General features: G+C 70.4%; 98 protein-coding genes and 2 pseudogenes (1 of these 100 only partly in view). 64 read left to right on the top strand and 36 right to left on the bottom strand.

Annotated elements, in window-relative coordinates; genetic code table 11:
• Positions 1–203: 203 nt before the first annotated feature.
• The 3 genes from ACFY1L_RS14245 to ACFY1L_RS14255 all read left to right on the top strand — a co-directional run bounded on the left by ACFY1L_RS14245 (position 204) and on the right by ACFY1L_RS14255 (position 2,157).
• On the top strand, positions 204–1,202 hold the full coding sequence (locus ACFY1L_RS14245) for a helix-turn-helix domain-containing protein (RefSeq protein WP_388823028.1): 999 nt from the start codon (positions 204–206) through the stop codon (positions 1,200–1,202).
• A gap of 36 nt (positions 1,203–1,238) precedes the next feature.
• The gene (locus tag ACFY1L_RS14250) at positions 1,239–1,721 is read left to right on the top strand and encodes a DUF456 domain-containing protein (protein WP_388823030.1); all 483 of its coding nucleotides are present in this window, start codon (positions 1,239–1,241) and stop codon (positions 1,719–1,721) included.
• A gap of 67 nt (positions 1,722–1,788) precedes the next feature.
• A complete protein-coding gene (locus tag ACFY1L_RS14255; RefSeq protein ID WP_388823032.1) occupies positions 1,789–2,157 on the top strand; it encodes a PPOX class F420-dependent oxidoreductase in 369 nt (122 codons plus the stop codon).
• On the opposite strand, the gene ACFY1L_RS14260 is transcribed toward ACFY1L_RS14255, so the two are convergent.
• The 9 genes from ACFY1L_RS14260 to ACFY1L_RS14300 all read right to left on the bottom strand — a co-directional run bounded on the left by ACFY1L_RS14260 (position 2,154) and on the right by ACFY1L_RS14300 (position 11,539).
• Positions 2,154–2,636, bottom strand: a complete 483-nt coding sequence (locus ACFY1L_RS14260; protein ID WP_388823034.1) for a methylated-DNA--[protein]-cysteine S-methyltransferase — start codon at positions 2,634–2,636, stop codon at positions 2,154–2,156. The two genes, ACFY1L_RS14255 and ACFY1L_RS14260, sit on opposite strands and share 4 nt — an antisense overlap.
• A 6-nt stretch (positions 2,637–2,642) precedes the next feature.
• Positions 2,643–4,040: a DNA-3-methyladenine glycosylase 2 family protein gene (locus ACFY1L_RS14265; protein WP_388824011.1), complete on the bottom strand. Its 1,398-nt coding sequence runs from the start codon at positions 4,038–4,040 to the stop codon at positions 2,643–2,645.
• An 86-nt stretch (positions 4,041–4,126) separates the two neighbouring features.
• A complete protein-coding gene (gene rsgA / locus ACFY1L_RS14270; protein ID WP_388823036.1) occupies positions 4,127–5,227 on the bottom strand; it encodes a ribosome small subunit-dependent GTPase A in 1,101 nt (366 codons plus the stop codon).
• Positions 5,228–5,413: 186 nt separating this feature from the next.
• Positions 5,414–6,895: a cellulose binding domain-containing protein gene (locus tag ACFY1L_RS14275; RefSeq protein WP_388823038.1), complete on the bottom strand. Its 1,482-nt coding sequence runs from the start codon at positions 6,893–6,895 to the stop codon at positions 5,414–5,416.
• A 166-nt stretch (positions 6,896–7,061) separates the two neighbouring features.
• Positions 7,062–7,787, bottom strand: a complete 726-nt coding sequence (locus ACFY1L_RS14280; protein WP_388823040.1) for a hypothetical protein — start codon at positions 7,785–7,787, stop codon at positions 7,062–7,064.
• Positions 7,784–8,338: an RNA polymerase sigma factor gene (locus ACFY1L_RS14285; protein ID WP_388823042.1), complete on the bottom strand. Its 555-nt coding sequence runs from the start codon at positions 8,336–8,338 to the stop codon at positions 7,784–7,786. Before ACFY1L_RS14285 ends, ACFY1L_RS14280 begins: the two co-directional genes overlap by 4 nt.
• A 63-nt stretch (positions 8,339–8,401) precedes the next feature.
• Positions 8,402–9,721, bottom strand: coding sequence for a radical SAM protein (locus tag ACFY1L_RS14290; RefSeq protein WP_388823044.1), 1,320 nt, complete (start codon positions 9,719–9,721; stop codon positions 8,402–8,404).
• Between the two features lie 58 nt (positions 9,722–9,779).
• The gene (locus tag ACFY1L_RS14295; RefSeq protein WP_388823046.1) at positions 9,780–10,442 is read right to left on the bottom strand and encodes a pyridoxamine 5'-phosphate oxidase family protein; all 663 of its coding nucleotides are present in this window, start codon (positions 10,440–10,442) and stop codon (positions 9,780–9,782) included.
• 89 nt (positions 10,443–10,531) lie between these two features.
• Positions 10,532–11,539, bottom strand: coding sequence for a hydroxyacid dehydrogenase (locus ACFY1L_RS14300; protein ID WP_388823048.1), 1,008 nt, complete (start codon positions 11,537–11,539; stop codon positions 10,532–10,534).
• 104 nt (positions 11,540–11,643) lie between these two features.
• On the opposite strand from ACFY1L_RS14300, the gene ACFY1L_RS14305 reads away from it, so the two are divergent.
• The 12 genes from ACFY1L_RS14305 (at position 11,644) to ACFY1L_RS14360 (ending at position 27,374) form a co-directional block, all read left to right on the top strand.
• Positions 11,644–12,897, top strand: coding sequence for an FAD-binding protein (locus ACFY1L_RS14305; protein ID WP_388823050.1), 1,254 nt, complete (start codon positions 11,644–11,646; stop codon positions 12,895–12,897).
• A gap of 140 nt (positions 12,898–13,037) precedes the next feature.
• Entirely contained in the window at positions 13,038–14,282 is a 1,245-nt protein-coding gene (locus tag ACFY1L_RS14310) for an ROK family transcriptional regulator (protein WP_388823052.1), read from the top strand.
• A 33-nt stretch (positions 14,283–14,315) separates the two neighbouring features.
• Positions 14,316–16,175 (top strand): glycoside hydrolase, encoded by a 1,860-nt coding sequence (locus ACFY1L_RS14315; RefSeq protein ID WP_388823054.1) that lies wholly within the window; start codon positions 14,316–14,318, stop codon positions 16,173–16,175.
• Between the two features lie 228 nt (positions 16,176–16,403).
• Positions 16,404–17,669, top strand: coding sequence for an ABC transporter substrate-binding protein (locus ACFY1L_RS14320; RefSeq protein WP_388823056.1), 1,266 nt, complete (start codon positions 16,404–16,406; stop codon positions 17,667–17,669).
• 20 nt (positions 17,670–17,689) lie between these two features.
• Positions 17,690–18,661 (top strand): carbohydrate ABC transporter permease, encoded by a 972-nt coding sequence (locus ACFY1L_RS14325; RefSeq protein ID WP_388823058.1) that lies wholly within the window; start codon positions 17,690–17,692, stop codon positions 18,659–18,661.
• Complete coding sequence (locus ACFY1L_RS14330; protein WP_388823060.1) at positions 18,658–19,524, top strand: carbohydrate ABC transporter permease; 867 nt, start codon at positions 18,658–18,660, stop codon at positions 19,522–19,524. The genes ACFY1L_RS14325 and ACFY1L_RS14330 overlap by 4 nt, the downstream gene beginning before the upstream one ends.
• A gap of 41 nt (positions 19,525–19,565) precedes the next feature.
• Entirely contained in the window at positions 19,566–22,433 is a 2,868-nt protein-coding gene (locus ACFY1L_RS14335; RefSeq protein WP_388823063.1) for a glycoside hydrolase family 2 TIM barrel-domain containing protein, read from the top strand.
• Between the two features lie 89 nt (positions 22,434–22,522).
• Positions 22,523–23,599: an MFS transporter gene (locus ACFY1L_RS14340; protein ID WP_388824013.1), complete on the top strand. Its 1,077-nt coding sequence runs from the start codon at positions 22,523–22,525 to the stop codon at positions 23,597–23,599.
• On the top strand, positions 23,596–24,603 hold the full coding sequence (locus ACFY1L_RS14345; RefSeq protein WP_388823065.1) for an ATP-binding cassette domain-containing protein: 1,008 nt from the start codon (positions 23,596–23,598) through the stop codon (positions 24,601–24,603). The genes ACFY1L_RS14340 and ACFY1L_RS14345 overlap by 4 nt, the downstream gene beginning before the upstream one ends.
• Before the next feature lies 1 nt (position 24,604).
• Positions 24,605–25,408, top strand: coding sequence for an ABC transporter permease (locus ACFY1L_RS14350; protein WP_388823067.1), 804 nt, complete (start codon positions 24,605–24,607; stop codon positions 25,406–25,408).
• A complete protein-coding gene (locus ACFY1L_RS14355) occupies positions 25,408–26,214 on the top strand; it encodes an ABC transporter permease (RefSeq protein WP_388823069.1) in 807 nt (268 codons plus the stop codon). The genes ACFY1L_RS14350 and ACFY1L_RS14355 overlap by 1 nt, the downstream gene beginning before the upstream one ends.
• Positions 26,211–27,374, top strand: coding sequence for an MFS transporter (locus ACFY1L_RS14360; protein ID WP_388823071.1), 1,164 nt, complete (start codon positions 26,211–26,213; stop codon positions 27,372–27,374). Before ACFY1L_RS14355 ends, ACFY1L_RS14360 begins: the two co-directional genes overlap by 4 nt.
• Positions 27,375–27,518: 144 nt before the next feature.
• Here ACFY1L_RS14360 and ACFY1L_RS14365 read toward each other — a convergent pair whose 3' ends face one another.
• Entirely contained in the window at positions 27,519–28,793 is a 1,275-nt protein-coding gene (locus ACFY1L_RS14365) for an MFS transporter (RefSeq protein ID WP_388823073.1), read from the bottom strand.
• 115 nt (positions 28,794–28,908) lie between these two features.
• On the opposite strand from ACFY1L_RS14365, the gene ACFY1L_RS14370 reads away from it, so the two are divergent.
• Positions 28,909–29,991 (top strand): endo-1,4-beta-xylanase, encoded by a 1,083-nt coding sequence (locus ACFY1L_RS14370; RefSeq protein ID WP_388823075.1) that lies wholly within the window; start codon positions 28,909–28,911, stop codon positions 29,989–29,991.
• Here ACFY1L_RS14370 and ACFY1L_RS14375 read toward each other — a convergent pair.
• Together ACFY1L_RS14375 and ACFY1L_RS14380 are read right to left on the bottom strand one after the other, a co-directional pair.
• Positions 29,975–31,249 (bottom strand): MFS transporter, encoded by a 1,275-nt coding sequence (locus tag ACFY1L_RS14375; protein ID WP_388823077.1) that lies wholly within the window; start codon positions 31,247–31,249, stop codon positions 29,975–29,977. The two genes, ACFY1L_RS14370 and ACFY1L_RS14375, sit on opposite strands and share 17 nt — an antisense overlap.
• Entirely contained in the window at positions 31,246–31,854 is a 609-nt protein-coding gene (locus tag ACFY1L_RS14380; protein ID WP_388823079.1) for an ArsR/SmtB family transcription factor, read from the bottom strand. The genes ACFY1L_RS14375 and ACFY1L_RS14380 overlap by 4 nt, the downstream gene beginning before the upstream one ends.
• Before the next feature lie 97 nt (positions 31,855–31,951).
• Here ACFY1L_RS14380 and ACFY1L_RS14385 point away from each other — a divergent pair, with 97 nt between their 5' ends.
• The 4 genes from ACFY1L_RS14385 (at position 31,952) to ACFY1L_RS14400 (ending at position 35,503) form a co-directional block, all read left to right on the top strand.
• The gene (locus tag ACFY1L_RS14385) at positions 31,952–32,401 is read left to right on the top strand and encodes a hypothetical protein (protein ID WP_388823081.1); all 450 of its coding nucleotides are present in this window, start codon (positions 31,952–31,954) and stop codon (positions 32,399–32,401) included.
• Between the two features lie 73 nt (positions 32,402–32,474).
• On the top strand, positions 32,475–33,281 hold the full coding sequence (locus ACFY1L_RS14390) for an alpha/beta fold hydrolase (protein WP_388823083.1): 807 nt from the start codon (positions 32,475–32,477) through the stop codon (positions 33,279–33,281).
• A gap of 53 nt (positions 33,282–33,334) precedes the next feature.
• The gene (locus ACFY1L_RS14395; RefSeq protein WP_388823085.1) at positions 33,335–34,726 is read left to right on the top strand and encodes a hypothetical protein; all 1,392 of its coding nucleotides are present in this window, start codon (positions 33,335–33,337) and stop codon (positions 34,724–34,726) included.
• 51 nt (positions 34,727–34,777) lie between these two features.
• Positions 34,778–35,503, top strand: a complete 726-nt coding sequence (locus tag ACFY1L_RS14400; RefSeq protein ID WP_388823087.1) for a hypothetical protein — start codon at positions 34,778–34,780, stop codon at positions 35,501–35,503.
• A gap of 4 nt (positions 35,504–35,507) precedes the next feature.
• Here the strand turns inward: ACFY1L_RS14400 and ACFY1L_RS14405 are convergent, their stop codons facing one another.
• The 3 genes from ACFY1L_RS14405 to ACFY1L_RS14415 all read right to left on the bottom strand — a co-directional run bounded on the left by ACFY1L_RS14405 (position 35,508) and on the right by ACFY1L_RS14415 (position 37,241).
• Complete coding sequence (locus ACFY1L_RS14405; protein WP_388823089.1) at positions 35,508–35,933, bottom strand: NUDIX hydrolase; 426 nt, start codon at positions 35,931–35,933, stop codon at positions 35,508–35,510.
• A gap of 73 nt (positions 35,934–36,006) precedes the next feature.
• Complete coding sequence (locus ACFY1L_RS14410; RefSeq protein ID WP_388823091.1) at positions 36,007–36,786, bottom strand: isocitrate lyase/phosphoenolpyruvate mutase family protein; 780 nt, start codon at positions 36,784–36,786, stop codon at positions 36,007–36,009.
• Positions 36,783–37,241, bottom strand: coding sequence for a hypothetical protein (locus ACFY1L_RS14415; RefSeq protein ID WP_388823093.1), 459 nt, complete (start codon positions 37,239–37,241; stop codon positions 36,783–36,785). The genes ACFY1L_RS14410 and ACFY1L_RS14415 overlap by 4 nt, the downstream gene beginning before the upstream one ends.
• Before the next feature lie 563 nt (positions 37,242–37,804).
• Between ACFY1L_RS14415 and ACFY1L_RS14420 the strand changes: the two genes are divergently transcribed.
• Together ACFY1L_RS14420 and ACFY1L_RS14425 are read left to right on the top strand one after the other, a co-directional pair.
• Positions 37,805–38,812 carry an esterase/lipase family protein gene (locus tag ACFY1L_RS14420; RefSeq protein WP_388823095.1) on the top strand — a complete coding sequence of 336 codons (1,008 nt, stop codon included), beginning with the start codon at positions 37,805–37,807 and terminating at the stop codon, positions 38,810–38,812.
• Between the two features lie 79 nt (positions 38,813–38,891).
• Positions 38,892–40,280 (top strand): hypothetical protein, encoded by a 1,389-nt coding sequence (locus tag ACFY1L_RS14425; protein ID WP_388823097.1) that lies wholly within the window; start codon positions 38,892–38,894, stop codon positions 40,278–40,280.
• 313 nt (positions 40,281–40,593) lie between these two features.
• On the opposite strand, the gene ACFY1L_RS14430 is transcribed toward ACFY1L_RS14425, so the two are convergent.
• Positions 40,594–42,309, bottom strand: coding sequence for a DUF2264 domain-containing protein (locus tag ACFY1L_RS14430; protein WP_388823099.1), 1,716 nt, complete (start codon positions 42,307–42,309; stop codon positions 40,594–40,596).
• An 81-nt stretch (positions 42,310–42,390) separates the two neighbouring features.
• The gene (locus ACFY1L_RS14435; protein ID WP_388823101.1) at positions 42,391–43,434 is read right to left on the bottom strand and encodes a rhamnogalacturonan acetylesterase; all 1,044 of its coding nucleotides are present in this window, start codon (positions 43,432–43,434) and stop codon (positions 42,391–42,393) included.
• Between the two features lie 200 nt (positions 43,435–43,634).
• Here ACFY1L_RS14435 and ACFY1L_RS14440 point away from each other — a divergent pair, with 200 nt between their 5' ends.
• Positions 43,635–45,314 (top strand): rhamnogalacturonan lyase B N-terminal domain-containing protein, encoded by a 1,680-nt coding sequence (locus tag ACFY1L_RS14440; protein ID WP_388823103.1) that lies wholly within the window; start codon positions 43,635–43,637, stop codon positions 45,312–45,314.
• Positions 45,315–45,316: 2 nt separating this feature from the next.
• Here ACFY1L_RS14440 and ACFY1L_RS14445 read toward each other — a convergent pair whose 3' ends face one another.
• Positions 45,317–46,729 carry an RICIN domain-containing protein gene (locus tag ACFY1L_RS14445; RefSeq protein ID WP_388823105.1) on the bottom strand — a complete coding sequence of 471 codons (1,413 nt, stop codon included), beginning with the start codon at positions 46,727–46,729 and terminating at the stop codon, positions 45,317–45,319.
• A gap of 1 nt (position 46,730) precedes the next feature.
• The gene (locus ACFY1L_RS14450; RefSeq protein WP_388823107.1) at positions 46,731–47,810 is read right to left on the bottom strand and encodes a family 43 glycosylhydrolase; all 1,080 of its coding nucleotides are present in this window, start codon (positions 47,808–47,810) and stop codon (positions 46,731–46,733) included.
• 202 nt (positions 47,811–48,012) lie between these two features.
• On the opposite strand from ACFY1L_RS14450, the gene ACFY1L_RS14455 reads away from it, so the two are divergent.
• Positions 48,013–50,127: an autotransporter gene (locus ACFY1L_RS14455; RefSeq protein ID WP_388823109.1), complete on the top strand. Its 2,115-nt coding sequence runs from the start codon at positions 48,013–48,015 to the stop codon at positions 50,125–50,127.
• A gap of 70 nt (positions 50,128–50,197) precedes the next feature.
• On the opposite strand, the gene ACFY1L_RS14460 is transcribed toward ACFY1L_RS14455, so the two are convergent.
• The 3 genes from ACFY1L_RS14460 to ACFY1L_RS14470 are packed head-to-tail and all read right to left on the bottom strand — an operon-like array spanning position 50,198 to position 53,566.
• Complete coding sequence (locus ACFY1L_RS14460) at positions 50,198–51,319, bottom strand: aminoglycoside phosphotransferase (RefSeq protein WP_388823111.1); 1,122 nt, start codon at positions 51,317–51,319, stop codon at positions 50,198–50,200.
• Positions 51,312–52,154 (bottom strand): PhzF family phenazine biosynthesis protein, encoded by an 843-nt coding sequence (locus tag ACFY1L_RS14465; protein WP_388823113.1) that lies wholly within the window; start codon positions 52,152–52,154, stop codon positions 51,312–51,314. Before ACFY1L_RS14465 ends, ACFY1L_RS14460 begins: the two co-directional genes overlap by 8 nt.
• Positions 52,155–52,180: 26 nt before the next feature.
• On the bottom strand, positions 52,181–53,566 hold the full coding sequence (locus ACFY1L_RS14470) for an amino acid permease (protein WP_388823115.1): 1,386 nt from the start codon (positions 53,564–53,566) through the stop codon (positions 52,181–52,183).
• A 126-nt stretch (positions 53,567–53,692) separates the two neighbouring features.
• On the opposite strand from ACFY1L_RS14470, the gene mmuM reads away from it, so the two are divergent.
• The 3 genes from mmuM to ACFY1L_RS14485 all read left to right on the top strand — a co-directional run bounded on the left by mmuM (position 53,693) and on the right by ACFY1L_RS14485 (position 57,625).
• Entirely contained in the window at positions 53,693–54,616 is a 924-nt protein-coding gene (gene mmuM, locus ACFY1L_RS14475) for a homocysteine S-methyltransferase (RefSeq protein WP_388823117.1), read from the top strand.
• Between the two features lie 106 nt (positions 54,617–54,722).
• The gene (locus ACFY1L_RS14480; RefSeq protein WP_388823119.1) at positions 54,723–55,784 is read left to right on the top strand and encodes a LacI family DNA-binding transcriptional regulator; all 1,062 of its coding nucleotides are present in this window, start codon (positions 54,723–54,725) and stop codon (positions 55,782–55,784) included.
• A complete protein-coding gene (locus ACFY1L_RS14485; protein WP_388823121.1) occupies positions 55,781–57,625 on the top strand; it encodes a glycoside hydrolase family 127 protein in 1,845 nt (614 codons plus the stop codon). The genes ACFY1L_RS14480 and ACFY1L_RS14485 overlap by 4 nt, the downstream gene beginning before the upstream one ends.
• Here ACFY1L_RS14485 and ACFY1L_RS14490 read toward each other — a convergent pair.
• The 7 genes from ACFY1L_RS14490 to ACFY1L_RS14520 all read right to left on the bottom strand — a co-directional run bounded on the left by ACFY1L_RS14490 (position 57,507) and on the right by ACFY1L_RS14520 (position 68,623).
• Entirely contained in the window at positions 57,507–59,093 is a 1,587-nt protein-coding gene (locus tag ACFY1L_RS14490; RefSeq protein ID WP_388823123.1) for a carboxylesterase/lipase family protein, read from the bottom strand. The two genes, ACFY1L_RS14485 and ACFY1L_RS14490, sit on opposite strands and share 119 nt — an antisense overlap.
• Before the next feature lie 127 nt (positions 59,094–59,220).
• Positions 59,221–60,498, bottom strand: coding sequence for an alginate lyase family protein (locus ACFY1L_RS14495; protein ID WP_388823125.1), 1,278 nt, complete (start codon positions 60,496–60,498; stop codon positions 59,221–59,223).
• A gap of 28 nt (positions 60,499–60,526) precedes the next feature.
• Positions 60,527–63,859, bottom strand: a complete 3,333-nt coding sequence (locus tag ACFY1L_RS14500) for a putative Ig domain-containing protein (RefSeq protein ID WP_388823127.1) — start codon at positions 63,857–63,859, stop codon at positions 60,527–60,529.
• A complete protein-coding gene (locus ACFY1L_RS14505; RefSeq protein ID WP_388823129.1) occupies positions 63,856–65,385 on the bottom strand; it encodes a glycosyl hydrolase family 28 protein in 1,530 nt (509 codons plus the stop codon). The genes ACFY1L_RS14500 and ACFY1L_RS14505 overlap by 4 nt, the downstream gene beginning before the upstream one ends.
• Positions 65,386–65,418: 33 nt before the next feature.
• Positions 65,419–66,282 (bottom strand): carbohydrate ABC transporter permease, encoded by an 864-nt coding sequence (locus ACFY1L_RS14510; RefSeq protein ID WP_388823131.1) that lies wholly within the window; start codon positions 66,280–66,282, stop codon positions 65,419–65,421.
• The gene (locus ACFY1L_RS14515; protein ID WP_388823133.1) at positions 66,279–67,277 is read right to left on the bottom strand and encodes a carbohydrate ABC transporter permease; all 999 of its coding nucleotides are present in this window, start codon (positions 67,275–67,277) and stop codon (positions 66,279–66,281) included. The genes ACFY1L_RS14510 and ACFY1L_RS14515 overlap by 4 nt, the downstream gene beginning before the upstream one ends.
• A complete protein-coding gene (locus ACFY1L_RS14520) occupies positions 67,274–68,623 on the bottom strand; it encodes an extracellular solute-binding protein (protein WP_388823135.1) in 1,350 nt (449 codons plus the stop codon). Before ACFY1L_RS14520 ends, ACFY1L_RS14515 begins: the two co-directional genes overlap by 4 nt.
• 439 nt (positions 68,624–69,062) lie before the next feature.
• Here ACFY1L_RS14520 and ACFY1L_RS14525 point away from each other — a divergent pair, with 439 nt between their 5' ends.
• The 11 genes and pseudogenes from ACFY1L_RS14525 to ACFY1L_RS14575 all read left to right on the top strand — a co-directional run bounded on the left by ACFY1L_RS14525 (position 69,063) and on the right by ACFY1L_RS14575 (position 79,958).
• A complete protein-coding gene (locus ACFY1L_RS14525; protein ID WP_388823137.1) occupies positions 69,063–70,076 on the top strand; it encodes a hydroxyacid dehydrogenase in 1,014 nt (337 codons plus the stop codon).
• Between the two features lie 216 nt (positions 70,077–70,292).
• Positions 70,293–71,378 (top strand): LacI family DNA-binding transcriptional regulator, encoded by a 1,086-nt coding sequence (locus tag ACFY1L_RS14530; protein WP_388823139.1) that lies wholly within the window; start codon positions 70,293–70,295, stop codon positions 71,376–71,378.
• Positions 71,379–71,647: 269 nt separating this feature from the next.
• The gene (locus tag ACFY1L_RS14535; RefSeq protein WP_388823141.1) at positions 71,648–72,982 is read left to right on the top strand and encodes an ABC transporter substrate-binding protein; all 1,335 of its coding nucleotides are present in this window, start codon (positions 71,648–71,650) and stop codon (positions 72,980–72,982) included.
• Between the two features lie 19 nt (positions 72,983–73,001).
• A complete protein-coding gene (locus ACFY1L_RS14540; protein ID WP_388823143.1) occupies positions 73,002–73,886 on the top strand; it encodes a carbohydrate ABC transporter permease in 885 nt (294 codons plus the stop codon).
• Positions 73,886–74,791, top strand: coding sequence for a carbohydrate ABC transporter permease (locus tag ACFY1L_RS14545; RefSeq protein ID WP_388823145.1), 906 nt, complete (start codon positions 73,886–73,888; stop codon positions 74,789–74,791). The genes ACFY1L_RS14540 and ACFY1L_RS14545 overlap by 1 nt, the downstream gene beginning before the upstream one ends.
• A 22-nt stretch (positions 74,792–74,813) precedes the next feature.
• On the top strand, positions 74,814–76,403 hold the full coding sequence (locus ACFY1L_RS14550) for a family 43 glycosylhydrolase (protein WP_388823147.1): 1,590 nt from the start codon (positions 74,814–74,816) through the stop codon (positions 76,401–76,403).
• 197 nt (positions 76,404–76,600) lie between these two features.
• Positions 76,601–77,644 (top strand): LacI family DNA-binding transcriptional regulator, encoded by a 1,044-nt coding sequence (locus tag ACFY1L_RS14555; protein WP_388823149.1) that lies wholly within the window; start codon positions 76,601–76,603, stop codon positions 77,642–77,644.
• Between the two features lie 147 nt (positions 77,645–77,791).
• Positions 77,792–78,769 carry an ArsR/SmtB family transcription factor gene (locus ACFY1L_RS14560; protein ID WP_388823151.1) on the top strand — a complete coding sequence of 326 codons (978 nt, stop codon included), beginning with the start codon at positions 77,792–77,794 and terminating at the stop codon, positions 78,767–78,769.
• Positions 78,744–79,106 (top strand): annotated as a pseudogene (locus ACFY1L_RS14565) (DUF5954 family protein); the annotation flags it as partial. The gene ACFY1L_RS14560 and the pseudogene ACFY1L_RS14565, both read left to right, overlap by 26 nt.
• A pseudogene (locus ACFY1L_RS14570) lies at positions 79,061–79,156 on the top strand (hypothetical protein); the annotation flags it as partial. The pseudogenes ACFY1L_RS14565 and ACFY1L_RS14570, both read left to right, overlap by 46 nt.
• Before the next feature lie 169 nt (positions 79,157–79,325).
• Positions 79,326–79,958: a VOC family protein gene (locus ACFY1L_RS14575; protein ID WP_388823153.1), complete on the top strand. Its 633-nt coding sequence runs from the start codon at positions 79,326–79,328 to the stop codon at positions 79,956–79,958.
• A gap of 13 nt (positions 79,959–79,971) precedes the next feature.
• Here ACFY1L_RS14575 and ACFY1L_RS14580 read toward each other — a convergent pair whose 3' ends face one another.
• Positions 79,972–80,553, bottom strand: a complete 582-nt coding sequence (locus ACFY1L_RS14580; RefSeq protein WP_388823155.1) for an O-methyltransferase — start codon at positions 80,551–80,553, stop codon at positions 79,972–79,974.
• Positions 80,554–80,685: 132 nt separating this feature from the next.
• Here ACFY1L_RS14580 and ACFY1L_RS14585 point away from each other — a divergent pair, with 132 nt between their 5' ends.
• Positions 80,686–81,087 (top strand): VOC family protein, encoded by a 402-nt coding sequence (locus ACFY1L_RS14585; RefSeq protein ID WP_388823157.1) that lies wholly within the window; start codon positions 80,686–80,688, stop codon positions 81,085–81,087.
• Here ACFY1L_RS14585 and ACFY1L_RS14590 read toward each other — a convergent pair.
• A complete protein-coding gene (locus ACFY1L_RS14590; RefSeq protein ID WP_388823159.1) occupies positions 81,070–81,756 on the bottom strand; it encodes a DUF6597 domain-containing transcriptional factor in 687 nt (228 codons plus the stop codon). The two genes, ACFY1L_RS14585 and ACFY1L_RS14590, sit on opposite strands and share 18 nt — an antisense overlap.
• A gap of 10 nt (positions 81,757–81,766) precedes the next feature.
• A complete protein-coding gene (locus ACFY1L_RS14595) occupies positions 81,767–82,654 on the bottom strand; it encodes an AraC family transcriptional regulator (protein WP_388823160.1) in 888 nt (295 codons plus the stop codon).
• 167 nt (positions 82,655–82,821) lie between these two features.
• Between ACFY1L_RS14595 and ACFY1L_RS14600 the strand changes: the two genes are divergently transcribed.
• On the top strand, positions 82,822–83,664 hold the full coding sequence (locus ACFY1L_RS14600; RefSeq protein WP_388823162.1) for an NAD(P)H-binding protein: 843 nt from the start codon (positions 82,822–82,824) through the stop codon (positions 83,662–83,664).
• Between the two features lie 16 nt (positions 83,665–83,680).
• Here the strand turns inward: ACFY1L_RS14600 and ACFY1L_RS14605 are convergent, their stop codons facing one another.
• Positions 83,681–84,853, bottom strand: coding sequence for a YihY/virulence factor BrkB family protein (locus ACFY1L_RS14605; protein ID WP_388823164.1), 1,173 nt, complete (start codon positions 84,851–84,853; stop codon positions 83,681–83,683).
• Positions 84,854–85,785: 932 nt separating this feature from the next.
• On the opposite strand from ACFY1L_RS14605, the gene ACFY1L_RS14610 reads away from it, so the two are divergent.
• The 20 genes from ACFY1L_RS14610 (at position 85,786) to ACFY1L_RS14705 (ending at position 108,352) form a co-directional block, all read left to right on the top strand.
• On the top strand, positions 85,786–88,218 hold the full coding sequence (locus ACFY1L_RS14610; protein ID WP_388823166.1) for a Pls/PosA family non-ribosomal peptide synthetase: 2,433 nt from the start codon (positions 85,786–85,788) through the stop codon (positions 88,216–88,218).
• A 23-nt stretch (positions 88,219–88,241) separates the two neighbouring features.
• A complete protein-coding gene (locus tag ACFY1L_RS14615; RefSeq protein WP_388823168.1) occupies positions 88,242–90,323 on the top strand; it encodes an amino acid adenylation domain-containing protein in 2,082 nt (693 codons plus the stop codon).
• A 27-nt stretch (positions 90,324–90,350) separates the two neighbouring features.
• Positions 90,351–91,355 carry a TauD/TfdA family dioxygenase gene (locus tag ACFY1L_RS14620; protein ID WP_388823170.1) on the top strand — a complete coding sequence of 335 codons (1,005 nt, stop codon included), beginning with the start codon at positions 90,351–90,353 and terminating at the stop codon, positions 91,353–91,355.
• Entirely contained in the window at positions 91,352–92,407 is a 1,056-nt protein-coding gene (gene sbnB / locus ACFY1L_RS14625) for a 2,3-diaminopropionate biosynthesis protein SbnB (protein ID WP_388823172.1), read from the top strand. The genes ACFY1L_RS14620 and sbnB overlap by 4 nt, the downstream gene beginning before the upstream one ends.
• A 26-nt stretch (positions 92,408–92,433) precedes the next feature.
• The gene (sbnA, locus tag ACFY1L_RS14630; RefSeq protein WP_388823173.1) at positions 92,434–93,405 is read left to right on the top strand and encodes a 2,3-diaminopropionate biosynthesis protein SbnA; all 972 of its coding nucleotides are present in this window, start codon (positions 92,434–92,436) and stop codon (positions 93,403–93,405) included.
• A gap of 94 nt (positions 93,406–93,499) precedes the next feature.
• Positions 93,500–95,131 carry an acyl-CoA dehydrogenase family protein gene (locus ACFY1L_RS14635; RefSeq protein WP_388823175.1) on the top strand — a complete coding sequence of 544 codons (1,632 nt, stop codon included), beginning with the start codon at positions 93,500–93,502 and terminating at the stop codon, positions 95,129–95,131.
• A gap of 324 nt (positions 95,132–95,455) precedes the next feature.
• On the top strand, positions 95,456–96,745 hold the full coding sequence (locus ACFY1L_RS14640; protein WP_388823177.1) for a GAF domain-containing protein: 1,290 nt from the start codon (positions 95,456–95,458) through the stop codon (positions 96,743–96,745).
• Between the two features lie 195 nt (positions 96,746–96,940).
• Positions 96,941–98,206 carry a hypothetical protein gene (locus ACFY1L_RS14645; RefSeq protein WP_388823179.1) on the top strand — a complete coding sequence of 422 codons (1,266 nt, stop codon included), beginning with the start codon at positions 96,941–96,943 and terminating at the stop codon, positions 98,204–98,206.
• Between the two features lie 44 nt (positions 98,207–98,250).
• Positions 98,251–98,823 (top strand): GNAT family N-acetyltransferase, encoded by a 573-nt coding sequence (locus tag ACFY1L_RS14650; protein ID WP_388823181.1) that lies wholly within the window; start codon positions 98,251–98,253, stop codon positions 98,821–98,823.
• Between the two features lie 127 nt (positions 98,824–98,950).
• Positions 98,951–99,034: a putative leader peptide gene (locus ACFY1L_RS14655; RefSeq protein WP_313904670.1), complete on the top strand. Its 84-nt coding sequence runs from the start codon at positions 98,951–98,953 to the stop codon at positions 99,032–99,034.
• 128 nt (positions 99,035–99,162) lie between these two features.
• Entirely contained in the window at positions 99,163–100,860 is a 1,698-nt protein-coding gene (locus ACFY1L_RS14660) for a nitrite/sulfite reductase (protein WP_388823183.1), read from the top strand.
• The gene (locus ACFY1L_RS14665; RefSeq protein ID WP_361278546.1) at positions 100,857–101,036 is read left to right on the top strand and encodes a hypothetical protein; all 180 of its coding nucleotides are present in this window, start codon (positions 100,857–100,859) and stop codon (positions 101,034–101,036) included. Before ACFY1L_RS14660 ends, ACFY1L_RS14665 begins: the two co-directional genes overlap by 4 nt.
• Entirely contained in the window at positions 101,033–101,743 is a 711-nt protein-coding gene (locus ACFY1L_RS14670) for a phosphoadenylyl-sulfate reductase (RefSeq protein WP_388823185.1), read from the top strand. The genes ACFY1L_RS14665 and ACFY1L_RS14670 overlap by 4 nt, the downstream gene beginning before the upstream one ends.
• On the top strand, positions 101,740–102,303 hold the full coding sequence (gene cysC / locus ACFY1L_RS14675) for an adenylyl-sulfate kinase (protein WP_361278542.1): 564 nt from the start codon (positions 101,740–101,742) through the stop codon (positions 102,301–102,303). The genes ACFY1L_RS14670 and cysC overlap by 4 nt, the downstream gene beginning before the upstream one ends.
• Positions 102,300–103,238: a sulfate adenylyltransferase subunit CysD gene (cysD, locus tag ACFY1L_RS14680; RefSeq protein WP_388823187.1), complete on the top strand. Its 939-nt coding sequence runs from the start codon at positions 102,300–102,302 to the stop codon at positions 103,236–103,238. The genes cysC and cysD overlap by 4 nt, the downstream gene beginning before the upstream one ends.
• Positions 103,239–103,240: 2 nt before the next feature.
• A complete protein-coding gene (locus ACFY1L_RS14685; protein WP_388823189.1) occupies positions 103,241–104,575 on the top strand; it encodes a sulfate adenylyltransferase subunit 1 in 1,335 nt (444 codons plus the stop codon).
• 231 nt (positions 104,576–104,806) lie between these two features.
• Entirely contained in the window at positions 104,807–105,919 is a 1,113-nt protein-coding gene (locus ACFY1L_RS14690; RefSeq protein WP_388823191.1) for an aliphatic sulfonate ABC transporter substrate-binding protein, read from the top strand.
• Between the two features lie 35 nt (positions 105,920–105,954).
• Positions 105,955–106,740 (top strand): ABC transporter ATP-binding protein, encoded by a 786-nt coding sequence (locus tag ACFY1L_RS14695; protein WP_388823193.1) that lies wholly within the window; start codon positions 105,955–105,957, stop codon positions 106,738–106,740.
• Positions 106,727–107,605 carry an ABC transporter permease gene (locus ACFY1L_RS14700; protein ID WP_388823195.1) on the top strand — a complete coding sequence of 293 codons (879 nt, stop codon included), beginning with the start codon at positions 106,727–106,729 and terminating at the stop codon, positions 107,603–107,605. Before ACFY1L_RS14695 ends, ACFY1L_RS14700 begins: the two co-directional genes overlap by 14 nt.
• 6 nt (positions 107,606–107,611) lie before the next feature.
• Positions 107,612–108,352, top strand: coding sequence for a sirohydrochlorin chelatase (locus tag ACFY1L_RS14705; RefSeq protein WP_388823197.1), 741 nt, complete (start codon positions 107,612–107,614; stop codon positions 108,350–108,352).
• Positions 108,353–108,500: 148 nt separating this feature from the next.
• On the opposite strand, the gene ACFY1L_RS14710 is transcribed toward ACFY1L_RS14705, so the two are convergent.
• The gene (locus ACFY1L_RS14710) at positions 108,501–109,037 is read right to left on the bottom strand and encodes a TetR/AcrR family transcriptional regulator (RefSeq protein WP_388823199.1); all 537 of its coding nucleotides are present in this window, start codon (positions 109,035–109,037) and stop codon (positions 108,501–108,503) included.
• Positions 109,038–109,112: 75 nt separating this feature from the next.
• Here ACFY1L_RS14710 and ACFY1L_RS14715 point away from each other — a divergent pair, with 75 nt between their 5' ends.
• The 3 genes from ACFY1L_RS14715 to ACFY1L_RS14725 are packed head-to-tail and all read left to right on the top strand — an operon-like array spanning position 109,113 to position 111,923.
• On the top strand, positions 109,113–110,162 hold the full coding sequence (locus tag ACFY1L_RS14715) for an aldo/keto reductase (protein ID WP_388823201.1): 1,050 nt from the start codon (positions 109,113–109,115) through the stop codon (positions 110,160–110,162).
• Positions 110,159–110,878, top strand: coding sequence for a DUF998 domain-containing protein (locus ACFY1L_RS14720; protein WP_388823203.1), 720 nt, complete (start codon positions 110,159–110,161; stop codon positions 110,876–110,878). The genes ACFY1L_RS14715 and ACFY1L_RS14720 overlap by 4 nt, the downstream gene beginning before the upstream one ends.
• 10 nt (positions 110,879–110,888) lie before the next feature.
• Complete coding sequence (locus ACFY1L_RS14725) at positions 110,889–111,923, top strand: NAD-dependent epimerase/dehydratase family protein (RefSeq protein ID WP_388823205.1); 1,035 nt, start codon at positions 110,889–110,891, stop codon at positions 111,921–111,923.
• 204 nt (positions 111,924–112,127) lie between these two features.
• Here ACFY1L_RS14725 and ACFY1L_RS14730 read toward each other — a convergent pair whose 3' ends face one another.
• Positions 112,128–113,117, bottom strand: a complete 990-nt coding sequence (locus tag ACFY1L_RS14730; RefSeq protein ID WP_388823207.1) for a helix-turn-helix domain-containing protein — start codon at positions 113,115–113,117, stop codon at positions 112,128–112,130.
• Between the two features lie 56 nt (positions 113,118–113,173).
• Between ACFY1L_RS14730 and ACFY1L_RS14735 the strand changes: the two genes are divergently transcribed.
• On the top strand, positions 113,174–114,484 hold the full coding sequence (locus tag ACFY1L_RS14735; protein WP_388823209.1) for an MFS transporter: 1,311 nt from the start codon (positions 113,174–113,176) through the stop codon (positions 114,482–114,484).
• Between the two features lie 4 nt (positions 114,485–114,488).
• Here the strand turns inward: ACFY1L_RS14735 and ACFY1L_RS14740 are convergent, their stop codons facing one another.
• On the bottom strand, positions 114,489–115,343 hold the 3' portion of the coding sequence (locus ACFY1L_RS14740; protein ID WP_388823211.1) for a right-handed parallel beta-helix repeat-containing protein. 1,752 nt of this gene lie beyond the right edge of the window; 855 of the gene's 2,607 nt are visible here — the last part of the coding sequence; its start codon lies beyond the right edge, outside the window; the stop codon is at positions 114,489–114,491.

Raw genomic sequence — 115,343 nt, forward strand, 5'->3', positions numbered from 1 at the left:
TGCTTGCCTGGAGATCAGCTGTGAGTCGGATCCGCGTTCTCTCCCAGGCAGGCGGTGGTCGACACCGCGGTGGCGCCACCTTGGCAGAGTGACGGGTGGTGCGGCGATGATGTGCCGAGGCGGGTTTCCGCCGTGGCTGTTTTCCGCCAGGGCGGACATCGCGGGTTTTCGGGGAGCGGGTCTTCGGGGAGGGGCGACACCTGATGCTGGGAGTGCTGGGGCTGGACGAGACGCACGAGTCGGCGTACCGGGCACTGGTGACCCTGGGCGCCGCCGACGTGCCGGATCTGGCCCGGCGGCTGACGCTCGGCGAGTACGACACGGAGCGTGCGCTGCGCCGCCTGGAGCGGCACGGGCTCGCCGCACAGTCGTCGGCGCGTCCGGGCCGCTGGGTGGCCGCCCCGCCGGGCGTGGCCCTGGGCGCGCTGCTCACCCAGCAGCGGCACGAGCTGGAGAAGGCGGAGCTGGCGGCCGCGCTGCTCGCGGAGGAGTACCGGGCGGCGGCGGCCGAGCCCGCCGTACATGACCTGGTCGAGGTGGTGATCGGAGCGGCGGCGGTCGCCCAGCGCTTCCTGCAGCTGCAGCTCGGGGCGAGCGAGGAGGTGTGCGCGCTGGTCACGGGCGATCCGGTGGTCGTCTCCGGCCCGGACAACGAGGCGGAGGAGCAGGCGGCCGGGCGCGGGGTCCGCTACCGGGTGGTGGTGGAGCGGTCGGTCCTGGACCTGCCGCACGGGATCGGCGAGCTGTCCGCCGCGCTCGGCCGCGACGAGCGGGTGCGGGTGGTGGACCGGGTGCCGACGAAGCTGGTGGTCGCCGACCGGTCGCTCGCCCTGGTGCCGCTGACCTCGCACACCGCGGAGCCCGCCGCGCTGGTCGTGCACGCGAGCGGTCTGCTGGAGCTGCTGTCCGGGCTGTTCGAGTCCGTGTGGCGGGACGCGCTGCCGCTCCGGCTCGGCGCGTCCGGCGTGACCGAGCAGGCCCCTGACGGCCCCGACGGCACGGACCTGGAGATCCTCTCCCTCCTCCTCGCCGGGCTGACGGACGCGAGCGTCGCCAAACAGCTGGACCTGGGCCTGCGGACCGTGCAGCGCCGGGTGAAGCGGCTGATGGAGCTGACCGGCGTGACGACCCGGCTGCAGCTGGGGTGGCATGCGCACGAGCGGGGCTGGGTGGCCCGGGACGTACCGTCCGAGCAGGGCTGACCTGCGTCTTCTCCTGCTCTCGGGCACTCTGGACAGATGGGAGTGTGGGACCTCCTGCTGGTCGGTCTGGTCCTCCTGCTCGGCCTGTGCGGAGTGCTGGTGCCCGGGGTGCCGGGGTCGTGGCTCGTGTGGGCCGCGGTGTCGTGGTGGGCGCTGAAGGATCCGCAGCCGGTCTCCTGGTGGGTGCTGGTGGGTGCCACGGTCGCGCTGCTGTGTTCCCAGGTGGTGCGCTGGGTGCTGCCGCCGAGACGGCTGCGCGCGAGCGGCGCCACTCCGCGGATGGGCGTGTACGCGGGGGCGGGCGCGTTCCTGGGTTTCGTCCTGGTGCCCGTGCTCGGCGCGATCCCCGGCTTCATGGGCGGCATCTACCTGTACGAACGCCGCCGCCTGGGCCGGCATCGCGAGGCGATGGCGGCGCTGCGGCACGTGATGCGCTCGGGCGGCTCCAGTGTGCTCGCGGAGCTGTTCACCTGTCTGCTGATCGCGGGGGCGTGGGTGGGCGCCGTGCTCTGGGGCTGACGTAGGGCCAGGGGCCTAGGCCGAGGATCGGATGTGCGGGCGGGGCGGACGTGTTTGGCTGGCTGCCATGACCGAATTCAGCGAGGCCGAGCGCGCGTATCTGAAGTCGCAGCGGCTGGGGCGGCTGGCCACCGTCGACCCGCACGGGCAGCCGCAGGCCAACCCGGTCGGCTTCTTCCCGCAGGACGACGGCACGATCCTGGTCGGGGGCATGGCGATGGGCCGCACCAAGAAGTGGCGCAACCTCCGGCAGAACCCCAAGGTCGCCCTGGTCGTCGACGACATCGTCAGCACACGCCCGTGGCGGGTGCGCGGCATCGACATCCGCGGCGAGGCCGAACTCCTCACCGGCCCGCACGAGTTGGGCCCGCACTTCAGCGAGGAGGTGATCCGCATCCATCCCCGGCGGATCCACAGCTGGGGGCTGGAGGCCTAGAGGCTCCCCTCCAACGTGAGCAGCTGCACCTTCCGCTCCAGGCCGCCCGCGTACCCCGTCAGCGAGCCGTCCGCGCCGATCACCCGGTGGCAGGGGCGGACGATGAGCAGCGGGTTGGCGCCGATCGCGCCGCCGACGGCCCGTACCGCGGGCCGTGACGCCCCGATCCGCGCGGCGATCTCGCCGTACGTCGTCGTGGCCCCGTACGGCACGGAGTCGAGGGCGCCCCACACGCGCTCCCGGAACTCACTGCCCGTGGTGCTGAACTCCAGCCGGAACTCCTTGAGTTCACCGGCGAAGTAGGCGGCGATCTGCTCCTCGGCGGCACGGAAGACGGCGGGTTCGTGCCGCCAACTCTCCTGCACCGTACGGCCGTTCTTCTGCCCGGGCACGGAGACGGAGGTCAGCGCGCCGGTCGCGTCGGCGGTGAGGAGGAGAAGCCCGACGGGGCTGTCGACACTCGTCCAGAGGGTGGTCATCACAGTTCAGTCCAACTCTCCTGCTGCGCGCAGGTGTTGCAGGGCGTACGACCGCCAGGGTCGCCAGCTGTCGGGAACGTCGATGCCGGGCGGCGCGACGTCGGGGTCGCCGAGGGCACGGGTGCGAATGACGGCGACCGTACCGGCGTCCATGCCGGGCAGGGCCAGCAGCGCCGCCTCGGCCTCGTCGCGGTCGGCCCCGGGATCGAGTCGTACGGCGCCGTCGGCGAGGGCGGCGGTCAGTGCGCCCAGGGTGCCGCGGGGCTCGGCCTCCGCGAGGACGGCGGGTTCGGGGAACAGGTGGGTGAGGCTGTCGCAGGGCGCGTCGAGCGCCTTGCCGTACCGCCGGACGAGCCGCTCGGCCTCGTTCCGGCCGACCAGTGCCCGCACCGCCAGTTCCTCGGGGTCGGCGGCACCGGGCGAGCGCAGCCCCGGCCGGGCGGCGACCAGCGGGGCGAGCCGCTCGTCGGCGCCGAGGCGCTCGTCGACGGCGTACGGGTCGGCGTCGAGGTCGAACAGCCGCCGCAGCCGCCCCACGGCGGTGGTCAGGTCACGGGGGTCGGTGAGGTGCAGCCGGGCGTCCAGCCAGCCGCCGGGATGCGAACCGGACGCGGACCTGACCGCACCGGTCCGCTCGTCGACGGCGACGATGCCCGTGCCGTGCGGCAGCCGGAGCGTACGGCGGTACGTGCGCCGTCCGCGCACGCCGCTGACCTCCTCGACGCCGGCCACGGCCTCGTCCGCCAGCAGGTCGAAGGCGGCAGCGCTCTGATACGGCCCGCGGTGGGCGAGGCGCAGCGGTATCCCGGCCGTCGGGGCGGCCGCCCGCCGGCCCGCCCGGCCGCCCTTCGGTGCGGCGGCCCGCAGGTCGCTCGGCGTCGCCGCGTAGATCTCCCGGACCGTGTCGTTGAACTGCCGGACGCTGGCGAAGCCGGACGCGAACGCGATCTCCGTGATCGGCAGTTCGGTCGTCTGCATCAGGACCCGCGCGGTGTGCGCCCGCTGCGCCCGGGCGAGCGCGACGGGCCCGGCGCCGAGCTCGGCGGTGAGCTGCCGCTGCACCTGCCGGGCGCTGTAGCCGAGCCGGTCCGCGAGGCCGGCCACACCCTCGCGGTCGACGACCCCGTCGCCGATCAGGCGCATGGCCCGCCCCACGACATCGGCACGCACGTTCCAGTCGGCCGACCCCGGCACGGCGTCCGGCCGGCACCGCCGGCAGGCCCGGAAGCCCGAGCCCTGCGCGGCGGCGGCCGTCGCGAAGAACCGCACGTTGCGGCGCTTCGGCGTGACCGCGGGGCAGCTGGGGCGGCAGTAGATGCCGGTCGTCTCGACGGCGAAGAAGAACTCACCGTCGAAACGGGCGTCCCGGCTGCGTACGGCTTCGTACCTGGTGTCCTCGTCCATCACGTGTTCCAGTTTCCGCCGTCGGCGAGGGTGCTGCTGGCGGAAATCGGACACGACATTGCAACCTGCGGAGCTGCGGGCGGTCCTTACCGCCAACGGCCCCGCTTGGCCTCCATCGCCGCCTTCCCTTCCGCTCCCCTCCTCTTCCAGTCCCGCCGAAGCTCCGCACGGGCCCTCGCGTCGGTCTTGGCCACGATCCACTGGTTCTCTCGGATCAGCTTCCGGTAGCTGTCCAACCGCCGCTCGGCCAGCTCGCCGGAGGCGATCGCGCCCAGTACCGCACACCCCGGCTCCGCCTCGTGCGCGCAGTCGTGGAAGCGGCAGCGTTGCGCGAGGTCCTCGATCTCGGAGAAGACCTGTCCGACGCCGGTCTCGGCGTCCCACAACCCCACACCCCGCAGCCCGGGTGTGTCGATGAGGACGCCGCCGCCCGGCAGGGCGAGCAGGTTGCGCGTGGTGGTCGTATGGCGGCCCTTGCCGTCGACGTCGCGTGCGGCCCGGACCTCCATCACCTCGTCGCCGATGAGCGCGTTCGCGAGGGTCGACTTGCCCGCGCCGGACTGGCCGAGCAGCACGGACGTACCGCCCGAGACGAGGGCGACCAGGACGTCGAGCCCGTCCCCGCCGAGCGCGCTGACCGGCAGCACGGTCACGCCCGGCGCCGAGAGTTCGACGTCCTGGACGAGGTGCGCACGCGTCACCGCGTCCGGCACCAGGTCGGCCTTGGTGAGCACGACCAGCGGTTGCGCGCCCGACTCCCAGGCCAGAGCCAGGAACCGTTCGATGCGGCCGAGGTCGAGTTCGACGGCGAGCGACACGGCGACGATCGCGTGGTCGACGTTGGCGGCGAGGATCTGCCCCTCGGACCGCTTGGAGGAGGTGGAGCGCACGAAGGCGGTACGGCGCGGCAGATACGCGCGTACGTAGCGGGGGTTCCCGCCGGGTTCGAGGGCGACCCAGTCGCCGGTGCACACGACCCGCATCGGGTCGTGCGGGGTGACGAACGCGGTGTCGGCCCGGACGACCCCGTCGGCGGTGGCGACGTCGCACTGGCCGCGGTCGACGCGGATCACCCGCCCGGGCAGGAGTCCTTCGGTGTCGTACGGGGCGAACTCGTCCGCCCATGCCTCGTCCCAGCCGTAGGGAGCGAGTGCGGAGAAGGCCATGAAAATGGAGCTGGAAGTCAAGGGAGACCCTTCACAAGGGCGGCCCCGGCAAGAGGTGAGGCGAGGTCAGCCGGCGGCCACGGAGGTGGACTTGATGAACTGGATGCGGGCAGCGCTCGTCGCAAAGACAGCCATCGGTCAACACCTCCTCTTTCCTCGATCCGTGGTGGAACCGCCGCAACAGTAGCCCGTCGCGGCGGTGGCACGTCAACCGGTTTTCTTGCAGGCCTGCCCGTTCAGCGTGAAGTCGTACGGCGGGGCGTTCCTGCCCGACCAGGAGGCGAGGAAGCCGAAGCTCAGGGTGGAGTGGGCGGCGACGGACTTGTTGTAGTCGGCGGCGGTGGCGGTGACGCGGGAGCCGCTCTGGGCGAAGCTCGCGTCCCACATCTGGCCGACCTTCTGGCCGTCCCCGAAGGACCAGCCGACGCGCCAGGTGTCGAGGGCGTCGTCCGTGGTGACGGAGACGGTGGCCTGGAAGCCGTCGGGCCACTGGTTGATCAGGTCGTACTCGACCGTGCAGGCGGCCGGTTCGCTCTTGTCGGGAACGGGCTCGCCGCCCGCCGTGGACGAGGAGGTGCCCTGCGGTTCCGGGTCGGGGTTCTTGCCGTGGCCGGCCTTGGATGCGGTGGCGGTGGCGGACGGTGTCGGGGACGCCTTCGGTGACGAGGTGGCGGAGGGCAGCGACGGGCGGGGCGCGGCCACCGGTGAGCTGTCGCTCGGGGTCTCGCGGGCCGCTGCATCGTTGTCGCCGTCACCGAACGGCATCATCGACACGGCCAGTGCCAGCAACGACACCAGGACGGCGGCGACGAGGAGCCCGTTGCGCACGACGCGCGCACGGTTCGCGGCGGGTCTCGCCTCGCCGCCCTCGCGGTCGGCCCGTTCGGGGCGCCCGGCGCCGAGGCGCACCTCGGCGGCGCGGCGGCGGCGCTCCAGGTAGGCGAGCCCGCCCCAGCCGGTGACGCCGCCGGCGAGGGCGGCGGGCAGACCGCCGCCGTGCGGGCGCAGACAGGCGGCGGCCTCCGCGCAGTCCACGCAGGTGGCGAGGTGCCGCGAGAGGTCCGGGGGGATGTCGGCGGCGGGCGAGCGGGTGATCGCGTCGAGGAGCCGGGCGTAGCTGCGGCACTGCGCGGCCATCGGTGTGTCGAGGTGGGCGCGGTGGCAGCGGTCGCGGAACAGGCCGCGCACCTGGTCGAGTTCGTCTTCGACGAGGGCCGGGTCGAGGCCCAGCCGGCGGGCCACCACGGGCAGCGGCAGCGCCTCCACCTCGGCCAGCCACAGCAGCGCGGCGTCCGGTTCCTGCAGGTCGCGCAGGCCGCGCAGGGCGAGCGGGCGCTGCAGCGGCGGCCCGGTGTAGCGGGCGGCCTTGTCCGAGTGGAGCCACAGCCGCAGGTCGGGGTCGAGGTCGTGGCCCTGTCCGCCGGCCTCCCAGGCCACCGCCGTGGTGCGTACGGCGGTCAACAGCAGCGGGATCACGGGGAGTCGGGCCGAGCGGCGGCCGGAGTTCCTGGCGGTGTCGGACCCGGTGGTGCGGACCTCGCGCATACCGAGCGCGAACGCCTCGGTGGCCAGTTGGGTGGCCGCGGCGGAGCCGGCGGTGCACAGGTCCGCGTAGGAAAGGACCGCGTCCCAGCACTCGGAGAACAGCGCGGCCTCGGCGGAGTTCTTCGGGGTCGGCAGGTCGGGCATGAGTCTCCTGCATCCACATGCGAGGTCAACTCGCCTTATTGGCAACGGAGTTGTGGGGAACCTCGCGGCAGGGCCCGAGCCTTTCACGGATTTCACACAACTGACAAGCGCTCTATTCAAATCCTGTTACCGGCGGTCGCACAACGGCGACCGCCGGTGGCACCGCCTACCGGTCGGAGTGCACGACCGCCACGACCCGTCCGTGCGCATCCAGGGCTTCGGTCCGGTACGCCTCCATCCACTCCTCGTTGCTACGAGAGTTATACGGAAGGAACGTCGAGAAGTATCGATCCCGGCCGAGATCGATCGGCCCCTCGGTCCGGCCGCCCTTCCACACGACCCGGACGGCGACGGCTCCCTTCGGTGCACGGCCGTAGACCGCGACCCAGTCGGCCAGGGCGTTCGTGTCCACGCTGCACCAGAGCGCGGGCGTCTCGGCGTTCCCGCCGCCGCGGCTGCACTCCGACCAGCCGCCCTCGACGGGCTTGCCGTCCTTGCCGAGGACGCGCACGTACGTGCAGGTCCCGCCGGACGGGTTGGGCGCCGACCAGTACTGCATACGCAGGCCGTCCGGTGTGGTCCCGGAGAACAGCAGCTCGGCCCGGTCGGTGTCGGGCGCCATCCCCTCCGAACCGGGGCCGTGGCCCGCCCGGTCGAGCCCCCAGTGCACGTCGTCCGGGATGATCCCGGTGGCCTGGGCGACCAGTCCCCCACCGCCGAGTGCGGCGACGGCTCCGACGCCGACGACCCAGCGGCGACGGTAGGACCGCGGGCGCGGCTCGGCGAGGATCCGGGCCAGCACCACCGGGTCGGGCGGGGGCTCGGCGGTCACCGGGTTCGCCGGGCCCAGCAGTTGACGTACCCGATCCTCGTTCTCGGTCGAGGCCCTCATGCCAACTCCCCCTTCAGCGCGGCCTTCGGTTCCTCCCGGCGCGCCAACTCCCGTTCCAGGCGCTGTCGTGCGCGATGCAGCCGGACGGCGAAGGTGCGTGCCGAACAGCCGACGACGGTTGCGGCGGCGGCCGTGTCGAGGACGTCCCACGCGATGAGCCGCAGCGTCTCCTGATCGCGTTCCGACAGCGCGGCGAGGGCCTGGCGCAGATGCAGTGCCTCGACCACTCCCCCGGCGTGGTCGGGCTCGGCCGGCGCCACGGGTGCCGTACTCCCGAGGCGTGCGGCGAGCCGACCGCCGCGGCGCTGTCCGCGTAGCTGGTTGGCGAGGACGTTGCGGGCCACGGCGTACAGCCACGGCAGCGCCTCGTCGGATGCGCGAGGCACTTTGTCGATACGTCGCCAGGCCACCAGGAACGTCTCGGCGGCGACGTCCTGCGCACTCTCCGCGTCCTCCACGCGGCGCCGGGCGAAGTTCAGCACCCGTCCGTAGTGCGCCGCGTAGAGCGCGCGAAGCCTCTGCTCCTCGTCAGGTGTTCCGTCCTCCGGCACACCTGCCCCCTTCCGTCCGCCGGCTGCGATGACATCCCTCTATGTCCGGCGGCAGGGCGGGAGTTACACCGCGCTGGGCTCCTGTGCCGGAAGGCTGTCCATGAAGGAGCTGACGGAGAAGACCGCGCGGCCGGGTCCGGGCGGGCCGTAGCCGGGGGGCGAGGACAGACCGAAGTCGTCCATCGTCTGGCGGTAGGCCTGCAGCAGGCGGATGTGGTACTCCAGCGGCGCGCCCTGCGGGTTGGCCTTGCCGAGCGGGGTGGTCGGCTCGGGGCACCAGGTGGTGAAGCGGGGCGTGATGCCGTGCGACATGAAGAACCGCAGGCCTTCGGTGGTCGATTCGATGGCCTCGTCGACGGTGGTGAAGCCGAAGGGCTCGGCCATCTCCACGCCGGCAACGAAGTTGGGGATCACGTTGCGCGCGCCGAAGACCTCCGCGGAGTCGAGGATGCGCTTGTGCCACTCGTCGCGGCCGACGTAGCGCTCCTTGCCGGGGCAGTACAGCTCGAACAGACGGCGGTCCCACACCTCGTAGTTGGGGTGGTAGATCTGCACGCCGTAGTCCTTGAACCGCTGCACGTCGTCGCGCGGCAGCGCCTGCGCGACGACCTTGCCGATCCAGCGGTCGGGGAAGTGCTCCTCGATGGCCTTGGCGTACATGCCGTAGAAGTCGGCCTCGTCACGGCCCTGGAGCTTGGAGGTGATGGCGCCGCCGGTGAGGGTGTAGGCGGTGGAGGCCTTCGCCGTGTCGTAACGGTCGATGATCTCCAGGGCTTCCAGGACCTCGTCGACGTCCTTGACTCCCGTGTACGGGCGCCCGGCCGCCTTGTGCTGGCGCCAGTTGTGGTTGATGTCGCAGTACTGGCACTCCTCCTTGGCGCCGAAGTACTGGCAGACGCGGAAGACGGTCAGATAGATCAGGTAGCCCCACTGGATGGTGGGGGCGACCTCCATGACGGACTTCCCGTTGGAGAGGGTGTGCCGGTAGTACTCGGGCATGGGCGGCACACCGACGTCGGCGATGCGCTTGCCGTCGAGATAGAGGCCGAGCATCCCTTCGTCGTCGGCCGCGACCCGGTACGGCGAGGAGGGGTTCACCCGCACCGACACGACGGTCCGCCGCAGGTCGTACGGCCCGCCGGTGAGGATGATCTCCTCCGGGGGCCGCCGCAGCGCGGCCTCGCCGAGCTCCGGCAGGGTGCCGTGGTCGAAGGAGAAGATGAAGTACGACTTCGGCTTGACCTCGCCGGACTCGTTGTCGCTGAGGGCGGACGGGTCGAAGGCCACGCCACCTCGCAGCAGGTCCTCTTTGAAGACGGCTTCCCGTGGTACCTGCGGGAACCGCTCCATCAGATCCTCGACCAGTGCGGTACGGCTGCCCATCCCGACTCTCCTCCCGGCTCAGGCGTTCGACTCCCCACCGTATGCCTCCGGTCGGGCGTCAGCCCTGCCGGGTCCCCTCACGGCGCGCAATGTGTCCTGGTATGGGGATCTCCGGCGGCAGCAGCGGGTCGGGCACGGGCGCGCCCCAGGCCGAGGTCAGGGGCAGGGTTCCGGCCCACAGGCCCAGCTCCGCGTCGGGTCCGTCGCCGTCGTCGGGGGCGCCGGTGCGGATCTTGACCGAGGCCTCCTCGAGGGAGAGGGCGAGGAGGGTGGTGGCGGCGAGTTCCCTGCGGTTCGGGCCGCGGGCGTACGACCACTGGCCCGGCGTCGCGTGCTCGGTGAGCCGGCGCAGGCCCTCCAGCTTCTCCTCCGGGTCGGTGACCTTGCGGGCCTCGCCGTGGATCATCGCACTGCGGTAGTTCACGCCGTGCTCGAAGACGGAGCGGGCGAGGACCAGGCCGTCGACGTGTGTGACGGTGACACAGACCGGCGTGCCACCCGCGAGGCTGCGGCTGGCCACCGAGCCGTGGAGGTACAGCTGCCGCTCGTCCCGCCCGTACACCGTCGGCACGACCAGCGGCCGCCCGTCGACCACCACGCCCAGATGACAGACGAACCCCGCGTCGAGGATGGCGTTGAGATCCGCGCGGTCGAGGCTGCCCTGTTCGCGCAGACGGCGGTGCCGGGTGCGGTCGGTCACGGGAAGCGGTTCGAGCGTCATACCGATGGACGCTACTGATATCGCAGCTGTCGCGCCAGAGCTTTACGAGTAGCTCTGTGAGCCACGCCTATACCTACGAAATCCGCAGTTCAGGCTTCCCGCTCCAGCGCCCCCGGATCCACCGGATGGGCAAGATCCCCGCCCGCCCGCAGACGTGCGGCCTCCTCGGCGACCGTCATACCGAGGCGCGACAGCTCGTTGCCCTGGGAGCCCGCGAGGTGCGGGGTGACGAAGGCGTTCGGGAGGTCGTAGAGGGGGGAGTCCCCGGGGAGGGGCTCGGGGTCGGTGACGTCGAGGACGGCGTTCAGCCGGCCGGCGCGGAGCTCGTCGACCAGGGCGTCGTGGTCGACCAGGCCGCCGCGCGCGGTGTTGATCAGGGTCGACCCGTCGGGCATCAGGGCGAGTCCCCGGCGGCCGATCAGGTGGTGGGTCCGAGGGGTCTCGGGCGCGTGGACCGTGACGATGTCCGAGGTGCGCAGCAGGTCGTCCAACGGCAGGAGCGATACGCCGAGTTCGGCCGCCCGGAGCTCGGCGACGTACGGGTCGGTGAGGCTCACGCGCAGGTCGAAGGGGGCCAGCAGTTCGATGACGCGGCGGCCGATGCGGGAGGCGCCGATCACGCCGACGCGACGGCCGTGGTTGCCGATGCCGGGGACGACGCCCCAGCCGGGGTGGGCACGTTCGGTGCGCAGGCGTTCCCGGGCGCCGAGGAGGCCCTTCCCGGCGAGCAGGATCATCGCGAGGGTGTACTCGGCCACCGGGATCGCGTTGGCCACGGCCGCCGAGGAGACCGCGATGCCGCGCCGCCAGACCTCCGGCGCGGCGAAGCCCTTGACCGAGCCGGCCGAGTGCAGGACCGCGCGCAGCTTGGGGGCCGCGTCGAGGACCGCCGCGTCCAGGCGGGGGCAGCCCCAGCCGGTGACCAGGATCTCGGTGCGGGCGAGCGCCTCCCGGACACGCGGGTCGGTGAAGTCCTCGGCGACCAGGTCCGGATCGATGTCCACGGACTCGCGCAGTCGCGCAAGGACCTCCGGGGGAAAGACCAGCGGCAGGTTCTCGGCGGTCATGGCGAACAGCGCCTGGGGACGCTCGGGCAACGAAGTGACCTTCCCGCTGGGCCGCATCGAAACCGCTCTCCACGGTGGGCGGCGGCAAATGAGAGGGTCAACGTACATGCACTTCCACGGGAGGGACGGCAGGGATGACGGAGACGGTCACCAACTGGGCGGGCAACATCACCTACACGGCCAAGGAGCTGCAGCGTCCGCACTCGCTCGACGCACTGCGGGCCCTGGTCGCCGGGAGCGCCAAGGTGCGCGTCCTGGGCAGCGGCCACTCCTTCAACGAGATCGCCGAGCCGGGCCCCGAGGGCGTCCTGCTCTCGATCGCCGGGCTGCCGCCGGTGATCGACGTGGACACCGCGGCCAGTACGGTACGGGTCTCGGGCGGCGCCCGGTACGCGGAACTGGCCCGCGCGGTGGACGCCCAGGGGCTGGCGCTGCCCAACATGGCGTCCCTGCCGCACATCTCCGTGGCCGGTTCCGTGGCGACCGGCACGCACGGCTCGGGGGTCGGCAACGGCTCGCTCGCCTCGCCCGTGCGGGAGGTGGAGCTGGTCACGGCGGACGGATCGACGGTAACGATCGCGCGGGGCGACGAGCGCTTCGACGGTGCCGTGACCTCGCTGGGCGCCCTGGGTGTCGTGGTCGCCCTGACCCTCGACCTGGAACCGTCCTTCGACGTCGAACAGCATCTGTTCACCGAACTGCCCCTCGCCGGGCTGGACTTGGAGACGTACGAGACGATCGCGTCGGCGGCGTACAGCGTGAGTCTGTTCACCGACTGGCGGGAGCCCGGCTTCCGGCAGGTGTGGCTGAAGCGGCGCAGTGACCAGCCGCTGCCGGACTTCCCGTGGGCGGCGCCCGCGACCGAGAAGCTGCACCCGGTGCCGGGCATGCCGGCCGTGAACTGCACGGAGCAGTTCGGGGTGCCGGGGCCGTGGCACGAGCGGCTGCCGCACTTCCGGGCCGAGTTCACCCCGAGCAGCGGGGCCGAGCTGCAGTCGGAGTATCTGCTGCCGAGGCGGTACGCCATCGACGCGCTGCACGCGCTCGACGGGATCCGTACGACGGTCGCACCCGTGCTGCAGACCTGCGAGGTGCGCACGGTCGCCGCCGACACGCAGTGGCTGAGTCCGGCGTACGGGCGGGACACCGTGGCGCTGCACTTCACCTGGATCGAGGACACGGCGGCGGTGCTGCCGGTGGTGCGGCGGGTGGAGGAGGCGCTGGACGCCTTCGAGGCACGGCCGCACTGGGGCAAGGTGTTCACCGTGCCGCCGGCGGTCCTGCACGGCCGGTACCCGCGGCTGCACGACTTCGGGGCGCTGGCCGGGGTGCTGGACCCCGGTGGCAAGTTCGCCAACCCGTTCGTGCAGGCTGTGCTGGGCGGCTGAGTTCGGACGGGCCTTCACAGGACTTTTTAAAGCCCCTTTCCTAACCCCTTGTCGAAAGTCCCCCGCAGCCCATAATCTTGCGCCGCGCCGGTGCCGACGTGCCCCGGCCTGCCTGAGCCGAAGGGACGGGGGGCAACCCTGTGAAGCGCACATCACGTGACATCCGCATGGCGAACCGCTACGAGGTGCTGCGCCAGATCATCGCCCACTCGCCGACCTCCCGGCAGGAACTGGCGGCCGCCACCGGGCTGAGCCTGGCCACGGTCGCCACGCTCGTCGGCGAGCTGCTCGAGCTGCGGATGATCACGGAGGTCGGCTTCGAGGACTCGGCGGGCGGCCGCCCCCGGGGTCTCGTGGCCGTCAACGCGTCGGGGGGCGCGTTGATCGGCGTCGACATCGCGGAGACGTACGTCCATGTCGAGCTGTTCGACCTCGCGCTGAACGTGCTGGCCCGCGCCGACGAGGACATGCGCCCCGGCGAGAGCCTGCCGGAGCAGGTGGTCAGCCATGTGGCCGCCGCCGTCGGCTCCGTGGTCGCGCAGGCCGGCATCGAGGGCGCGCGGGTGCTGGGCGTCGGGGTGAGCGTGCCGGGCCAGGTGGACCGGGACACCGGCATCTCGGAGTACGCGCCCAACTGGGACTGGCACGACGTGCCGCTGCTCGACCTGCTCTCCGAGGTCATCGCCTACCCCCTCTACCTGGACAATCCGCTGCGCGCCGGCGCCGTTGCCGAGATGTGGTTCGGGGCTGCGCGCGGGCGCGGGGACGCGGTGGTGGTCAACCTCGGGACCGGCGTCGGCGCCGGGCTCGCCCTCCACGGCGGGCTGTACCGGGGGGTGAGCAACAGTGCCGGCGAGTGGGGGCACACCACGCTCGTCCTGGACGGCCGGTTGTGCCGCTGCGGCAACCACGGCTGCGTGGAGGCCTATGTCGGCGCCCCCGGCATCATGCTGAATCTGCGGGAGCTCAGTCCGCAGAGCCCGCTGCTGCACCCCGACGACCAGACCGCCACCATCGACGCGCTGGCCCGCGGCGTGGACGCGAACGACCCCGTGGCCCTCAAGGTCGTACGGGAGACGGCCCGTTACATCGGCGCGGGCATCGCCAACCTGGTCAACGTCCTCAACCCCGAAGTGGTCGTGCTCAGCAGCTGGGTCGCCCGCAGGCTCGGCGAACCGCTGCTGCACGAAGTGCGCGAGGCCGTCGGACGGCATGCGCTGCCGCGGCCGATGGCCGCCACCGAGATCGTCCTCTCCCCCATCCCCACCGACCCGGCGTGCCTGGGCGCGGCGACCTTCGCGCTGGAGGGCGCGCTGCAGTCGGTGGGGCAGAGGGCCGCAAAACGCACCACCCCTGCAAGGAGCCGTACCGCACCACGTTCATGACGACGGAGCACCACCTTCACGACGACGGAAGGGATGCACGTGACTCACCCCCAACGCAGACACTCCCATCGCAGTAGATCGGTCCTTCTGACGGCCGCAGCCGCACTCGCCGTCGCGGGACCCCTGATATCCGCCCCGCCCTCCTCGGCCGCCACCCCCACTGCGGCCGAGGTCTCCCCCCATGCCGCCCAGACCATCGACGACATCGGCGCCTCGGGCGCGTGGTGGGTCAACGACCTGCAGCACTTCAAGCCCGAGGTACAGGCCCGGGTCGCCCAACTGCTGTTCTCCAAGCAGGGGTTGGCCATGAGCTCGTACCGCTACAACATCGGCGGTGGCGGCGTCGCGGTCACCACCCCGGCCCGCGCCGCCGAGGACTTCCTGAACTCCGACGGCTCCTACGACTGGAGCAAGGACAAGGGCGGCCGGACGTTCCTCGAGTACGCCGCGAAGTACGGCGTGAAGGACCTCATCGGCTTCGTCAACAGCGCGCCGGCCCAGTGGACGACCAACGGGCAGTCCTGCGGCGGCCAGTTGAAGCCGGAGAACGAGTCGGACTACGCCAAGTACGTGGCCGACGTGACCGACCACTTCGCCGAGCAGGGCGTCAAGCTCGACTACATCAGCCCCTTCAACGAGCCGGACAACGACTTCGGTTCGTGCGGCCAGGAGGGCATGAAGGTCACGGTCGACCAACGCGACGACATCGTGCGGGCGTTGGGCGCGGAGCAGCAGGCCCGGCACCAGAAGACGTCGATCATCGCGGACGAGTCCAGCCAGACGACCCAGTTCGCCTCCGAACTGCCGCAGTGGATCTCGCAGCCCGGCACGCAGCAGTACGTGTCCGCGCTCGCCCACCACACCTACAACAACCCGGGCGACGGCCAACTCGCCAACGTCTACGAGACGTCGAGGACCGTCGGCCAGAAGTCCTGGGCCACCGAGATCTGCTGCTTCGGCAAGGGCTCGACCGGCTGGAACCAGGAGTACGACCCGAGCATCGACAACGCCCTGCTGATGTCGCGGATCATCTACAAGGACTTCGCGAGCGCCCACGACTCGGCGTTCCAGTGGTGGGTGGCCTTGGCCAGCGGCTACGGCACCTCCCCCACCGAGAAGAACGACGTGGGCTGGAACGACGGCCTGATCTACTACGACCCCGACTACGCGACGAACGGCAACCAGAAGCTGTACTTCACCAAGCGGTACTACGCGCTCGGCCAGTACAGCAAGTTCGTCCGGCCGGGCTCGGTCGCGCACAACGTGACCGGGGCACCGGACGGGGTCGAGGTGTCGACGTACGACAAGGACGGCAAGTGGGTGGTCGTGGTCAACAACCACAACGCCACCGACACACCCCTGAGTCTGCACTTCAACAGCAGGACGCCGGTACGGGCCTCAAAGGCCGTCCGCACCTCGGCCACCGAGGACTGGGCGAACGTCGCCAAGCCGTCGGTGAGCGGCGGCACGGCCACCTCGACGCTCGCCGCCCGCTCCGTCACGACGTACGTCTTCGACCAGAAGGGCCACGGCAGTTCTGCCGTCACGGGCGCCTGGCAGGGCAAACAGTCCGGCAAGTGCCTGACCGCGAGCACCTCCGGGGCCGCCATCAGCACCTGCACCGGCGGGACCGAGCAGTCGTGGTCGTACGACGCGAAGGGCGCGCTGAAGGGCGTGAACGGCTATCTGACGGCCGGGAGTTCGGGCCTGACGACCACCTCCGACTTCACCCGTGACACAAGCCAACGCTGGCTGCTCAACGCCAACGGGCAGATCCTCAGCGAGGCGTCCGGCAAGTGCCTGGACGTCAGCGGACAGGCGACCGCCGACGGCAGCAAAGTGATCCTCAACAGCTGCAACGGCGGGTCCAACGAGGCCTGGAACAAGGCCTGACCCACTGAACCGAGGGCCGCCGGCCACACCCTGACCCGGCGGCCCTCAACCCCCCTGCACCACCCCCACGTTCGGGATTCCGAACCGGATTTAACGCTTCGAACAGACTTCGTCCAACCCCTTGCCGAAGCCTTAGCCGAAGGTTAACGTCCCGCACCGCAACGCATTTTGAGCCACGTCGCGCTGAAGCCGTGGAGCCGCAGCCGTAATCGAGACAAGGACGTCAGCATGTCGGCAATGAGCAACAGCAACTTCTCCCGCAGGTCACTCTTCCGGGCCGCTGCGGGCATGGCCGCCGCAGGCACCCTGGCCGCGTGCGGCGGCAACAACGGCCGTGGAGGCAGCGGAGGTTCGGGCAAGCAGCTCGTCCAGTACTTCCACGCCTACGGCGAGGCGGGGACGGAGCAGGCCATCAAGCGGTACGCAGCCGCGTACAAGAAGGCCAACGTGACCACCAACTGGATCACGGGCAACAACTTCGAGGCCAAGCTCTTCTCGTCACTGCTCACCAAGCAGGCCCCGGACGTCTTCGAGTTCCACCCGCAGCTGCAGCTGGTCAAGAGCGGTCAGGTGGCGGACCTGAGCGACCTCATCGACCCGGTCAAGGACGACTTCAACCCGGCCGACATCAAGTCGCACACGGTCGACGGCAAGATCTACGGCATCCGGATGATCGACGACCCGCAGTTCTTCTACTACCGGAAGTCGATGCTGGAGAAGGCCAAGGTCGACGTCCCGACCACGCTGGACGAGCTACTGGAGGCCGCTGCCAAGCTCACCACCGACAAGGTCAAGGGCGTCTTCCTCGGCAACGACTTCACCGCGATCCAGAACAACCTGATCTTCTCGGCAGGCGCCGAGACCCTCGACGCGAACAACAAGATCGGCTACCACACGGACGGCGTCGTCGAGGGCCTGAAGAAGCTCCGGACCCTGTTCACCAGCGGTCACGTGCTGCTGGACGCCCCGACCGACTTCTGGGACCCGTCCTCGCTCGACCAGGGCCTGTGCGCCATCCAGTGGGGCGGCATGTGGTCCATGCCCGCCATGCAGAAGGCGCTCGGCGACGACCTCGGCATCTTCCCGTTCCCGAAGATCGGCAGCGCCGGCAAGCTGTCGGTCTACAACGGCGGCTGGTCGATCTACGTCAACGCCAAGGGCAAGAACGTCGACGCGGCCAAGGAATACGTCAAGTGGCTGTGGATCGACCAGAAGAAGTACCAGGAGGACTGGGCGCTGTCCTACGGCTTCCACATCCCGCCGCGCACCTCGATAGCCCAGTCCGCCACCAAGCTCAAGTCGGGCCTGCCCGCCGAGGCCGTCAAGCTCTTCACCGACTACGGCCACTTCGACAACATCGGCTTCGACCAGGTGATGATCACCGCGTTCAACGACGTGATCGCGTCCTCCGTCCGCAAGAACGGCAACCCGGAGGCCGCGCTGGACGCGTGCGACAAGAAGGTCAATGTCGAGCTCAAGAAGCTGTTCGGATAGGCCGCCGGGAAGACCACGACATGTCGACCACCACCAAGCTCGGGGTCGCCCAGTCCCCCGCCCCGGCCAAGGCCTCCAAGGCCCGGCCGCGGCGGGGCCTGCGGGGCAACCCGACCTTCAACTTCTGGCTCTTCACCGGGCCCTTCCTCATCGGCCTGGTGATCTTCGTCTTCGTGCCGATCGGCTGGAGCATCTGGCTCAGCTTCTTCGACGCGCGGTACACCGTCACGCCGAGCAACTTCATCGGCTTCGACAACTACAAGCAGATCCTGACCAACAGCAACTTCCCCGAATCGCTGTGGACGTTCAGCGTGTTCGCCGCGTTCATCGTGCCGACCACCTGGGCCCTGTCGCTGGGTCTGGCGCTGCTGGTGAACCAGCTACGGTTCATGCGGGCGTTCTTCCGGTCGGTGTTCTTCCTGCCGACCGCCGTGTCCTACGTCGCCGCCGCGCTGATCTGGAAGATGTCCATCTTCAGCGGCGTCCGCTTCGGTCTGATGAACACCGTCCTCGGCTGGTTCGGCGTCGACAACATCGCCTATCTGGCCGACCCCACCCCGCCCTGGTACTGGCTGGTCATCGTGAGCCTGCGCCTGTGGATCCAGTCCGGGTTCTACATGATCCTGTTCCTGGCGGCGCTGCAGAACATCCCGGCCGAGCTGTACGAGGCCGCCGCGATCGACGGCGCCAAGAAGGGCTGGCAGACCTTCCGGTACATCACGCTGCCTCAGCTGCGGGCCACCTCGACCGCGGTGATCCTGCTGCTGCTCATCGCCGCGTACCAGGCGTTCGACGAGTTCTTCAACATCATCGGAACCAAGGCGACCTGGGCACAGACACCGCTCATGGAGCTCTACAAGGCAGCCCTCGGCACCAACCAGGACTACGGAGCCGGCAGCGCGGGCGCGGTCATCCTGTCGCTGCTCATCTGCCTCGTCACCCTGGTCCAGGGCAAGTTCATGGGCTTCGGAAGGGGGGATGAGTCCAAGTGACCACCACCGCACCTCAGCTCGGCAAGCAGCGCAAGAAGGCCCGGGGCGTCCTCGGCAACACGGGACTGTACGTCTCCGTCGGCGTCGCCGCCCTGCTCTTCCTGGTCCCGTTCTACCTGATCTTCCGCAATGCCCTCTCCACGGACCCGGAGATCACGGGCGAGAACTGGAAGCTGTTCCCGTCCTTCCAGTGGAGCAACATCTCCGAACTGTTCGACGACCCCACGGTCGAGTTCGGCCGCTCCATGGTGAACTCGCTGGTCGTCGCCGTGTCGACGACTCTCGGCACCCTCCTGGTCTGCTCCCTGGCCGGCTACGGCCTCGCCCGCATCCCGTACAAGCACGCCAACAAGGTCTTCTACGCGGTGCTGGCGACCCTGATGGTCCCCACGGCCGTCACCTTCGTGCCCAGCTTCGTGCTGGTGTCGTCCCTCGGCTGGGTGGACACCTACCGCGGTCTGATCATCCCGGGCCTGTTCAGTGGTTTCACCTGCTTCCTTTTCCGGCAGTACTTCCTGGGATTCCCGAAGGAGCTGGAGGAGGCGGCGCGTGTTGACGGGCTCGGCTATTGGGGCGCGTACTGGCGGATCGTGGTACCCAACTCGCTGAACTTCTTCGCGGCGATCGCCACGATCACCTTCATCAGCGCCTGGAACTCCTTCCTGTGGCCGCTGGTCATCGGTCAGGATCCGAGCTCCTGGACCGTGCAGATCGCGCTCTCGTCCTTCATGACCAACCAGACCGTCAACTTCCACCTGATCTTCATGGCCACCGCCGTATCGATCCTGCCCCTGATCTTCGTGTTCCTGTTCCTCCAGCGCTGGCTGGTGCAGGGAATCGCGCAGACTGGCATCAAGGGCTGACGCCCTTCCCCATAGGCCTGCCACTCACGACCTGGAGACCGATGTCTTTCCGCACGACCACGGCCTTTGACTACGTCGAGGACGTCTCACCCGGCAGCGGGGCCCTCCCGCCCCGCGCCTGGTACGCGTCCTCCGACGCGAAGTCCCTTTCACTGAACGGCAGTTGGCGCCTTCGCGTGTCGCCGACCGTCGACGCCGAGGACGACTCGTTCGCCGAGCCCGGATTCGACGCCGGGGACTGGGCCGAGGTCGCGGTCCCGGGCCACTGGGTGCTCCAGGGCGACGGCGCGTTCGGCCTGCCGATCTACACCAACCACCTCTACCCCTTCCCGGTCGACCCGCCGCACGTCCCGACGGAGAACCCGACCGGCGACCACCTGCGCGTCTTCGACCTGCCCGCGGACTGGCCCTCCGACGGCGGTGCGGTCATCCGCTTCGACGGCGTCGAGTCCTGCGCCCGCGTCTGGCTGAACGGCACGGACATCGGCGAGTTCAAGGGCTCGCGGCTGCCGCACGAGTTCGCGGTCGGGCATCTGCTGAAGCCGAGCGGCAACGTGCTCGCCGTCCGGGTGCACCAGTGGTCGGCGGGCTCGTACCTGGAGGACCAGGACCAGTGGTGGCTGCCCGGCATCTTCCGTGACGTGACGCTGCTGCACCGACCGGCGGGCAGCGCCCTCGACTTCTTCGTGCACGCCTCCTACGACCACGTCACGGGCGCGGGCACCCTGCGCGTCGACTCCGACGTCGACGGGCGGGTGTCCGTGCCCGCCCTGGACATCGATGTCGCGACGGGCGAGTCGGTGACGGTGCAGGTCGAGCCGTGGTCGGCCGAGGTGCCGAAGCTGTACGACGGCGAGCTGGTGACCGAGGGCGAGCGCGTTCCCCTGCGCATCGGCTTCCGTACCGTGGAGCTGGCCGACGGCCTCATCAAGGTCAACGGCAAGGCGGTGCTCTTCAAGGGCGTCAACCGCCACGAGTGGCACCCGGAGAAGGGCCGCGCGCTCGACCTGGAGACCATGCGCGAGGACGTGCTGCTGATGAAGCGGCACAACCTCAACGCCGTGCGCACCTCGCACTACCCGCCGCACCCGGCCTTCCTCGACCTGTGCGACGAGTACGGCCTGTGGGTCGTCGACGAGTGCGACCTGGAGACCCACGGCTTCACCGAGCAGGCCTGGCGCGACAACCCGGTCGACGACGACCGCTGGACCCCGGCCCTCCTCGACCGCGCCGCCCGCATGGTCGAGCGCGACAAGAACCACCCGTCGGTGGTGATCTGGTCGCTGGGCAACGAGGCCGGCACCGGCCGTGGCCTGACCGCCATGGCCGAGTGGATCCACGGCCGGGACGCCTCGCGCCTCGTGCACTACGAGGGCGACTGGAACTGCCGCGACACCGACATGTACTCGCGGATGTACGCCTCCCACGCCGAGGTCGAGCAGATCGGCGAGGAGCTGGACGGCGGCACGCACAAGCGCCGCGAACTCCCCTTCATCCTCTGCGAGTACGGCCACGCCATGGGCAACGGCCCCGGCGGCATCGCCGACTACCAGGAGCTGTTCGAGAAGTACGACCGCCTCCAGGGCGGCTTCATCTGGGAGTGGATCGACCACGGGATCACCCACCCCGAGCTGGGCTTCGCCTACGGCGGCGACTTCGGCGAGGAGCTGCACGACGGGAACTTCGTCTGCGACGGCCTGATCTTCCCGGACCGGACTCCGTCCCCGGGGCTCCTGGAGTTCAAGAAGGTCATCGAGCCGGTCTCCCTCGACGGCGCCGACGGCACCGTGCGCGTGACGAACAAGCAGGACTTCGCCGGCCTCTCCGCATTCGCCTTCGAGTGGTCGTACCAAGTGGACGGCGAGAGTGTCGAGTCGGGCTCCCTGACCGTGCCCGCGCTCGCCCCCGGCGAGTCGGCGGACGTCAAACTGCCCGAGCCGCCTGCCGACCACGGTGGCGGTGAGACACAGTGGACGGTACGGGCGCTGCTGGCGGCCGACACCGCATGGGGGCCGGCGGGCCATGAGGTGGCGTGGGGCCAGGTCCCCGTCTCCGCACGGCCGTTGCCGGTGGTCACCCCGACCGACGGTCCGGTGGCCGGCGACCGTGTGATCACGCTCGGCCCCGCCTCCTTCGACGCCCGCACGGGTGCGCTGAAGACCATCGGCGGTGTCGAGGTGAGCGGCGGTCTGCGCCTGGACGTGTGGCGGGCGACCACCGACAACGACGAGGGCGCCGAGTGGGAGACCGGCATCCGGTACGCGGAGCTGTGGCGGAAGTACGGCCTGCACCGCATGCGGCACCGCCTGGACTCCGTCGAGCTGGGTGACGACGCGCTGACCGTGCGGACCCGAGTGGCGCCCGCCGCCTGGGAGTTCGGGCTCGCCGCGGTGTACCGCTGGACCTCCGACGGCAACCGCCTCAAGCTCACCGTGTCCGTGGGACCGCAGGGCGAGTGGCCGGTTCCGCTGCCGCGGCTCGGCGTACGCTTCGGGCTCGCGCAGACCGACGGTGTGAAGTGGTACGGCGGCGGTCCCGGCGAGGGCTACCCGGACACCAAGTCGGCGTCCAGGACCGGTCGTTGGGAGTCCACGGTCGACGGGCTGCAGACGCCGTACCTCCGCCCGCAGGAGAACGGCGCGCGTGCCGACGTCCGCTGGGCGGAGCTCGGCGGGCTGCGCATCGAGGGCGACCCGGAGTTCTTCCTCAGCGCCCGCCGCTGGACGACCGAGCAACTGGACGCGGCCGCCCACCTCACCGACCTCACGCCGGGCGAGACGGTGTGGGTGAACCTCGACCACGGCCTGCACGGCATCGGCACGGGCTCCTGCGGCCCGGGCGTACTGCCGCAGTACCGCCTGCGGGCCGAGCCGGCGGAGTTCTCCTTCGTGTTCTCGGAGATCAGTTGACGGACACGGACACGCGGTCCACTGCGGCCGGCCGGCTCTTCAGTCGGCCGGCCGCGGTCGCGTCCTGCGCCGGCTTCGTCCTCATCGGCATGCTCCAGGCGCTCTACGGCCCCGCGGTACCGGGCCTGCGCGAGGAGTTCGGCCTCTCCCCCTCGGGCGCCGGCCTCGGCCTGAGCCTTCACTTCACGGGTGGCGTGGCGGGCGTCCTCGCCTTCAACACCATCCACTCCCGGATCAGCAACAAGGCGCTCCTCGCGGCGAGTTACGGCCTGATGGCACTCGGCGGCGCGGGCTTCGCACTCGCCCCGAACTGGCCCCTTGCACTGGCTGCCGCGTTCCTGGGGGGCCTCGGTTTCGGCGGCATCGACTACGGCCTCAACCAGCTCTTCGCCGTCGGCTTCGGCGACCGCTCCACGGCCATGCTCAACGTCCTCAACGCCCACTTCGGCATCGGGGCGGTGCTCGGTCCGGCGGTGGTGGCGTGGCTGGGCCCGGACGAGTACGCGTACGCCTTCGGGACGTGTGCCGTGCTTGCTGCGGTTCTGGTCCTGCTGGGCTCAAGTGGCGTACGGACAAGACCTGTTGAACCGTCTGACGAAAAGACGGCCGGCTCACTGGGCCTCCCCCGCATCCTCGTCGGCTTCCTGGCCCTCTACATCCTGAACGTAGGCGTGGAAGCGGGTGTGGGCGGCTGGGAGCCCACCCATCTGGAGACCGTCGGCTACAGCGCGACCGTGGCCGCCTCGGCGACCTCCGTGTACTGGCTGATGATGACCGCCGGCCGCTTCCTCGTCGTACCGATCACCCTGAAGTACTCGCCCGAACGCATCCTCACGATCTGCGCGGCAGGCATGACCGCATGCCTGCTGCTGGCACGTGTAAAAGGAGTGGCGCCGGTGGCCTACGCCGGTGTTGGCTTGTTCATCGCGCCGGTCTTCCCGACCGGTCTGCCCTGGCTGAACAGGGCGCTTCCCCAGGCGAGGCGCGCAGGTGCCTGGGTCATCGCCGCGTCGATGATCGGCGGAGTGGCGGCTCCCCCGCTGCTGGGGGCAGGCATCGAGGCCTCGGGCATCCATGCCGTCCCCTGGCTGCTGACCGCGCTCTCCGCCGCCTCGCTCGCGGCGACCGTATGGCTGATCCAGCTCACCCGGAGGTACGTCGAGTGATCGGCAGCATCGAGGTCCGCTCCCTCTCCCGCTCCTTCCACACCACCGTCCGCCGCCCCGGCTTCGCCGGCGCGCTCAGATCCCTGGTCAACCCGGAGCGAGTCGTCAAGCACGCCGTCTCCGACATCAGCTTCGACGTGGCCCCCGGCGAACTCCTCGCCCTGCTGGGCCCGAACGGCGCCGGCAAGTCCACCACCATCAAGATACTCACCGGCATCCTCACACCCACGTCCGGCGACGCCCGGGTCGCGGGCGTGGTGCCGTACGAGGACCGGGAGCGCAATGCCCGCAACATCGGCGCGGTGTTCGGGCAGCGCACCCAGCTGTGGTGGGACCTGCCGGTGAAGGAGTCCTTCTCGATCCTGCGGGACATCTACGAGGTGCCGAAGGCCGAACACGCCGCCCGTCTGAAGGAGTTCGACGGCATCCTCGAACTGTCCGCCTTCTGGGACACCCGCGTCCGCCACCTCTCCCTGGGCCAGCGCGTGCGCTGCGACCTGGCCGCCGCGCTGCTCCACGATCCGCCGGTCGTCTTCCTCGACGAGCCGACCATCGGCATGGACGTGGTGGTCAAGGAGCAGGTGCGGGAGTTCCTGCGGCATCAGGTCGAACAGCGCGGCCGTACGGTCCTGTTGACCACCCACGACATGACCGAGGTCGAGCGGCTCGCCGAGCGGGTCGTCCTCATCAACCACGGGCGGCTGGTGCTCGACGGCACGCTCGACGAGATCCGCCGCAAGTACGGCTCGACCTGGCAGGTGCGGGCCACCCTCGCCGACGCGCACACCGACGTCGAACCGCCGCCGGGCATCGCACTGCTGCGACAGGAGGGCCCGCAGGTCGTGTTCGGGCCCGACGGCCCCGACGCGCCCACGGTCCACCAGGCGCTCAAGGCGGTCATAGAGCGGTACGAGGTGACGGGCATCGCCATCGACGAGGCCGATCTGGAGGACGTGATGCGGGCCGCGTACGTCCACGCGGGGCCGGCCGCGGAAGGGGCCTGAGATGGCGGTCCTGCACGCGTGGCGCGCCGCCCGCGTCACCCCGCTCGGCGAGCTGCACGCACCGCCCCGGATGACCGCCGTCCTGGTCCGGCTGGTCGTCCAGATCGTCCTGGTCGCCTCCCTGTGGAGCGGCCTGTACGCGCATTCCGGCCCCACCGCCGGGCTCAGCCGCGAGCAGGCGATCTCGTACGCCGTGCTGGCCGTACTGGCCTCCCGGCTGCGGGAGTTGGACCAGTACGCGGGCCGGGACACCGTCATCCAGCACATGCACTTCGGCACCATCGTCTACTGGTACCTGCGCCCGCTGCCGCCCGCCCGCTACCACGCCCTGCGGGCCCTGGGCGAGCAGATCTACGGGGCCGCGTGGGCGCTCGCCGGATACGTGGTGTGTCTCGCGGCGGGCGTGGTTCAGCCGCCCGAGTCGGTGGCGGTGGCCGGGGTGTTCGTGGTCAGTCTGCTGCTCGGGCAGCTGGTCCTGTACCACGTCATGCTCCTGCTGGATCAGATGTGTTTCTGGACCGTGCGCAACACCGCGGCGATGCTGATCCTGATCTTCGCGCAGAACCTGATGTCCGGGGTGTACGCCCCGCTGTGGTTCTTCCCCGGGTGGTTCCGCACGCTGAGCAACTTCCTGCCGTTCCAAGCGACGCTCAACGTGCCGCTGTCGCTGTACGTGGGCCGCATCCGACTGTCCGACGCGGGCGAGCAGCTGGCGATCCAGGCCGGCTGGGTCGTGCTGCTGCACCTGTTCACCCGGTTTCTGTGGCGGCGGGCCGCCCGCCGTGTCATCTCCCAAGGAGGCTGATGCCCTTGAATGCCGTCCGGACCGCGTGGCGCATCACGCGTCTCAACTTCCGCTCCCAACTGGAGTACCGCACCGAGTTTCTGCTGATGGTCGCGATCGGCGCCATCTGGCAGGTGTCGGTGATCGTGTTCGCGACCGTGCTGCTGTCCCGGTTCGCCGGGATGGGCGGCTGGGACAGCTCCGACGTGCTGCTCATCCCGGCGATGCGGATGCTGGCCCATGGCCTGTTCGTGCTGTTCCTCGGACGCATGCACGGCATCGGCCGGTTCATCCAGGAAGGGCAGATCGACATCTACCTGCTCCGGCCCATGCCGGTGCACCGCCAGGTACAGCTGCAGTACTTCCCGACCAACGCGATCGGCGACCTGACGGTGGCCGTCGGCCTGATGGTGGGTGCCCTGTCCCGCAGCCAACTCGACTGGACGGCCGGGCGGGTCACGTATCTGGTCGCCTGCCTGATCGGCGGCATGCTGCTGGAGGCCGCCCTGTTCACCGCGGTGGCCTGCGCATCCCTCCGCTTCCCGGCCGCCGGCTACTGGGGCCGCTGGCTGGAGGAGCTGCTCGGCACCTTCGGCAGCTACCCGCTGAACGTGCTGCCCCGGGCGGTGGGCGGCTTCCTGACCTTCGGCCTCCCGCTCGCGTTCGTCGCCTACTTCCCGGCCGCCGTGCTCACCGGACACGGCCACGACACCGGCGTCCCGTACTGGCTGGCGGCCTCCTCCCCGCTGCTCGGAGCACTCGCGTACCTCGGTGCGAGGCTGCTCTGGAGCTGGAGCCTGAGGCACTACACGGGGGTGAACGGATGACCGGTACCGTGACGGCATCCGCCGACTTACGCACCCGCCTCGCGGTACGCCTCGTGTTCGTCATCCTCGGTGGCACACAAGGCGGTTGGATGGCCCGGATCCCCGCGATCCGGGACCAGGTCGGCGTGGACACGGCCCGCTGGGGACTGCTGAGCAGCTCCTCGGCGGCTGGTGACCTCGTCGCGATCGTCCTCATCACGCTCCTCATCGGCCGCGTGAGCAGCCGCCTGCTCGCCCTCGCGGCCGCGACCGTCGTACTCCTCAACGCGCCTGTCCTGGCCGGGGCTTCGTCCGTCCCGGCCCTCGTACTGGGCCTGACGATGTGGGGCGTCGGCGCGACCTTCCTGGCCACACCGGTCAACGCGCTCGCGGTCGCGGCCGAACGCGCCCACGGCCGCCCTCTCATGTCCGGTTTCCACGCCTGCTACAGCGTCGGCGTACTGGCGGGCGGCGCCCTGGGTACGCTCGCGGCGGCGACGGACGTCTCACCGGGCATCCAGATGGCGATCAGCAGCGGTGTCCTCGGGGCACTGCTGCTCGGGCTGGGCGCGCGGCTGCCGGAGGAGGAGGCGGTCCACAGGGACCACCGCCGGCCGCTACGTCAGCGCTTCACTCCCCAACTGGTCCTGCTTGCCGGCATCGCGTTCCTGGGCTCCTTCGTCGAGGGGGCGGCGTCCCAGTGGAGTTCGGTGTACACGGCCGACTTCCTCGACGAGGGAGCGGCGCTCGGCGCGGCGACGTACACCTGCTTCTCGGTGGCGATCCTCGTGGGGCGGCTGCTGGGCGACCGGTTCGTGGCCCGGCTGGGACGGCGGGTGTTCCTGCGCGCGTCGCTGCTGACGGTGGCGCTGGGAGTGACCGCGGCCGTCGCGCAACCAACCCTCTGGTCGGCCTTTGCCGGCTTCACGGTCGTCGGCCTGGGCATCGCCTGCGTACTCCCGTCGGCGATCGCCCTGGCCGGCCGCCAGCCGGGCGTCCCACCCGGCGAGGGCGTCTCGGTCATCACCATCGGCCAGTGGCCCGGCTTCCTCCTGGCGGGCCCGGCAGTGGGCCTCCTCGCGGGGGCGACGAGCCTGCGGGTGGCACTGGGGGCGCTGGTGGTGGCGGGGGTCGGCGCGGCGGCGTTGGTCAGGTGGGTGCAGGTGCCCGACGGCGGCTGATCAGGAGGGCGGAGTCGGTGTGCTGCTGGGCAGGCTGCTCGAACTCGGCCTGCCCGTTGGCCAGTTGGAGCGGGTCGAGATCGCGGTGACGGCCGAGCCGGCCATGGACGCGGTGCGGGGCGGTTGTGCGTGCCGGTGAGGACGTCAGGGGCGGCGGCCTGAGCCTCGTATCGGAGTGAAGAGGGCCGCCACCGCGATCAGTACGCAGCAGCCGCCCGCCACCAGGCCGACCGGCGCCGTGCCCCGGTGCTCCGCCGCCCAGGTGAGGACCGCCGCGCCGGCGGGAGCCGCGGAGTAGTGGAGGGTCCAGAAGGCCGAGGTGACGCGGCCGAGCAGGGGTTCCGGCGTCACCTCCTGACGCAGGGACATGGAGCAGGTGCCCGCGATGCCGACGCAGGCCAGGAAGGCCGCGCTCAGGGCAGCCACCACGGGCACGTCCCGTGCCCAGCCGAGCCCCGCGAAGGCGACGCCGCACATCGCGACCGCGCCCGGCCAGGTCCAGCCGAAGCCGAGCCGGCGGCGGATGCGCGCCACGAGCAGCGCTCCGGTGATCGTGCCGAGCGCACCCAGCCCCATGACCGTGCCGACCGTGCGGTCGTCGTGGCCGAGGTCGTGCTTGAGGTGGTAGATGACCAGGTCGTTCAGGCCGAAGGTGAGGAAGCTGAAGACGAAGAGGAGAGCGGTGAGGGAGCGCAGGACGGGGTGGCCGTAGAGGAAGGACACCCCGGTGCGCAGGTCCCACCAGAGGCCGGTGCGCCGCGACGTGCCGCCGCCGTCGTCGTCCGCGGGACGGGCACGGAAGCGCACGAGGAGCAGACAGGCCGCCGAGACCCCGAAGCTGGCCGCGTCCACACCGACGGCGGCTGCCGGGCCCGCCCAGCCGGCGACCAGTCCCGCGCACAGCGGACCCAGCACCCCGGCCGCGGCGGCCGTGGCGTTCAACCGCCCGTTGGCCTCCGTCAGTTGCTCGGTGCCGACCAGGCTGCGCACGACGGTCACATAGCCGACGGCGAAGAACGTGCCGACGGCCTCGCACAGCGGCAGCACCAGGTACAGCAGCCAGATCTGCGGGCCGAACAGCCACACCAGCGGGATCGACCCGTACAGCACCATGCGTACGAGGTCGCAGGTGATCAGCAGCCGGCGGCGGTCGACCCGGTCCACCAGCACCCCGGCGAACACCCCCGCCGCCACCGCCGCGGTACCGCCCACCGCCGTCAGCAGGCCCATGCGCGCGACCGAGCCCGTGGCCTGAAGGACCAGCAGGGGCAGTGCGATCAGAGCGAAGGAGTCACCGAGGACGGAGAGGGTCTGGGCGGCCCAGAAGACACCGAAGTCCCGCTGTCGCCAAAGGGGTTGGCCGGTGGTGCGAGTGGTGTCGTGAGCGCGCCCGCTGTCCTTCTGCGCTTCGTACGACACCTGCACCTCCCCCGAATCCCCGGCAACCTTACGGCTCCCGGTGGCAACTGGCGACTGAGATATCCACGCACCCCGCACCCCGCACCCCACATCTTTCCCGCCCCGAGGAGCAGCCGTGCCGGACACCCCCCGGACCCACCGCCGCCGTCGCGTCTTCCGCCCCCTCCCGCTCGCCGCCGCCGGCGCGCTGGTCGCCGCCGCGGCCGTGGCCCTCCCGCAACTCACCCCGCACGCCTCGGCCGCGACCACCCTGCGCGGCTACGCCGACGGCCGCGCCGTGAAGATCGGCGCGGCTGTCGGCGACACCCCGCTGACCTCGGACTCGTCGTACACCACCGTCCTGGACCGGGAGTTCAACTCGGTGACGGCGGAGAACGCGATGAAGTGGGACGCGGTGGAGCCGACCCGCGGCAGCTTCAACTGGGCCGCCGCGGACCGTCTGGTGGCGCACGCCCGGGCGCACAACCAGGGCGTACGGGGCCACACCCTGGTCTGGTACTCGCAGTTGCCGTCCTGGCTGAAGAACGGCAACTTCTCGGCGTCCGAGCTGAACTCGGTCCTCAAGAGCCACATCGGCACCGAGGTGGGCCGCTACAAGGGCAAGGTGTACGCCTGGGACGTGGTCAACGAGGCGTTCAACGAGGACGGTTCGATGCGCAGTTCGCTGTGGCAGACCAAGCTCGGCACCGGCTACATCGCGAACGCGCTGAAGTGGGCCCACGCGGCAGACCCCTCCGCCAAGCTCTACATCAACGACTACAACATCGAGGCGGACAACGCGAAGAGCGACGCCCTGTACGCCCTCGCGAAGCAACTCCTCGCCGACGGCGTCCCGTTGAACGGCATCGGCTTCCAGTCCCACTTCGTCGTGGGAGGAGTCCCCTCCTCGATGAAGGCGAACCTCAAGCGCTTCTCCGACCTGGGCCTCGAGGTCTCGGTCACCGAACTCGACATCCGCATCCCGCTGCCGGCCTCCTCCGCCGAACTCGCCCAGCAGTCCACCGACTACAAGACGGCGAGCGAGAACTGCCTGGGCGTGCCGCGCTGCGCCGGGGTCACGGTGTGGGGCATCACCGACAAGTACTCATGGGTGCCGGGGACGTTCAGCGGGTACGGGGCGGCGCTGCCGTACAACGAGAGTTACGCGGCGAAGCCCGCCTGTACGGGGCTGTCCAACGGGGTCAATCCGAAGGCGTGACAGGGACCGGTGATGATGCCTGGGCATCCGCCAGAGTGCGGGTGCCCGGTATCGGCGACGGAAGCAGCCACAGCAGGGACAGCGCCCCGCCGACGGCCACCACGACGAACGTCGGCCGCAGCCCCACGAGGTCGGCGAGCACGCCGCCGCACAGCGCGCCCAGCGGCCGTACGCCGTAGTTGACCGTGCTGTATGCGCCGGTCACGCGGCTGCGCAGAGAGGCCGGGACGACGGCCATCTGCAGCGAGTTGAGGTTGACGTCGAAGAGCATGACGCCGAAGGAGGCGAGGAACCAGGCGGCGCCCAGCACGCCGGCCCGCGCCCAGAGGGGACCCGCGGCCACCGCGAGGAGAGCGAAGGGCGCCGGGAAGAGTACAGCGCCCACCGCGACGCTACGGCCCATGCCGATCCGACGGGAGATCGCGGGCGCGGCCAGCGCACCGAGCAGGCCCCCTGATGCCCCGGCGCCCAGAGCCAGTCCGATCGCGCCCGCGGACAGGCCGAGTTCCCGTTCGGCGAACAGCACGAGGAGGCCGGTGCCCGACAGGAAGGTGAAGAAGTTGACCGTCGTGGCGCAGCCGAGGCCGGCCCGCAGCACGGGCTGACGTACGACGAAGGCCAGGCCGTCGCCCGCGCGCCGCAGCAGGGAGAACCGGCCGGAGTCGTCGGCGGGCGGCGGTTCGTCGACGCGGACCGGACCGAGCAGCAGCGCCGACGCCAGGAAGGACAGCGCGTCGGCGACCACGGCGACGGGCGCGGTCAGCAGCTGGACCAACCCGCCGCCGAGAGCGGGCCCGGCGACGAAGGAGACCGAACGGCTCGCGCTGAGGCTGCTGTTGGCGTCGACGTACGAGGACGGCGGCACGAGATGGGCGAAGAAGGACTGGCACGCCGTACCGAACACCACCCCTGCAAGGCCGGTCACCAGCACCACCACGTACAGCTGACCCATCGTGATCACGTCGAGCAGCGCGGCGACCGGCAGGGTGAGCAGCACGCCCGTGCGCACCAGGTCGGCGGCGATCATGAGCCGGCGCTTGCTCGGGCGGTGGTCGACCCAGGCGCCGAGGAGCAGTGCGAGCAGGTTCGGGGTCCAGGTGAGCGCGCTGAGCAGGGCGACCTGTCCGGCGGAGGCGTGCAGTGTGCCGACCGCGATGAGCGGCAGGGCGAGTTCGGAGACACGGTCGCCGGCCTGAGAGAGGGTCTGGCCGGTCCAGAACCGGAGGAAGCGGCGGTCGCGCAGCAGTAACCCGCTCACTCCGGGGCGCCCGGGTCGTCGTCGGCCGCTTCCGGCAATGTGTGCAGCAGCATGCGCACGCCCCGACTCCCGGACGGCTGTTCGGGCGCGTCGCGGTTGACGTACGGCTCGAGGAGTTCCTCCCAGGCAGCGCGGAGGCCGGCCAGTTCCTCCGCGGTCACCACGATCCGCGTGTTGGCCGCCCACGCGCGCCGGATCCACTCCGGCTCCAACCGGGGCTCGGTCTCGGTCAGCCAGCGCAGCGGCAGCTCCGCGGCCCGCGCGAACATCTCCCCCGCCAGCACGCGCGCCGCCGACCGCCCGTCCTCGTCCTCCGGCACCTCGAACCGGAAGCCGCGGGCCACCGCCTCCCAGCGCCGCTCCCGCCGGTCGGCCGAGCCTTCGGCGTCCCTCACCAGCCCGAACCCCGAAAGATGGCGCAGATGCCAGCTGGTGACGGATGGCGTGGCACCGACGTGCGGCGAGAGCTGTGTGGCGGTGGCGGGCCCGTAGCGCTGCAGCCGCTCCAGAACGGCGAGACGCACAGGGTGCGCGAGGGCGCGCATGGCCTTGGGGTCGGTGATCTCCAGGTCGCCCCAGCGGTTGCCGGAATCATCGGGATGCATGATGTGAGAGTGTCCTCTCACAAAGTATGAGAGTCAACTCTCACGTCTGGAAACAAATGCCCCGCCCGGCAAGGGCAGTTGATGGAGGATGACGGTCATGCGCTCACCCTTCGACTTCCCCGCCCCACGCCGGGTCCGGCCCGGCGAGCACCCCGCCTGGGACGAGGCCCTGGCCCTGCTCAACCGGGACGTGGCCACGGCCCTGCCGGAACAGAAGCCGCTGCGGCTGGTGGCCCAGCGGTCGGAGGAAGGGGGGCCGGAGCACGTGTACGTGGCCTTGGACAATGGCGAGTGGTGGGGCCAGCCGGTCGAGCCCGCGTCCGCCGGCACCCCGCTCAACGCCCTCGCCGCCGTGGCCGAGGCCGTGCAGGACACCGTCACCGAGTGCCTGTGGCGGGCCTGGCCGATCTGCACCGAACACGACCTCGGCATGCACCTGGCCGAGGCGGACGGCCGCCCGGTGTGGCGCTGCGCAGGCAGCCGCGACGGCCGGGACCCGCAGCATGTACGGGCGGCGGTGGGCGAACTGGACGCGCTGAAGCGATGACCGAACGGGCGACGCCCCGCACATCACGCTCGAACACTGCCCCGCGAAGGGGAGAACGGGGAGAGGAAGAAGCATGACTGAGCCACTGCACTACGACATCGAGGGTCACGGGCCCGTCCTGCTGATCATTCCCGGTGGTGCCGGGCACCCCATGGGGTTCGACAAGGTGACCGGGGTGCTCGCCGACCGGTTCACCGTCGTGACGTACGACCCCCTCGGGCTCGCACACGGGCGGCTCGGCGAGCCCGTCGGGGACCAGCAGGTGGAGGCGTGGAGCGACGGGGCCCGGCGGGTGCTCCAGGAGGTGCTGCCCGAGGGCGAATCCGCTTACGTCCTCGGGACGAGTTCCGGCGGTATCGCCGCACTTGACCTGCTGGCCCGGCATCCCGAGCGGCTGAGCCACGTCGTCGCGCACGAGCCGCCGTGCATGGGGGTGCTGCCGGACGGGGCCGTGCAGCGGGCCAGGTTCCGGGAGGTGTACGACACTTATCGCACCGCCGGGTTGCAGGCGGCCGCCGTCCGTCTGGGTGCCGTCCTGACCGGGCAGGAGGCGGAGCCGGCGGAGGGCCGACCCCTTTCGCGGGAGGAGGAGTTGGCCATCCCCATGGCCCTCTTCCTCGCCCACGTCCTGCGGCAGTTCACCTCCTACGCGCCCGACCTCACCGCACTCACCTCGGCTTCCGCCCGTCTCACCCTCGCCGCCGGTTCCGACTCCCGCGGTCAACTCCTGCACCGCACCGCTCAGTTCCTCGCCGAGCACACCGGCGGCGGCTTCGTCGAGTTCCCCGGTGGGCATGTCGGTGTGGCCGAACATCCCGTCGCGTTCGCCGAGTTGCTCGCCGAGACGCTGGTTGCAGGGGAGGCCCACGCGCCCCGCTGACCACTCGGGCGCCCGGCCGCCTAGACTGGAAGCTTCGGGGGAAGGAGCGTGCCTTGTCTCAACAGCAGCTGGGACGCGGTCCCCTGAGATCCGACAGTGCGGCACCGGAACCCGGTGGGCCGAGCGAGGCCGCGAGGTTCGTCGGCTGGCTGGGGAGCCTCGGGTGTGCGGCCGCCGGGTACGCCGTGTTCCAGTTCCTGTTCGGGGTGCTGCCGGACTCCCTCGGCGGGGACGCCGCCAGATATCTGGTCGCCGGTGTCAGCGGGATCGGGACGGCCGCGGCCGCCTGGCTGGCGGCGGCGCTGGTGCGGGCCCGGGCGGCGGCCGGCCCCGGCGGCCGCCCGGCCGAGGGATCCGCCGTCTCGCGGCGTCCCGCGCCCGGCCCGCTGCCCGAGGTCTTCGCCGCCGCGTACGGCACGCTCGCCGAGAAGGTGTGCGTGGTCGAGGACCCGACCCGCGGACGGCTCACCGGCTGGTCGCACTCCCTCGGCGAGACCAGTCCGCCCCGCCCCACCTCCGTCGGCACCGCGTACGGCCTGCACATCATGCTCGACTTCGGTGTGCCCGACGGACGGCTGCGCACCGGCGATCTCGTGGACACGCTGTGGCGGCTGCGGCTGCCGGGCGGCGGCTGGTCCGCGCGGTCGCAGGGCGCGGAGGCCCGGCCCGAGGTCACCGCCCTGGTGCTGGGCGCGCTGGCCCGGGCGGGGGCGTCCGGGGAGCGGCTGGCGGAGGAGGTGGACCGGTGCGCGACCGGTTTCACGCACGAACTCGACCGTGCGGGGCGGGAGTCGACCCACGTCGTGACGACCGTGCTGCGCGGGCTGCTGCGCGCCGCGCCCGACTCCGGCGTCCTGCCGCAGCTGCGCGAGGCCCTGTCCGACGGCGCGATCAGCGACCCGCGCCGCGACCATCTGCGCTGCTGGAGCTACCGCCTCGACCCGCCATACGGAATGCCCTCCGCGCTGCACACCGCGCAGGCGGTCGTGGCCCTCGACCGGGCCGCCCGGGTACTGGACGAGCGCGAGAACGCGGCCGTGCGCTCGGCGCGGGAGGACGGTGTGCGCTGGCTGCTGGCCTGCACGAGCGCGTCCCACCACCGCTGCCCGGACCTGCGGAACCTGCGCGAGGAGGTGCGCCGCCCGCGCACGGACGACCCCTCGCGCCACGAGGTCCTGAACGTACGGCACTTCACCGCTTCCTGGGTGCTGCGCGCCCTGATGACCCCGGGCGCCCGCGAGGTCGCGGCGCAGGACGGGCTGGAGGAGGCCTGGCGGGAGCGGCTGGACGGTGCGGCCGCCGCGGTGTGGTCCGGGCAGACGGACGGCATCTGGTCCTGGGGGTTCACCGACAGTGGTGAGCTGCGGCATCCCATGTGGATGACCTATCAAGGTCTTTCGGCGCTGCGCGCCCATGCCGTATGGATGTATCAGCCGGAACAATGAGCCCGGAGCAGTGAACACCATTGACAGGGGCCTGAGTTGGGGGATGGATGCATGGGCGGTCGGCAGGTCCTCGCGGCGCGACGGCTACTGTCCGGGACGCTGGACGGTGATCTGCCCGAGCACGAACTGGTCGCCGCGGCCCGCTTCGTCGTCGCCGAACTGGGCTCCCCCGACCGCCTGTTGGAGCTGATTTCCGAGCTCGCCTCCGGCGCGGGCGACCCCGAGGGATGCGCCCGGCTGTCGTATCGGCACGTCCTCGGTTTCGACAAGCTGCTGCTGATCGACGGCGGTCCGCGGCACATGCTGCGCGCGCACCTGTGGCATCCCGGCGCGGGCGCGGTCGGCAAGGAGGACATCCACAACCACCGTTCCCCGCTTGCCTCTTATGTCGTACGCGGGCGGCTCGCCATGGAGTTGTACGACGTCGAGGGCGGCGGGGACGGGATCGCGGCCGCCCGGTACGAGGAGTCCCTTCGGGAGGGTTCGGCGGACTGGCTGCTGGAGCCGACCGGTCCCGCGCGACTGCGGCTGACTCACGTGGGGCAGTACGCGGCGGGCAGCGCGTACGCCCTGCCGGCGCACACCCTGCACCGCGCCTGGTGCGACACGGACGTGCCGACGGTGACCCTGTTCCTGGAGACGGGCAGCGAACGGCGCCCGCACACCGATGTGTTCACGGCGGCGGGTCCCCATCCGGGCACGGTGGCGAAGGTGCCGCTGAGCACGGATGACTACTTGGCGGCGTTGAGCGGTCTGGCGGAGCTGCTCAGGACTTAGCCGCTCAGGAGTTCGTGAAGGCCTGGTCGATGATGTCGAGGTTGTAGGCGTCGATGTCGACCGTGGTCAGCCCGGAGCGCGCGAGCCAGACATGGGCCTGGTCGGGCTCGGGCAGGGTGATCTGCGAACTCAGCGGCCTGACGAGGAAGTTCTCCTGCCAGTTCTTGATCTCTTGCCCGCGGTACTCGCTGACGAAGGACGACTCGCCGACCTTGCGGACGACCTCACCGAGGAGCCCGGTCTCCTCCTTCAACTCGCGCAAGGCGCCGTCCGGGCCGCTCTCGTCCGGATCGAGCTTTCCGCAGGGGACGCCCCACACTCCGGGCAGGAACTTCTCCGTCGCGCTGCGGCGGACCAGCAGCACGCGGCCCTGGTCGTCCATCACGACGGCGGCCGCCAGTCGCTTGTCGCCGGGGATGTCCATGTCCATGGTTCCTCGGTCCCTCGCCGGAGATGAGTCCAAAGGGTCTGATACCCACGAAAGTCTCCACCGTACCAAGCACTCACCCCCCGGCGCTGTGAGCCGGATCGCTCCTACGGCTCAACACCTCGACGTCCGCGTACGACGGCGCCGTGCCGTGCGGTGCCCGACCTGCGCGGATGTCCGTAGCCGCCTCCAGGGCCGCTCCCAGCGCCGTCCGGTACAGCAGCGAACCGAGACTGATGCGTCGTACGCCGAGGTCGGTGAGGTGGGGGACGGTGGGGCCGGTGGGTGAGTAGAGGATGTTGAGGGGGAGGTCGCCCAAGTGCCGTACCAGGGAGGCGATCTCGGCGGGGTCCGTCAGCCCGGGGACGAACAGCCCGTCGGCGCCCGCCTGTTGGTAGGCGTCGAGACGGTCGCGCGTACCCTCACCGTCACCCAGCCAGTACGTGTCGGTGCGGGCGTTCACGAAGAGGTCCGGGGCCGCGGTCTTCACGGCGGCGATCTTCGCGGCGTGCCGTTGCGCGGGCCCGAGGCCGTCCTCCAGGTTGATGCCGACGGCTCCTACGGCGGCGAGTTGGCGCGCGAACTCCCCCACCTCGTCGGGGTCTTCGCTGAAGCCGCCCTCCGCGTCGACGGAGAGCAGGAAGGACCCCGTGCCGAGCGCGAGGGCGAGCCGCAGCGTTTCGTCGCGGGTCGCGGACGCGCCGTCGGGCAGTCCGGCGGCCGCGGCGACACCCAGACTCGTCGTCCCGACGGCACGGAAGCCCTTCGCGGCCAACGCCGCGGCCGAGGCGTGGTCCCAGGCGTTGGGCAGGAACAAGGGCTCCTCGGCGTGGTGAAGCGCGGCGAACTCGGTCACGAGAGATCACCCACCGCGTCCGCGTAGTAGGCAGAGCCCTTCAGATGCAGCGCCAGCTCACGGAAACTCCACCCTTCGCCGGGCGAGTGGTCGAGTTGGGCGTCGGTGAGGGCGTCGAGTCGGTTGGCCCAGATACGGGCCAGGCGGGTGAGACGGCTGCGGGCCTCGTCGAGGTCCTCTTGGGTGAACGGGGCGAGGTCCGCGTCGGTCGTGGTCGCGGACGCGTGCCACTGGTCCGGCAGCGGCTCCTCACCCGCCAACCTGGCCTCCAACTCGGCGAGGTGGTCGACCAGGTGATCGGCGACTCGGCGGATGGCCTTGTGCGGGGTGTAGACGCGGTCGTCGACGTGGGCGGGCTTGCCGTCCCAGTCCGTCCAGGTGGCAGCCAGCTCGAGGACATGCTCCACCATGCCAGTGACGGCCCGGGCGGGTGTTTCCTGCGGGGTCTCGGTCATACCGGCAGGCTAGAAGCGGGTCGCTTCGGCGCCGACCGAACTGTCCATGCCGGATCCGCTCGTCTCCGCCGGATGCCGAACTGACCACGTCCCATCTGCTCGTCTCCGCCGGATGCCGAACTGACACGTCCCATCTGCTCGTCTCCGGCGGGTGCCGAACGTTTCACACCCGCCCTCGTCCCCACCTGACCCCGAACCCACCGCACCCCACCCACCCGTCCTCGCGGACGCCGAACCACCCACACCACACCCCTCCGCCTCCGTCGCGTACCCAACCGCCCACGCCCACCCCGGCCGACTACCGAACTCTCCACGGCCAACCCTCACGCCTTCCGCCGGGTGCCGACCTGCCCCCGCCCACCCGCTCATCTCCACCGCGTGCCGAACCCTGCACGCCCAATCCCCCTCGCCTCCGTCGAGTTGCAACTGGACACGGGCCGTACGGGTGAAATTGCGCTGCTCCATGCGTGGTGTTGGGCGCGGTCGTCGGGCAGTGCACCGAATCCGCTCCTCGATCATCTCCGCGTCGGCGCTCGGCCGGCCCTGAGACGAGGAGTGGCGCGATGGCGGATCTGAAGGTTTCGCGGAGGCGGTCAGGGCAGCGGCGGCGCGCCAAGTGGGCCGCGGTCTGTGCGGGGCTCGTCCTCACGCTGGGCGTGGGGCAGCAGGGCGCTGCGGTCGCGTCCGACAGCATCGCGCCTCCGAAGCCGCCGCGGAACCTCCTCGCCTTCCCCGCGGCTGTGGCCGGCAGTCTCGCCAACCCGAGTGCGCCGCCGGCCGGGGCCGACGACTGGAACTGCAAGCCCACGCGTGAGCATCCGCGCCCAGTCGTCCTGCTGCACGGGACCTGGGCGAATGCCTACGACAGCTGGAGCATGCTGTCCCCGTGGCTGAAGCAGGCCGGCTACTGCGTCTTCGCCCCCAGCTACGGGGGCGCGCCAGGCTCTCCGATCCAGGCCACCGGCCATGTGCCGGACTCCGCCCGGCAGATCGCCGCCTACGTCGACCGTGTGCTCAAGGCCACCGGTGCCCGTCAGGTCGACCTCGTCGGCCACTCCCAGGGCGGCGGTCTCACTCCCCGCTGGTACCTGCGGTTCGCGGGCGGCACGGACTCCGCGCACCCCAAGCGGAACAAGGTGCACAGCCTCATCGGTCTGGCGCCCTCCAACCACGGCACGACCGCTTCCGGCCTCGGCACGCTGACCACCGAGCTGGGCCTCAACCAGCCCGTGTCCCTCCTCGTCGGCCAGGCGTACGCGGACCAGATGGTCGGCTCCGCGGTGAACAGGACGCTGGACCGGGACGGGGACACACAGCCGGGGGTCTCCTACACCGTCATCGCCACCAAGCTCGACGAGGTCGTCACCCCGTACACGAACCAGTTCCTGACCGCGGGACCGGGCGCGACCGTCAAGAACATCACGGTCCAGGACATCTGCCGCCAGGACCTCTCCGAACACCTCTCGATCGCCTACGACTCCAACGCCGCCCAACTGGTGCGCAACGCCCTCGACCCCGCCCACGCGAAGCCCGTCGACTGCAGCCTCACCCTGCCCGTGCTCGGCGGCTGACACCGACCACGATGTGACGCCCGCAGCCCCGGGAAACCGGGGCGGCAACCTTTTGATCGACCGGCGGCGACCAGGGGGCATGACTTCAGCGAGACGCACGACCACTCACCGCCGGGTCCGGGCTGCGCGTAAGCCCGTGATCGCCGGACTGGCCGCGACGGCCGCGCTCGTCGGTGCCTGGTACGCAACCGCCGGTGCCGCGACGACCGCCGCCTCCGGACTCACGGTCGGCACCACCTCGGTGAGTCTGTCGGCCAAGTTCCCTTATCTGTCAGCCGGTTACAACAACACGCGCGAGTGGACGCGGACGGCGACCGCCGTCGCCCCCAACGGCACTCTGCGCGTGGCCTGGCCGGCCTCCGACGGCGTCCACGTCACCCCGCTGACCTCCGCCGGGAAGCGCTCGGGCGCGGACACCGTCGTCAAGGGCACCAAGGAGGTCGGCGGTCTGGTCGCGCACAACAACGGCTTCGCGCTGCTCACCCGGGTCGCCGACACCAACAAGTGGCACGACACGGCGGCCGCGCTGGTCCGCTACACGAACGGCAAGCAGACCTTCCGCACCAAGCTCACCGGCACCTCCTCGCACGACACGTCCCCGACGCTCGACGGCCAGCTGACCTGGAACGGCTCCAAGTACGGCGCCTACTTCGTCGTGCACGGCGCGGGCGGCTTCGCCGACGGGCACTACGGCGACAAGCTGTCGTACGTCAGCGCCAAGGGCGCGAAGCTGAGCGGCGGTTGGGGCTGGGGCTGCAGCCACAACGAGGGCATCGCCCTGCACGCCGAGAAGTCCGGCGCCTTCACCTCCCTCTGCTTCGACGACTGGCGCTCGGGCCTGTTCGTCTCGACGGGCATCGCCGCCCCGGACGTGGCCCCGGTCGTGCAGCGCGAGCAGTGCTGGGCGGGCTACTGCGGCGGTACGTTCCCGAGCCGCACCGGCGACCTGGTGAAGTCGTCGACCGGCCGCTACGCCACAGCCTTCGCCTCCCGCGGCGCGGCCTCGGCCAAGAAGAACCCCGCCGACTCCTCCGGCCGCGGCTGGACGGTCACCCCGAAGACGAGCACACACCAGGTCGCGGTCGCCTTCATGAAGAACCGCAACTCCGGCCCCGGCAAGGCGATCTACCTCTCCAGCGCCAAGGGCACGGAGCACGTGAACGTCCACCTGGCCCCGTACGGCAAGGACCGGCTCCTGCTGTCCTGGGAGTCCCTGAAGAACGCCAAGTGCAAGGACGGCACCTGCACCGGCACGTTCACGGGGACGCATCTGCGGCTCATCGACTGGAACGGCAAGTTCCAGAGCGCGGACAAGGTGGTGAGCGCGCGCATCACGGGTGACCTCGCGGTCTCCGCGAACGGCACGCTGACCTGGGCGTACGTGCCGATGACCCCGTCGTACGCGTCGCCTCTGAACGGGGCCTCCCCGACCTCGAAGACGCTGAGGATCGCCCGGCTCACTCCCTGATGGACCGAGCCCGGTGAAGGGGAGGAACAGGTGTCCGCCGGAGTGGTCCGGGCAGGTGAGGCTGCCAGGCCACCAGTGCCACACGCCCAGTGGCAGGCCGGCCGGCGCGTCGTCGCAGGACTTGGTGAGGACGAGGCAGGACACGGCTCTCGTCCCTGACCAGACGCTGGACGACGTCCGACGGCAGCCGGCGGGCCGGGGCTGCGCTCCTGCGCACGAAGGGGTGCGTGGACGCGGCCGGGCGGCGCGCGGGGTTCAGCCCTGCGCGCCGCCACCGCTCCGTGAGCTGGTCCCTCCCCCTCGTCATGGGGCCTCACCCTGCGGGACGGGACTCCTCCACGACGATCTCGTCCCGGGATCCGCCGAGCCGGACCCGCACCTCGGGCCCACCGCTCCAGCGCACGGTCAACTCCCGTGCCCCATCCGCCCGTACGGTCACCGTCTCCCCCAGCGGCACGGGATCCTTCTCCCCGGTCAGCCGGACCAGCGCGACGAACAGGCTGTCCCCTTCGCCGGTGACCCCGGTGAGCGCGTCGGAGAGCCCCACGGCCGGCGACAGCTCGGCCCGCAGGTCCTCACCCGCCGTCCACCCGGTCACCCGCACCGCTGTCCCGGGGTCCGCCCCCGCCACCAGATGCGCGCGAACCTCCACGGCCCCGCGCGCCAGCACCACACTCGTCACCCTCGCTCCTCCGCCCGCCGTGTGCCGGGAGGCCACCCAGCCGTCGCCCACGCCCAACGGCTCGATCTCCGTGCGGCTCGGATCGTCCCCGACGATCACACTGTTGTCGTACGAGGAAGGCGACGAAGAGGGCTCCGTCACCGTCGAGTAGGCCAGGCGCGTGTAGTACGGGTCGTAGCGGACGTCCTCGCTGCCGTGGTTGTGGAGGCGGACCACACCGTCCGAACTGGTCGACTGCAGCAGCCAGTTGGGCGGGGCGATCGCCGTGAGCGCGTCGGAGCGCTCCGCCGGGCCCGGCTCCTCGGTCGCCGTCCACACCGGGTGGTCCGGCGGCAGGAGCAGGCCGAGGAAGCCCTTGCTGGCCCAGTACGGGGAGGCGGGGCCCGAATAGCCTTGCAGAACAGCGGAGTTGGGGCCGTGCCAGCCGAGGGTCAGCAGGTCGCGGGAGTCCAGTGCACCCCGTTCCAGGAAGTACTTCAGCGCTCCCGACGCCAGCCGCCGTGTCTCACCCGGCGGCAGCGGCGTACGGCCCGTCAGCGCGCCCAGCCAGAGCGGGACGGTCGTCGCGAACCGGTAGGTGAGGGAGCGGCCCTGGTGCATCGGGGCGCCGTCGCCGCCGAACAGGCGGGCGTAGTCGGCGAGATGGCGCTCGAGCCTCCCCCCGTACAGGTCGAGCAGCTCAGCGTCGTCCGCCAGCCAGGCGTGCAGCACCGGGTAGAGGTGCATCGCCCAGCCGTTGTAGTAGTCGAACTTGCGGCCGTCGCCGTCGGTGTACCAGCCCTCGCCGACGTACCACTTCTCGATGCGCTCCAGGCCGCGGCCGATGGCCTTGCGTGACGCCTCGGGCTCGTAGCCGATCTCCTGGAGGAAGCCGCCCACCGTCACCGGGAACAACTCCCAGTTGCAGGGCCAGGCTTCGGCGGTCAGCGCGTCCCCGAGCCAGTCGGCTGCCCGCTGTCGTACGCCCTCGTCCAGCCGGTCCCACAGCAGCGGGCGGGTCAGGCGCAGCGCGAGGGCGATGGATGCCGCCTCGACCAGGGGCTGGCCGCGTTCCTCGATCCGGGGCCAGACGCCCGCGACGCCGGCCGCGAGCCCCTCGGCGTACCGCTGCAGCACAGCCTCGTCGCGGCGGAAGGCCGCGGCGAGCAGCGTGCGGGCGTATCCCTCCAGGCCGTCGGAGAGCCGGCCGGACCAGCTCGTCCGCTCGCCGGGCAGGTGGTAGAGCGCGCCGCCCTCCGCCGCGTACGGCTCGACCGCGGCGAGCAGGGCGTCGGCCGCGGCCTCCCAGTGGGCGCGGCTGTAGCCGGTGTGCGGGCTGAGGGTGCGGTCGTCGGGGGGCAGGTGCATCGGCTCTCTTTCAGGACTCGCGGCAACGGACGAAAGGTGAGACCTGGGGCGCCCCGGTTCCGGTCGAGACGCCCCAGGGGTTCATCCCACCCGCACCAGGCCCCTGGGCACCAGATGCCGGTCGACAAGCGCGTCGCGGACGAGTCCTGCGTACACCGTGGCGCCGTGGACGGAGGTGTGGGTGTTGTCCTTCTTCTCGTTGTAGAGGTAGATCGCCTTGGAGCCCTCGACGCCCAGGGACTCCACCAGCGCCTTCGTCTTCGCCGTCAGGTCGATCAACGGTACGTCCTCGGCGGCGGCGACCGAACGGATGACAGCAGGATGGTCCACACCGAGGCCATTGACCAGCAGCGCGGTGTTGTTGTTCAAAGTGCCGTCGGCATTGAACCAGCGCCGCACGATCGGAGTCACCAGGACCGGGTCCCCGTCTTTCTCCCGTACACCCGCCACCAGCGTCTCCAAATTGGTGCGATACGTCGCCTCGTCCGTGGTCTTGTCGTTGTGCGCGAGCTGGATCAGGACCAGGTCACCGGGGCGGATCAGCGGCTGGACGGTGGCCCACAGCTGCGGGTTCTGCAGATAGGTCACCGTACTCTCGCCGGAATCCGCGTAGTTGGCGACGGACAGACCCTTGCGGAGATACCGGGGCAGCTGCTGGCCCCAGCCGGAGTACGGGTCGGCGGGCTGGTCGCATACCGTGGAGTCGCCGACGAGGAAGATCCGGCGGGCGTGCCGGGCGGGCGTGACACGGATGTCCGCGAGTGCGGGAGCCGAGCCGCCAAGTACCAGGTCCAGGCCGGGAGTTCCGTCCGCGCCCGTCGGTTCGCCCTCCGGCGTGCGGACGTTGACGGTGAAGCTGCGTGCGACCCGCTCGCCGGCCGCCGCGGGTGTCTCCGGGAGCAGGGAGCGCCGGGTCTCGCCGCTGACGCTCGTGCTGGAGTCGGCCTCGCCGCCGAGGAGGACCTGCACGTCGTACGTGCCCGGCGGGACGTCGAAGTGGCAGGCGTCGGCGGTGCAGTTCTCCATGCCGAGGGGCCGGTGTCCCTCATGGGCCTGGGCCGGTACGGCCGTCAGGCAGGCGCCGAGCGTCAGCGCCGCCAGCACGGCGAGGTTGAAACGTCTCATTCGCGAATCCCTCCGAGGAAACGACGCGCACGACAGGGCCTGGCGGCAGGACGGTACCGCTGTTGGCAAGCGCTTTCTAGCCCTTGGACCGATTTCACAAGATTGCCAACCTCGCGCAAGCGAAAGCCCTTTCGCGAAATCGATTCAACTGTCACCCTCGCTCTCACTTGCACCCCCACAGCACCGAAGGAGGCACCCCCATGTCCGACACCGTGAACAGACCGGTCGGCCGCCGTACCTTCGTCCTCGGCAGCGCGGCCGCCGCCGGCACCGCCGCACTCGCCGGGCCGCTCGCCACGTCGGCGTCCGCGGCGGGCTTCGGCTGGAGCGACGACGGTTCGAACTACGTCGTCGACACCGGCGCGAGTCTCATCTTCAAGGTCAGCAAGACCAACGGCGATTTGACCTCGCTGGTCTACAAGGGCACGGAGTACCAGGGCTACGGCGGCAAGAACTCGCACATCGAATCAGGCCTCGGCGCCTCGACGGTGACGATCAGTCAGTCGGGATCCACCGTCCTGATCTCCGTCACCTACGGCACGCTCAAGCACTACTACGCGGCCCGCAGCGGCGAGAACAACGTCTATCTGTGGACCAACAAGGCGGACACCTCGGTCAGCGCGACGCGCTACATCGTGCGCGTCAAGGCGGGCCTGTTCCTCAATGACGAGCCCGACTCCTACACCTACGCGCCGACCGCCATCGAGGCCTCGGACGTGTTCGAGAAGTCCGACGGCCAGACCCGCTCGAAGCACTACTCGAAGCTGAGGGTCATCGACTACGACTACATCGGCTGGACCACGGGCAGCGTCGGCCTGTACGTGGTGCGCTCCAACCACGAGAAGGCCTCCGGCGGCCCCTTCTACCGCTCGCTGCTGCGACACCAGAGCGCCGACGGCGGCGGTCTGTACGAGATCCTGTACTACGGCGAGAACCAGACGGAGTCCCAGCGCTTCGGCCTCCAGGGCCCGTACGTCATCGCCTTCACGGACGGCGGCGCGCCCTCGTCCGCGCTGTACCACGGGAACCTCACGACCTCGTGGGCGGACTCGCTCGGCATCTCCGGGTACGTCGCGGCGAGCGGTCGCGGCAAGGTCGCCGGCGTCGGCATCAGCGGCCGGAACACGGCGTTCCCGTACACCGTGGGGCTCGCCAACTCGGCGGCGCAGTACTGGGGTTCGGCTCGCTCCTCGGACGGCTACTTCTCCATCGCGGGCGTGCTGCCCGGGACGTACACCCTGACCGTCTTCAAGGGTGAACTCGCCGTCTACACAAGCTCGGTGACGGTCACCGCGGGCGGTACGACCACCCTCAACACCATCGCCGTCCCGTCCTCGAACGACCCGAGCAACGCGAGCGCGATCTGGCGCATCGGCGACTGGAACGGCTCGCCCAGCGGGTTCAAGAACGCGGACCTGATGACGTACGCGCATCCGTCCGACAGCCGGGCCGCGTCCTGGACCGGCAACGTCGTCATCGGCAGCGGCACCGAGACGTCCGCCTTCCCCTGCTACCTCTGGAAGGACGTCAACAGCGGCATCATCGTCTACTTCAAGCTGACCGCCGCCCAGGCCGCCGCCGCGCACACCCTGCGCATCGGCGTGACGACGGCCTACGCGAACGGCCGGCCGCAGGTCGTCGTCAACGACACCTGGACCTCCGCCGTCCCCTCGCCGCCCTCGCAGCCGAGCACCCGGTCGCTGACCGTGGGCTCGTACCGGGGCAACAACTACACGTTCACCTACAGCGTGCCGGCGTCCGCCTGGCTGACGGACACCAGCGCGTACAACACGCTGAAGATCTACGTGGCGAGCGGCTCGGGGTCGACGTCCTTCCTCAGTGCGGGCACATCGATCGACGCGATCGATCTGCTGACCTGACGTCAGGTTCCGCGCGTCCACTGCTGGTTGGTGCCGCCGTTGCAGGTGTAGGTGATGATCGCGGCGGAGTTGGCGGTGGACGCGCCGGACACGTCGAGGCACTCGCCGCTCGCGCGGGAGACGACGTTGACGTAGGAACCCGAAGTGGTCAGCGACCACTGCTGGTTGGTGGCCGAGCTACTGCAGTTCTCCTGGGTCACGGTGCCGGCGTTCTCCTGCACGCACAGGGAGCTGTGACGGGTCATCAGCTGGTAGTAGCCGCTGCCCAGGGACTTGAACCAGTACTTCTGGTTGTTGCCGCCGTTGCAGTCGTACTGCTTGATCTGGGCGCCCTGCCACAGCGACTGGCTGGTCACGTCGGCGCACTTGCTGCTGTGCCGGGCGATCAGCGTGTTGTACGTGGCGCTGGTGCCGGTGACGGTCCCGGCAGCCGTGTCGACGGTGACCTCCGGGGACCAGGACATGGACATCGAGGTCGAGCTCGGGAAGGTCAGCGGCAGCCAGACGTAGCGGGAGTCGTTGACGGTGCCGCCGAAGGAGTTGCCCCAGCGATCGCCCGTGTAGAGGTACGAGGTGCCCGAAGTCCCGGTGATCGGAAGGACGTAGGCGGTCTGCGAGTTGTACGCCGTCGAGTCGCCGACGTTCGTCCACGACGTCCAGGGGCCGGACAGCGAGGTCGCGGTGGCGTACTGCTGCTGGTTGGGGCTCCAGCCGGTGGCTCCCGAAGTCAGCATGAAGTAGACGCCGCCCCGCTTGAACAGGGCCGGAGCCTCGCGGTGACCGCCCGGCCAGGGGTTGGCGACCAGGCTGTCGATACCGGTGTAGTCGGCGGTCAGCTTGTAGATGTGCAGGTCGTAGTTCTCGTTGGCGGCCGAGACCATGTAGCCGGTGCCGTCGGTGTCGACGAACGTCGTGATGTCACGGGACATGTAGTCGTCGAGCGGGCGGAAACTGCCCTGGTAGGTGTAGTTGCCGTCGATCGTGGAGGAGACGGCGACGGCGGCGCGGGCCTCGCTGTAGTCGGTGCCGTTCTCCTTGTGCATCCACATCACGAACTTGCCGGTGGACGCGTTGTAGATGACCTTGGGCCGCTCGATGTAGGCGGTGCCCAGCTCGGAGGCGGACGACTGGGTCAGGACGTGGTTCCTGAACTCCCAGTTCTTCAGGTCGGTGGAGCGGTAGGCGTCCACGTACTTGAAGGTGTTGTCGGAGTTGCGGTCCTCGCCGAACCAGTAGTAGTACGAGCCGACCTTGATGACCCCGCCGCCGTGGGCGTGCACGACGTTGCCCGAAGTGTCGGTGAACTGGACGCCGTTGGTGACCGTCTGGGCGGCGGCCTGCGCCGGCCCCGCGGTCACGAGGGCGCCGGCCAGCGCCAGACAGAGGGCCGTCAGCACTGCGTACACACGTCTCATGTCACGCACTCTCCTTCGCGGAGTCGGCTGCCGTGTCGGCCACGGGGACGCCGAAGTTCGGGGTGCCGTCCGGGTTCCAGCCGAGCTTCTGGATCCGGGTGTGGCGGTTGGGGTCGTTCAGGGGGTCGCCGGTGATCTCCTTGTACTGGCGGGCGTGGTAGACGAGGACGTCGCTGCGGCCGTCCTCGGCGACCGTGAAGCAGTTGTGGCCGGGGCCGTACTGCTTGGTGGTGTCGTTACTGGTGAAGACGGGCGTCGGCGACTTGGACCAGTTGGCGGGGTTCATCAGGTCGGCGTTCGCGTCGACGGTCAGCAGGCCCATGCAGTAGTGGTAGTCGGTGGCACTGGCCGAGTAGGAGAGGAAGAGACGGCCGTTGCGGGCGAGGACCGCGGGGCCCTCGTTGACCTTGTAGCCGATGCACTCCCAGTCGAACTCCGGTGTGGAGAGGCGTACTTGAGGGCCCGTCAGGGTCCAGGGGTTCGCCATCTTCGACAGGAAGAGGCCGGTGTTGTTGTCCATGCCGGGCTCGTGCTGGGCCCAGACGAGGTAGCGGGTGCCGCGGTGGGTGAAGGTGGTGGCGTCGAGGGAGAAGGTCTCCCAGGCCGTCCTGATCTGGCCCTTCTCCACCCAAGTGCCCTTGAAGGGATCGGGACCCGCGTTCTCGAGGACCCAGATGCGGATGTCCCACACGCTCTCGGCGGGCGCGGAGGCGAAGTAGATGTACCACTTGCCGCCGATGCGGTGGATCTCCGGCGCCCAGATGTGCGCGCCCATGACGCCGGTGGCGTGCTTGGTCCAGATGACGGACTCGGTGGCGGTCGCCAGGCCGTTCAGGGTGCGCGAACGGCGCAGGACGATGCGGTCGTACTCGGGGGCGGTGGCGGTGAAGTAGTAGTGGCCGTCGGCGTGACGGTGGATGTAGGGGTCGGCGCGCTGCCGGACGAGCGGGTTCACGTACGGGGCGGCCCTTTTCGGACTCGGGGCGGCTTCGGCGACTGCGGGGGTCGCGGCCAGGGCGCCCGCGGCCAGGGCGCCTTTCAGCAGCAGTCGTCGGTGGGGGACTTCGGGGGCGCGGCTCATGCGGACTGCCTCTCGGATGGGGGTGTCCTGAGAGTGATGTTCGATATTGAGAACATCTGTTGTTATTGCGAACAGCCGAAAGGTAAGGCTGGGGAACGGGGAGGTCAACGGGTGGGACGCGAAACGAGAAGGCGAACGAGAAGGCGCTTTCTACGGTCGCGATTTTTTGTTATCCGCGCTCGCCCCGCCCGTCTCCGATCACGTGCGCAGCCATACCCACAAGACAGCAGCCGCCGCCGGAGCCCTCGCGGCGGTGGCCGCCCTGCTCGCCATCGCTCCCCCCGCGGCCGCCGCCGGCACCCGTGACGTCACCGCCGATGTGCTCGCCGACCGGGACGTGACGCTCAGCGGCGACACGGTGGTCACCGTGCCGTCGGGGACGACGACGTACGACGGGGTGTTCCGCGGTGAGGGCACGCTCACCGTGCGCGGGAGCGGGACGCTGGTGCTCAGCAAGGACAGCGACTTCACGCTGCCCAAGTCCCGTCAGCAGCAGGTGGTGAAGACGCAGGGCGGCAACCACCCGTACACCACGGTCACCAACCCCGACCCGCCCGCGATCACCGTCGCGAGCGGGGCGACCCTGCAGTACGGCACGGGCGGCGGCACCGGCCTGATCGGCCACTTCCCGTACAACACGCCGGGTTACCAGCTGAACCAGCTCAACGTCCGGGTGGACGGGACGTTGAGGCTGTCGCTCACCCGCACCTTCAACATCGGCACGATCAGCGGCTCGGGCCTGGTCACCCAGCCCCGCAACATGTGGGGCACGCTCGACCTGGCCGGCACCCACCCCTTCTCGGGTGTCATCGACAACGGCACCGGGATGGCGGTCGGCCGCCCCGAGTACCCGGTGGCGCTGCCCAACGCCCGCGCGATCCTCAACCAGGGCTCCTGGATCATCGACACCCCGCTGTACCAGACGATCACCCTGCGGCAGAACTTCTACCAGCGCGAGTACGGCAGTGACGTCAACGTCCACACCCGGCCCGGCAGCAAGGTCGTGCTCACCGGCCAGTACAGCTACAGCGACCGGGGCGGCGACACGAACCCCTCGCTCAGCGACCCCAACATCAACTGGCGGGCGATTGCTCACCAGTTGAACAAGCGCGGCACCAACATCGAGGGCGCGGACGTGCAGTGGGGCGACGGTACGACCCACAAGATCTTCATGCCGGGCACGAAGGACACCGTCTACATCAACATGCACGAGAAGAGCGGCCGCCGCTCGAAGCTGACCCTCGACTACAACGGCCCCGTCACCCTCGGCGCCCCGATCGGCGGCGGCATGTACCACGACACCCTGGCCGCGCCCGGCGCCGGGGACGTCGTCATCGCGGGGACGCACGGGAACGACGTGACGTTCGCGGCGAAGCAGTACTACGACGGCTCCACGACGATCGGGACGGGCGCGGTGCTGCGGCTGGGCCTGGGCTCGGGCAGGAGCGGCGACGGCTCCCTGATGACCGGCACGTCGGGCCGCCGGGTGGTGAACGACGGCACGCTCGTCGTGCAGAACGCCTCGACCGCCGTGTCGCTGTCCCGGATCAGCGGCTCGGGCTCCTTCGTCCAGTCGGGCGCCGCGACGGCGACGCTGACGGGGAGCGCGGTGACGTACACCGGGACGACGACCGTCAAGAAGGGCACGCTGGCGCTGCGCGACGGGGCAACTCTCGGACGCAGCAAGGCGATTCGGCTGACATCGGCGGGAGCTCGGCTGGACGTCGGCTCCGCCGGACTGCGGGTGACGGCCTCACTGTCCGGCACAGGGACGGTGAAGGGGGCGGTGACCAACGACGGCGTGGTCGCGGGCGGGGTGACCGTCGCCGGTGCGTACACGCAGACCGCGAAGGGCGAACTCGTCCTGGGCACCAGGCCGTTGAAGGTGACGGGTTCCTCGGTCCGCCTGGCGGGCGACCTCGATCTCTCGGCCGCCGGAACCAGGCCGGCCCGCAAGATCACCGTCCTCACCCACACGGGCAAGTCGAAGACCACCGGCACCTTCAAGGGCCTCAAGGAAGGCGCACGCCTGAAGCTCGCCGACACGACGTACCGCATCAGCTACAAGGGCGGCGACGGCAACGACGTCACCCTGACCGCGACCACCGCGGGCCACTCCCCCGCCGCCCACCCGGACTCGGCGACCTCGGGCGCGGCCGCGGCCGCCGGCCCCCGCACCGCGAACACCGCGAGCAGCGGCCTGGGTTGGTGGCCGTATGTGCTGGCGGTGGGGCTGCTGCTCGGCCTGGTGGTACCGGCGGTGAAGAGGCGGGGTGGGCGACGGCGGGGTGGAGGCCGGCATGCCGCACACGGTTGAGGTGCCCGAAGCCGCCAGGACATGATCCGAGAGGCCGCATCCGGCCCCGACCGCAGGTGATCCGCGCCGGTCAGCGTCCGCTCGGTGCCTCCGGGAAGCCCAGTCGCGGGGCCAGTGCCCGCGCTTCCGCGGCCCATTCGGCGAGGAAGGCGAGCGTCAAGCCCCGCTCCCGGTAGCGGAGTTCGCCGGAGACGGTGCGGGCGCCGCCGTAGTCCAGTTGCTCCTCGCTCGCGCGGGACAGCGACAGGGCCGTGAGCCAGTCGTACTTGACGGCCGAGGCGCACACCGCGAGCCGCACGAGGTCTTCGTCGCCGCCCCAGCCGCTCTCCCGCAGGCCGTGCAGGTACGCCTCGTACGCCCGCGCCGCGTACTCGGGAAGGTGCGCGGCCGGGACGAACAGGTCGAAGACCGAGTCGGGGAGGTAGTTGCCGAGGTCCTCGCCGAGGGCGCCGTCGCCGGTGAACGCCCAGTCGAGGAGCACGCTGTCGGGGCCGTGGGAGCAGGCGTTCGCGGGCCAGTGGTCGAGGTGGCTGAGGGTGCGCGGAAGGGTCTCCATGATCTGGAGGAACCACTCGCGGTCGTGGTGCAGTCGGACCATGTCGTGGCGCAGGCCGGGCGGGAAGTGGTCGCGGACCAGGGGCTGTTGCCAGGCCTCGTCCTCGTCGAGGAGTTCCTGGCCGAGGGTGTTGCTGCCGACGTACTCCCGAAGGAAGCGGCGGGAGAGCCAGGGGTGGTCCGCCGTTTCGCCCACGGCCGCCTGCGCGGCGCCGAGGCGGCGGGCGTGTTCGATGTGCCGGGCCTGCGGCCAGGACGTCGCCGGCTCGCCCCGCACGTCCTCCAGCCACAGCGCCACGTCTCCGTCGGGCCGCTCCACGCAGCCGAGCAGACGGGGTGCGCGGATGCCGTACGGCCGCCAGAGCTGGGCGAGGCCGGACTCGTAGACGTCGGCCTCGCGCCGCCAGTAGTTCCAGTGCCGTGGGTCGTCCGTGGCCGCCCAGTGTCCGGTGGCCTCCTTGTTGCGGGTGAGCACCTTCAGGACGGCCGAGCGGTCCCCGTCTCCGTCTCCCGCCGACACACGCCATACGCCCGCGGTGACGCCGTTCTTGGGGTTGTGCACCAGGGGTTCGACGGCGACCTTGTCCGTGCCGAGGACCTCGCGTGCCTCGGTGTTCGGGAGGGCGGTTTCAGGCATCCGCCAACGATAGATCGCGGGCGATCCTCGCAATGCCGCCCACGCGGATCCGCCGACCGTCTGCGCCCGGCCGTACGCCCGCCCTGATCGTCGCCGGGCTGCCGAGTGAGTCGCCCATGTCGACGGTCACGGAGGGCAGGCCCTCGCGCGACAGGTGGGCGGCGAGGCAGGCGGTGCTGTTGGCGTTGGCGATGTCCTCGGGGACGCCGATCGACGGGGCGAACATACGGGCTGCGACTCGGGGTTCGGGTGTCGGCGCGGAGTGGACGTAGCAGCCGAGCAGGCCGAGGTCGTCGCATGCGGCGCGGAGGTCGTCGAGGCTCGGGGTCAGGGCGGATACGGCGCTGCGGGTGGGGAGCGGCACCAGGAGGCGGGGGCGGCCCAGTGCGGCGACCATGCAGCCCGGGGTGTCTTCGGCTACACCCAAGGCCCGCAGGACGGCCTTGTGTTCCCCGTCTGCGGGCCTCCGAAGGGTGACCGGGCCCGGCGTGAAGTACGCCTCGAACTCGCCTTCCTGGCGGGCGACTTGGCCGTCCAGCGTGCCTCCCGGCGTGCGCAGCGTGATGTCATGCGCGTCGCCGTCGCGGCGCTCGGCCAGCACCGCCAGCGCCGCGACCGTCCCGTGGCCGCAACCGGGCAGCTCGCCCTCCGCCGTGAAGAACCGCAGTGAGGCCTCGGAGCCTTCGGCGGTGACGAACACCGCGTGCGAGGTGCCCGCCAGGGCGGGGACGCGGCGGCGTTCGCCGTCGGTCAGGGACGGCTTGTCGTCCAGGACCGCGGTCGGGCTGCCCCCGCGGCCGTCGCGCAGGCACGCGTGCACGATCGTGACGTTCACGGGAGCGAGCGTAGACCGCCCTCAGCTCACGCGGCCAGCGTGGCCTCCTCCGCCGACTCTCGCCGCCGGCCCCGCAGCCACACGTACACCGGAATGCCCGCGAACAGGAACAGCACGCCCTGGTACACGGCCGCGTAACCGGCACCCGCGATCAGCCAGAAGGAGAACGCGAACGACAGGGCGGCGACGATCAGGTCGCGGACGAGGCCTGCCGGGCGGACGCGTTCGCGGGTGCCCTGGGCCAGCCAGAACAGTTGGGCGGCGGCCGAGAGGAGGTAGGGGACGCAACCGGTGAAGGTGGTGATCAGGACCAGGACACGGAACGTGGTGTCAGGGCCCGCCGTGTAGTTGAGAGCGATGAGCAGCGTGCCGAGGACGGCGACCGCCCAGACCCCGAAGCCCGGCACCCCGCCCTTGCCGACCTTCGCGAACGGCGCCGGGAACAGTCCGTCGCGTGCGGCGGCGTACGGCATCTGTGCGGCCAGGAGGATCCAGCCGTTGAGGCAGCCGGTGATCGAGGCGACGGCGACCAGGGCGATCGCGGTGCCGCCCCAGGAGCCGCCGGTGATCGCGTTCACGGCGTCGGCGAACGGGGCGCCGGAGTCCACCAGCTTGTCGTGCGGGACCAGGCCGAAGACGGCGACCGTGCCGAGGAGGTAGACCAGGGCGGAGGCGAGGGTCCCGAGGACGCTCGCACGGCCGACGTTGCGCTCCGGGTCCTCGACCTCGCCCGCGCTGACCGCGGCCGACTCGACGCCGAGGAAGCTGTAGAGGAGCAGCGCGGCCGCGGCGGCCACCGCGCCCGGTGTGCTCTCGCCGGAGGCGTTGAACGGCCCGAAGTTGTCCGCGTCGACGAAGAAGAGGCCGATCGTCGCGACGAGCAGCAGCGGCACGAACTTCAGGACGGTGGAGACCACTTGGACCGCACCGACCCACCGGGTCCCGGCGAAGTTCGCGGCGGCCGGCAGCCACAGCGCGGCGAGGGCGACGACCGCTTCGAGGGCGTGGTTGCCGTGCAGCGGGATCAGGACGTCGACGTAGCCGACGACCGCGGTGGCGAGGGCGGCGATGCTGACCCAGCACATCGTCCAGTACGACCACGCCGACAGGAAGCCGGCGAACGGGCCGAACGCGTCGCGCGGGTACACGTACAGACCGCCGGTGACCGGGCTGCGGCGGGCCAGCCTGCCGAAGAGCAGGGCGAGCAGTACCGCGGCGACCGACAGCACGACGAAGGCGACCAGGCTGACCGTGCCGTACGGGGCGACGGCGGCGGGCAGCGCGAAGATGCCGCCGCCGATGATGTTGCCCATCACCAGCGCGGTGGCGGCGGTGAGGCCGAAGGTGCGGCGGGGAGCGGAGGCGGCGGTCGGCTCCGGTGCGGTGGCCTCGGTGGGGCTGGGGGCAGTCATGGTCGTTCCCGTGCGGAGGGGGATGGGGAGGTGCGTGATCGTAACCCGCCGTCCCACATGCTGGGCGATCTGTTCATGTACTGGACACAGTCGGCTGCCGGGCATCCATTCGACTAGCGTCGTGACATGACCAGCGACTTGGCTCTCCCCTTCACGCAGGCCCTCGCCGCGGGCACGCTCGTGCTCGACGGCGGCATGTCCAACCAGCTCGAGTCCGCCGGGCACGACCTGAGCGACGAGCTGTGGTCGGCGCGGCTGCTCGCGGAGCAGCCCGAGGCGATCACCGAGGCCCATCTCGCCTACTACGAGGCGGGCGCGGACGTGGCGATCACCGCCAGCTACCAGGCCACGTTCGAGGGCTTCGCGCGGCGCGGGATCAAGCACGCGAAGGCGACGGAACTCATCTCTCTGAGCGTCGAGTTGGCCCTGGACGCGACACAGGAGGCGTGGGCGAAGGGCTTCAGGCGCCCGCTGTATGTGGCGGCCTCGGTCGGGCCGTACGGGGCGATGCTCGCGGACGGTTCCGAGTACCGGGGCCGGTACGGGCTGAGCGTGGCCGAGCTGGCGGCCTTCCACCGGCCCCGCCTGGAGGCGCTGGCGTTCGTCGGGCCCGACGTACTGGCCCTGGAGACGATCCCCGACACCGACGAGGCCGAGGCGCTGCTGCGGGCGGTGCGCGGGCTCGACGTCCCGGCCTGGCTGTCGTACACCGTCGCGGGAGATCGCACCCGCGCCGGCCAGCCCCTGGAGGAGGCTTTCGGCCTCGCCGCCGACGTGGACGAGATCGTCGCGGTCGGCGTCAACTGCTGCGCCCCCGAGGACGTCGACGGCGCGATCGAGACCGCCGCGCGGGTCACCGGCAAGCCGGTCGTCGTCTATCCCAACAGTGGGGAGGCTTGGGACGCGGGGGCCCGTGCCTGGACCGGCCGCTCCTCCTTCACCCCCGAGCAGGTGACGGGCTGGCGTACGGCCGGGGCCCGGCTGATCGGCGGGTGCTGCCGGGTGGGGCCGGAGGCGATCGCGGGAATCGCCCGGACGTTGGCGGCGTGAGGTCTGTCCGCATCCGAACCCTGTCGGCTCCCGCAGCGCACTGCTAGCCTCCGCACGGGAACCGGTTGCTGCCGTGTTTCCGCAGTTCGAGGGGGGCGAAGCAGGCATGACCAGAAAGAGTGAGGACGCCGGCCGCAGCACCATCAGGGACGTGGCGGCGCGCGCCGGCGTGTCCGCGTCCACCGTGTCCCGGGTGCTCGGCGGGGTCTACCCGGTGAGCGCGGCCACCCGGACCCGCGTGATGCAGGCCGTCCGCGAGATGGACTACGTCGCCGACGCTCGCGCCAAAGCGGTCGCCGGTGTCGGGACGCCCACCCTTGCCTTCGTGCTGGAGGACATCACCGGGCCCTCGTTCGCGCACATGGCGTACGGCGTGGAGCGGGAGGCGACGCGGCTCGGTCATCTGTGTCTGGTGTGCAGCACGGAGGGGGACGTGCAGCACGAGCTGGAGTTCGTGGAGATGATGCGCGCCCAGCGCGCCGCTGCGGTGATCCTGGTGGGCGGCGCCGCCGACACCCCCGAGTACCGCGAGCGTACCCGCCGTATCGCCGACTCCCTCGCTTCGGCCGGTTCGCGGCTGGTGCTGTGCGGGCGGCCGCCGCTCGGCCCGGGCGCTCCGGTGACGGTCATCGAGTACGACAACGAGGGCGGCGCCTACGCCCTGGTCGCGCACGTCCTCTCCCAGGGCCATCGCCGCATCCTCTTCCTCGGCGGCAAGTCCGACCACACCACGGCCCAGGGCCGCGAGCGCGGCTGTCTCGCCGCCCATCGCGCCCGCGGTCTCGAACCCGACCCGGCGCTGCTCCTGCACGGCGACTTCACCCGCGACTCCGGCCACCGCCTGATGCGCCAAGCCCTCAAGGAGGGGCTGGAGTTCACGGCCGTGGTCGCCGCCACCGACATGGTCGCGGCCGGCGCGCTGACCGCGCTGCACGAGGCAGGGCTGGACGTGCCGGGCGATGTTTCGCTGGCCGGTTACGACGACATTCCGTTCGCCCGCGATCTGCACCCCGCCCTGACCACGGTCCACGTGCCGTACGAGGAGCTCGGCCGTCTCGCCGTCCGTACCGCCCTGGGCCGTACCCCGGAGACGCCGGACGAGCATCTGCTGCTGGGGACGCATGTGGTGGTGCGGGACTCGGTGGCGGCGGTGAAGGAGTCGGCATGAGCCCCGGTCCGATCCGCCTCACCGGCCATGCGTACACCACGCTCCGGCCGGCCGGCGCCGCCTGCATCACCGGCGGATTCTGGGCCGACCGGCGCAGGACGAACGCCGAGGTGAGCATCGCGCAGGGCCCGGCGAAGCTGGAGGCGGCGGGCAATCTGGCCAACCTGCGGGCCGCCGCCGACGGCGGCAACACCTTCACGGGCGACTACCCGTTCCAGGACTCGGACGTGCACAAGTGGCTGGAGGCCGCCTCCTGGCAACTCGCCGACCAGCCGGAGAACGCCGAACTGGCCGCGCATGTGGACCAGTTGATCGCTCTGCTGGCCTCCGCCCAGGAGCCCGACGGCTATCTGCAGACGTACTTCCAGGTCGCCCATCCCGAGAAGCGGTGGCAAGACCTGCGCTGGGGACACGAGTTGTACTGCGCGGGCCATCTCATCCAGGCCGCGGTGGCGCACCGCCGGGCGACCGGCCGCGACGAACTGCTCGCCGTCGCCGTACGGTTCGCGGTGCACGTCGACTCGGTGTTCGGGCCGGACAAGGCGGTCGACGGCGTGTGCGGGCACCCCGAGATCGAGACCGCGCTGGTGGAGCTGTACCGGGAGACGCGGGAGCGGCGGTGGCTGGACCTCGCCGGGTACTTCGTCGAGCGGCGCGGCCACGGCCTCCTCGACGGCGAGCGGCGCCCGGGCGCCGTGTACTGGCAGGACCATGTCCCGGTGCGCGAGGCCACCACGGTCGCCGGGCACGCCGTACGGCAGCTGTATCTGCTGGCCGGAGCCACCGATCTCGCGGCGGAGACCGGCGACGCTGACCTGCGGGTCTCGCTGGAGCGGCTCTGGGCGGCGATGGCGGGCACGAAGACGTACCTCACCGGCGGGGTCGGCTCCCGGTACGAGGGGGAGGCGTTCGGCGAGCCGTACGAACTGCCTGCGGACCGCGCCTACGCGGAGACCTGCGCGGCGATCGCCTCCGTCCAGTGGTCGTGGCGAATGGCGCTGCTGACCGGTGAGGCCAAGTACTCGGACCTGGTCGAGCGGACCCTGTTCAACGGCTTCCTGTCCGGCGTCGGCCTGGACGGCGACAGCTGGCTGTACGTCAATCCCCTTCAGATCAGGGAGAGTTACGAGGACTCGGGCGGCGACAAGTCGGCCCGCCGCACGCCGTGGTTCCGCTGCGCCTGCTGCCCGCCGAACGTCATGCGGCTGCTCGCCTCCCTCCCCCACTACATGGCGAGCGGCGACGGGGAGGGGCTGCAGCTGCACCAGTTCGCGACAGGTGTCTTCGAGGCCGGGGGCGGCCGTGTCCGGGTGGCGACCGACTACCCGTGGGGCGGGCGGATCGCGGTGACCGTCGAGGAGGCGCCCGGTGCCGAATGGACGCTGTCGGTGCGCATCCCGGCCTGGTGCGAGGACTTCACCGCGACGGCACCGGACGGGGGCGCGCCCGCCGAGACGGTCCCCGGCTGGCTGCGGCTGCGCCGCCGCTGGCAGCCGGGGGACACACTCACCGTCGACCTGGACCTGACCGCCCGGCTGACCAGGCCCGACCCGCGCGTGGACGCCGTACGCGGCTGTGTCGCGATCGAGCGCGGCCCGCTGGTGCACTGCCTGGAAGGCGTCGACCAGCGGCCCGGCGTCCCCTTCGACGAGCTGACGCTGCCCTACGGCGCCCACCTGGCCGTACGCCACGAGCCGGATCTGCTGGGCGGGGTCACCGTGGTCAGTGCCGACGGACGGATCCGGGGATCCGCAGACGCCGTACGACTGACCGCAGTTCCGTACTGCGCATGGGCGAACCGTCGACCGGGACCGATGCGGGTGTGGATTCCGGAGTCCTGAGGGCGTCGGCGGTCCACAGGGCGAGCTCGAAGTCCCGCGGGCCGTGGACGGTGTGCGGCTCGCCCGCGTCGAAGATCCGCACCGGGTGTGTCTCGTCCCAGCGCTCCCAGCCCGGGTTCCCGTCGGCCGCGAACCGCACCCACGCCGAGTGCATGGCGTCGGCCAGCTCCTGCGGGGCGCCCTCGCCGGCCAGCTTGCGCGATTCCGGTACGTCGCCGGTGTCGAAGACGAAGCCGAGTTCCAGGGCGTGGCAGGAGCTCAGGTCGGGGAGGTTGGAGGGCCAGGCGAACTCGTAGACGTACGAGGTGTCGGGGCGGGCGTCGGCCAGGCGGTGCAGTGGGACGCGCAGGAGGTGGTCGGTGACCATCTGGCCGACGATCTCGGCGGTGCCGGCCTCCGGGTGCAGGGCGCGGTAGCCGCGGGGCACCTCGGTGCCGCAGCGGCAGCGGGCCATCGCGCCGGCGAGGGCGACCGCGCCGAGCCGGTCGACGCGCTCCAGGAGGCCGCCGGGGACGAGCCAGAGGCGGTACTCCTCGCTGGTCCAGCCCAGCATCAGCTCGACGTCCTTCGCCGCGTCGCCGTCGAGCAGGGCCTCCAGGGGGTCGCGCGGGACGAGGTCGCCGTCGACGACGATGCCGAAGGAGGGGCCGCCGAGCACGGGGCTGCTGAGCTTGCCGACCTCGGTCTGGGTGCGCAGCAGCAGGTCACGGTCGACCTCGGCGAAGGCAGCCGCGGTGGCGGGGATCTTCAGCCGGGTGGCCATGCGGCGCACCATCCGCCGTACCTTGTCCCGCTCGAATGCCTCGGGCGGCCCGCTCTGCAGGACCGCCCGTCGCATGAGCCCCTGCGCCTGCGGGGCGGCGAGCAGGGCGCCGATGCTGATCGCCCCCGCCGACTGGCCCGCGAGGGTGACCTTGCCGGGGTCGCCGCCGAAGGCCGCGATGGACTCGTGCACCCACTTGAGGGCGGCGAGCTGGTCGCGCAGGCCGGGGTTGGCGGGGGCGTCCGGGAACAGTCCGTAGCCCTCCACTCCCAGCCGGTAGTTCACCGAGACGAAGACGACGCCGTCCCGGGCGAAGTTCCGCCCGTCGTAGACCGGCACGGCGGAGGAACCCCTGGTCAGAGCGCCGCCGTGCAGCCACACCAGGACCGGGAGCCGGGCCCCGGGGCCCGGCTCCGGCGTCCAGACGTTCAGATTCAGGCAGTCGTCACCGGGCACGACCGGGTCGGACAGGTACTTCTCGAAGGCTTCGGAGTACGGCGGCTTCGGCGGTGTCGGCCCGAAGGAGCCCGCGTCGCGCACGCCCTCCCAGGGCTCGGGCGGGACGGGCGGCCGGAACCGGTGGGCGCCGAAGGGAGGTGCGGCGTACGGGATGCCCCGGAACACCGCGATTCCCTGCTCGTACCGGCCGCGTACGGCCCCGTAAGGCGTGCTCACCACGGGGTCTGCCTGGACTGCTGTCGTCATACGCCCACCAGCCTCCTCACCGCGCTACTGCACCGTGAACACCAGAGCACCCCATCGTGCCTCGGTATTCCGGTACAGAGCGCGGTTTGACCGCTACTTGGCGTACACGGCCGGTGGCCGGAAACGGTTACTTCGCGTACATCAGCGTGCCGAAGCCCAGCTGGTCGTAGCCGCCGCTGGTGGAGCCGTAGTCACCTCCTCCGCCTTCGGGGGCGACGAGGTTGTAGTACATGGCCGAGATGTACTTGTCGTCCAGGTACAGCCGCCGGTTGTAGTGGAAGTGGAGCATGGCCCACACCGGGCGGACCTGGCCGCGGGAGCCGGAGGAGATCACCGTCTGGGACGACTGGGCGCAGCTCTGGCCGGTGCCCCAGGTGTAGGTGGTGTACGGCACGTCCTGGCCGATGTTGTACTTGGCGACGTACTGGGCGGCCTTCATGAAACGGCGACTGTCGTACGAGTACAGGTCGTCGCCCTGGTTCCAGGCCATCTCGCAGATCGCGCCCATCTGGCCCATGCCCATGACGGTGTGGCCCTGGTCGCGGCCGGACTCCTGCCACTGGCCGAGGGCGTAGCCGTCGGAGTCGGTGTACAGGTACGGGACCGCGTGCGCGATGGAGCCGTTGCCGGCGCCGGACTTGAAGTAGGTGACGGCCTGGTCGTACTTGGCGGCGTTCTCGGTGAGGATCCCGATGGCCATGATCGAGGCCATGTTGCACAGGTCCCAGTTCGCCCAGTAGTTGGTGATGCAGGCGTCGTTGTGGTTGGTCAGGAAGCTGTTGTTGAGCGGATAGAAGACGTTGACCATCATCTTCTGGAACGCGGCGAGGTCGAACCCGGCGTAGCCGCGCATGAGTTCGGCGGCCTGGCAGAACTCCCAGCCGTAGATGCCGGCCGCGAGGAACCGGTCGGCGTTCCCGGTGAGGCTGGTCAGCTTGGACGACCAGGCGTTGAGGATCTTGACCGCGGTGTCGCCGTTGGCGGCCGTGCCGCCGACCTGCCAGCGCAGGGCGTTCTGGTAGGCGGCGGCGATGTCGTTGTAGAGGATGCCGTAGTTCTCGCCCGTGCCGCCTCGGATGATCGTGGCCTGCGGGTTGGGCGTCCAGGTGGACTGCGAGTGGGAGTTGGCGGTCAGCCTGTTCCAGCCGGACAGCCAGGGGTCGGTCTTCGCCGCGACCTTGACCTTGGCGCGGTTGATGTCGCCGGCATTGTGCAGCATGCCGGGGTGGGTCCAGGTCGACGGTGCCGCGTCGGCGGTGTTGCCCGCCAGCGCGGCCGCCGAGCCCCCGAGGGCGAGTGCGGCCGTGAGACCGCCGGCGGTCCTCAGCAGACCGCGGCGGCTCAACTCGCCTTGCTCAGGGGACTGGTGGGGGGAAGGGGCTCGGTGGGGGGATATGCGGCTCATGTTGTGCGACTCCAATCCGTGGGGGGATTCAGTCGGGGGTGATGCTCACCTCTTCGAACCGGGCGGTGCCGAGGGCCAGGGGGCTGCGCGAGCAGACCACCAGGCCCACGTGGAAGGGGGCGTCACCGAAGCCGGGGATCTCGCCGGAGGCGAGGGCGGTCCAGGTGGCGCCGTCATCGGTGGAAACCGCTGCGGCGAAGGCGGTCCCGGTGCGCTTCAGCCGCAGCAGCAGGGGCAGTTGAACGGTGGCGGTGCCGGAGAACGCGGAGGCACCGGCCACGGTCTTGCGCAGCATCAGCTGCGCGGAGGTCCCGCCGGTGACGATCACTCCGGCGGCCTGGTCGAACGGTGACAGGGACTTGGCCATCAGCAGGCCCACCCGGTCGGCGGTGGCTCCGCTGCGGGAGACCAGCCGGGCGGTGACCGTGCAGTCGCCGGTGACGGGCTGCCGTACGAACTGCCCTGTCATTCCTTGGTTGTTGACGGTCAGGTCGACGCCCGCGCCGCGGACCGTGAAGGTCCCGTCCTCGTACGACGTGCAGCCCTGCGTGCGGATCGCGACCACACCGAGCGTCCCGTACGCCCGGTCGTCGAGGATCACGTCGCCGAGGTCGCTGTAGGTCCAGGGGGCGGGCGGGGGTGTGCCGACGGTGAGGGTGAGGGTGGCGGACCCGTCTCCGGCCGCGTTGCCGGCGGTGGTGGCGACGGGGAACTCACCGGTCTCGTTGGGGGTTCCGCAGATCAGGCCGGTGCGCCTGTCGACGCGCAGGCCGTCGGGGAGGCCGTCCGCAGTGAAGCGGATCGGCTCGTGCGAGGCCCGCAGGAGGTGCCGGAAGGGGACCCCCTTGTTGGCGAACGCCGTTGTCGCGGAGTTGAGTTGGGGCACGGAGGGCGTCGGCATCCGGGCAGACGCCGGCTCCGAAAGGGGCCCGCGACCGCCGGCGTTCGTCTTCGCGACGACGTAGTGGTACGTGGTGCCGGGCGCGCCCGTGGCGTCCGTGTACTGGATACGGGTACCGAAGCCGACGGGCCCGATGCCGGTCGCGACGGTGTGGTACGGGCCGTCGGCGTCCGTGGCGCGCAGCACCTTGTAGCGGGCGGAGAGGTCCGGGTCGGTCCAGGCCAGCTCGACGGCGTCGGCACCACTCACGGCCGTGAGGTTCCCGGCGGCCCGGGACGGCTTCTGCACGGACCACACCTCGCCCGACGCCGAGGTCACGGTGACGTTGTCGAAGGCGCCGGTGCCGGTCTCGGCGTAGTCCTGGTCGACGCCGAGGCAGGAGGTGAGGACGAGACCGGCGTACGCGATGTGCCCCAACTCGACCTCGGTGGAGCCGACTTGGGTCCAGCGGATGCCGTCCGGGGAGATCGCGCCCGTGCAGCGGCGGCCCTTGCGGGTGAGACGGACCCAGTACGGCGCCCGCAGCCGGTAGCCGTCGCCCGCGCCCTCGACGTACGGGGCCTCGAGCGGGGTGGCCGACTCGGGGAGCGTGCCGAGGTTGGAGATCGGGAAGGCCGCGTTGGTGGTGATCGCGGCCTGCTGGGCGGGCGGCACGGGTGTGCTGCCGGTCGCCGAGGTGTCGGCGCCGGCGCTCGGCCGTACGCTCCACACGCCGCTCCAGGTGTGCAGCGGCAGCCCCTGGATCAGCATGGCGGCGTGCGCCGCGTCCGCGTCGAGGGAGGCGCGGAGGGTGACGCCGATCTTGGAGTACTGGGAGCTGAGCGGCCACACGATGCGCGCGGTGACCGAGCCGTCGCCGGGCAGCGGCAGGTGGACGAGGCGGTAGGTGTCGGCGGTGCCGCTCGCCTCCAGGACGAAGCGCTCGCCGTCGTAGGCGGCGGAGCCGGGGATCCGCACGCTGCCGAGGTCCTGGGTGGACCAGGGGGTCGGGAGTCCTGCGGTGGCGGACGTGAGGCCCGAATCACCGCTGCTGCCCTGGGAGTTGGTGGCGGTGACCGTGTAGTAGTAGGTCCGGCCCGGCCGTACGGCATCGTCGGTGTGGGTGGTCTTGTCGACGCCGGTGGCGATCGTCTCGTACGGGCCCTCGGGCTTGGTGGCCCGGCGGACCGTGTACGTGCTCGCCCACGAGGACGGCAGCCAACTCACGGCGACCGCATCGGAGTTGCCGACCGCGGTGACGCCCGCGGGAGCCGTCGGCACGGTGGACGAGGGAGCTGTCGCGTCGGCGTAGGCGAAGGTGCCCCAGCTGGGCAGGTCGTCGTTGCTGCCCTCGACGACGCGGGCACCGCCGGTGCCGCGGAAGACGGCGGCCTTGGTGTACGGGGCGTCGAGGCCGCGGACGCCGGCGTAGTGGGCGTAGGCCATCTCGTAGATGGGCGGGAGGGTGCCGCGGCCGGTGGCGGAAACGGCCGTCTTGATGTACTTGCCGGTGCGGTCGAGGTCGGGGGTGAAGGGGACGTCGCCGCCGAGGTTGTAGCGGGCGGCGTACTCGAAGTTGGCCAGGACGCGGTTGCCGTCGAAGCCCCACAGGCCGACGCCCTGGTTCCAGGCGACCTGGGCGATGTCGCCGGTCAGGCCGACGGCGAGCTGCTCGTGGCCCTGGTCGCGGCCGGACTCCTGGCCTTGTCCCGCGTCGGCGACGATGCGGTGCGGGATGCTGCCGTTGCCAGCGCCGGCCGCGGCGAAGCGCAGGGCGTCCTCGAAGAGCACGGGCTCCTCGCAGAACACGCCGATGGCCAGGATGGTCTGCAGGGCCGTCAGGTCCCAGTTGCCGTTGGCGTAGAGCATGTAGCCGGAGACGGCGGGATACCAGACGTCGAGGAAGGACGCCTCGCAGCGCGCGATGTCGTCGTCCGCCCAACCGTCGTAGCCGCTGTGGCGGAGCAGTTCGGCGGCGTTGACGAACTTGAAGGCCTGCAGCCCCGCGCCGAGCGGCCCGTCGGCGCCGGTGATCGCCGTCAGCGAGGCCGACCAGGCGCCCAGGATGTCGCGGGCCTTGTCGGCGTTCGCCCGGTTGCCGGTGACGGCCCACATGAGCGCGTTCTGGTAGGCGGCGGCCGAGTCGGCGACGGCCTGGTTCTGGAAGTTGGTGGGACCGCGGCCCCAGGTGGTGATCTGCCCGGTGTTCTGGATCGTGTACGTCGACTGCGAGCGGGCGTGCGCGGCGAACGCCAAGTAGCCGTCGAAGACGGGCGATTGCCTGGCGGCGACGGCGGTCTTCATCCGGGCGAGGTCGTCGGCGGTGTGCAGCAGGCCGGGGTGTGTGAAGCTCCGGCTGCCGGTGTCGTTCTCGGCCGCCCGGGCGGCGCCCGGCACGAGCAGTCCGCTCGCACCGGACGTCAGCAGCAGGGCAGCCGCGCCGCCGAGGAAGCCCCGGCGGCTGGTAGCAGAGGTGATCATGACGCGGCGGCCGCCTCGGCCTCGGCGGTCGTGATGAACTTCAGGTTCGTCACGTGCTCGTTGTAGAACCACTGGATGGCGTCGGTGGTGTAGTACCAGGTGGGCTTCTTCATCGAGTCGGCGATGACGACGCCGTTGATCACCAGGTTCTCGAAGGTGACGTTCTTGATCGCGTGATCGGCGTCGTAGCCCAGGAAGATCGACGGGTTGGCGTGGGTGCCCGTGTAGCTGAGGTTCTTGACGTAGACGTCCTCGATGCCGCGGCCGACCGAGGTGTTGTACTTCGTGTTGTACATGACCTTCATGTAGATGACCTGGCCCCAGCGGAAGTCCTCGATCCGAACGTCCTCGATGCGCACGTTCTTGATGAGGTTGGAGTCGCCGGGGTTGAGGGCGATGCAGCCCTGGTAGTTCATCTGCGGTTCGCGGTGGTCGAGGATGTCGATGTTCTTGATGACGAGGTTCTCGATCGTCTCTGGGGCGTCGGTGTTGCCGTGCGTGCCGACGTTGACGGGGTGGGCGACGTCGGCCCACAGGGTGCAGTTCTGCACGGTGATGTTCCGGGTGTCGCCGTAGTAGTCCCAGCGATGGGCGTAGATGGCGATGCAGTCGTCGGAGTTGCGCATGAAGCAGCCGTCGAAGACGACCCCGGTCGAGGAGAAGACGTCGAAACCGTCTCCATTGCCCTTCGAGCTGAACGCACGCGCCTTCTTGACGTGGACGTTCTCACTCTCGGCGAAGGTGCCCGCGTAGCCGGCCGGGTTGAGAATGATGACGTCCTCGACGCGGATGTTCTTGCTGCCCTCGCAGAGGATGGCGCCGCCTGGGTTGTTGTAGAGCACCCCGTGCCCGGTGAGGCCGGCCTTCTCCACGTCCTTGAAGTAGACCTTCGCGGTCAGCACGGCACCGCCGGCCAGGTAGACCGTCTTGCCGCTGGGGACGTTGAGGACGTTTCCGGTGACGGTGTGCACGCCGGGGCCGAAGTAGATGACGTCCGGGTCGTCGGCGCTGCACGGGTGGTGGTCGACGTGGTTGGTGATGATGTGCAGACAGTCGAAGATCTCGTCGTTGATCTGGACGACGAGGTCCTTCGGCTCGTCGAGCGTGAACACCAGGGTGTCGCCGCCGAGTTCGGGCTTGATGCCGTACGAGTCCGGTCTCACCCGCACCTTGGTGGTGCCGCCCTTGAGGTAGGTCACCTCGATCTCGACGGAGCCCTGGAAGTCGAAGTACACCATCGAGGAGTTGTAGACCTTGCCCGAGCCGGTGTTCGGGTTGATCTCCTCCAGCTGCGGGCGGTAGATGTCGAGGGTCTGCCAGTCGCCGTCGGGGGCCGTGCGCACCCGCACCTTGAAGCTGGTGTTGGTCGGCACGCTGGACGGACGGGGGTACGTGACCAGCTTCGGCGCGGAGTTGTCCTCGTCGGCGTGGGCCTCCGTGGCCGTCAGACCACCGGACAGACCGGCGGCGAGCACGGTGGCACCGGCGGCCTGGAGGGCGGTGCGGCGGGACAGGGGCGTGTTCATGTGCGACTCCTTGCAACAGGTCGGCAATCAGGGCTACTTGAGGCCCGAGGTGGACATCCCGGAGACGAAACCGCGCTGAGCGACGAGGAAGATCAGCAGGATCGGGACGACGTACATCACGGAGGCGGCGGCCTGGAGGTTGGTGACGGGCGTGCCGGCCGAGGACACGTAGGTGGACATCACGGCCACGGCGAGGGTGGATCGGTCGGTGGACAGCAGGAGTTGGGGCGCGATGTAGTCGCCCCAGGTCCAGGTGAAGGCGATGACAAAGCTCGCGGACAGCACCGGCCAGGACTGCGGCAGGAAGATCCGCCAGAAGATCCCGCCGTACCCGCAGCCGTCGACGATCGCCGCCTCCTCCAGCTCACGGGGCAGTCCGGCGAAGAACTGCCGGAAGAGGAAGACCAGATACGGCGCGGACGACAGGCCCCACAGCACCCACGGCCAGTACGTGTCGACCATGCCGAGCTTGGCGAAGATCAGGTAGGTCGGCAACAGGGTGATCATCTGCGGCAGCATCATCGAGCCGATGAGGATGCCGAACAGGGTCTTCTTGCCGGGGGCGGTGAGGCGGGCGAAGCCGAAGCCGACCCAGGCGGAGCTGAGGGTGACCAGGGTGGCGTAGATCGTGGCGATGATCAGGGAGTTGCGGGCGTAGCCGAGGAAGTCGACGAGCTTGTAGGCGTCGGCGAAGTTGTGCCACTGGAAGTGCGCGGGCAGCCAGTGCACGGGTGCGGCGGCCAGCTCGGACGGGGCCTTCAGGCCGGTGAGGACCAGCCAGCCGAACGGGCCGAGGAACAGCCCGGTGACGGCGACGAGGACGGTGTAGAGGACGAGCCGGTTGACGCGTATCCGCGCGCGGGCCGGAGACTTGGGGTGGAGACTGGTGGCGGTCACTTCTTCGCCTCCTGGTCGACGTTGTAGAACACCACGCCGGACGTGAACTTGAAGATGAGTCCGGTCACGATGAGGATCAGGACGAAGAGCACCCACAGCAGTGCGGAGGCGTATCCGTAGCGGCCGAGCGCGAAGTACTCCGAGAACACGTGGATCATGTACGTGTAGTTGGACTGCGGGATGCCGCTGAGTCCGGCCGGGGTCCCGAGAGGCGCCAGCAGCATCGGCATGATGGTCTGCACCGAGGCGATCACCCCGGTCACGGTCTGGAACAGCAGTACCGGCGACAGCAGTGGCACGGTGATGCTGCGGAAGCTCCGCCAGGCGCTCGCGCCGTCGATCCGGGCGGCCTCATGGAGTTCGCGAGGCACGTCCTGCAGCCCGGCCAGCGAGATGATCATGACGTTCCCGGCGGCCCAGAGCACGGTCATGATGAGCACGTAGCGGGCGTAGGGGTCGGCCAGCCAGCCGATGGCGTCGAAGCCGAAGAAGGTCAGCACCCCGTTCGCGGCACCGGCGTTCTGGTCGAAGAGGTTCTTGAAGGCGATGCCCGCGCCGACCGGCGGCACCACGGCCGGCAGATACAGCAGCGTGCGGAACAGCCCGCGCCCCTTGACCGGACGGTTGATCAGAACGGCGAGCCCGAGCCCCGCGACGATCGACAGCGGCACCGAGATCACCGCGAACAGGCCCGCGCGGCCCAGGGAGTCCCAGGTCTGCGAATCGCCGATGAGTTCGCGGTAGTTGCCGAGGCCCACGTAGTGCCAGTTCGGCGAGATGCCGTCGTACGTGGTGAAGCTCAGCCACAGCGCGTACGCCATGGGCGCGATGGTCAGCAGCGCGAAGCCGATGATCCACGGCGAGGTGAACATGTAGAAGGCGCGGTGCCTGCGCGTCGTCATCGAGGGCCCGGTGCGGTCGGCGGACCCTGCCCGCCCCGCGCTCCCGGCCGCGCGTGAGCGGCCCGCGACCGAGGTGACCTGATCGACCGTCATCCCACCTGCTCCTTACCGCGCTTGAGCTGCTCGTTGATGACCGAGTTCAGGCGTCCCGCGAGGGTGTCGACGGACATCTCGCCCTTCATCGCGGCCGGGGTGACCTGGTTGTAGAGGGACTCGAAGGCGTCGCCCGTGATGTAGGGGGTGAGGGAGACCACCGAGAAGTGCTTCAGCTCGTTCTGCTGCGCCGTCAGCGTCCGCTTCTGGTAGTCCGTCTGATGGGGCATCAGCGACCGGAGGGACTTCAGGCTCGGGATGCCCCAGCCGCTGGACGCGCGCGCCCTGGCCGGTGCCTCACCGAAGAACCACTCGAAGATCCGCCACGCGGCGTCCTTGTTCTTCGCCTTGCGCGGCATCCACAGGCCCGTGCCGCCCTGGCAGGCGCTGATGCGCGGGCCGCCCGCGAAGACCGGTGCGGGAGCCAGACGGGAGACCTGCGCCAGCTTCTTGTCGGCGCCGATCAGACCACCCATCCAGTAGCCGGTGTTCGACATGGCCAGCCGTCCGGCCTGGTACGTCGGCCCGTCCCAGCCGTTGGGATCGGGCTGGATGGCGCTCGGCCCGACCTTGAGCCTGCAGTAGTCGATGTACCAGGCCAGCGCCTTGCGGGCCTCGGGGGTGGTGAAGTCGACGCGGGAGAAGTCGTCGCTGAACAGGCTGCCGCCGGCCGAGGCGGTCATGGTCGCCATGAGCGTGAGCTTGGTCAGTCCGTTGTAGCTGCCGCCCGAGACGGTCGTCTGCCCCTTCGAACGCTGGACGAGACGCTTGGCGTTCTCCAGCCACTCCTCGAAGGTGGCGGGCTCGCTCTCGGACGGGTGGTCGACGCCCTTCTTGTCGAAGGCCGCGGTGTTGTACCAGTACATGGAGTCCTGGGAGAAGTCCTTGGCCATGCCGTAGCGGGCGCCCTTGCCCTGGGTCCTGCCGTCGTAGCGCCACAGGTCGTTGACCGGGTCCAGGTCGTCGACCTCGAGGACGCTGCTCTTGGCGAAGTAGGGGTCGAGCTCCTCCATCACGTCACGGGCCGCGAAGTACGCCGCGTCCGTGGCGCCGACGGCACGAACCAGGTCCGGCGGGTTGCCGCTCGTGAGCATCGCGATCAGCTTGGTGATGTCGTAGTCGACCCGCCTGATCGTGATGCCCGTGTCCTTCTTGGCCTGCTTGACCAGGTCGGGCGAGAGGTCGTCGGCCTTGACCATCATGGTGACGGTCTCGCCCGAGCCGCTGACCCCGGTGGAAACCTGCAGAGCGCAGCCACTGAGTGATGCCGCACCGGCCGCGGCACCGGCTGCCGAGAGGGCGAGAAAGCGGCGGCGGCTCACGGGAGCACCGGCCTGGGAGCGCATGAACTACCCACTCTCTTCGCTGAGATGGATGAGGGGACAGGCCCTCGCACGCGGCGCAGGGATGGATGCGGCGTGCGAATGTTTCGGGAACCGGTTGCTATGCGGTGCAGGGAGCTTCCGTCCGGGAGCACGGCACGTCAAGAGGCCTGACGAGTTTTCGAAAACTGTGGTCTCGCTGGGTACGGGGGGCTGAAGTGGTTACGGTGCTGGTCAGAGCGGCAACCGGTTGCCAAAGCCGTCCCCGAGACACGACCCGGCCTGGGAAACCGCAGTAACCGATTTCGCCCCAGAGCGGGATCAAGGACCGTAGACCATCGGAGCGAACCCGCCATCGCGCCGCTCTTCCCACCGATTGACCATCGCTTCGCGGCAGACCTACGGTAGAAGGCGCTTTCTGAAACAGTTTCCATCCCGTGTCATCCAGCGTGTCAGGAGAGCCATGCCCAACCCCCAGCCACCGAGGGTCGTGTTCGCGATGGATCCGGTGCATCTCCCCCTGCTCTTCCCTCCGCCGCTCATGGCCCGGCTCAGGCAGGCGTCCGACCTCGACTCCGGGCTCGTCGTACGGGACTTCGCCGATCCGGCCGCCGCCAAGGCCCTCGCCCGGGCCGAGGTGCTCATCACCGGATGGGGCTGCCCCCACCTCGACGCCGGCGTCCTCGCCGCCGCACCCGAACTGCGCACCGTCCTGCACGCCGCGGGCTCGGTCCGCTCGCTGGTCGGCGATGCGGTGTGGGAGCGCGGGGTCACCGTCTCCAGCGCGGTGACCGGCAACGCCCTGCCCGTCGCGGAGTACACCCTGGCGATGATCCTGCTCGCCGGGAAGGACACCTTCACCCACCGCGAGCGCTTCCGCGTCACCCACACCTACCCGACCGACGCCGAGACCGCACGCACGGGCAACGTCGGCCGCCGGATCGGGATCATCGGCGCCTCGCGCGTGGGCCGTCGACTGCTGGAACTGCTACGGCCGTTCGACTTCACGGTGCTGCTCCACGACCCCTACGTCAGCCCCGCCGACGCCGCCGCCCTCGGTGCCGAACTCCTGCCGCTGGACGACCTGTTGCAGCACAGCGACATCGTCTCGCTGCACGCCCCCGACATCCCCGAGACCTACCGCATGCTCGACGCCGCCCGGCTCGCACTCATCCGGGACGGCGGCTTCCTGATCAACACCTCGCGCGGCGCCCTGGTCGACCCCGACGCGCTCATCGACGAGCTGGTCTCCGGCCGGCTGCACGCGATCCTCGACGTCACCGAACCCGAACCGCTGCCCGCCGGTTCGCCGCTGTACCGCCTGCCCAACGTCTTCCTCACCCCGCACATCGCGGGCTCGCTCGGCAACGAGCTGCAGCGCCTCGGCCGTATCGTCGTGGAGGAACTGGAACGCCTGGTCGCGGGCCTGCCACCGGTCCATGAGGTGCGGCACTCGGACATGGCACGTGTCGCGTGAGGGCCGATGCCGGCATCCCGGCCGGGGTTCGGACAGCGGCCCTCCGCCCGCCTCCGACGAGTACCGCTCCTCCCCCTTATCCACAGCCCGTCCCCCCGGAGAAACAATGGGATACGGTTTCCGAACCGGCCGGGGGCACGGTCATCTGCCGTACGGCAAGAGCCTGCATCCCCCGCCGGCCGGGGCAGCAGTCGTGAGGGTGAAGGAGCCGCAACGGTGAGTCAGCGCAAAGCGGCCGGTGACGCCGGACGGGCCACCATCCGCGACGTGGCGGAGCGAGCAGGGGTCTCGGTCGCGAGCGTGTCGCGCGTCCTGTCCGGCAACTACCCGGTGTCGGAGGACCTGCGCCGCCGGGTGATGAAGGTCGTCCGGGACCTGGACTACGTGACCAACGCGCACGCCCGCTCCCTCGCCGGCGGCGGTACGCCGACGGTCGCCATCCTCATCAACAACATCACCGGCGCCGCGTTCGCCCACGTGGCCAAGGGAGTCGAGGGCGCCGCCACCCTGCGCGGCTGGCTCTCCCTGGTCGGCACCACCGGCGACGACCCCGAGCGGGAGCTCGCGCTGGTCAACATGATGCGTCAGCAGGGCGTGGCCGCGGTGGTGCTGCTCGGCGGCGCCTACGACTACGACGAGTACCAGCTGCGCATGGCCCGTTTCGCCCGCTCCCTCGACGCGGCCGGCTCTCACCTGGTGCTGGTCGGCAGGCCGCCCCTGGAGGGCGACGTCCCGGCCACGACGGTCGACTACGACAACGAGGGCGGCGCCTACGCGATGGCCAGCCATCTGCTGTCGGCCGGCCACCGCAGGGTCCTGGTGCTGCCCGGGCCCGCCGAACTCACCACGGCCCAGGGCCGGTTGAGAGGTGCGCAGCGGGCCTTCGAGGCGTACGGGGTGCCGTTCGACCCGGGCATGGTGCGGCACGGTCCGTACGACGACGAGCACGGGTACGGCGCCGTCGAGTCGGCCCTGCACGAGACGCCGGACTTCACCGCCGTCCTCGCCGGGACCGACGTGGTCGCCGCGGGCGCCATGCAGGCGCTGCGTGCGGCCGGGCTGCGAGTGCCGGAGGACGTCTCCATCGTCGGCTACGACGACATCCCGCTTGCTTCCCAGCTGACTCCCCAACTGACCACCGTGCACGTGCCGTACGAGGAGATGGGCCGCGTCGCGCTGCGCGCGGTGGCCGACCGGCGCGAGGGCGGCGCGGGCCGCCGCAAGGGCGCCGACGGCGACCATCTGGTGCTGGGCACCCATGTCGTCGTACGCAACTCCGTTCAGCCGCCTCCGCGGGGCTGAACACAGCCGAGGAGGGCGCGAGAAGCGATCGTTTCGTAACCGGTTTCTCGCTCCCACCAGCCAATTTGCCAGCGTGACCCAATAAATTCCGGCACACCTCTTGCTACGGCCGGACCGATCGGCCTACCGTCGCGGCAACCGCTTACTACAGCTTCCGCTTGGCCGACCCCCCGCAGCCGCGAGCCGACGGATTCCCGGCCGCCGTTCCCGGCCTTCACCGAGCCGCCGTCCTCTCAGAGACGCCCTACATTCCGAAGGAACACGGTCAGATGAACTTCACCAACCCCCGGAGAAGGTTCGCCCACGCCGCTGTCGCGGGACTCGCACTCACCGGTCTGCTCTCCGCCTGCGGCGGCTCCGACTCCGGGGACGACGCCAAGTCGTCGGGCCCGGTCACCCTCCCGTTCTGGGGCTGGGCCAACGGTCAGGAGGCCGTCGCCAAGGCGTTCAACGCCTCGCACAAGGACGTCAAGCTCAAGTACACCAAGGTCACCGACCAGCTGACCATGCAGAAGCAGCTGACCAACGCGGTCAAGGCGGGCAACGCGCCCTGTCTGGTGCAGAACACCGCCGAGTACGTGACCAGCTGGGTCTCGCAGGGCGCACTCGCCGACATCACCCAGTACGTCGGGTCGAACAAGGACAAGTTCAACTCCGGCTCCTGGGCGAGCGCGCAGGTCCAGGGCAAGCTCTACGGCGTCCCGACCAGCTCGGCGCCCAACTTCACGATCTACCGCACCGACATCTTCACCAAGTACGGCATCAAGCCCCCCGCCACCTGGGACGACTTCATCGCCGCGGGCAAGGTCCTGAAGAAGCACGGCATCAAGATCACCAACTACGCCGGTGAGGACCCGAGCACCCTCGAGGTCCTGGCCATGCAGGCCGGCGCGCACTGGTACTCGATCGACGGCAACTCCTGGAAGGTGGACTTCCAGGACGCGGGCACCCTGAAGGCCGCCAAGGTGATCCAGGAGATCATCGACAACGACCTCAACTCCAAGCTGTCCTTCGCCGACTACGCGGCCGTGCAGCGCAACTACGACAACGGCGGCACCGCGACCCGGCAGATCTCCACCTGGCAGATGGCCGGCATGGTGCAGAACTTCACCAAGTCCTTCGGCAAGTGGGCGCTCTCGCCCTGGCCGACCTACCAGGGCGAGGCGGCGAAGACGCCGGCCGGCACCAACCTGACCGGCAGCGTGACGCTGGTGACCAAGCAGTGCAAGAACGTGCAGCAGGCCGCCGAGGCCGCGCTGTGGATGTCCACCAACACCGGCGCGGTCAAGACGATGGCGAGCCCGACCACCGGCAACGGTGTGATGCCGGCGCTGGCCGACAGCAACTCCTACGTCGGTGAGGCGATCTCCGACAAGCTCCTCGGCAAGAACTACGAGCCGGCCCAGAAGGTCGTGACGGACAGCCTGAACACCATCACCACCGACTGGACCTTCGGCCCGGACTGGACCGCCATGTTCACGGAGATGCAGGCCGGTTGGGCGAAGGTGGTCAACAAGCAGGAGAAGGTCACCGATCTACTGGCGCACATGCAGGAGTGGACGGTCAAGGACCTGAAGTCCCGCGGCATCAGCGTCAAGGGCTAGAGGCTGAGGTCGAGAACCGATGATCCGTTCACTGCGCTGGAAGGGTGCCGCCTTCACGGTGCCCTTCCAGCTCGGCTTCGTCTTCCTCTATCTGCTCCCGATCGGGTACGCGGTCTACCAGTCGCTGTACCGCGAGCAGCAGTCCGGGCTGGGGCTCGGCGGCTCGACGGAGAAGTTCTCCGGGCTGGACAACTACCAACAGGGCCTGACCGACTCGGCGTTCATGGGTTCGGTGCTGCGGGTGGTGCTGTTCGCCTGCGCGCAGATCCCGCTGATGCTCCTGATCAGCCTCGCACTGGCCCTGTTCCTCGACACGTTGGCCTCGAAGACGGCCGGCCGCTTCCGGATACTCCTCCTGGTGCCGTACATGATCCCCGGGGTGGTCGCAGCGATCGTGTGGATCAACCTGTACAGCCCCGACGTCGGCCCGCTGACTCCGCTGGGCAAGGTCTTCGGCTTCGACTGGAACTTCTTCGCGCCTTCCATGGTCTGGCCGTCCATCGGCAATCTGCTCACCTGGCACGGGGTCGGCTACAACATGGTGATCATCTACTCGGCGCTGCAAGGCGTTCCGCGCGAGCTGTTCGAGGCCGCGCGGCTCGACGGAGCATCCGAGCGCCGCATCGCCCTGAGCATCAAAATCCCTTACGTCCGGGGCGCGTTGGTGCTGACCGGCATGCTGTCGATCATCCAGATGCTGCAGATCTTCAACGAGCCCGCGCTGTTCAGGAACATCACCCCGCAGACGGTCAGCGACAGCTTCACCCCGATCATGATCATCTACAACCAGGCGTTCAACGCCGGCAACTACCACTACGCCGCGGCCCTTTCGGTGCTGCTCGCGCTGATCCTCGGCGTCGCCTCCTTCCTCTTCTACCGGCTGACGTCAAGGGAGGCGGACTGATGACGCTCACCGAAGAACGCGCCACGACCCGCACGGTCCGCCGCCTCAACCGCCCGGACCCGGCGGCCCGTTCGCGCGGCGGCCAGCGTTTCCTGCTGCTCGGCCTGATCCTCGCCAGCATGTACAGCCTGTTCCCGGTGTGGTGGCTGATGGTCGCCGCCACCAAGGACCGCGTGGGCCTCTACCAGAGCAACGGCCTGTGGTTCTCCGGCTGGCACCTCTGGGACAACCTGCATCAGGTGTTCACCTACGAGGACGGCATCTTCCTGCGCTGGACCGCCAACTCCTTCCTGTACGCAGGCGTCGGCTCACTCGGCGGCACCCTGCTCGCGCTCGCCACCGGCTACGGCCTGGCCCGCTTCCAATTCCCGGGCCGCAACCTGGTGTTCGCGTGCGTGGTCGGCTCGTTCCTGATCCCGATCGCCCTGCTGACCATGCCGCTCTATCTGCTCTTCTCGAAGATCGGCCTGGTCGACACCCCCTGGGCGATGCTGATCCCCTGCCTGATCAACCCGTTCAGCGTCTACCTCGCCAAGGTCTACACCGAGGCCACGATCCCGTACGAACTCCTCGAGGCGGCCCGCATCGACGGCGCCGGCGAGCTGCGCATCTTCTTCAGCATCGTGCTGCGGATGATGACGACGGGTGGCGCGACGGTGTTCCTGCTGGCCTTCGTCAACACCTGGAACGCCTTCTTCCTCCCCCTCACCGTGCTGCGCGGCGAGAAGAACTGGACCCTCAACATCGGCCTCTACAACTGGTCCGGCAAGCGCCTGGAGTCCGGCATCGACGTCACCAGCCTGGTCCTGACCGGCGCGCTGCTGTCCATCATCCCCATGGCGATCATGATGGTCGCGATGCGCCGCTACTGGCGCACCGGCGTCACCCTGGGGGCCCTCAAGTGACCGTCGCACCAGGAGCTTTGACGTGACGCTGCTGCACAACCCCGTCATCCGCGGCTTCGCCCCCGACCCCTCGCTGGTCCGGGTCGGCGACTGGTACTACGTGGCGACGAGCTCCTTCGAGTGGTTCCCGACCATCCCGATCCACCGCTCCCGCGACCTGGCCCACTGGGAGTACGCGGGCCATGTGCGCGGGGCCGCTCCCGACGACTCGCTGGCCGGGGTGCCCGACTCCGGCGGCATCTGGGCGCCGTCACTGAGCTGGGACGGCGAACGGTTCTGGGTGGTCTACTCGGTCGTCCGCTCGGTCGGGACGCCGTACTTCGACGTCGACGCATACGTCAGTACGGCCGCGGAGGTGAACGGGAAGTGGTCGCCGCCGCGCCGGGTGGCGAGCCACGGCTTCGACCCCGCGCTGTTCCATCACGAGGGGCGGCTGTGGCTGCTCAACCTGCAGAACGACCACCGACCGGGTGGACGCCGGTTCGCCGGGATCGTCCTGACCGAGCTGGACCGGGAGACGCTGAACCCGGTCGGTGGTACCCACCTGCTGCTGCAGCACGAACGGCTCATCGAGGGACCGAAGTTGCTGCGCCGGGAGGGCTGGTACCACCTGGTGCTGGCCGAGGGTGGCACGGGCTTCGAGCACGGGGTGCGGGTGGCGCGTTCGCGCGCGATCACCGGGCCGTACGAGCTCGACGACCGGCCACTGCTGACGAGCCGGGACGACCCGTCGCTGCCGCTGCAGAAGGCGGGGCACGGCGAGCTCGTGCAAACTCCGGACGGCGACTGGGTGTTGAGCCACCTGACCGCCCGTCCGGTCCACACGCCCGACGGACCGCGCTGCACGCTCGGCCGGGAGACGGCGATCCAGGCGGTGGCTTGGGACGAGGAAGGCCGGCCGCGGTTGCGACACGGGGGTGCGCATCCGGCGGTCGAGGTCGACGTACCGACTCGCCCCGAGCCACTGCCGCCCCGACTCACCTCGTCCGAGGACCCGTTGGGCTGGCCGTGGAGCAGCCTGCGTACGGCACCGGACCCGTCCTGGGCCGACACCGCGAGCCGCCCGGGCTGGATCCGGCTGCGCGGCAGGCACGGTCCCGAGTCCCGTTGGGCGCACAGCCTGCTCGCGCAGCGGATCACCGAACACCGGGCGGAGGCCGAAGTCACCGTCGAGGCGCGGCCGTCCACCTTCACACAGGCGGCCGGGCTGGCGCTCTGGTACAACACCGAGGCCTATCTCAGCCTCGACGTCACGTGGGCCGAACCGGAGGGCGAGGAACAGCACGGGCAGCAGTGGCGGGGTACGGGCCGTACGGTGCTGAGCCTCGTGGAGCGCGAGGAGTCCGACACCCGACAGGCAGCCGTCGTAGCGGTCGACGCGGAAGGACCGCTGACGCTGGGCGTGACGGTCGAAGGCGCCGCGGCGCGGTTCTGGTACCTGCGGGACGGGGTCCGAACACCGGTCGGAGAACCGTTGGACTTCGGCAAGCTCTCCGACGACCACGGGTCCAAGCTGCGGTTCACGGGCGCGATGGCCGGCATCCACGCCGTGGACCTGGTGGACGCGGCGTTCACGGCGGACTTCGCGGGCTTCCGGCTCACCTGCTGGTAGCAGCCCGCCCGGCAGTGGCCCTCGCGTGCCCATGGCGGCCGCTGTGTTCGAAGTTTCGAAAGTCCGGAACCGTGAAGACCTGCGAAGTCCGACCTCTTCCGCACCGCAATCGGCGAACCTAGGGTAGGAAGCGCTTACTATTTCGCGCTGGTCGAAACTTTTCATGGCCCTCGGGCGGGCCGGAGAGGTGGTTCCCGATGGTCCGTACGGGGAGTGCGAGCGTGGCGGCCGGGCCGACGCTGGCGGTCGTGGCCCGGGAGGCGGGCGTGTCCGTGCCGACCGCGTCCAAGGTGGTCAACGGCAGGGAGGACGTGGCACCGGAGACGCGCCGCCGGGTGACGGAGGCGCTGGACCGGCTCGGCTATGTCCGCAGACCCCGGTTCGACGCGGCGAAGGTACCGGGCCTGGTCGACCTGGTCGTGCACTCGTTGGCCAGCTCCTGGTCGGGGGCGGTGCTGCACGGGGTCGAGGCGGCGGCGCACGACGCCGGTCTCGAGGTCGTGGTCTCGGCGGGACTGACCAGGACCCGGTGCGGGCGGCCGGAGCGCGGCTGGCTGGACAAGCTGATCGCGCGCGGCTCGTCCGGGGTGCTGTTCAACCTGGCCGAGCTGACGCCTTCGCAGTACGCGTGGCTGGACCAGCACCGCATTCCGTACGTCCTGATCGACCCGGTCCTCGAACCGCCGCCGGGTGTGGTGTCGGTGGGTGCGGCGAACTGGCAGGGCGGTGTGACGGCGACCGAGCACCTGCTGTCTCTCGGCCATGAGCGCATCGCCGTCATCGCCGGTCATCAGCGCAAGATGTGCAGCAGCGCGCGGGTCGCCGGCTACCGTTCGGCGCTGGCGTCGGCCGGGGTGCGGCACCGTCCCGAGTACGTCCGCCATGCCGGCTTCGACGAGTCGATCGCGCGGCGCCGCATGCTGGACCTGCTCGATCTGCGCGAGCCTCCCACCGCGGTGTTCGTCTGCTCGGACCGTATGACGCTGGGTGTGTACGCGGCGCTGGCGGAACGGGGGGTGACGGTGCCCGACGACATCAGCGTGGTCGGCTTCGACGACCTGCCCGAGTCCCGCTGGATCACCCCCGCCCTCACGACGGTCCGCCAGCCCCTGTCGGAAATGGCGGCAACGGCCCTGCACCTGCTGGTCCGCATGATGGACGGCAACCGCCCGGAGGGCACCCGCACGGAGCTGTCGACGCGGTTGGTGGAACGGGCGAGCACGGCAGGCCCACGCGTCTAGGGGGTGTGGACGAGCCCGGTCGGGGTGACCGGGATGCGACCCAACCATGCGACAGCGGCAACCGTCACCAGTAGTGGCGCGCCGGTTTCCGCGCGGCCGTACCCCCCACTGACACTGCGCACTGATATCGCGCAGGGAAGAGGCCGTATGCTCCGCATCCATTTCACCTCGCAGGACATGCAGAACATCCGGGTCGCGAACCGGCCCCATCCGTTGTGGGAACTCATCTGCGGGGTCTGCCGGTTGACGACCCGTCAGGGGCCGCTCGAATTCGGGCACTGGCGCCGTTCGGTGCAGGACAGGCTCGTCACGGACACGCGTGCCAGGCGCGCGCTGCTGCCCTTACAGACGCTGATTCCTCCCCTCGGCTACATTCCCGACTTCCTCACCCCGCCGGTCGCGTCCGGAGACCTGTCCGCCGGCCTCGACGAGGTGCGGGCCACCTCCCGCACCCGGTTGACACACGAGCTGTCCCGGCTCGCCGAGTCGCGCCCGCTCCCGTCCTGGGTCTCCGCCCTCGACGGACCGGGCACCAGGGCCCTGCGATCGCTGACGAGAGCCCTGGAACTCTCCTGCAGGACACTGCTCGACCCGTACTGGCCGCACATCCGCACGGCCGTCGGCGACGATGTCGAGCTGCGCTCACGCGCGCTCCTCGGCGGCGGCACCTTCGCCCTTCTCGACGGGCTGCGCCCGCTCGCCCGGTGGAACGCTCCCGTCCTGGAGGTGGACTATCCCGTCGATCGGGACCTCCACCTGGAAGGGCGCGGTCTGCTGCTCATCCCTTCCTACTTCTGCTGGCGCAGGCCCACCGCCCTCGCCGACCCCGGTCTCGGGCCGGTACTGGTCTATCCGGTCGCCAAGCAGCCCCTGGAGATCGTCCGCGCGAGCAGGGACGGGCTGGAGCGGCTGCTGGGCCGTACCCGGACCGCGGTGCTGACCGACCTCGCCTGTCACGGCGCCCGCACCACGTCCGAGGTGGCGACGGCCGCCGGCATCGCCCTGCCGAGCGCCAGCTACCAGCTCGGCGTCCTGCGCGACGGAGGGCTGGTCTCCAGCCACCGGGACGGCCAGTACGTACGGCACTGGGCAACCTCGCTGGGCCTGCGCCTTCTCGACCGCTGAAGGGAGCGCGGTCCGGCGGGACGGGCTGCAGTGGCATCTGTTCTTCACCGCGAAGGACGACACGGACGACCGGGCCGCACGACGTGAACTGCTCGCCGTCGTCGCAGTGTTGGAGCGGGAGCCGGTGGACGAGGTGGAGGCGTGCGGGGTGCGGTACCGCGTCGTGCGCGGGGACGAGTTCGCGCGGGTGGGAGACGACGGACTGGAGCCGCCCCGGCCCACCGACCCGGAGTCGGTGGAGCGGTCGTGGGACCGGAAGGAGGGGGACACCCGCCCCGGGACCTCGGCTTCGTGCTCGACGCGGACCGCACGGACGGCCCGGCCGCGGGCGCGCTGAAACTGGGTCTGCGGGACCTCGGGTACACCGGCCCCCGCTTCCTCTCCGCCATGCGCACGGACTCGGAGCGGGCGGTCGCCCGCCACCCTCGACTCCTGCTGTTCCCCGTCGAGGACCGTCTGTTCCGGATCTGCCGGGTGGAGCGCGTGCTCCGGACGCAGGAGCCGGTGCCGCACAGGTGTTCCATTGCAGGGTCGGCGCCGCGTAGCCTCGGCTGCGATGAACGCCATCCCCGCGCATCTGGACCACCTCGTCCTCGCGACTCCCGATCTGGCCGCGACGGTCGCCGACTTCGCCCGGCGTACCGGTGTGGAGCCCGCCCCCGGCGGCGCGCACGTCGGCCGCGGTACCCACAACTACCTTGTGTCGCTGGGTGGTTCGAGCTACCTGGAGATCATCGGGCCGGACCCGGAGCAGTCGGATCCGGACGGCCCGCGCCCGTTCGCGGTCGACGACCTGGCCTCCGCGCGGACGGTGACCTGGGCCATCAGCCCGCCCGACCTCGACGCGGCCGTCGAGACCGCCCGTGCCCGGGGCTACGACCCCGGCTCCATCCGCCCGATGAGCCGCCGCCGCCCCGACGGCACCCTGCTCGAGTGGCGGCTGACCGACGGCGACACCCAGCACCCCTCCGGTCTGGTGCCCTTCCTCATCGACTGGGGCGCGTCCGTCCACCCGACCTCGACCGGACTGCCCGTAACCCCCCTGCTGGAGCTGTCCGCCAGCGCCCCCGCCCCGGACGAGATCCGCCCGCTGCTCTCCGCGGTCGACGTCGAACTCGCCCTGTCCGAAGGGCCGCTGGGCCTCACCTTCACCTTGGACACTCCGCGCGGACCCGTCACGTTCGAGTGAACGACGGGCCGGTTCAAGGCGTGGCACGCACCGCCATCAGCAATCCGCTCGCCCACGCCAGGCGGACGCTTCGGAAGTCCGTCCGTGCCTCCAGATCTGCCAACAGGCGTGCGACGGAGGCCTCGTGGCCCTCCGGCCAGCCGGGCTGCGGGGCGAGGTCGTCGATCAGGTAGGTGCCGCCGAGGGCCACCAGGTCCAGGGCCCGGTCCAGGTGCGTGAACTTGCCGGGCCAGGTGTCCGCGAAGACCAGGTCGAAGGGGTCGCCGTCGTACTTCTCCAGCCAGGTGCCGGCGTCCTCGGTCACGAACGTGACGCGAGGGTCCTCGCCCAGGTGCTCCCGCGCCACGGCCTGGACGCCGGCGTTGAGCTCGACGGTGATCAGCCGGGCGGACCGGTCCATCCCGGCGAGGAGCCAGGCCGTGCCCTCGCCCACTCCGGTGCCGAGTTCCAGGATCCTGCCCGCCGGACGGGCCGCCGCGAGCGCCGCCATAAGGCTTCCCGTGCGCTCTTCGCAGGACATGGTGAAGCCCGCGGCACTCGCCTTCGCGCGCAGGGCGGGCAGGGCGGCCGGCAGGCGGCTCGGGGTGTCGTCCATCCGGTCATGATGGGAGGCGCGTGTGCGGCCCGGCAACATCAATTCACGCCCGCACGGCGACGCTCACCGACAGTTTCCGCCCTGTCCGATTCCTTCAAGACCGGCGGCGGCCGTCCTGCCTACGGTGACCGTATGACTCCACAATTCGCCGTGATCGGCCTGGTCTCCTCCGACATGGCCGCATCGCTCGCCTTCTACCGCCGCCTCGGGCTCGTCTTCCCCGAGGGCTCCGAGGACCAGCCGCACGTCACCGCCGATCTGCCCGGCGGCCTGATCCTCGCCCTGGACACCGAGGCGACCATCCGTTCCTTCCACTCCGCGTGGCGGCCGCCGGCCGGTGGCGGCCGGATCGGCCTCGCCTTCCAGTGCGCGTCGCCCGCCGAGGTCGACTCCGTCTACGACGACCTTGTGGGCGCCGGGTACCACGGCGAGCTCAAGCCGTGGGACGCCTTCTGGGGACAGCGGTACGCGACCGTGCACGACCCGGACGGCAACGGTGTCGACCTGTTCGCGCCGCTACCCTCGGCCGAGTAGCTCGCCGAGCGGCAGGCCCGCCAACTCCCGTACGTCCCGCGCCAGATGGGCCTGGTCCGCGAACCCGGCCCGGGCCGCCGTCTCCGCGAACGGCACCCCCCGCCGGGCCAGCCCCAGCGCCCGCTGCAGCCGCAGCACCCGGGCCAGTGTCTTGGGGCCGTAGCCGAAGGCGGCCAGCGAGCGGCGGTGCAACTGCCGGGCGCCCAGACCGAGTTCGTCGGCGGTGGCCGCAACCGGGCGGCCTCCGTCGAGTGCAGTGACGACCTGCCGCAGCAGAGGATCGGGGGGTTCGGTGTCCGCGGCCAGCCGCAACGCCAGCTCCTCCAGCCCACCGGCCGTTTCGGCGGCCGAGTTCACCTGCGCGGTGAACCGGCGGACCTCCGCGGCGGGCCGCAGTTCGGCGAGCTCGACGCGCCGGTCGCGCAGCTCGTGCGCGGGCACGCCCAGCAGCGTCGGCGCGGTCCCCGGATAGAAGCGGACACCCATCCACACACCGCCCGCGCCCTCGGTGACGTACGCGTGCGTATCGGGTCCGGCGACCAGCAGGCGCCCGTCGTGCCACAGCAGATCCATGCACCCGTCGGGCAGCACCCGCCCGACACCGGCTTCGGACGGCGTATTCGTCCATACGACGGCGCCTGCCAAGCGGGACGCCCTCTCCGTGTACACGTACCAGAGGCTACGTCGCCACCCGTCCCCGGTGCTCCTGCGGACTGACCCCGTAGACCCTCTTGAACGCACTGGACAGCGCAAACGCACTCCCATAACCGACCCGCCGGGCAATCGCCTCCAACGTGTCGTCGCTGTCGCGAAGCGCATCCGCCGCGAGGGCGAGCCGCCATTCGGTCAGGTACGTCATCGGCGGCTCACCCACCAGTTCCGTGAAGCGGCGAGCCAGCGCGGCACGGGACACCCCCGCCTTGGCCGCCAGCGTGGCCACCGTCCAGGGGTGCGCCGGATCGTCCTGCAGCAGCCGCAGCACACGGCCGACCACGGGGTCCGCAAGCGCCCGGTACCAGGCCGGTGCCGCCGCCTCCGGGCGGGAGAACCAGGCCCTGAGCGCGGCGATCACCAGTAGGTCGAGGAGGCGGTCCAGGACGACCTCCTGGCCCGGCTCGTCCCGGACGATCTCCTCCATGAGGAGCGGGGTGAGCGGGCAGTCCCAGACGTCGGTCGTGAGGGACAGCAGCGGCGGCAGCGCCTTCAGCAGCCGCCCGCTGATCTCGCCCTCCCACAGATACGTGCCGATCAGCATCACGGCCGAGCCGTCCAGCCGGTCGCCCCAGGTGCGCACACCGAGGTCCATGACGCCGTTCAGGGAGCGGCCGTCGGGGTAGTGGCACTCGGCGCCGGGCAGGATCAGCGCCTGCGGTGGGGTGACCGGGTCGTCGGCGCACGTGTAGGGATCGGGGCCGCGGGCGATGGCGAGGTCGCCGGCCCGAAGATGCGTCCGCTCCCCCGCGTCCGGCACGATCCAGGCGTCGCCGCGAACCATGAGCATCACCGTCAGCGGGGCGCGGTCCTCGATACGTATGCACCACGGCGGTTCGAAACACGCACGGATCATGAAAGCGCCGCGTGCGCGAGGACCCTCCAGCAAGCCCGAAAGGGGGTCCCCCCGCGTGAGCGCATTCGAGCGTGGGGGAGCGTCCATGGCGTCAGCGTAGACGCCCGCACATGGGAATGAGCCGTTCAGCGATGGGCTCTCGAGGCCCGCTGCCGTTGGCTGGAGGCATGGCGGACAACACAGCGAGCAAGCAGACGACGACAGTTGTGGTGACCGGGGCCTCGGGCCGTACCGGGAGCCGGGTGGCCGAGGCCGCAAGGGCGGCCGGGCTGACCGTGCGGGCCGCGTCCCGTGCGCAGGGCTTCGACTGGGAGGACCCGACGACGTGGGCTCAGGCGCTGCGGGACGCGGACGCGGCGTACCTGATGTACCCCTCGGACATCGGCTCCCCCGCGGCGGCCGAGGCGATCGGGGCGCTGGCCCGGGAGGCGGTCGGACTCGGCGTACGGCGGCTGGTGCTGCTGTCGGCGCGCGGCGAGGACCAGGCACTGCCGGCCGAGGAGGCGCTGAGGTCCTCGGGCGCGGACTGGACGGTCGTACGGGCGAGCTGGTTCGCGCAGAACTTCAGCGAGGGGCCGCTGGTGGAGGGGTTGCGCCAGGGGGAGCTGGTGTTCCCGGGCGGTGAGGTGAAGGAGCCGTTCGTCGACGTGCGCGACATCGCGGACGTGGTGGTGGCCGTGCTGAGCGCCGGGGACCGTTACGTGGAGCGGACGCTGGAGCTGACCGGGCCGCGGCTGCTGTCGTGGCGTGAGGCGGTCGCGGAGATCGCCGCGGCGGCGGGGAGGCCGCTGACGTACACGCCGGTTCCGACGCGGGCGTACGGCGAGGCGCTGGCCGGGTTCGGGGTGCCACCGGAGGAGGTGGAGTTGCTGGTGGAGGTCTTCGAGACACTGATGGACGGCCGCAACGCCCACCTCACGGACGACGTGCGCGAGGTGCTGGGCCGTGAGCCGCGGGACTTCACCGACTTCGCGCGGGAGGCTGCCGCGGCGGGTGCCTGGAAGGCGTGATCGCGCCCTGAGGGCGCTACGAACCGTCCGGCTTGTGCGGTGGGTGCGTGCTCTTCACACCATCCGGCTTGTGCGGCGGGTGCGTGCTCTTCACGTGGGTCCGCAGGCGTGACGTCACGTCCTCCGGAGGAAGGAAGCGGGTCCAGCGTTCGGGGAACTCCGAGGGCATGTCCGGGTCCTCGGGATCGGTCTCGTGGCTCGCGGCGGTGCGGGCCACGTGCTCGGCGAGCTGGGCCTCGCGCATCCGCTCGTTCGCGGCGCGGGCCGCGGCCGTCGCGGCGGCCGGCCAGACCCGGTCGATCGCGGCGTTGACCGCGGCCCCGACGAGGACGGCGAAGGCGCCCACCCCGATCCACAGCAGCACGGCGACAGCTGCGGCCAGTGAGCCGTAGATCGAGGCGCCCTCGATGGTGTTCGTGAGGTAGATGCGCAGCAGGAAGCTGCACACCACCCACATCGCGAGGGCCACGAGCGAGCCCGGCACGTCCTCGATCCACGGGGAGCGCACCGGCACGGACACGTGGTAGAGCGTGGTGAGGAAGACGATCGACAGGACGATCACGACGGGCCAGTACAGGACCTGCACCAGCGTCTCCGACCACGGCACGATCCGCACCACCGCGTCCGGGCCCGCGACCATCAGCGGCAGCGCGATCGAGCCGATCAGCAGCGCCGCGATGAACAGCAGGAACGCCACCACCCGGGTCTTCACGATGCCGCGCACGCCGTCGAGGCCGTACATCACGGTGATGGTGTCGATGAAGACGTTCACCGCGCGGGAGCCCGACCACAGGGCGAACAGGAAGCCGATGGAGATGACGTCGGGCCGGCCGCCCTTCATCACGTCGTGCAGGATGGGCTTCGCGATCTCCGAGACGCCCTTGTCGGACAGGACGGTGCGGGACGCCTCCAGGATGTTGCTCTCCAGACTGGAGATGCTGTCGGTGCCGGTCCAGTCGTCGACGTAGCCGAGCAGACCGATCAGGCTCAGCAGCAGGGGCGGCACGGACAGCAGCGTGAAGAACGCGGCCTCGGCCGCCAGGCCCAGGATGCGGTACTCCATGCACGAGTTGACGGTGTCCTTGAGCAGCAGCCAGGCGGTCCTGCGCTTCGAGACGTTCCGGTAGAGGGCACGCGCCCGGTGGAGACGCCCGGAGGGGGCCTGAGGGGATTCACTTGCTGGCTGCACGACCTAAAGGTATCCGTCCTGGCTGAGTGCACTCACCCTCCGCCCCGGTAGCCCGTCGATGCGTTCCCGGGGAAACGAAGCAGCAACAGGGCGGTAACCGTCGAAGATTCCGACCCATTTTTCTGTCATGTCCGCGTTGGCCTGATTTTTCTGCCACGACAACCGGAATCACCTCCGACACATACACCGGCACTTCGGTGAGTTCCCCGGTCACCCACCCGAGTGCCTTTTGCCGCCGATGTGATCGATAAACTCCGGAGCGGCTGGAACGCGCCAATGGCCGAAACGCCCTTGAACCGTTCATGAACTCTCCGAAAGAATCCGCATTGCATTCGTTGTGCATGCTGAGGACGACTCAGGCGCACACGACACGGGGGACATCGAGGGTCCATGACCAGGGCCCTATCCAGCCGCGTTACCCGTGATCCGCATGGGAACCATGTGGGTCGCACCGTGCTGCCCTGCGCCATTTTCACGCGGCCACTTCAACACACTCGAGCAACATTCCGAACTCGAATTCACTCGAATCAACTCGAGTCCCAATTTCATGGAATTCCGCGCCGCCGTGAACAGCGGGCGAGGTTCCACCGTATTTTCCTCGGGGGAATTTTCATGCCAGCTCCACACCCGTTGACGCGTCCGCCGTCACAGGCCCATCGAGGCGGCGCGGACCCGGCTGCGCCGCGCATCGCCGGGGTGGACAGGGCACGCGGGCCGGCTCCGATCGGGATGTTTTCCCGCACATGCGTACGACGCGTCCGCCCCTGTGGCATGTCCACGCACCCGCGGAACATCTGGACCCAACCTCTACGCGGGTCACGCCGGGTGGCCGAATGCAACGAGCCCGTAACCGACCCGACATCGGCAGAACCGGGCGACACCAAAAACCCGTAAGTGTGGAAAACCTGTAAAAACCGTAAGGAGCGGCCGTGGTGGGAAAAATCGACACCGTCACCGAAAATGTCCTCGCAGAGGTGCTGGCCGGTGTCGTACGCAAGGAACACATACCCGTCGACAGCCACTTCTTCGATGATCTCGGTGCCAACTCCCTGGTCATGGCCCATTTCTGCGCCCGGGTCAGGAAGCGGCCGGATCTTCCGTCGGTGTCGATGAAGGACGTCTACGGCAATCCGACGATCCGCAGCCTGGCGGCGGCCCTCGACACGGCCCCGGCCCCCGCGCCGGTGAAGGCCGAGCCGCCCGCCCCGACCGGCAGCACCCCGCGCTATCTCCTGTGCGGCGCGCTGCAGTTCCTGGTCTTCGCCGTCTACTGCGCGCTCGCCGGGATCGTCATGGGCCAGGGCTACGAGTGGATCTCCGCCGTGGACGGGGTCGTCGACATCTACCTGCGGTCGCTGGTCTTCGGCGCCGCGGTGTTCCTGGGCGCCTGTCTCGTCCCGATCGCCGCCAAGTGGCTGCTGATCGGCCGCTGGAAGGAGACTGAGTTCCCGGTCTGGAGCCTCGCCTACGTCCGCTTCTGGACCGTCAAGGCGCTGCTGCACGCCAACCCGCTGATCCTGTTCACCGGCAGCCCGCTGTACGTGCTGTACCTGCGCGCGCTGGGCGCCCGGATCGGCAAGGGCGTCACGATCCTGTCCCACACGGTGCCGGTCTGCACCGACCTGCTGACCGTCGGCGCCGGCTCGGTGCTCCGCAAGGACTCCTTCTTCCAGTGCTACCAGGCGCACGCCGGCCGCATCCGCACCGGCCGTGTGACGCTCGGCCGGGACGTGTACGTCGGTGAGAAGACCGTCCTCGACATCGGCACCACGATGGGCGACGGCGCGCAGCTGGGCCACTCCTCCGCCCTGTACGGCGGTGCGTCGGTCCCCGCGGGCGAGCGCTGGCACGGCTCCCCCGCACTGCGCACGGACGTCGACTACGTCCGCATCCCCCCGGCCCGCGTCTCCACCCTGCGCAGGGTCCTGTTCGGCCTCGGGGGACTGCTGCAGATGCTGGTCGTCTACGTCCCCGTGGCGGTCGGCGGAACGTACCTGCTGCTGACGGTGGTTCCCACCCTCGACGTCCTGCTCGACCCGACCACCCAGGACCTGGGCTCGGCCGAGTTCTACGGCGAGGCACTGGGCTTCTCGCTGGCCGCCTACGCGGGCTTCCTGGTCCTCGGCCTCGCCGCCGTGTCCCTGCTGCCGCGTCTGCTGAGCCTGCTGCTGCGCCCGGACCGGGTCTACCCGCTCTACGGCTTCCACTACTCGGTGCAGCGTGCCGTCGCCCGTATGACCAACGTCAAGTTCTTCAAGTGGCTGTGCGGCGACAGCTCGTACATCGTCCACTACCTCAAGTCCATCGGCTACGACCTCTCACACGTCGAGCAGACCGGCTCCAACTTCGGCACGGAGGTCCAGCACGAGACTCCGTACCTGGTGACCGTGGGCAGCGGCACGATGGTCGCCGACGGCCTTTCGATCGTGAACGCCGACTTCTCCGGTACGTCCTTCCGGGTCTCGCGCGCGACGATCGGGCCGCACAACTTCCTCGGCAACAACATCGCCTACCCCAGCGGCGGCCGCACCGGCGACAACTGCCTGCTGGCGACCAAGGTGATGGTCCCGCTGGACGGCGAGATCCGCGAGGGCGTGGGCCTGCTGGGCTCACCCGCCTTCGAGATCCCGCGCTCCGTGGAGCGCGACAGCCGCTTCGACCACCTGCGCGAGGGCGACGAACTGCACCGCCGGCTGGCCCGGAAGAACCGTTACAACCTGCGCTCGATGGGCCTGTTCCTGTTCGTGCGCTGGCTGCACTGGTTCGCACTCAGCGTGCTCGGCTTCGCCGCCTTCGACCTGTACGGCGCGAGCGGCACCGTCGGCGGTCTGCTGATCGGCGCGTCCCTGCTCGTGGGCCTGGCGTTCAGCACCGGCTACTACGTGCTGGTGGAGCGGCTGATCACCCGCTTCCGGCCGCTCGAACCACGGCTGGTCTCGATCTACGACCCGCACTTCTGGTGGGTGGAACGGCTGTGGAAGGTGCCCGACAACCACCTCGTGGTGTTCAACGGCACGCCGTTCAAGAGCTTCGTCTGGCGGCTGCTGGGCGTCCGGATGGGGCGCCGGGTCTTCGACGACGGCTGCTACATCACCGACCGCACGCTGGCCGCGATCGGCGACGACTGCACGCTCGCCGCGCACACCAAGGTGCAGGCCCACTCGCAGGAGGACGGCACCTTCAAGTCCGACCACATCACCATCGGCGCGGGCTGCACGCTCGGCACCGGGGCGCTCGTGCACTACGGCGTCTCGATGGGGGACGGCGCCGTACTCGCACCCGACTCCTTCCTGATGAAGGGCGAGGAGATGCCGCCGGGGGCGCACTGGGGCGGGAACCCGGCGGTCGCACCGCGGCACGCATGACAGCAACAGGGGGAACTGAACTCATGGAAACGATCCCGCGTTGGACGCTCGACCCGAAACCGGGCGTCGCGCAGTACGAGGTCCAGCTGCCGGAGGGCACAGCGGTGCAGCCGGCCGACCTGGCGGCCGCGCATGCCAGGGTGCTGGGCGCACTCACCGGCGAGCAGGCCGAGTACGACACCACACTGGACGTGAGCGTCGCCGACGGCACTCTGCGGCTGCGTTACCGCACCGACGTCCTGAACGCCGAGGCCGCCGCGCGCATCGCCGGCTACCACCTGACCGCGCTCGCCGAACCCGACCGGCCCACCCTGCTCTCCGAGGAGGAACTCCGCTTCCAGCTGGACGAGTTGGCGGGCCCGGACAGGGAGTTGCCCGACCGGCGGGTACACGAACTGTTCGAGGAGCGGGTCATCCTGCACCCGGACGCGGTGGCCGCCGTGGAGGACGGGCGGGAGTGGACGTACCGGGAGCTCAACTCCCGTGCGAACCGCATCGGCCGGGCGCTGCTCGCCCGCGGGCTGCGGCGCGAGGGCGTGGTCGCCGTGGTGATGGAGCGCAACCTCGACTGGCTGGCCTCCGTGCTCGCCGTGCTCAAGGCGGGCGGGGTGTATCTGCCCGTCGAGCCGCACTTCCCGGCCGACCGCATCACGACCACACTCGCCCGCGCCGGCTGCGAACTCGTCCTCACCGAGCCCGGGAGCGCCGGGAACGTCGACGAGGCGGCCCGCAAGCTGTTCGTGGACGCCGCCTACGCCGAGGCGCACGCCGACGACGACCTGGGCGTGCCCGTCGCGGCCGGTCAACTCGCCTACATCTACTTCACGTCCGGTTCCACCGGTGAGCCCAAGGGCGCGATGTGCGAGCACGCCGGGTTCCTCAACCACGTCCTCGCCAAGATCGGCGACCTGGGCATCGGCGCCGGGCGGACGGTCGCGCAGACCGCGCCGCAGTGCTTCGACATCTCCCTGTGGCAGCTGGTCTCCGCGCTGCTGGTCGGCGGACGGACCCTGGTGGTCGGGCAGGAGACGATCCTGGACGTGCCGCGGTTCGTGGACACGATCGTGCGGGGCCGGGTGAACGTGCTGCAGGTCGTGCCGTCGTATCTCGAGGCGGTGCTGGCCGAGTTGGAGCAGCGGCCGCGCGAACTGCCCGACCTGCGCTGTGTGTCGGTCACCGGTGAGGCCGTCAAGAAGGAGCTCGTGCAGCGCTGGTTCGACAACGAGCCCGGCATCCGGCTCGTCAACGCCTATGGCCTGACGGAGACTTCGGACGACACCAACCACGAGGTGATGGAGCGGGCCCCGGACGGGGAGCGCGTGCCGCTCGGGCGGCCGGTGGCGAACGTGCGGGTGTACGTCGTCGACGAGGACCTTGTGCCCGTACCGCTGGGCGCGCCCGGCGAGATCGTCTTCTCCGGGGTGTGCGTCGGGCGCGGCTACGTCAACGACCCGGAGCGCACCAGGGCCGCCTTCACCGACGACCCGTACCGGCCCGGTGAGCGGCTGTACCGCAGCGGCGACCACGGGCGCTGGCTGCCCGACGGGAAGCTGGAGTTCCTCGGCCGGCGGGACAGCCAGGTGAAGATCCGCGGGTTCCGTATCGAGATCGGCGAGATCGAGAACCAGCTGCTGCGGGTGCCCGGCGTGCGCGACGGCGCCGTGGTCGTCGTACGGGGTACGCAGCTGGCGGCGTTCTGCACCGGTCCCGATCCGGTCGGCGCCGACGAGGTGCGCAACAAGCTGGCCGCGTCGCTGCCGCCGTACATGGTCCCGGCGGTCGTGCACTGGCGGGAGCGGCTGCCGCTGACCGCCAACGGCAAGACCGACCGCAAGACGCTCACCGCGCTCGCCGAGGAGCTCGACGCCGATGTCTCCGGTGCGCCGGACTCGCGTGCCGAGCGGCGGATGGCCGCCGCCTGGGCCGATGTGCTCGGTATCCCCGCGGACCGCATCGGCCGCCTGGACCACTTCTTCGACCGCGGCGGCACCTCGCTGTCCGCCGTGAAGCTGGCGATCGCCCTGGACCGGGCGATCACTCTCAAGGACGTCACCAGCCACCCGGTCCTCGCCGATCTGGCGGGGCTGCTCGACGAGCACCACTGAGCCGTGCAAAGGAAAGGAACCTCTGCAATGTCGCACTCGTCCGCGACCTTCCTGCCCGACATCGAACTGTCCCCGGACCGTCCACCGCTCGTGCACGCCAAGTCCGAGGATGACCCGGTGAGTTGGGTCTCCGAGCACCGCGACGCGCTGCGTGCCGCGGTCGCCGAGCACGGCAGCCTCCTGGTCCGCGGGCTGGCCCTGAGCGAGCCCACCGCCACCGGGTCCGTGTTCCAGCGGCTGACCCACGGTCTGATGGCCGACCGGGAGCCCTTCGCACCCCGCCGCTCCTACGGCGACGGCGTGTACTCCTCCTCCAAGTGGCCGCCCAACCAGCAGATGTGCATGCATCACGAGCTCAGCTACGGCACGGAGTTCCCGGGTCTGCTGCTGTTCGCGTGCCTGGAGGCTCCGGAAGCCGGTGGTGCGACCGCCGTTGCCGACGGGCCGACTGTGCTGGAAGCACTGCCCGTTGAGCTCGTCGAGCGGTTCGAACGGGAGGGCTGGCTGCTGACCCGGACGTACAACGACGAGATCGGCGCCTCGGTCGCCGAGGCCTTCGGCACCGACGACCGCACCGCCGTCGAGCGCTACTGCCGTGCGAACGCCATCGAGTTCGCCTGGCAGGACGACGGCTCGCTGCGCACCCGGCAGCACCGCAGCGCCGTCGTGCGCCACCCGGTCAGCGGCCGGCGCTGCTGGTTCAACCAGATCGCGTTCCTCAACGAGTGGACGATGGATCCCGAGGTGCGCGAGTACCTGGTCGATGTGTACGGCTCGGACGGACTGCCCTTCAACACCCGCTTCGGGAACGGCGATCCGCTCGGCGAGGACGTCGTACAGACCATCAACCAGGTGTACGAGGCCCACACCCTGCGCGAGCCGTGGCGCTCCGGCGACCTGCTGCTCGTCGACAACATCCGCACCGCGCACAGCAGGGAGCCCTTCGAGGGGCCGCGCGAGGTGCTGGCCGCGCTCGGCGATCCGGTGCGGCTGACGGACTGCGCACCGACCATCGAGGTGAGGACCGCATGACAACCACTCAAGGTGCCGCTGAAACGGCCCTGGGCGCACCGCCGTTCGCGGTGATCTCCGGCGAGCAGGTCCAGCAGGTGCTGAACGGCCGGGAGCAGGAGATCGCCGACCTCGTCGAGGCCGTGTACCGGCTGCACGGGGCGGGCGACTCGGTGAACCCGCCGTCGTACTTCCTGCGTTTCCCGGACCGCCCGTCCTCGCGGATCATCGCGCTGCCCGCCTCGCTCGGCGGACCGCTGCGGGTGGACGGCCTGAAGTGGATCTCCAGTTTCCCGGAGAACACGAAGTCGGGGCTGCCGCGGGCCTCCGCGGTGCTGATCCTCAACGACCCGGACACCGGATACCCGTTCGCGTGTCTGGAGAGTTCGGTGATCAGCGCGACGCGTACGGCGTCCTCGGCGGCGCTGGCGGCGGACCGGCTGAGCCGGACCCGCACCCGTCCGACCCGGGTCGGGTTCATCGGCACGGGTCTGATCGCCCGCTACATCCACACCCATCTCACGGCGACGGGCTGGGAGTTCGAGGAGACGGGCGTGCACGACCTGTCCTCCGACAGCGCGGCCGGGTTCCGGGACTATCTGGAACGCTCGGGTGCGAAGGGGCACGTGACGCTGCACGAGGACGCCGAGAGCCTCGTCCGCGGCTCGGACCTGCTGGTCTTCGCCACGGTCGCAGCACAGCCGCACATCCACGATCCGTCGTGGTTCGCACACCACCCGCTGGTGCTGCACGTGTCGCTGCGCGACCTGGACCCGAGGATCCTGCTCGCGTCCGCCAACTACGTCGACGACGTCGAGCACTGCCTGAAGGCGCAGACCTCGCCGCACCTGGCCGAACAGCTCACGGGCAGCCGGGAGTTCCTGGACGGCACGCTGAACGACGTGATGACCGGACGGGTGACCGTTCCGGGTGACCGGACGGTGGTGTTCTCCCCGTTCGGACTGGGGGTGCTCGACCTTGCGGTCGGCAAGTTCGTCCACGACGAAGTGGCCCGTAGGGGCGGGCTGCACGTCGTCGACGGGTTCTTCCACGAGCTGCGCCGACACGGCTGATCGTGGCGCATGAGGAGGGGGGCATCATGCCCGTCATTTCCGATCCCGTTCAATTCAACGAGGAGGAGCTCTATGTCGACCTTCGGGCCGCACTGGGGCTGCCGCTGTACCTGAAGTGCGAGGGGTTCAACTTCGCCGGCTCGATCAAGATCAAGGCGGCCACCGAGATGGTGAACGCCGCCGAGCGCGAGGGCCGGCTGCGGCCCGGCTCCGTCCTGGTCGAGTCGTCGTCCGGGAACCTGGGCGTGGCGCTGAGCGTCATCGCGGCGAGCCGCGGCTACCGGTTCCTGTGCGTGACCGACTCGCGCTGCAACCAGCCGACCATCCGGCTGATGGAATCGCTCGGCAGCCAGGTCCACGTCATCGAGGAACCGGACGCGCGCGGCGGCTTCCTCGGCGCACGGATGTCGTACGTGGGCGCCCTGTGCGCGTCGGACGACCGGTACGTGTGGCTCAACCAGTACAAGAACCAGAGCAACTGGCGGGCGCACTTCCGCACGACCGCCCCGGAGATCGCCCGCCGTTTCCCGGACCTGGACGTCCTGTTCGTCGGGGCCGGCACGACCGGGACCCTGATGGGCTGCGCCCGCTGGTTCTGGCAGTGGCGGCGCCCGGTGCGCATCGTGGCCGTCGACACCGTCGGCTCGGTGAGCTTCGGCGGGACGCCGGGGCGCCGGATGGTCCCGGGGCTCGGCATGAGCGTGCCTCCGCCGCTCCTGGACGAGTCGTACGTGGACGACCTGGTCCGTGTCGAGGAGACCGACGCCATCCTCGCGTGCCGTCGGCTGGCCGCCCGCGGCTTCATGTTCGGCGGCTCCACGGGCACGGTGATCAGCGGCGCCGGCCAGTGGCTGGCGGAACACGGCCACCAGGGCCTGACCTCGGTGGCGATCGCCCCGGACCTCGGCGAACGCTATCTGGACACGGTGTACCGGGAGGGCTGGCCGGCGGACGTGATGGAGCAGGAGGCGCCGGCAGCCGTGGCCCAGCTGGCCTGACAGGGGGTCCAGGGGGCGGAGCCCCCTGGCAGCCCACGCCGAGTGCCGTGTCCATGGCGTGACCGGCACCCCACCCCGGGGTACTTTCGCAGGCATGGCAGGCAGTACGCACTCCGTGACCAACCAGCCCCCGCCCCTGGTCGACTACGACGTCTTCACCGCCGACCGCGCCCTCAGCGACGCAGTCGGCCGGCACCTCACCCCCGACCTGCTGGACGAGGTGCACGGCGAGTTGTCCGCCCTCGGCCGGGCCTCCGGATCCGCGCAGGTACAGGAATGGGGCGTACAGGCCAACGAGAACCCGCCCCGGCTGCGGACCCACGACCGCCACGGCCGCCGTATCGACGAGGTCGAGTTCCATCCCGCCTGGCACCGGCTCCTCGGCAAAGGAGTCGCGGCCGGGCTCACCGCCGCCTGGGTCCGCCCCGGCGGCCATGTGCGCAGAGCGGCCGCCTTCCTGGTGTGGACGCAGGTCGAGGCCGGCAACGGCTGTCCCCTGTCGATGACCCACGCGGCGGTACCCGCGCTGCGCACCGACCCGGACCTCGCCGCCGAGTGGGAACCGCGGCTGACGTCCATGGTCTACGACCGCGGGCTGCGCCCCGCCCGGCTCAAGGCCGGCGCCCTGTTCGGGATGGGCATGACCGAGAAGCAGGGCGGCAGCGACGTACGCGCCAACACGACAGCCGCGCGCCCCCTCGACGAGGACGGGACGTACGCCCTGACCGGGCACAAGTGGTTCTGCTCCGCGCCGATGTCGGACGGGTTCCTGGTCCTCGCCCAGGCCCCCGAGGGCCTCACCTGCTTCCTGGTGCCGCGCGTGCTCGACGACGGCTCCCGCAATGTCTTCCTCATCCAGCGCCTCAAGGACAAGCTGGGCAACCGTTCCAACGCCTCGAGCGAGGTCGAGTTCGACGGCACGTGGGCGCGCCGGGTCGGTGGCGAGGGGCGCGGGGTGCGCACCATCATCGACATGGTGGCGGCGACCCGGCTCGACTGTGTGCTCGGTTCGGCGGGGCTGATGCGCCAGGCCGTCGCGCAGGCCGTGCACCACTGCACCTACCGGGAGGCGTTCGGCGGCAAACTCGTCGACAAGCCGCTCATGCGCAACGTCCTCGCGGACCTCGCGCTGGAGTCCGAGGCGGCGACCACCCTCGCGCTGCGCCTGGCCGCCGCCTACGACGACGGGAGCGAGCAGGAGCGGGCGCTGCTGCGGATCGCGGTGCCGGCCGCCAAGTACTGGGTGACCAAGCGGTGCGCGCCGGTGGCGGTCGAGGCCGCCGAGTGCCTGGGCGGGAACGGCTATGTGGAGGAGTCCGGGCTGCCCCGGCTGGTGCGCGAGTCACCGCTCAACTCGATCTGGGAGGGGGCCGGCAACGTCCAGGCGCTGGACGTGCTGCGCGCGCTCCAGCGGGAGCCGCAGGCCCTGAACGCCTACCTCCAGGAGGTCGGCAAGGCACGCGGCGCCGACCACCGTCTCGACGGCGCGATCAAGGACCTGCTGACCGAACTGGCCGACCTGGACGGCATCGAGGGCCGTGCCCGGCGGCTGACGGAGCGCCTGGCCCTGGTGCTTCAGGGCTCACTGCTGGTCCGATTCGCCCCACCGGAGGTGGCCGACGCCTTCTGCGCCTCGCGGCTCGGCGGGGACGCAGGCTCGGCCTTCGGAACCCTGCCGCACACCTTGGCTCACGCTTCAATCGTGGAGCGAGCCCGGCCGTCCTAGGGGCGCGGGGAACCCGGGCCGTGAATTCGGCCGAACCGCCGGAGGCAGGGGGTGGTGCTGCGCCGACACGGCACCACCCCCGCTCCCCTGGCCCGTTCGAGGCCACGAACGCCGCTCGGGACGGCGTTGCTCAATATTCAAACAAGCCGGGGAGGATCCACCAGGGTTGCAAGGGGTTGCAACTTGCTGCTGTCTGTGGCTGGACTGTGCCCGTCCGTCAGGGACGAACGGCACTATGGGACAAGCAGTTGGGACAGACTCCGGGTCCGTGGCCGAAACGCGACGGGAAACCGGTTGTCACGAGCCGCTTCTTCGGGAGGACCAGTGGCGCTCTCGCCGACGGACGTGACGCAGCTCGCCGTGGTCGACACGGCGCGCGCGGCGCGGGTACTCAGCGAGGTCCGCTCCGCCACGCTCTCCGGCCAGCGCTCCCCCGTCGCGCCGCGCCCGGTCATCGAGCAGTCCTGGGGGCGCATGCTGCGCAGCGGCATCGATCCCGAGCGCGACCGCCGGTCCGGGCTGCTGCCCGTCGAGGAGGTACGGCGGCGCCGGGAGTCCACGGCGCTGCGGCACGTCCTGCCGGTGCTGCGCGAGGGCCTGCTGTCGGTCGCGGACGTCGCCCACCACATCATGGTGATCGCCGACGAGGACGGCCGGGTGCTGTGGCGCGAGGGCAGCGCGCCCGTCCTGCGCAAGGCCGACGGGCTCGGCTTCGAACTCGGCGCGGACTGGCGCGAGGACGTGGTCGGGACGAACGGCATCGGCACGCCGGCGGTCGTCCGCCGCCCCGTGCAGGTCTTCGCCTCGGAGCACTTCGTGCGCTCCCAGACCACCTGGACCTGTACCGGCGCGCCCATCACCGATCCGCGCGACGGCCGGCTGCTCGGCGTCGTGGACGTCAGCGGACCGCTCGAGACGATGCACCCGGCCACGCTCGCCTGGGTCGACTCAGTGGCCAAGCTCGCCGAGGCCCGGCTGCGCGAACTGCACCTGACCTCGCTGGAGCGGCTGCGCTCGGTGGCCGCCCCGGTGCTGGCCCGGCTGGGCGGCCGGGCGCTGGCGGTGGACCGGGACGGCTGGACCGCGGCGGTGACCGGGATGCCGTACACGAATCGGATCGCCTTGCCCAAGTCCCTGGCGGCGGGCCGCCGGTGGCTGCCGCCGCTCGGGCTGTGCGGGGTGGAGCCGCTGGCCGAGGGCTGGCTGATCCGGATCTCGGACGAACCGGTACCGCGCGGCACGACCCGCGTCGTCCTCGACCTGACGCAGCCGCGCCGCTCGTCGGTGACGGTATCGGGCGGCGCGGGCTCCTGGAGCCACGAACTGAGCCCCCGGCACGCCGAGTTGCTCTACCTGCTGGCCCTGCACCGGGGCGGGCGCAGTGCGGCGGGCCTGGCCGAGGAGATGTTCGGCGACCCGGCCCGCAGGGTGACGGTGCGCGCCGAGATGTCCCGAGTACGGCGCTATCTCGGGGGGTTGCTGGAACACCGGCCGTACCGCTTCGCCGAGGGCGCGGAGGTCGAGGTGCTGCTGCCGGCCGACCCGCACCATCTGCTGCCGCAGTCGGCGGCACCGGCGGTGGTCAACGGGCGCTCGTCCGCCGGGACGACCTGAGGGTGTCCGCCCCATTTCCCTGAGTGACGCCGAAGTTCCCCGTATGGCCCTGCCGATGGCATCTTCCGCATATTTGCAGGGTCTTCGTCCCCTGCGGCCCCTGACTGCCGTAGCATCCCTCTACGGGCCACCCCACCTGCTCCTTTGGTCAACACACGGACCAATAAACGCAGTTGGCCCGCCTCGGGAGGACGTATGAAGCAACGTGGCCGACACCGCAGGCAGAAGCGGGGCCGTGCGCTGCGCGCCTTCCTGGCCGGCACCGCCCTCGCACTCACCGCCGCCGCCACCATGATCAGCGCCTCGCAGGCCACGGTGAGCAAGGATCCGGGGGGCCTGAAGACCCTCACCGGGGCGACCGCGGGACTCCGCCTCCAGGAGCAGCTCGTTCCGCAGGCGACACTCGACCGGCTCGCCTCCGCGATGGGCAGGCCCGTCGGCGTGAGCGCCGTCCTCGAGGACGCCGACCGCTCCCTCCACAACGCGGGCACCTGTACGACCGCCGAGCGCACCGCCCTGCCCATCCAGCCGGCGGCCACGCGCGCGTACTGCTGGGACGCCGCCGACACCCGCGGCTGGCGGGCCGGTGCGGTCACCACCTCCGGGGACGCGGACGACGACGGCCACTGGGGCGCCGACCGTGTGATCCTCTCCGGTTGGACCCACGACACCGGCACCGCGAAGACCGGCCTCGCCCGGGTCGCCTTCGTCGACGCCGACGACCCCGACAACCTCGTCTACACCTGGGCGACCCTGGTCGTCCCGGTCGACGGCGGCCGTGACTACCGCGGGCTCGCCTCCCCCGTCTCCGGCATGGTCTGGTACCAGGGCAAGCTGCTGGTCAGCGCCGCCGACGGGCTGTACGTGTACGACATGCACCGCGTCCAGCGGGCCAACGTGGACAGCCGCGCGGTCGGCAAGGTGCACGGCGGCTGGGCGGCGTACGGCTCCCGGTACGTACTGCCGGCCGTCGGCTCGTACCGGCTCGCGAGCGGCACCCCGCACCCGGCGGCGATCTCCCTGGACCGCAGCACGGCTCCCGACAGCCTGGTCGCGAGCGAGCGGGTGCCCTCGGACAGCGACCGGCACACCCGCCTGTGGCGCTACGCGTTCAGCAGCGACCCGGCCCGCGCCGGGCTGCTGTCCACCGACTTCGCCGGGCGCGCGGTCGCGACGGAGGCGTACGAGACGAAGACGACCGGCGTCGGCGGCGTCCTGTCGCACGCCTCGCACTGGTACCTGGCCCGCGCGGCCGACAGCCCGGACGGGCACGGCACCCTCTGGCGGCAGACCGCGAAGGACGCGGAGGCCACCCGGTGCGGGTCGGACGAGTCGCAGCACTGCTGGAGCGGACAGGCCGGATCCCTCTCCTACTGGGAGGAGACCGGCGAGCTCTGGTCCCAGTCGGGCCGCATGCTCTACGCGCTGCCGATGAACTCGGTCGACCGCTCCCTGGGATAGATCCCGATCGACACGACTCGGGCTCGGATGATTCCCTGACGGGCATGACCAACATCCCCGTGACCACCTGGTCCCTGGAGCAGACCGCTCCGACCGACCTCCTCCCGGCCGCCGCGCCCGACGGGGACGTGCGGATCGTGCGCTCCGAGGTGCCCTCGCCCGAGTTCAGCCGCTTCCTGTACGCGTCCGTCGGCGGCGACATCCGCTGGATCGACCGGCTCGGCTGGACCTACGCGCAGTGGCAGGAGCATCTGGACCGGCCGGGCGTGGAGACGTGGGTGGCGTACGACCGGGGCACGCCCGCGGGGTACGTGGAGCTGGACCCGCAGGACGACGGGGTCGTGGAGATCGCCTACTTCGGGCTGATCCCCGCCTTCCGGGGACGCCGGATCGGCGGGCACCTGCTCTCGTACGGCGCCGCCCGCGCCTGGGACCTCGCGGACCGCCGGCCGGGACTGGCGCAGACGAAGCGGGTGTGGCTGCATACATGCAGCCTCGACGGCGAGCATGCGATGGACAACTATCTGCGGCGTGGCTTCAAGCTCTTCGACACCAAGGTCGAGGAGCAGGCGGAGGTGGCCGCACCCGGCCCCTGGCCCGGCGCATACCGCGCCTGACCTGCACGGACAAGGGTCCGCGCGAACCATGTGATCGAAGACACCCTCGTCTCGGATACCGGGACAAGGGTGTCCGCATGGTGGACGAAGCTGGACTGTGTCCAGATTGCCGTGACACGCTTCCGTCATGTCTGGAACTGGAATTGCCTTGGTGAGTCGGCGGCACGTCGACCTCGGCCGCATGTCCAGCGCCATCTGTCCGGCGTGCTGACGAGCCGCAGCACACCCGACATCTCCTGACACTCTGTCTCATCCTGCGCAAAGACGCGCACGTATGCCCATGCGCCCGTACGCGCAGGTCAGAGCCGATTTCCCGCCTGTCCCGAAGGACGTAGAACCATGGCCGCCACCCCGCAGAAGCCTGCCGCTTCGACTCCCCGCCGCAAGGTGAGCCGTCACCGCGGTGAGGGCCAGTGGGCCGCGGGGCATCACACCCCGCTGAACGGCAACGAGCAGTTCAAGAAGGACGACGACGGTCTCAATGTACGGACACGCATTGAGACGATCTACTCGAAGCGGGGCTTCGACTCCATCGACCCCAACGACCTGCGCGGCCGTATGCGCTGGTGGGGCCTGTACACCCAGCGCAAGCCCGGGATCGACGGCGGCAAGACCGCCATCCTGGAGCCGGAGGAGCTGGACGACAAGTACTTCATGCTGCGGGTGCGGATCGACGGCGGACGCCTCACCACCCAGCAGCTGCGCGTGATCGGCGAGATCTCGCAGGAGTTCGCGCGCGGCAGCGCGGACATCACCGACCGGCAGAACATCCAGCTGCACTGGATCCGCATCGAGGACGTCCCGGAGATCTGGAACCGCCTGGAGGCGGTCGGGCTGTCCACCACCGAGGCCTGCGGCGACGTGCCGCGCGTCATCATCGGCTCGCCGGTCGCCGGCATCGCCGAGGACGAGATCATCGACGGCACCTCGGCCATCGACGAGATCCACGAGCGCTACATCGGCAGCAAGGAATTCTCCAACCTGCCCCGCAAGTTCAAGACGGCGATCTCCGGCTCCCCGCTCCTGGACGTCGCGCACGAGATCAACGACATCGCGTTCGTCGGTGTCGAGCACCCCGAGTTCGGCCCCGGCTTCGACCTCTGGGTCGGCGGCGGCCTGTCCACCAACCCGAAGATCGGCGTCCGGCTCGGCGCCTGGGTGCCGCTGGACGAGGTCCCGGACGTCTGGGCCGGTGTGATCGGCATCTTCCGCGACTGGGGTTACCGCCGCCTGCGCACCCGCGCCCGTCTGAAGTTCCTCGTCGCCGACTGGGGTGCGGAGAAGTTCCGCCAGGTCCTGGAGGACGACTACCTCGAGCGGAAGCTGGTCGACGGCCCCGCGCCCGCCCAGCCCGTGGAGCGCTGGCGCGACCACGTGGGTGTGCACCGCCAGAAGGACGGTCGTTTCTACGTCGGCTTCGCCCCGCGCGTCGGCCGCGTCGACGGCGCCACGCTCACGAAGATCGCCGAGGTCGCGGAGGCCCACGGCTCGGGCCGGGTCCGTACGACGGTCGAGCAGAAGATGATCGTCCTCGACGTCGAGGAGGCGCAGGTCGAGCCGCTGGTCGAGGCCCTGGAGGCGCTCGACCTCACCGCCAAGCCCTCCCCGTTCCGGCGCGGCACCATGGCCTGCACCGGCATCGAGTACTGCAAGCTCGCCATCGTCGAGACGAAGGCGCGCGGCTCCCAGCTGATCGACGAACTGGAGCGCCGGATCCCGGAGTTCGACGAGCCGATCACCATCAACATCAACGGCTGCCCGAACGCCTGCGCCCGTATCCAGGTCGCGGACATCGGTCTCAAGGGCCAGCTGGTCCTCAACGACCAGGGCGAGCAGGTCGAGGGCTTCCAGGTGCACCTGGGCGGTGCGCTCGGCCTGGAGGCCGGGTTCGGCCGCAAGGTGCGTGGCCTGAAGGTCACCTCCGAGGAGCTGCCCGACTACGTCGAGCGTGTCCTCAAGCGGTTCCAGGACGAGCGCGAGGAAGGCGAGCGGTTCGCCGCCTGGGCCTCCCGTGCGTCCGAGGAGGCCCTCTCATGAGCGAGCGGGCGGCCCCCTTCTACTGCCCCTACTGCGGCGACGAGGACCTCCGTCCGAGCGAGCAGGGCCACGGCGCGTGGGAATGCGCGGCGTGCAACCGGGCCTTCCAGTTGAAGTTCCTCGGGCTGCTCGCCCGGGGCCTTCAACACTCCGAAGGAGGGGGAGACGAGATATGACCGCGGTGAAGGAAGAGCGGACGACGGAGGATCTCAAGGCGCTCGCCGAGCAGGCGGGCCGTGACCTGGAGGACGCCTCCGCGCTGGAGATCCTGCAGTGGGCGGCCGAGACCTTCGGCAAGCGCTTCTGCGTGACCTCGTCGATGGAGGACGCGGTGGTCGCCCACCTCGCCTCGCGCGCCATGCCCGGCGTGGACGTCGTGTTCCTCGACACCGGCTACCACTTCCCGGAGACCATCGGCACCCGTGACGCGGTGGAGGCCGTGATGGACGTCAACGTCATCACGCTGACCCCGCGTCAGACGGTCGCCGAGCAGGACGCGGAGTACGGCCCCAAGCTGCACGACCGCGACCCCGACCTGTGCTGCAAGCTGCGCAAGGTCGAGCCGCTGGAGCGGGGCCTGAAGAACTACGTGGCCTGGGCGACCGGTCTGCGCCGTGACGAGTCCCCGACCCGGGCGAACACCCCGGTCGTCGGCTGGGACGAGAAGCGCCAGAAGGTCAAGATCTCCCCGATCGCCCGCTGGAGTCAGGACGACGTGGACGCCTACGTCGCCGAACACGGCGTACTGACCAACCCGCTGCTGATGGACGGCTACGCCTCCGTCGGCTGCGCCCCCTGCACCCGCCGCGTCCTGGAGGGCGAGGACGCGCGCGCAGGCCGCTGGGCGGGCAGCGCCAAGACCGAGTGCGGGCTGCACGGATGACGACGACGATTCAGGAGACGAACGTGACGACCGGAGCCACCGTCTGGCTCACGGGTCTGCCGAGTGCCGGCAAGACCACCATCGCGTACGAGCTGGCCGGCCGGCTGCGCGAGGAGGGCCACCTCGTCGAGGTGCTCGACGGCGACGAGATCCGCGAGTTCATCTCGGCGGGCCTCGGCTTCAGCCGCGAGGACCGGCACACCAACGTGCAGCGCATCGGCTTCCTCGCCGAGCTGCTCGCCCGCAACGGCGTCAAGGCGCTGGTCCCGGTGATCGCGCCCTACGCGGACAGCCGCGAGGCGGTGCGCAAGCGCCATCAGGAGGGCGGGGCGCCGTACATCGAGGTGCATGTGGCGACTCCGGTCGAGGTGTGCTCCGTACGTGATGTGAAGGGTCTGTACGCCAAGCAGGCGGCGGGCGAGCTGTCCGGGCTGACGGGTGTCGACGACCCGTACGAGGAGCCCGAGTCCCCGGACCTGCGCATCGAGTCCCAGAACCAGACCGTCCAGGAGTCCGCGGCCGCGCTCCACGCGCTGCTCACCGAGAGGGGACTGGCATGACGACGACCGTCGCCGAGGTCGAGGAGGGCACGCACTCCCCGTACGCCCTCTCGCACCTGGACGCTCTGGAGTCCGAGGCGGTGCACATCTTCCGCGAGGTGGCGGGCGAGTTCGAGCGGCCGGTGATCCTCTTCTCCGGCGGCAAGGACTCCATCGTCATGCTGCACCTGGCGCTGAAGGCCTTCGCGCCGGCGGCCGTTCCCTTCTCGCTGCTGCACGTCGACACGGGCCACAACTTCCCCGAGGTCATCGAGTACCGCGACCGCACGGTGGCGCGGCACGGTCTGCGGCTGCACGTCGCGTCGGTGCAGGACTACATCGACCGCGGTGTGCTGAAGGAGCGTCCGGACGGGACGCGCAACCCGCTGCAGACGCTGCCGCTGACGGAGAAGATCCAGGCGGAGAAGTTCGACGCGGTCTTCGGCGGCGGACGGCGCGACGAGGAGAAGGCCCGGGCGAAGGAGCGGGTGTTCTCGCTGCGGGACGAGTTCTCGCAGTGGGACCCGCGCCGGCAGCGCCCGGAGCTGTGGAACCTGTACAACGGCCGGCACGCGCCCGGTGAGCACGTCCGGGTGTTCCCGCTCAGCAACTGGACCGAGCTGGACGTCTGGCAGTACATCGCCCGCGAGGGCATCGAGCTGCCGGAGATCTACTTCGCGCACGAGCGTGAGGTGTTCGCGCGGGGCGGGATGTGGCTGACCGCCGGCGAGTGGGGCGGGCCCAAGTCCGGCGAGACCGTCGAGAAGCGACTCATCCGCTACCGGACCGTCGGCGACATGTCCTGCACGGGCGCCGTCGATTCGGACGCTGTGACGTTGGAGCAGGTCATCACGGAGATCGCCGCGTCCCGGCTGACCGAGCGCGGTGCGACCCGCGCCGACGACAAGATGTCCGAGGCCGCGATGGAAGACCGTAAGCGCGAGGGGTACTTCTAAGCATGAGCACGACCACGACCGAGGCCCTCTCGGACACGACCCTCCTGCGGTTCGCCACCGCCGGCTCCGTCGACGACGGCAAGTCCACCCTCGTCGGGCGGCTGCTGCACGACTCCAAGTCGGTTCTCACCGACCAGCTGGAGGCCGTCGAGCACGCCTCCCGCAACCGCGGCCAGGAGGCCCCGGACCTCGCGCTGCTGACGGACGGTCTGCGGGCCGAGCGCGAGCAGGGCATCACGATCGACGTGGCGTACCGCTACTTCGCCACGCCCAAGCGCCGGTTCATCCTCGCCGACACGCCCGGGCATGTGCAGTACACCCGCAACATGGTGACGGGTGCCTCCACGGCCGAGCTGACGGTGATCCTGGTCGACGCGCGCAACGGCGTCGTCGAGCAGACGCGTCGCCACGCCGCGATCGCGGCCCTGCTCCGGGTGCCGCACGTGGTCCTCGCCGTCAACAAGATGGACCTGGTCGACTACCAGGAGTCCGTCTTCGCCGCGATCGCCGAGGAGTTCACGGCGTACGCGCTCGAACTGGGCGTCCCGGAGATCACCGCGATCCCGATCTCGGCGCTGGCCGGCGACAACGTGGTGGACCCGTCCGCGAACATGGACTGGTACGGCGGCCCGACCTTCCTGGAGCACCTGGAGACGGTCCCGGTCGCCCACGACCTGAGCCACTGCCACGCCCGCCTTCCCGTGCAGTACGTGATCCGGCCGCAGACCGCCGAGCACCCGGACTACCGGGGCTACGCGGGTCAGATCGCCGCAGGTTCGTTCCGCGTCGGCGAGGCGGTGACCGTCCTGCCGTCCGGTCGTGCGACGAAGATCTCCGGCATCGACCTGCTGGGCGAGCCGGTCGAGGTCGCCTGGACGACGCAGTCGGTGACGGTCCTCCTCGAGGACGACATCGACATCTCGCGCGGCGACCTGATCGTGCCCAGCAAGGACGCCCCGCCGACCACCCAGGACATCGAGGCGACCGTCTGCCATGTCGCCGACCAGCCGCTGACCGTCGGCCATCGGGTGCTGCTCAAGCACGGCACCCGCACGGTCAAGGCGATCGTCAAGGACATCCCGTCCCGTCTCACGCTCGACGACCTGTCCCTGCACCCGCACCCGGGACAGCTCGTCGCCAACGACATCGGCCGCGTGAAGATCCGCACCGCGGAGCCGCTGCCGGTGGACTCCTACGCCGACTCGCGCCGCACGGGCTCGTTCATCCTGATCGACCCCAGCGACGGCACCACGCTCACCGCGGGCATGGTCGGCGAGTCGTTCGCGTCCCCCGAGCCCGTCAAGGACGAGGCCGAGGACGACGGGTGGGACTTCTGACATGAACTCCACGGACTACTACTCCACGTTCGCGAAGGAGGGCGGCCGCGTCGGCAGCGGTGACCTCGGGAGCGGGCAGGGCGGGGTGGCGCGATGTGCGTGCTGACGTACGCGCACTGCCTGCGCGCCCCGTCCCCCCACCCGACGTCCCGGAAGCGACGAAGACCTGCCGACCTCCCGGCCACGACCTGAGAGACCGTGACCGCCGGGCCTCCGAGAGGAACACCTCCCGTGCCTGTCAACCGCTCCACGTTCCTGCGCCGCGGCATCGCCGTGGTGGCCGCACTTCCGCTCCTCACGCTCGCCGCTTGCGGCTACGGGTCGGACTCCAAGGACACCAACTCGAACGAGAAGGTCGCCGCGGGCTCCAAGAAGATCGACGGGCTCTCCTCCGTCAAGATCGGCTATTTCGGCAACCTGACCCACGCGACCGCGCTGGTCGGCCGTGAGCAGGGCCTCTTCCAGAAGGAACTCGGCGCCACCAAGGCCGACTACGCCACCTTCAACGCGGGCCCGTCCGAGATCGAGGCCCTCAACTCGGGCTCCATCGACATCGGCTGGATCGGCCCCTCCCCCGCGATCAACGGCTACGTCAAGTCCAACGGCAAGAGCCTGAAGATCATCGGCGGTTCGGCGTCCGGCGGCGTGAAGCTGGTCGTCAACCCGAAGAAGATCAAGTCCCTGAAGGACGTCAAGGGCAAGAAGATCGCGACGCCGCAGCTCGGCAACACGCAGGACGTGGCGTTCCTCAACTGGGCCGCCGACCAGGGCTGGAAGGTCGACGCGCAGAGCGGCAAGGGTGACGTCACGGTCGTCCGTACGGACAACAAGATCACCCCGGACGCCTACAAGTCCGGCTCCATCGACGGCGCCTGGGTGCCGGAGCCGACCGCGTCGAAGCTGGTCGCCGAGGGCGGCAAGGTGCTGCTCGACGAGGCATCGCTGTGGCCGGACAAGAAGTTCGTGATCACCAACATCATCGTGCGGGCCGGCTTCCTCAAGGACCACCCGAAGGCCGTCGAGGCCGTGCTGAAGGCCTCCGTCGAGGCCAACAAGTGGATCAACGCCAACCCGGACGAGGCGAAGGCCGCGGCGAACAAGCAGCTGGAGGCGGACTCCGGTAAGGCGCTGCCGGCCAACGTCCTGGACCCGGCGTGGAAGTCGATCCAGTTCACCAACGACCCGCTGGCCTCCACCCTCAACACGGAGGCGGAGCACGCGGTCAAGGCCGGCCTGCTGGAGAAGCCGAACCTGAAGGGCATCTACGACCTCTCGATCCTCAACAAGGTCCTCAAGGCCGACGGCGAGAGCTCGGTCGACGCCGCCGGTCTCGGCACCAGCTGACGTAGATCCCGACGAGTTCCCAGGAGGTGACGACCATGGCCACGACCACGACGCTCGCCAAGGCCGACGAGTCGGTCGAATACGCGGCACGCCTTGAGCACGTCTCGAAATCCTTCTCGACGCCGGGTGGGCAGCAGCTCGTCCTGGACGACATCAGCATCGATGTCGCGCCGGGCGAGTTCGTCACCCTCCTGGGAGCCTCGGGCTGCGGCAAGTCCACGCTGCTGAACCTGGTGGCGGGGCTCGACCGGCCCACCGCGGGCTCCATCACGACGGACGGGCGCCCCGCCCTGATGTTCCAGGAGCACGCCCTGTTCCCGTGGCTGACCGCGGGCAAGAACATCGAACTCGCCCTGAAGCTCAGGGGAGTTCCCAAGCCGGAGCGGCGCGAAAAGGCCGAGCAGCTGCTCGAACTGGTCCGGCTGAAGGGCGCGCACGGCAAGCGCGTCCACGAACTGTCCGGCGGTATGCGCCAGCGCGCGGCGCTGGCCCGCGCGCTGGCGCAGGAGAGCAACCTGCTGCTGATGGACGAGCCGTTCTCGGCGCTCGACGCCATCACCCGGGACGTGCTGCACGACGAGCTCACCCGCATCTGGGAGGAGACCGGACTCTCCGTCCTGTTCGTCACCCACAACGTGCGCGAGGCCGTACGGCTCGCCCAGCGGGTCATCCTGCTGTCGTCGCGTCCGGGCCGGATCGCGCGCGAGTGGGCGGTCGAAATTCCGCAGCCGCGCCGTATCGAGGACGCCCCCGTGGCCGAACTGTCCCTTGAGATCACCGATGTACTGCGTGGGGAGATCCGCCGTCATGGCCAGCACTGAGACGACCTCGGTTCAGGACGCCGGGAGCGTCGAGGCCGGCCTGGACGCACTGGAGTCCACTGCCACCAGCCGTCCGACTCTCCGGCAGACCTTCGTCAACAAGATCCTGCCGCCGATCACCGCGCTCGCTGTGGTCCTCGTGGCCTGGTTCGTCCTCTACCCGATCGTCGACGACCCGACCAAGCTGCCCTCGCCGGGTGCCGTGGGGAGTACGTTCAAGGAAGCGTGGCTCCAGGGCGACCTGCTCGGCTACATCTGGACCAGCGTCTCGCGCGGTCTGCTGGGCTTCTTCTTCGCGCTGCTCATCGGCACCCCGCTGGGTCTGCTGGTGGCGCGAGTGAAGTTCGTGCGGGCGGCCATCGGCCCGATCCTGTCCGGCCTGCAGTCGCTGCCGTCGGTGGCGTGGGTGCCCCCGGCCGTGATCTGGCTGGGTCTGAACAACTCGATGATGTACGCCGTGATCCTGCTCGGCGCCGTGCCGTCCATCGCCAACGGTCTGGTGTCCGGCGTCGACCAGGTGCCGCCGCTGTTCCTGCGCGCGGGCCGCACGATGGGGGCGACGGGCCTGAAGGGCATCTGGCACGTCACGCTGCCGGCCGCGCTGCCCGGCTATGTGGCCGGCATGAAGCAGGGCTGGGCGTTCTCGTGGCGCTCGCTGATGGCCGCGGAGATCATCGCCCAGTTCCCCGACCTGGGCGTGGGCCTCGGCCAGCTGCTGGAGAACGGGCGCACCGCCGGCGACATGGCCATGGTGTTCGAGGCCATCCTGCTCATCCTGTTCGTCGGCATAGCGATCGACCTGCTGATCTTCAGCCCGCTGGAGCGGTGGGTCCTGCGCAGCCGCGGCCTGCTGGTGAAGAGCTGAAGTCCCATGCACACGAAGCCCGTTCTCCTCGTCATCGCCCACGGCAGCCGCGACCCGCGGCACGCCGCGACGGTGCACGCCCTGGTGCGTCGCGTACGGTCGCTGCGGCCGGGGCTGCGCGTGGAGACGGGCTTCCTGGACTTCAACATCCCGTCCGTGCACGGGGTGTTGGAGTCGTTGGCAGCAGAGGGCATCCGTGAAGTCGTAGCCCTCCCCCTTCTGTTGACCCGCGCGTTCCATGCGAAGGCGGACATCCCCGCCGTCCTGCGGGACGCGCCGCCGCAGCTCCGCATCCGCCAGGCGGAGGTGCTCGGCCCGTCGCCGCTGCTCCTTTCCGCGCTCGAACGGCGTCTGTACGAGGCCGGGTTGACCCCCGGCGACAAGTCCTCGACCGGGGTCGTACTGGCCTCGGCGGGGTCCACCGACCCGGAGGCGATCGCAGTGATCGCAGAAATCGCGCGGGAGTGGCGGCACACCGGTTGGTGCGCCGTGCGGCCTGCGTTCGCCTCCGCATCCCTTCCGCGCACCGAGGACGCGGTGCGCGAACTCAGGGCACTGGGCTGCGAACGCGTCGCGGTCGCCCCGTACGTCCTGGCCCCCGGCTTCCTGCCGGACCGCATCGCACGCGGCGGCGCCGAGGCGGACGTACTCGCCGACGTGCTCGGCCCGGCACCGGAGGTGGCGCGGCTGCTGCTGGAGCGGTACGACGCGGCGCGCAGGCCGGTGCTGGCGGCTGTCGGCGCCTAGCCCGCCTCGTCGAGGAGCGCCAGTTGCCTGTTTCTGAACCTCGGTGACGACGACGCCACCGTTCTCCCGGCCGAATGGCGCGGCCGGTCATCAGCACGAGCGGGACTGTGAATCGTTCACTTGACAGGCCCTGTCTCGTGCGCGGCGTCTACCGGTGCGTGCGGAGTCCGTCGAGGATGAGCGCGAGCATGTGGGGTGCCCGGTCCTCGGGCCTGGACGCGGCGCGCCACAAGGCGCCGGTGAGCTGGAGGAAGTCTCCCGGGTCGGCGTCCGGGCGGATGCTTCCGTCCTTCTTGCCGGCGTCGAGGAGCTCTGTGATCGCGGCGATGACCGGCCCGTAGCTCTGCTCGCTGATCGCCTGGTGCGCGCCCGGGCTGAGGGCGTCGCCGAGGCCGTGCTTTCTGCGCATGGCCTCGACGAGGTCGGTCGTCCAGTGGCGGAGCGCTTCCAGCGGCGGCATCTGGGCCAGCAGGTCGGGCACGGTGCCGACGATGCGTGCCACTTCGTCCTGGTAGACGGCCAGGACCAGCAACTCGCGGGTGGGGAAGTTGCGGTACAGGGTGCCCGCGCCGACTCCCGCGAGCTGGGCGATCTGGTTCATCGACGTGCTGCCGTCCGCCGCGAGCGCTTCGCGTGCGGCGGCGAGGATGCGCGCCCTGTTCTCACGGGCGTCTGAACGGACCATAGGACCCCTCCTTGCTAAGTGGAGAGTTCTCCACTACGTTATCCGGAGAGCTCTCCACATACTCTAAGGAGCGTCATGCATTACATCAAGCTCGGCATGACCGGCCTCGACGTATCCCCGATCGCGATCGGCGCGATGACCTACGGCGAGCCCGACCGCGGGCACCCCGTCTGGTCGAAGGGCGAACAGGACGCGCGCCCGCTCATCAAGCACGCGCTGGAAGCGGGGATCAACTTCTTCGACACCGCGAACATGTACTCCAACGGTTCCAGTGAGGAGATCCTCGGCCGGGCGCTCAAGGACTTCGCCGACCGTGATGCCGTGGTGATCGCCACGAAGCTGCGGCATCCGATGCGGCTGGGACCCAACGGACGGGGACTGTCGCGCAAGGCGATCATGACCGAGGTCGACCATTCGCTGCGCCGCCTCGGCACCGACTACATCGACCTCTACCAGATCCACCGCAACGACCACTCCACCCCCTGGGAGGAGACCCTCGAAGCACTCGGCGACCTCGTGAAGGCCGGCAAGGTCCGCTACCTGGGTGCCTCGTCCATGCATGCGTGGGAGTTCGCGAAGGCGCTTCGCCTGCAGAAAGAGAACGGCTGGGCGCGGTTCGTGTCGATGCAGGACCACTACAACCTGCTCGCCCGCGAGGAGGAGCGGGAGATGATTCCGCTGTGTCTGGACGAGGGCGTGGGCACGATCATCTGGTCGCCGTTGGCCCGGGGCCGCCTCACCCGCGCGTGGGACGACGCCCGCTCTACGGTGCGCTCCGAGACGGACGGCGCCTACGCGGACCTGCTCTACTCGCCGGCCGAGGAGGCGTCCAACCGCGCGATCATCGACGCGGTCGGGCAGGTCGCGGACGCCCACGGCGTCAGCCGTGCACAGGTCGCGCTCGCCTGGCTGCGACGCCAGCCGGTCGTCACCGCGCCGCTGGTCGGCGCCGGCTCGATCCGGCAGATCGACGAGGCCGTGGCCTCTCTCGACATCGAGCTCACCGACGACGAGGTGCGCGCCCTGGAAGCCCCGTACACGCCCCGGTACGACTGGCAGGGCGTCTCGGACGAAGCCGAGCTGGAGGCCATCCGCAGGCGCGTCCCCGGAATGGCTCTCGCATGACGCCCATCGTCCGCTCCGGCGCCGGAGCCCGCGCCGGAGCCCTTCTCATCCTTCTCGGCCCGCTCGTGTCCTGGGTCGCCGAGTTCATCACCGCCGCCGCATGGCAGGACCCGCCGTACTCGCCCCTGTACAACTGGGTCAGCCACCTCGGCCTGACCGGACCGCCGCAGACCGCGTTCGGACAGGTGGCCGATTCCCCCCTCGGTACCGTCATGGACACCGGCTGGGTGGTCTACGGCACACTCCTGATCATCGGCGTGTTCCTCGTGTTCGACCCGCGCAAGGGCATGCGCCCGATCTTCATCACGATCCTCGCCGTCCTCGCCGGCGTCGGGGTCTCGCTCGTCGGCATCTTCCAGGGCTCCAACGCCAACGTCGACAACGGCCTGATCGCGTTCCACACCTTCGGCGCGCAGGGCGTCATGGTCGCCGGCAACATCATGGCGATCGTCGTCGGAGCCGGCGGAACCCGCATAGGTCTCACCAGGGGCCGGTCGATCGCGAGCATCACCCTCGGCACCGTCGGGCTGATTTCGTTCCCCCTCTTCATGGCCGACGTGTTCACCGGCTGGATGTGGAACGTCGGCCTGTTCGAGCGTGCCGTGATCTACCCGATCATGATCGGCCACGCCCTCCTCGGAAGCAGCGTGGCCGCTGCCCAGCGGCATCGTGCGACGCACCCGCCGGCACCCCTTACTGCACGAATCGAGAGCTGAGGAGAGACAGATGACACGAGTACTGGTCACAGGGGGAACAGGATTCATCGGGAGCTGGTGCATCCAGGCCCTGCTCGACGCCGGGCACACCGTCCGCACCACGGTCCGCGACCTGCGGCGCGAGCCGGCACTGCGGTCCTGGCTGCACGCGGCCACACCGTTCGACGACGACCGGCTCACGGTCGTACGCGCCGACCTCGAACACTCCGACGGCTGGGACGCTGCCGTCGCCGACTGCGACTACGTCCTCCACGTCGCCTCGCCAACCCTGCGCCATACTCCGGCGAACGACGACGACCTGGTGGTCCCAGCACGCGAGGGCGTCCTGCGGGTGCTGCGCGCAGCACGCGACGCCCGCGTGCGCCGGGTCGTCCTGACAAGCGCCTTCGGCGCCATCGGGATCGGGCACCCCCCGCGCTCGACCCCGTTCACCGAGGAGGACTGGACCAACGTCGACAGCGACATCCCGCCCTACCAGCGCTCCAAGACACTCGCCGAACGCGCCGCCTGGCAGTTCGTCCAAGACGAAGGTGGTGGTCTGGAACTGGCAGCGGTTCATCCCGTGGGGGTCCTTGGACCACTGCTCGGCCCGGACGACCCGCCATCCCTGCGTCTGGTCCGCAGAATGCTCGAGGGACAGGTTCCCGCGTGCCCTCCCTTCGGGATGGGCTTCGTCGACGTGCGCGACGTCGCGGATCTGCACCTGCGCGCGATGACCGATCCGGCAGCCGCCGGCGAACGCTTCCTGGCAATCGCCGGGCACAGCCTGCGCGTCATCGACATCGCGCGCATTCTGCATGACCGCCTGGGTGAGCGCGCGGCGAAGGCCCCGACCCGTGAACTGCCCGTGTGGCTCGCACGCGCACTGGGCATCGTGAACCCGGAACTGCGACTGCTCAGGCACCAGCTCGGCCGGGATCTCGACGCCACCAGCGCCAAGGCGGAGAAGCTTCTCGGGTGGCGTCCACGCCCCATCGAGGACACCATTGCGGAGACCGCCGAGAGCCTCCTCGCCAACGGCATCGGGGCAAAGACCGGCTCGTAACCGACCGACGCGGCAGCCCTTCGTCGGCCGGCTGACGGCGTCAGCGTCGCGACGAATTGTCCGGCATAGCCGGAGTCGGCCCAGGCGATGGTGATCTCGGGGGGGCACTCAGCCCGTCCGGCGTTTGAGGACGAGGCCCTTCGGGCCGAAGCGGGGGTCTGGGGGCGGCAGCCCCCACAGACGCGCACCCCCACAAACCCGCGCCTACTGATCACGGCACAGGCCGTCGCCGAGCGGAGTGCGCGCATACCGCACGACCCGGCCACTGCGCGTGCGGCTCAGCAGCCCCGCGTCGTAGAGGACCGCGAGGTGCTGACTGACGGCGCCCGCGGTGACGTCCAGGCGGTGGGCCAGTTCCGTGGTGGAGGCGGGTTCCGCGAGGAGCAGCAGCAGTCGGGCCCGGGCGCGGCCGAGGAGTCGTACCAGAGCCGTGTCGGTGGGCGGCGGCGGTGTCTCGGAGAGCGTCGCGCGGCCGTATGCCGGATAGATCAGGGTCGGCGGGCGCAGGGGGTCGATCAGGGGCTGGGCGCCACGCGCGAACAGGGTCGGCAGCAGCACCAGGCCGCGTCCTGCGATGCTCGTGTCGGTCCATGGCGCCTGGAGCATGAAGTCCCTTGTGGACAGGCGGAGTTGACCCTCGGACCAGGTGAGGCGGTCGTCGAGTCCCGCGAACAGCGCCCCGGCGCCCTGTTCGGCGAGTACCCGGCTGCGGTGGGCGAGGTCGGACTCCAGGATGCTCTGGGCGCGCGGCCACCAGTCCGTGGCGAGGCAGGTGTGCCAGTAGGCGTCGAGGGCGTCGGTGATGCGCGCGAGGAAGGCGGCCGGGTCGGTCAGGCCCCGGGACACGACGGGCGGGAGGGCGTCCGCGGTGCGGTACGTGGCGTGGAAGTCGGCGACGACGACGTCCGGTTGTGTGGCGCGGAGCCGGTTGAGCTCGTAGGGGAAGGCCGGACGGGCGCGTTCGGGGCGCGGGGTCAGGAAGTCCGGCACCCACAACCAGGGAGCGGCGAGGGCGGCGAGCAACTCGCCGTCGAGCGCGTCGAGTCGAGGGCGGATACGGCGCAGCCAGGGCCGGTGGTGCGGATAGCGGGCCGGGTCGTGCAGACAGCGCAGCGAGAACACCGCCTCCTGCAGCGGGGAGTACGCGAAGGAGGTGGTCGCGAGGTCACCGACATCGAAACGGAACTCGATCATTGAGCGCCACGCTAAATCATTGTCGGCGGACATGCGCCACCGGCTTCGCTGTTCTCATGACCACGACACCCGCCTCACCGGCCTCCGAACAGGACGGCGACAGTACGATCGCTGCCCGCCCCGACCGGGCCACCCGGGCCGCCGGTCTCCTCCCCGCCGACCCGGCCCTGCGCCGCGCCACCGTGCTGACGCTCTTCAACTCCCTCGGAAACGGGCTCTACTTCCCCCTCGGCGTCCTGTACTTCACCCGCATCGTCGGCCTCGACGCGACGGCGGTCGGGCTCGGCCTGACGGTGGCCGGACTGGTCGGCGTGGCGGCGGGCGTACCGGCCGGGCGGGCCGCGGACCGGTGGGGCGCCCGGCAGGTGGGGGCGCTGCTGTGGGCCGGGACCGGGGTGGCGACGGCGGCCTACGTCCTGGTGCAGTCGTACGCCGGTTTCCTCGTGGCGGTCGTCTGCGCGACCGGACTGCAGATGGCCAGCCGCGGGGTGCAGGGCGCGATCTACGCCGATGTGCTGCCGGCGGCGACCCGGGTGGAGGCGCGGGCGTATCTGCGGACGGTCACGAACGTCGCGATGGGCGTGGGCGGCGCGTTCGGGGCCTTCGCGCTCCAACTCGACACGCGGGGTGCGTATGTGACGGTGATTCTGGTGAACGCGCTGTCTTTCGTGGCGCCCGCGCTGATGGTGCGCCGGCTGCCGCTCGCACCGCACGCGAGTGAGCGGGTCGCGGCCGACGCTCCCGTGGTCGACCGCTGGCGTGCCGTACGGGACCTGCCGTACCTCGCGGTGACCGCCCTGAACGCCGTGCTGGTCGCGCAGTACACCCTGTCCGAGGTCGGTCTGCCCCTGTGGATCGTCGAGCGGACCGAGGCGCCGCGCTGGACCGCCGCTCTGCTGATGATCGTGAACTGCGTGCTGGTGGCCCTGCTCCAGGTGCGGGTCGCCCGCCGGGCCTCCCAAGTCCCCGGTGCCGTAAGGGCTATGGGCCGGGCCGGACTGCTGCTGGCCGCGGCCTGCGCGGTGTACGCCGTCTCGGCCGGCCTCTCCCCCGTGTGGGCCGTGCTCGCGCTGACCGTCGGCGCGGTGGTCCAGGTCTTCTCCGAGGTGCTGATGGCGGCGGGCGGCTGGACCCTCGGCTACGAACTCGCCGACTCCCGCGCCCACGGCGTCTACCAGGGCGTGTTCGGCGCGGGCATGTCGGCCGGGATGATGGCGGGCCCGGCCCTGGTCACGGTGACGGCGATCCGGCACGGCGGGGCGGGGTGGGCGGTGCTGGCCGTGCTGTTCGCGGCGGCGGGGCTCGCGGTGCGTCCCGCCGTGCGGTGGGCACGGCGGGACGGGGACTGGCGGGGCGAGGCGGCCTGAGTACTCAGGCCCTGGTCGTGGCCGTCACCGTGGCCGCCGGTCCGGTGCCCGCCGCCGTGACCGCGGCGACGGTCACCGTGTACGCGGTGCTGGGTTTCAGGCCGCCGATCACCCGGAACATGCCCTTGGCGGAGGGCTGGGTGACCAGGACGTCCCGGCCGGTGACATCGATCGGGGAGCGCCCGTCGGAGACGGTCACCCGGTAGCCGACGATCTTCGCATCGCCGGTCGCGGTCGGCGGGGTCCAGGCGAGGGTGGCCGCCGTGGATGCCGTGCGCAGCTTGGGGCTTGCGGGTACGGCCGGCAGGACACTCGCGGCGGTGGGCGTCAGCGGCAACGAGGCGAGCGATGCGGCGCTGCTGCCGTGCGCGTTGCTCGCGGTGACCGTCACGGTGAACGGCCCGCCGGACGCCGGCAGTCCGCCCATCCGGACCAGCGCCGTGCGCCTGAACTCGGCGGCGGACACGCCCTGTTGGCCGACCTGCTTGCCGGTCGCGTCGTACGCCCGTGCCGTGTACGACGTCACCGGCGAACCGCCGTCCGCGAAGGTCGGGTTGAAGGTCACGTACAGCGCGTCCGCGCCCGCGGTGCTGGTGCCGACGCGGGACGGCGCCTCGGGTACGGACAGGGCGCCGATCCGGCGGTTGAGCAGACCCTTGTAGGAGGCTTCAAGTCCCGCGTTGTCCAGGATCGCCGACGGTACGTCGGACACCCCCGACATGATCCGGTTCCCGGTCGTCACCAGCCCCTTGTTGTCGCCGTCGGCCGTGCCCTCCTCCCACCAGTTGTCCTTGACGAGGGTCGGGTCGTTGTTGCCGAGGTCGTCGCGGTAGTCGGTGTGGCGGGAGGCGACGTTGGC

This window comes from Streptomyces sp. NPDC001663 (assembly GCF_042893105.1).
Lineage (GTDB): Bacteria > Actinomycetota > Actinomycetes > Streptomycetales > Streptomycetaceae > Streptomyces.

Coding starts and splice junctions, on each gene's coding strand:
- ACFY1L_RS14445 (WP_388823105.1), bottom strand. CDS start 46,729: ATGAGACGTGTGTACGCAGTGCTGACGGCCCTCTGTCTGGCGCTGGCC.
- ACFY1L_RS14715 (WP_388823201.1), top strand. CDS start 109,113: ATGCATTACATCAAGCTCGGCATGACCGGCCTCGACGTATCCCCGATC.
- ACFY1L_RS14685 (WP_388823189.1), top strand. CDS start 103,241: ATGAGCACGACCACGACCGAGGCCCTCTCGGACACGACCCTCCTGCGG.
- ACFY1L_RS14405 (WP_388823089.1), bottom strand. CDS start 35,933: ATGGACATGGACATCCCCGGCGACAAGCGACTGGCGGCCGCCGTCGTG.
- ACFY1L_RS14480 (WP_388823119.1), top strand. CDS start 54,723: ATGACCAGAAAGAGTGAGGACGCCGGCCGCAGCACCATCAGGGACGTG.
- ACFY1L_RS14635 (WP_388823175.1), top strand. CDS start 93,500: ATGGCAGGCAGTACGCACTCCGTGACCAACCAGCCCCCGCCCCTGGTC.
- ACFY1L_RS14305 (WP_388823050.1), top strand. CDS start 11,644: ATGACGGAGACGGTCACCAACTGGGCGGGCAACATCACCTACACGGCC.
- ACFY1L_RS14295 (WP_388823046.1), bottom strand. CDS start 10,442: ATGACGCTCGAACCGCTTCCCGTGACCGACCGCACCCGGCACCGCCGT.
- ACFY1L_RS14390 (WP_388823083.1), top strand. CDS start 32,475: ATGACTGAGCCACTGCACTACGACATCGAGGGTCACGGGCCCGTCCTG.
- ACFY1L_RS14400 (WP_388823087.1), top strand. CDS start 34,778: ATGGGCGGTCGGCAGGTCCTCGCGGCGCGACGGCTACTGTCCGGGACG.
- ACFY1L_RS14555 (WP_388823149.1), top strand. CDS start 76,601: ATGGTCCGTACGGGGAGTGCGAGCGTGGCGGCCGGGCCGACGCTGGCG.
- ACFY1L_RS14380 (WP_388823079.1), bottom strand. CDS start 31,854: ATGCATCCCGATGATTCCGGCAACCGCTGGGGCGACCTGGAGATCACC.
- ACFY1L_RS14335 (WP_388823063.1), top strand. CDS start 19,566: ATGTCTTTCCGCACGACCACGGCCTTTGACTACGTCGAGGACGTCTCA.
- ACFY1L_RS14440 (WP_388823103.1), top strand. CDS start 43,635: ATGTCCGACACCGTGAACAGACCGGTCGGCCGCCGTACCTTCGTCCTC.
- ACFY1L_RS14655 (WP_313904670.1), top strand. CDS start 98,951: ATGTCTGGAACTGGAATTGCCTTGGTGAGTCGGCGGCACGTCGACCTC.
- mmuM (WP_388823117.1), top strand. CDS start 53,693: ATGACCAGCGACTTGGCTCTCCCCTTCACGCAGGCCCTCGCCGCGGGC.
- ACFY1L_RS14485 (WP_388823121.1), top strand. CDS start 55,781: ATGAGCCCCGGTCCGATCCGCCTCACCGGCCATGCGTACACCACGCTC.
- ACFY1L_RS14735 (WP_388823209.1), top strand. CDS start 113,174: ATGACCACGACACCCGCCTCACCGGCCTCCGAACAGGACGGCGACAGT.
- ACFY1L_RS14350 (WP_388823067.1), top strand. CDS start 24,605: ATGGCGGTCCTGCACGCGTGGCGCGCCGCCCGCGTCACCCCGCTCGGC.
- ACFY1L_RS14535 (WP_388823141.1), top strand. CDS start 71,648: ATGAACTTCACCAACCCCCGGAGAAGGTTCGCCCACGCCGCTGTCGCG.
- ACFY1L_RS14700 (WP_388823195.1), top strand. CDS start 106,727: ATGGCCAGCACTGAGACGACCTCGGTTCAGGACGCCGGGAGCGTCGAG.
- ACFY1L_RS14595 (WP_388823160.1), bottom strand. CDS start 82,654: ATGATCCGTGCGTGTTTCGAACCGCCGTGGTGCATACGTATCGAGGAC.
- cysC (WP_361278542.1), top strand. CDS start 101,740: ATGACGACGACGATTCAGGAGACGAACGTGACGACCGGAGCCACCGTC.
- ACFY1L_RS14325 (WP_388823058.1), top strand. CDS start 17,690: ATGTCGACCACCACCAAGCTCGGGGTCGCCCAGTCCCCCGCCCCGGCC.
- ACFY1L_RS14500 (WP_388823127.1), bottom strand. CDS start 63,859: ATGATCACCTCTGCTACCAGCCGCCGGGGCTTCCTCGGCGGCGCGGCT.
- ACFY1L_RS14280 (WP_388823040.1), bottom strand. CDS start 7,787: ATGAGGGCCTCGACCGAGAACGAGGATCGGGTACGTCAACTGCTGGGC.
- ACFY1L_RS14520 (WP_388823135.1), bottom strand. CDS start 68,623: ATGCGCTCCCAGGCCGGTGCTCCCGTGAGCCGCCGCCGCTTTCTCGCC.
- sbnB (WP_388823172.1), top strand. CDS start 91,352: ATGACAACCACTCAAGGTGCCGCTGAAACGGCCCTGGGCGCACCGCCG.
- ACFY1L_RS14645 (WP_388823179.1), top strand. CDS start 96,941: ATGAAGCAACGTGGCCGACACCGCAGGCAGAAGCGGGGCCGTGCGCTG.
- ACFY1L_RS14255 (WP_388823032.1), top strand. CDS start 1,789: ATGACCGAATTCAGCGAGGCCGAGCGCGCGTATCTGAAGTCGCAGCGG.
- ACFY1L_RS14705 (WP_388823197.1), top strand. CDS start 107,612: ATGCACACGAAGCCCGTTCTCCTCGTCATCGCCCACGGCAGCCGCGAC.
- ACFY1L_RS14360 (WP_388823071.1), top strand. CDS start 26,211: ATGACCGGTACCGTGACGGCATCCGCCGACTTACGCACCCGCCTCGCG.
- ACFY1L_RS14355 (WP_388823069.1), top strand. CDS start 25,408: ATGCCCTTGAATGCCGTCCGGACCGCGTGGCGCATCACGCGTCTCAAC.
- ACFY1L_RS14290 (WP_388823044.1), bottom strand. CDS start 9,721: ATGGGCAGCCGTACCGCACTGGTCGAGGATCTGATGGAGCGGTTCCCG.
- ACFY1L_RS14515 (WP_388823133.1), bottom strand. CDS start 67,277: ATGACGGTCGATCAGGTCACCTCGGTCGCGGGCCGCTCACGCGCGGCC.
- ACFY1L_RS14540 (WP_388823143.1), top strand. CDS start 73,002: ATGATCCGTTCACTGCGCTGGAAGGGTGCCGCCTTCACGGTGCCCTTC.
- ACFY1L_RS14720 (WP_388823203.1), top strand. CDS start 110,159: ATGACGCCCATCGTCCGCTCCGGCGCCGGAGCCCGCGCCGGAGCCCTT.
- ACFY1L_RS14275 (WP_388823038.1), bottom strand. CDS start 6,895: ATGCCCGACCTGCCGACCCCGAAGAACTCCGCCGAGGCCGCGCTGTTC.
- ACFY1L_RS14490 (WP_388823123.1), bottom strand. CDS start 59,093: ATGACGACAGCAGTCCAGGCAGACCCCGTGGTGAGCACGCCTTACGGG.
- ACFY1L_RS14260 (WP_388823034.1), bottom strand. CDS start 2,636: ATGACCACCCTCTGGACGAGTGTCGACAGCCCCGTCGGGCTTCTCCTC.
- ACFY1L_RS14320 (WP_388823056.1), top strand. CDS start 16,404: ATGTCGGCAATGAGCAACAGCAACTTCTCCCGCAGGTCACTCTTCCGG.
- ACFY1L_RS14385 (WP_388823081.1), top strand. CDS start 31,952: ATGCGCTCACCCTTCGACTTCCCCGCCCCACGCCGGGTCCGGCCCGGC.
- ACFY1L_RS14315 (WP_388823054.1), top strand. CDS start 14,316: ATGCACGTGACTCACCCCCAACGCAGACACTCCCATCGCAGTAGATCG.
- ACFY1L_RS14660 (WP_388823183.1), top strand. CDS start 99,163: ATGGCCGCCACCCCGCAGAAGCCTGCCGCTTCGACTCCCCGCCGCAAG.
- ACFY1L_RS14430 (WP_388823099.1), bottom strand. CDS start 42,309: ATGCACCTGCCCCCCGACGACCGCACCCTCAGCCCGCACACCGGCTAC.
- ACFY1L_RS14560 (WP_388823151.1), top strand. CDS start 77,792: ATGCTCCGCATCCATTTCACCTCGCAGGACATGCAGAACATCCGGGTC.
- ACFY1L_RS14265 (WP_388824011.1), bottom strand. CDS start 4,040: ATGGACGAGGACACCAGGTACGAAGCCGTACGCAGCCGGGACGCCCGT.
- ACFY1L_RS14525 (WP_388823137.1), top strand. CDS start 69,063: ATGCCCAACCCCCAGCCACCGAGGGTCGTGTTCGCGATGGATCCGGTG.
- ACFY1L_RS14340 (WP_388824013.1), top strand. CDS start 22,523: ATGCTCCAGGCGCTCTACGGCCCCGCGGTACCGGGCCTGCGCGAGGAG.
- ACFY1L_RS14420 (WP_388823095.1), top strand. CDS start 37,805: ATGGCGGATCTGAAGGTTTCGCGGAGGCGGTCAGGGCAGCGGCGGCGC.
- ACFY1L_RS14695 (WP_388823193.1), top strand. CDS start 105,955: ATGGCCACGACCACGACGCTCGCCAAGGCCGACGAGTCGGTCGAATAC.
- sbnA (WP_388823173.1), top strand. CDS start 92,434: ATGCCCGTCATTTCCGATCCCGTTCAATTCAACGAGGAGGAGCTCTAT.
- ACFY1L_RS14670 (WP_388823185.1), top strand. CDS start 101,033: ATGACCGCGGTGAAGGAAGAGCGGACGACGGAGGATCTCAAGGCGCTC.
- ACFY1L_RS14415 (WP_388823093.1), bottom strand. CDS start 37,241: ATGACCGAGACCCCGCAGGAAACACCCGCCCGGGCCGTCACTGGCATG.
- ACFY1L_RS14585 (WP_388823157.1), top strand. CDS start 80,686: ATGACTCCACAATTCGCCGTGATCGGCCTGGTCTCCTCCGACATGGCC.
- ACFY1L_RS14730 (WP_388823207.1), bottom strand. CDS start 113,117: ATGATCGAGTTCCGTTTCGATGTCGGTGACCTCGCGACCACCTCCTTC.
- ACFY1L_RS14505 (WP_388823129.1), bottom strand. CDS start 65,385: ATGAACACGCCCCTGTCCCGCCGCACCGCCCTCCAGGCCGCCGGTGCC.
- ACFY1L_RS14435 (WP_388823101.1), bottom strand. CDS start 43,434: ATGAGACGTTTCAACCTCGCCGTGCTGGCGGCGCTGACGCTCGGCGCC.
- ACFY1L_RS14545 (WP_388823145.1), top strand. CDS start 73,886: ATGACGCTCACCGAAGAACGCGCCACGACCCGCACGGTCCGCCGCCTC.
- ACFY1L_RS14450 (WP_388823107.1), bottom strand. CDS start 47,810: ATGAGCCGCGCCCCCGAAGTCCCCCACCGACGACTGCTGCTGAAAGGC.
- ACFY1L_RS14495 (WP_388823125.1), bottom strand. CDS start 60,498: ATGAGCCGCATATCCCCCCACCGAGCCCCTTCCCCCCACCAGTCCCCT.
- ACFY1L_RS14620 (WP_388823170.1), top strand. CDS start 90,351: ATGTCGCACTCGTCCGCGACCTTCCTGCCCGACATCGAACTGTCCCCG.
- ACFY1L_RS14650 (WP_388823181.1), top strand. CDS start 98,251: ATGACCAACATCCCCGTGACCACCTGGTCCCTGGAGCAGACCGCTCCG.
- ACFY1L_RS14575 (WP_388823153.1), top strand. CDS start 79,326: ATGAACGCCATCCCCGCGCATCTGGACCACCTCGTCCTCGCGACTCCC.
- ACFY1L_RS14710 (WP_388823199.1), bottom strand. CDS start 109,037: ATGGTCCGTTCAGACGCCCGTGAGAACAGGGCGCGCATCCTCGCCGCC.
- ACFY1L_RS14600 (WP_388823162.1), top strand. CDS start 82,822: ATGGCGGACAACACAGCGAGCAAGCAGACGACGACAGTTGTGGTGACC.
- ACFY1L_RS14665 (WP_361278546.1), top strand. CDS start 100,857: ATGAGCGAGCGGGCGGCCCCCTTCTACTGCCCCTACTGCGGCGACGAG.
- ACFY1L_RS14425 (WP_388823097.1), top strand. CDS start 38,892: ATGACTTCAGCGAGACGCACGACCACTCACCGCCGGGTCCGGGCTGCG.
- ACFY1L_RS14580 (WP_388823155.1), bottom strand. CDS start 80,553: ATGGACGACACCCCGAGCCGCCTGCCGGCCGCCCTGCCCGCCCTGCGC.
- ACFY1L_RS14460 (WP_388823111.1), bottom strand. CDS start 51,319: ATGCCTGAAACCGCCCTCCCGAACACCGAGGCACGCGAGGTCCTCGGC.
- ACFY1L_RS14250 (WP_388823030.1), top strand. CDS start 1,239: ATGGGAGTGTGGGACCTCCTGCTGGTCGGTCTGGTCCTCCTGCTCGGC.
- cysD (WP_388823187.1), top strand. CDS start 102,300: ATGACGACGACCGTCGCCGAGGTCGAGGAGGGCACGCACTCCCCGTAC.
- ACFY1L_RS14725 (WP_388823205.1), top strand. CDS start 110,889: ATGACACGAGTACTGGTCACAGGGGGAACAGGATTCATCGGGAGCTGG.
- ACFY1L_RS14470 (WP_388823115.1), bottom strand. CDS start 53,566: ATGACTGCCCCCAGCCCCACCGAGGCCACCGCACCGGAGCCGACCGCC.
- ACFY1L_RS14245 (WP_388823028.1), top strand. CDS start 204: ATGCTGGGAGTGCTGGGGCTGGACGAGACGCACGAGTCGGCGTACCGG.
- ACFY1L_RS14615 (WP_388823168.1), top strand. CDS start 88,242: ATGGAAACGATCCCGCGTTGGACGCTCGACCCGAAACCGGGCGTCGCG.